This is a genomic window from Leisingera sp. XS_AS12 (assembly GCF_041224635.1).
Taxonomy (GTDB): Bacteria; Pseudomonadota; Alphaproteobacteria; order Rhodobacterales; family Rhodobacteraceae; genus Leisingera.
On sequence record NZ_JBGFGM010000093.1, the window covers coordinates 56375 to 171717 of the forward strand.

Annotated in this window: 98 protein-coding genes (2 of these 98 running past the window's edge); 48 read left to right on the forward strand and 50 right to left on the reverse strand. The window is 62.4% G+C overall.

The annotated features are described in order from the left end of the window. The 8 genes from AB9K35_RS09800 to AB9K35_RS09835 all read left to right on the forward strand — a co-directional run. A protein-coding gene (locus tag AB9K35_RS09800; RefSeq protein WP_222455487.1) for a TRAP transporter substrate-binding protein crosses the window boundary here: on the forward strand, positions 1-936 show its 3' portion. The gene continues 36 nt to the left of window position 1, outside the view; only the last 936 of its 972 coding nucleotides appear in the window; the start codon falls outside the window, past its left edge; it ends in the stop codon at positions 934-936. Between the two features lie 59 nt (positions 937-995). Continuing rightward, positions 996-1544, forward strand: a complete 549-nt coding sequence (locus AB9K35_RS09805) for a TRAP transporter small permease (protein ID WP_369925674.1) — start codon at positions 996-998, stop codon at positions 1542-1544. A 9-nt stretch (positions 1545-1553) separates the two neighbouring features. After that, a complete protein-coding gene (locus AB9K35_RS09810; RefSeq protein WP_222455489.1) occupies positions 1554-2849 on the forward strand; it encodes a TRAP transporter large permease subunit in 1296 nt (431 codons plus the stop codon). Then, the gene (locus AB9K35_RS09815) at positions 2849-3595 is read left to right on the forward strand and encodes an allophanate hydrolase subunit 1 (RefSeq protein ID WP_369925676.1); all 747 of its coding nucleotides are present in this window, start codon (positions 2849-2851) and stop codon (positions 3593-3595) included. Before AB9K35_RS09810 ends, AB9K35_RS09815 begins: the two co-directional genes overlap by 1 nt. Further along, the gene (locus AB9K35_RS09820) at positions 3592-4608 is read left to right on the forward strand and encodes a biotin-dependent carboxyltransferase family protein (protein ID WP_369925678.1); all 1017 of its coding nucleotides are present in this window, start codon (positions 3592-3594) and stop codon (positions 4606-4608) included. The genes AB9K35_RS09815 and AB9K35_RS09820 overlap by 4 nt, the downstream gene beginning before the upstream one ends. 9 nt (positions 4609-4617) lie before the next feature. Next, positions 4618-5391: a LamB/YcsF family protein gene (locus tag AB9K35_RS09825; protein WP_369925680.1), complete on the forward strand. Its 774-nt coding sequence runs from the start codon at positions 4618-4620 to the stop codon at positions 5389-5391. Between the two features lie 181 nt (positions 5392-5572). Continuing rightward, positions 5573-6688, forward strand: a complete 1116-nt coding sequence (locus AB9K35_RS09830; protein ID WP_369925682.1) for a cystathionine gamma-lyase — start codon at positions 5573-5575, stop codon at positions 6686-6688. Between the two features lie 329 nt (positions 6689-7017). After that, positions 7018-9267, forward strand: coding sequence for a methyl-accepting chemotaxis protein (locus AB9K35_RS09835; protein WP_369925684.1), 2250 nt, complete (start codon positions 7018-7020; stop codon positions 9265-9267). Between the two features lie 54 nt (positions 9268-9321). Here AB9K35_RS09835 and AB9K35_RS09840 read toward each other — a convergent pair whose 3' ends face one another. From AB9K35_RS09840 to ugpB, 5 genes are all read right to left on the reverse strand, one after another. After that, on the reverse strand, positions 9322-10275 hold the full coding sequence (locus AB9K35_RS09840) for a glycerophosphodiester phosphodiesterase family protein (RefSeq protein ID WP_369925686.1): 954 nt from the start codon (positions 10273-10275) through the stop codon (positions 9322-9324). Beyond that, entirely contained in the window at positions 10275-11330 is a 1056-nt protein-coding gene (locus AB9K35_RS09845) for a sn-glycerol-3-phosphate import ATP-binding protein UgpC (RefSeq protein ID WP_369925688.1), read from the reverse strand. The genes AB9K35_RS09840 and AB9K35_RS09845 overlap by 1 nt, the downstream gene beginning before the upstream one ends. 11 nt (positions 11331-11341) lie before the next feature. Then, the gene (ugpE, locus tag AB9K35_RS09850) at positions 11342-12193 is read right to left on the reverse strand and encodes a sn-glycerol-3-phosphate ABC transporter permease UgpE (protein WP_369925690.1); all 852 of its coding nucleotides are present in this window, start codon (positions 12191-12193) and stop codon (positions 11342-11344) included. Next, positions 12193-13074 carry a sn-glycerol-3-phosphate ABC transporter permease UgpA gene (ugpA, locus tag AB9K35_RS09855; protein ID WP_369925692.1) on the reverse strand — a complete coding sequence of 294 codons (882 nt, stop codon included), beginning with the start codon at positions 13072-13074 and terminating at the stop codon, positions 12193-12195. The genes ugpE and ugpA overlap by 1 nt, the downstream gene beginning before the upstream one ends. 69 nt (positions 13075-13143) lie before the next feature. Then, a complete protein-coding gene (gene ugpB / locus AB9K35_RS09860; protein WP_369925694.1) occupies positions 13144-14445 on the reverse strand; it encodes a sn-glycerol-3-phosphate ABC transporter substrate-binding protein UgpB in 1302 nt (433 codons plus the stop codon). Between the two features lie 138 nt (positions 14446-14583). Here ugpB and AB9K35_RS09865 point away from each other — a divergent pair, with 138 nt between their 5' ends. Continuing rightward, positions 14584-15507 (forward strand): LysR substrate-binding domain-containing protein, encoded by a 924-nt coding sequence (locus AB9K35_RS09865; RefSeq protein WP_369925696.1) that lies wholly within the window; start codon positions 14584-14586, stop codon positions 15505-15507. Positions 15508-15522: 15 nt separating this feature from the next. Here the strand turns inward: AB9K35_RS09865 and AB9K35_RS09870 are convergent, their stop codons facing one another. Beyond that, positions 15523-16413 carry a LysR family transcriptional regulator gene (locus AB9K35_RS09870; protein ID WP_369925697.1) on the reverse strand — a complete coding sequence of 297 codons (891 nt, stop codon included), beginning with the start codon at positions 16411-16413 and terminating at the stop codon, positions 15523-15525. Positions 16414-16517: 104 nt separating this feature from the next. On the opposite strand from AB9K35_RS09870, the gene AB9K35_RS09875 reads away from it, so the two are divergent. Further along, positions 16518-17015 (forward strand): lactoylglutathione lyase family protein, encoded by a 498-nt coding sequence (locus AB9K35_RS09875; RefSeq protein ID WP_222455502.1) that lies wholly within the window; start codon positions 16518-16520, stop codon positions 17013-17015. A gap of 50 nt (positions 17016-17065) precedes the next feature. Here AB9K35_RS09875 and AB9K35_RS09880 read toward each other — a convergent pair whose 3' ends face one another. Next, on the reverse strand, positions 17066-18583 hold the full coding sequence (locus AB9K35_RS09880; protein WP_369925699.1) for an FMN-binding glutamate synthase family protein: 1518 nt from the start codon (positions 18581-18583) through the stop codon (positions 17066-17068). Positions 18584-18919: 336 nt separating this feature from the next. Between AB9K35_RS09880 and AB9K35_RS09885 the strand changes: the two genes are divergently transcribed. The 3 genes from AB9K35_RS09885 to AB9K35_RS09895 are packed head-to-tail and all read left to right on the forward strand — an operon-like array spanning position 18920 to position 21467. Further along, positions 18920-19981, forward strand: a complete 1062-nt coding sequence (locus AB9K35_RS09885) for a methionine ABC transporter ATP-binding protein (protein ID WP_222455504.1) — start codon at positions 18920-18922, stop codon at positions 19979-19981. Next, on the forward strand, positions 19971-20645 hold the full coding sequence (locus AB9K35_RS09890; protein WP_222455505.1) for a methionine ABC transporter permease: 675 nt from the start codon (positions 19971-19973) through the stop codon (positions 20643-20645). The genes AB9K35_RS09885 and AB9K35_RS09890 overlap by 11 nt, the downstream gene beginning before the upstream one ends. A 45-nt stretch (positions 20646-20690) precedes the next feature. Continuing rightward, a complete protein-coding gene (locus AB9K35_RS09895) occupies positions 20691-21467 on the forward strand; it encodes a MetQ/NlpA family ABC transporter substrate-binding protein (RefSeq protein WP_369925702.1) in 777 nt (258 codons plus the stop codon). 77 nt (positions 21468-21544) lie between these two features. On the opposite strand, the gene AB9K35_RS09900 is transcribed toward AB9K35_RS09895, so the two are convergent. The 6 genes from AB9K35_RS09900 to AB9K35_RS09925 all read right to left on the reverse strand — a co-directional run bounded on the left by AB9K35_RS09900 (position 21545) and on the right by AB9K35_RS09925 (position 27147). Next, positions 21545-22234 carry an ABC transporter ATP-binding protein gene (locus AB9K35_RS09900; RefSeq protein ID WP_369925704.1) on the reverse strand — a complete coding sequence of 230 codons (690 nt, stop codon included), beginning with the start codon at positions 22232-22234 and terminating at the stop codon, positions 21545-21547. Beyond that, positions 22231-22986, reverse strand: coding sequence for an ABC transporter ATP-binding protein (locus tag AB9K35_RS09905; RefSeq protein WP_369925706.1), 756 nt, complete (start codon positions 22984-22986; stop codon positions 22231-22233). Before AB9K35_RS09905 ends, AB9K35_RS09900 begins: the two co-directional genes overlap by 4 nt. After that, entirely contained in the window at positions 22979-23962 is a 984-nt protein-coding gene (locus AB9K35_RS09910) for a branched-chain amino acid ABC transporter permease (RefSeq protein ID WP_369925708.1), read from the reverse strand. The genes AB9K35_RS09905 and AB9K35_RS09910 overlap by 8 nt, the downstream gene beginning before the upstream one ends. Then, positions 23962-24882: a branched-chain amino acid ABC transporter permease gene (locus AB9K35_RS09915; protein ID WP_222455510.1), complete on the reverse strand. Its 921-nt coding sequence runs from the start codon at positions 24880-24882 to the stop codon at positions 23962-23964. The genes AB9K35_RS09910 and AB9K35_RS09915 overlap by 1 nt, the downstream gene beginning before the upstream one ends. Positions 24883-24951: 69 nt before the next feature. Further along, entirely contained in the window at positions 24952-26100 is a 1149-nt protein-coding gene (locus tag AB9K35_RS09920) for an ABC transporter substrate-binding protein (protein ID WP_222455511.1), read from the reverse strand. A 390-nt stretch (positions 26101-26490) separates the two neighbouring features. Beyond that, positions 26491-27147 (reverse strand): GntR family transcriptional regulator, encoded by a 657-nt coding sequence (locus AB9K35_RS09925; protein ID WP_369925711.1) that lies wholly within the window; start codon positions 27145-27147, stop codon positions 26491-26493. A 134-nt stretch (positions 27148-27281) separates the two neighbouring features. Between AB9K35_RS09925 and dctP the strand changes: the two genes are divergently transcribed. From dctP to AB9K35_RS09965, 8 genes are all read left to right on the forward strand, one after another. Further along, the gene (gene dctP / locus AB9K35_RS09930) at positions 27282-28268 is read left to right on the forward strand and encodes a TRAP transporter substrate-binding protein DctP (RefSeq protein ID WP_369925713.1); all 987 of its coding nucleotides are present in this window, start codon (positions 27282-27284) and stop codon (positions 28266-28268) included. A gap of 78 nt (positions 28269-28346) precedes the next feature. Further along, positions 28347-28889, forward strand: a complete 543-nt coding sequence (locus tag AB9K35_RS09935; RefSeq protein ID WP_222455514.1) for a TRAP transporter small permease — start codon at positions 28347-28349, stop codon at positions 28887-28889. A gap of 5 nt (positions 28890-28894) precedes the next feature. Then, positions 28895-30211 (forward strand): TRAP transporter large permease, encoded by a 1317-nt coding sequence (locus AB9K35_RS09940; RefSeq protein ID WP_222455515.1) that lies wholly within the window; start codon positions 28895-28897, stop codon positions 30209-30211. Next, complete coding sequence (locus AB9K35_RS09945) at positions 30208-31473, forward strand: malonyl-CoA decarboxylase (protein ID WP_369925715.1); 1266 nt, start codon at positions 30208-30210, stop codon at positions 31471-31473. Before AB9K35_RS09940 ends, AB9K35_RS09945 begins: the two co-directional genes overlap by 4 nt. After that, positions 31466-32980, forward strand: a complete 1515-nt coding sequence (locus AB9K35_RS09950) for a malonyl-CoA synthase (protein WP_369925717.1) — start codon at positions 31466-31468, stop codon at positions 32978-32980. The genes AB9K35_RS09945 and AB9K35_RS09950 overlap by 8 nt, the downstream gene beginning before the upstream one ends. A gap of 239 nt (positions 32981-33219) precedes the next feature. Further along, a complete protein-coding gene (locus AB9K35_RS09955) occupies positions 33220-33972 on the forward strand; it encodes an SDR family NAD(P)-dependent oxidoreductase (protein ID WP_369925719.1) in 753 nt (250 codons plus the stop codon). Between the two features lie 352 nt (positions 33973-34324). Next, positions 34325-35485, forward strand: a complete 1161-nt coding sequence (locus tag AB9K35_RS09960) for an efflux RND transporter periplasmic adaptor subunit (RefSeq protein WP_369925721.1) — start codon at positions 34325-34327, stop codon at positions 35483-35485. 36 nt (positions 35486-35521) lie between these two features. Continuing rightward, positions 35522-38638: an efflux RND transporter permease subunit gene (locus AB9K35_RS09965; protein WP_369925723.1), complete on the forward strand. Its 3117-nt coding sequence runs from the start codon at positions 35522-35524 to the stop codon at positions 38636-38638. Between the two features lie 114 nt (positions 38639-38752). Here the strand turns inward: AB9K35_RS09965 and AB9K35_RS09970 are convergent, their stop codons facing one another. Both AB9K35_RS09970 and AB9K35_RS09975 read right to left on the reverse strand, forming a co-directional pair. Further along, complete coding sequence (locus AB9K35_RS09970) at positions 38753-39811, reverse strand: ABC transporter ATP-binding protein (RefSeq protein ID WP_369925725.1); 1059 nt, start codon at positions 39809-39811, stop codon at positions 38753-38755. Positions 39812-39867: 56 nt separating this feature from the next. Beyond that, positions 39868-40659 carry an IclR family transcriptional regulator gene (locus AB9K35_RS09975; protein WP_369925727.1) on the reverse strand — a complete coding sequence of 264 codons (792 nt, stop codon included), beginning with the start codon at positions 40657-40659 and terminating at the stop codon, positions 39868-39870. A 140-nt stretch (positions 40660-40799) separates the two neighbouring features. Here AB9K35_RS09975 and AB9K35_RS09980 point away from each other — a divergent pair, with 140 nt between their 5' ends. From AB9K35_RS09980 to AB9K35_RS10025, 10 genes are all read left to right on the forward strand, one after another. Continuing rightward, positions 40800-42053, forward strand: coding sequence for an ABC transporter substrate-binding protein (locus AB9K35_RS09980; protein ID WP_369925729.1), 1254 nt, complete (start codon positions 40800-40802; stop codon positions 42051-42053). Between the two features lie 184 nt (positions 42054-42237). Next, on the forward strand, positions 42238-43116 hold the full coding sequence (locus AB9K35_RS09985) for a carbohydrate ABC transporter permease (RefSeq protein WP_369925850.1): 879 nt from the start codon (positions 42238-42240) through the stop codon (positions 43114-43116). Continuing rightward, complete coding sequence (locus tag AB9K35_RS09990) at positions 43116-43964, forward strand: carbohydrate ABC transporter permease (RefSeq protein ID WP_222455526.1); 849 nt, start codon at positions 43116-43118, stop codon at positions 43962-43964. The genes AB9K35_RS09985 and AB9K35_RS09990 overlap by 1 nt, the downstream gene beginning before the upstream one ends. Further along, positions 43961-46027: an alpha-galactosidase gene (locus AB9K35_RS09995; RefSeq protein WP_369925731.1), complete on the forward strand. Its 2067-nt coding sequence runs from the start codon at positions 43961-43963 to the stop codon at positions 46025-46027. The genes AB9K35_RS09990 and AB9K35_RS09995 overlap by 4 nt, the downstream gene beginning before the upstream one ends. Next, positions 46024-47739 carry an IlvD/Edd family dehydratase gene (locus AB9K35_RS10000; protein ID WP_369925733.1) on the forward strand — a complete coding sequence of 572 codons (1716 nt, stop codon included), beginning with the start codon at positions 46024-46026 and terminating at the stop codon, positions 47737-47739. Before AB9K35_RS09995 ends, AB9K35_RS10000 begins: the two co-directional genes overlap by 4 nt. A 1-nt stretch (position 47740) precedes the next feature. Beyond that, positions 47741-48511 carry an SDR family NAD(P)-dependent oxidoreductase gene (locus tag AB9K35_RS10005; RefSeq protein WP_369925735.1) on the forward strand — a complete coding sequence of 257 codons (771 nt, stop codon included), beginning with the start codon at positions 47741-47743 and terminating at the stop codon, positions 48509-48511. Next, on the forward strand, positions 48508-49428 hold the full coding sequence (locus AB9K35_RS10010) for a 2-dehydro-3-deoxygalactonokinase (RefSeq protein WP_369925737.1): 921 nt from the start codon (positions 48508-48510) through the stop codon (positions 49426-49428). The genes AB9K35_RS10005 and AB9K35_RS10010 overlap by 4 nt, the downstream gene beginning before the upstream one ends. 4 nt (positions 49429-49432) lie before the next feature. Further along, positions 49433-50038 (forward strand): 2-dehydro-3-deoxy-6-phosphogalactonate aldolase, encoded by a 606-nt coding sequence (locus tag AB9K35_RS10015; protein ID WP_369925739.1) that lies wholly within the window; start codon positions 49433-49435, stop codon positions 50036-50038. Further along, positions 50035-50880: an SMP-30/gluconolactonase/LRE family protein gene (locus AB9K35_RS10020; RefSeq protein WP_369925741.1), complete on the forward strand. Its 846-nt coding sequence runs from the start codon at positions 50035-50037 to the stop codon at positions 50878-50880. Before AB9K35_RS10015 ends, AB9K35_RS10020 begins: the two co-directional genes overlap by 4 nt. Positions 50881-50887: 7 nt before the next feature. After that, the gene (locus AB9K35_RS10025; protein WP_369925742.1) at positions 50888-52795 is read left to right on the forward strand and encodes a beta-galactosidase; all 1908 of its coding nucleotides are present in this window, start codon (positions 50888-50890) and stop codon (positions 52793-52795) included. A 214-nt stretch (positions 52796-53009) separates the two neighbouring features. Here AB9K35_RS10025 and secD read toward each other — a convergent pair whose 3' ends face one another. From secD to AB9K35_RS10065, 8 genes are all read right to left on the reverse strand, one after another. Then, positions 53010-55595 (reverse strand): protein translocase subunit SecD, encoded by a 2586-nt coding sequence (secD, locus tag AB9K35_RS10030; protein ID WP_369925744.1) that lies wholly within the window; start codon positions 55593-55595, stop codon positions 53010-53012. 122 nt (positions 55596-55717) lie between these two features. After that, a complete protein-coding gene (locus AB9K35_RS10035) occupies positions 55718-56092 on the reverse strand; it encodes a hypothetical protein (RefSeq protein ID WP_369925747.1) in 375 nt (124 codons plus the stop codon). Positions 56093-56159: 67 nt separating this feature from the next. Beyond that, positions 56160-58652: a cation:proton antiporter gene (locus AB9K35_RS10040; RefSeq protein ID WP_369925748.1), complete on the reverse strand. Its 2493-nt coding sequence runs from the start codon at positions 58650-58652 to the stop codon at positions 56160-56162. Positions 58653-58734: 82 nt separating this feature from the next. Beyond that, on the reverse strand, positions 58735-59565 hold the full coding sequence (locus AB9K35_RS10045) for a metallophosphoesterase (protein ID WP_369925750.1): 831 nt from the start codon (positions 59563-59565) through the stop codon (positions 58735-58737). Positions 59566-59630: 65 nt separating this feature from the next. Next, a complete protein-coding gene (locus AB9K35_RS10050; RefSeq protein WP_369925752.1) occupies positions 59631-60878 on the reverse strand; it encodes an ABC transporter substrate-binding protein in 1248 nt (415 codons plus the stop codon). A 110-nt stretch (positions 60879-60988) separates the two neighbouring features. Further along, complete coding sequence (locus AB9K35_RS10055) at positions 60989-61951, reverse strand: carbohydrate ABC transporter permease (RefSeq protein ID WP_369925754.1); 963 nt, start codon at positions 61949-61951, stop codon at positions 60989-60991. Then, positions 61951-62820, reverse strand: a complete 870-nt coding sequence (locus tag AB9K35_RS10060) for a carbohydrate ABC transporter permease (protein WP_369925756.1) — start codon at positions 62818-62820, stop codon at positions 61951-61953. Before AB9K35_RS10060 ends, AB9K35_RS10055 begins: the two co-directional genes overlap by 1 nt. Before the next feature lie 127 nt (positions 62821-62947). Continuing rightward, the gene (locus AB9K35_RS10065; protein WP_369925758.1) at positions 62948-64105 is read right to left on the reverse strand and encodes an ABC transporter ATP-binding protein; all 1158 of its coding nucleotides are present in this window, start codon (positions 64103-64105) and stop codon (positions 62948-62950) included. Between the two features lie 111 nt (positions 64106-64216). Here AB9K35_RS10065 and AB9K35_RS10070 point away from each other — a divergent pair, with 111 nt between their 5' ends. Further along, a complete protein-coding gene (locus AB9K35_RS10070; protein WP_369925760.1) occupies positions 64217-65092 on the forward strand; it encodes a LysR family transcriptional regulator in 876 nt (291 codons plus the stop codon). A gap of 37 nt (positions 65093-65129) precedes the next feature. On the opposite strand, the gene AB9K35_RS10075 is transcribed toward AB9K35_RS10070, so the two are convergent. Further along, the gene (locus tag AB9K35_RS10075; protein WP_369925761.1) at positions 65130-65999 is read right to left on the reverse strand and encodes a LysR substrate-binding domain-containing protein; all 870 of its coding nucleotides are present in this window, start codon (positions 65997-65999) and stop codon (positions 65130-65132) included. Positions 66000-66139: 140 nt separating this feature from the next. Between AB9K35_RS10075 and AB9K35_RS10080 the strand changes: the two genes are divergently transcribed. The 7 genes from AB9K35_RS10080 to AB9K35_RS10110 all read left to right on the forward strand — a co-directional run bounded on the left by AB9K35_RS10080 (position 66140) and on the right by AB9K35_RS10110 (position 75504). Further along, positions 66140-67750 (forward strand): GMC family oxidoreductase, encoded by a 1611-nt coding sequence (locus AB9K35_RS10080; RefSeq protein ID WP_369925763.1) that lies wholly within the window; start codon positions 66140-66142, stop codon positions 67748-67750. Further along, positions 67747-68919, forward strand: coding sequence for a mandelate racemase/muconate lactonizing enzyme family protein (locus AB9K35_RS10085; RefSeq protein ID WP_369925765.1), 1173 nt, complete (start codon positions 67747-67749; stop codon positions 68917-68919). The genes AB9K35_RS10080 and AB9K35_RS10085 overlap by 4 nt, the downstream gene beginning before the upstream one ends. Further along, positions 68916-70403, forward strand: a complete 1488-nt coding sequence (locus AB9K35_RS10090) for an aldehyde dehydrogenase family protein (protein WP_369925767.1) — start codon at positions 68916-68918, stop codon at positions 70401-70403. The genes AB9K35_RS10085 and AB9K35_RS10090 overlap by 4 nt, the downstream gene beginning before the upstream one ends. Before the next feature lie 36 nt (positions 70404-70439). Further along, a complete protein-coding gene (locus AB9K35_RS10095; protein ID WP_369925769.1) occupies positions 70440-72011 on the forward strand; it encodes an ABC transporter substrate-binding protein in 1572 nt (523 codons plus the stop codon). Between the two features lie 93 nt (positions 72012-72104). After that, complete coding sequence (locus AB9K35_RS10100; RefSeq protein WP_369925771.1) at positions 72105-73061, forward strand: ABC transporter permease; 957 nt, start codon at positions 72105-72107, stop codon at positions 73059-73061. 54 nt (positions 73062-73115) lie between these two features. Then, positions 73116-73889, forward strand: coding sequence for an ABC transporter permease (locus AB9K35_RS10105; protein WP_369925852.1), 774 nt, complete (start codon positions 73116-73118; stop codon positions 73887-73889). A gap of 10 nt (positions 73890-73899) precedes the next feature. Next, positions 73900-75504 (forward strand): ABC transporter ATP-binding protein, encoded by a 1605-nt coding sequence (locus AB9K35_RS10110; RefSeq protein WP_369925773.1) that lies wholly within the window; start codon positions 73900-73902, stop codon positions 75502-75504. 959 nt (positions 75505-76463) lie between these two features. Here AB9K35_RS10110 and AB9K35_RS10115 read toward each other — a convergent pair. From AB9K35_RS10115 to AB9K35_RS10195, 17 genes are all read right to left on the reverse strand, one after another. Then, entirely contained in the window at positions 76464-77390 is a 927-nt protein-coding gene (locus tag AB9K35_RS10115; RefSeq protein WP_369925775.1) for an electron transfer flavoprotein subunit alpha/FixB family protein, read from the reverse strand. Beyond that, positions 77390-78148: an electron transfer flavoprotein subunit beta/FixA family protein gene (locus AB9K35_RS10120; RefSeq protein ID WP_369925777.1), complete on the reverse strand. Its 759-nt coding sequence runs from the start codon at positions 78146-78148 to the stop codon at positions 77390-77392. Before AB9K35_RS10120 ends, AB9K35_RS10115 begins: the two co-directional genes overlap by 1 nt. A gap of 295 nt (positions 78149-78443) precedes the next feature. Beyond that, complete coding sequence (locus AB9K35_RS10125; protein ID WP_369925779.1) at positions 78444-79979, reverse strand: class I adenylate-forming enzyme family protein; 1536 nt, start codon at positions 79977-79979, stop codon at positions 78444-78446. Beyond that, positions 79976-80998: an NAD(P)H-dependent flavin oxidoreductase gene (locus AB9K35_RS10130; protein ID WP_369925780.1), complete on the reverse strand. Its 1023-nt coding sequence runs from the start codon at positions 80996-80998 to the stop codon at positions 79976-79978. The genes AB9K35_RS10125 and AB9K35_RS10130 overlap by 4 nt, the downstream gene beginning before the upstream one ends. Beyond that, positions 80995-81792, reverse strand: coding sequence for an oxepin-CoA hydrolase, alternative type (locus tag AB9K35_RS10135; RefSeq protein WP_369925782.1), 798 nt, complete (start codon positions 81790-81792; stop codon positions 80995-80997). Before AB9K35_RS10135 ends, AB9K35_RS10130 begins: the two co-directional genes overlap by 4 nt. Next, entirely contained in the window at positions 81792-82232 is a 441-nt protein-coding gene (locus AB9K35_RS10140) for a PaaI family thioesterase (RefSeq protein ID WP_369925784.1), read from the reverse strand. The genes AB9K35_RS10135 and AB9K35_RS10140 overlap by 1 nt, the downstream gene beginning before the upstream one ends. Positions 82233-82235: 3 nt before the next feature. Beyond that, entirely contained in the window at positions 82236-83369 is a 1134-nt protein-coding gene (locus AB9K35_RS10145; protein WP_369925786.1) for an acyl-CoA dehydrogenase family protein, read from the reverse strand. A gap of 9 nt (positions 83370-83378) precedes the next feature. After that, positions 83379-84575 carry an acyl-CoA dehydrogenase family protein gene (locus tag AB9K35_RS10150; RefSeq protein ID WP_369925787.1) on the reverse strand — a complete coding sequence of 399 codons (1197 nt, stop codon included), beginning with the start codon at positions 84573-84575 and terminating at the stop codon, positions 83379-83381. 13 nt (positions 84576-84588) lie between these two features. Continuing rightward, on the reverse strand, positions 84589-85764 hold the full coding sequence (locus AB9K35_RS10155) for an acetyl-CoA C-acyltransferase (RefSeq protein ID WP_369925789.1): 1176 nt from the start codon (positions 85762-85764) through the stop codon (positions 84589-84591). Between the two features lie 12 nt (positions 85765-85776). Continuing rightward, positions 85777-87870: a 3-hydroxyacyl-CoA dehydrogenase NAD-binding domain-containing protein gene (locus tag AB9K35_RS10160; protein WP_369925791.1), complete on the reverse strand. Its 2094-nt coding sequence runs from the start codon at positions 87868-87870 to the stop codon at positions 85777-85779. Between the two features lie 95 nt (positions 87871-87965). Further along, entirely contained in the window at positions 87966-88775 is an 810-nt protein-coding gene (locus AB9K35_RS10165) for an IclR family transcriptional regulator (RefSeq protein ID WP_222455561.1), read from the reverse strand. A 29-nt stretch (positions 88776-88804) separates the two neighbouring features. Continuing rightward, positions 88805-90142, reverse strand: coding sequence for a TRAP transporter large permease (locus AB9K35_RS10170; protein WP_369925793.1), 1338 nt, complete (start codon positions 90140-90142; stop codon positions 88805-88807). Next, the gene (locus AB9K35_RS10175) at positions 90142-90657 is read right to left on the reverse strand and encodes a TRAP transporter small permease (protein WP_369925795.1); all 516 of its coding nucleotides are present in this window, start codon (positions 90655-90657) and stop codon (positions 90142-90144) included. Before AB9K35_RS10175 ends, AB9K35_RS10170 begins: the two co-directional genes overlap by 1 nt. 78 nt (positions 90658-90735) lie before the next feature. Next, the gene (locus AB9K35_RS10180) at positions 90736-91785 is read right to left on the reverse strand and encodes a C4-dicarboxylate TRAP transporter substrate-binding protein (protein ID WP_369925797.1); all 1050 of its coding nucleotides are present in this window, start codon (positions 91783-91785) and stop codon (positions 90736-90738) included. A gap of 422 nt (positions 91786-92207) precedes the next feature. After that, a complete protein-coding gene (locus AB9K35_RS10185) occupies positions 92208-93878 on the reverse strand; it encodes a BCCT family transporter (RefSeq protein ID WP_369925799.1) in 1671 nt (556 codons plus the stop codon). A gap of 107 nt (positions 93879-93985) precedes the next feature. Continuing rightward, on the reverse strand, positions 93986-94954 hold the full coding sequence (locus AB9K35_RS10190; RefSeq protein WP_369925801.1) for an FAD-binding oxidoreductase: 969 nt from the start codon (positions 94952-94954) through the stop codon (positions 93986-93988). A 171-nt stretch (positions 94955-95125) separates the two neighbouring features. Then, positions 95126-95974 carry a LysR family transcriptional regulator gene (locus tag AB9K35_RS10195; protein ID WP_369925803.1) on the reverse strand — a complete coding sequence of 283 codons (849 nt, stop codon included), beginning with the start codon at positions 95972-95974 and terminating at the stop codon, positions 95126-95128. Between the two features lie 153 nt (positions 95975-96127). On the opposite strand from AB9K35_RS10195, the gene AB9K35_RS10200 reads away from it, so the two are divergent. From AB9K35_RS10200 to AB9K35_RS10240, 9 genes are all read left to right on the forward strand, one after another. Next, a complete protein-coding gene (locus tag AB9K35_RS10200; protein ID WP_369925805.1) occupies positions 96128-97210 on the forward strand; it encodes an amidohydrolase family protein in 1083 nt (360 codons plus the stop codon). A gap of 12 nt (positions 97211-97222) precedes the next feature. Then, on the forward strand, positions 97223-97576 hold the full coding sequence (locus tag AB9K35_RS10205) for a Rieske (2Fe-2S) protein (RefSeq protein WP_369925807.1): 354 nt from the start codon (positions 97223-97225) through the stop codon (positions 97574-97576). A gap of 17 nt (positions 97577-97593) precedes the next feature. Continuing rightward, positions 97594-99054, forward strand: coding sequence for a betaine-aldehyde dehydrogenase (gene betB / locus AB9K35_RS10210; RefSeq protein ID WP_369925809.1), 1461 nt, complete (start codon positions 97594-97596; stop codon positions 99052-99054). 12 nt (positions 99055-99066) lie between these two features. Further along, the gene (locus AB9K35_RS10215) at positions 99067-100095 is read left to right on the forward strand and encodes a YeiH family protein (RefSeq protein WP_369925811.1); all 1029 of its coding nucleotides are present in this window, start codon (positions 99067-99069) and stop codon (positions 100093-100095) included. Positions 100096-100400: 305 nt separating this feature from the next. Continuing rightward, complete coding sequence (locus AB9K35_RS10220) at positions 100401-101231, forward strand: cytochrome c oxidase subunit II (RefSeq protein ID WP_369925813.1); 831 nt, start codon at positions 100401-100403, stop codon at positions 101229-101231. A gap of 111 nt (positions 101232-101342) precedes the next feature. After that, the gene (locus AB9K35_RS10225) at positions 101343-103115 is read left to right on the forward strand and encodes a cbb3-type cytochrome c oxidase subunit I (RefSeq protein ID WP_369925815.1); all 1773 of its coding nucleotides are present in this window, start codon (positions 101343-101345) and stop codon (positions 103113-103115) included. Further along, positions 103112-103810 carry a heme-copper oxidase subunit III gene (locus tag AB9K35_RS10230; RefSeq protein ID WP_369925816.1) on the forward strand — a complete coding sequence of 233 codons (699 nt, stop codon included), beginning with the start codon at positions 103112-103114 and terminating at the stop codon, positions 103808-103810. The genes AB9K35_RS10225 and AB9K35_RS10230 overlap by 4 nt, the downstream gene beginning before the upstream one ends. Positions 103811-103823: 13 nt before the next feature. Continuing rightward, the gene (locus tag AB9K35_RS10235) at positions 103824-104540 is read left to right on the forward strand and encodes a cytochrome c oxidase subunit 3 (RefSeq protein WP_369925818.1); all 717 of its coding nucleotides are present in this window, start codon (positions 103824-103826) and stop codon (positions 104538-104540) included. 9 nt (positions 104541-104549) lie between these two features. Then, positions 104550-104915, forward strand: a complete 366-nt coding sequence (locus AB9K35_RS10240) for a cytochrome C oxidase subunit IV family protein (protein ID WP_369925820.1) — start codon at positions 104550-104552, stop codon at positions 104913-104915. Between the two features lie 478 nt (positions 104916-105393). Here the strand turns inward: AB9K35_RS10240 and AB9K35_RS10245 are convergent, their stop codons facing one another. The 9 genes from AB9K35_RS10245 to peaA form a co-directional block, all read right to left on the reverse strand. After that, positions 105394-107106: an AMP-binding protein gene (locus AB9K35_RS10245; protein ID WP_369925822.1), complete on the reverse strand. Its 1713-nt coding sequence runs from the start codon at positions 107104-107106 to the stop codon at positions 105394-105396. Between the two features lie 70 nt (positions 107107-107176). Further along, positions 107177-108580, reverse strand: a complete 1404-nt coding sequence (locus AB9K35_RS10250; protein WP_369925824.1) for an aldehyde dehydrogenase family protein — start codon at positions 108578-108580, stop codon at positions 107177-107179. Between the two features lie 15 nt (positions 108581-108595). Next, the gene (locus AB9K35_RS10255) at positions 108596-109588 is read right to left on the reverse strand and encodes a helix-turn-helix domain-containing protein (RefSeq protein ID WP_369925827.1); all 993 of its coding nucleotides are present in this window, start codon (positions 109586-109588) and stop codon (positions 108596-108598) included. After that, on the reverse strand, positions 109585-110241 hold the full coding sequence (locus AB9K35_RS10260) for a hypothetical protein (protein WP_369925829.1): 657 nt from the start codon (positions 110239-110241) through the stop codon (positions 109585-109587). The genes AB9K35_RS10255 and AB9K35_RS10260 overlap by 4 nt, the downstream gene beginning before the upstream one ends. Next, on the reverse strand, positions 110223-111977 hold the full coding sequence (locus AB9K35_RS10265) for an ABC transporter ATP-binding protein (protein WP_369925831.1): 1755 nt from the start codon (positions 111975-111977) through the stop codon (positions 110223-110225). The genes AB9K35_RS10260 and AB9K35_RS10265 overlap by 19 nt, the downstream gene beginning before the upstream one ends. Continuing rightward, entirely contained in the window at positions 111974-113053 is a 1080-nt protein-coding gene (peaD, locus tag AB9K35_RS10270) for a quinohemoprotein amine dehydrogenase subunit beta (RefSeq protein ID WP_369925833.1), read from the reverse strand. The genes AB9K35_RS10265 and peaD overlap by 4 nt, the downstream gene beginning before the upstream one ends. Before the next feature lie 13 nt (positions 113054-113066). Continuing rightward, positions 113067-113390: a quinohemoprotein amine dehydrogenase subunit gamma gene (gene qhpC, locus AB9K35_RS10275; RefSeq protein ID WP_222455583.1), complete on the reverse strand. Its 324-nt coding sequence runs from the start codon at positions 113388-113390 to the stop codon at positions 113067-113069. Further along, positions 113387-114811: a quinohemoprotein amine dehydrogenase maturation protein gene (gene peaB, locus AB9K35_RS10280; protein WP_369925835.1), complete on the reverse strand. Its 1425-nt coding sequence runs from the start codon at positions 114809-114811 to the stop codon at positions 113387-113389. The genes qhpC and peaB overlap by 4 nt, the downstream gene beginning before the upstream one ends. A gap of 17 nt (positions 114812-114828) precedes the next feature. Beyond that, positions 114829-115343, reverse strand: the 3' end of a protein-coding gene (gene peaA, locus AB9K35_RS10285) for a quinohemoprotein amine dehydrogenase subunit alpha (protein ID WP_369925837.1). 1009 nt of this gene lie beyond the right edge of the window; the window shows 515 of its 1524 coding nt (coding positions 1010-1524); the start codon falls outside the window, past its right edge — the gene reads right to left on this strand; its stop codon occupies positions 114829-114831.

Consider the following 115343-nt stretch of genomic DNA (forward strand, 5'->3'; position numbering starts at 1 on the left):
GCATTCACCGGGCTGGCCATGTCGGCGCAAGCCGCAACCTGGGACATGCCGACGCCCTATCCGGACGCGACATTCCACACCAAGAATATCGCTGAATTTGCAAGCGACGTTGCCGAGGCCACCGATGGCGGACTAGAGATCAAGGTCCACTCCGCGGGTTCGCTGTTCAAGCACCCCGAAATCAGCAAGGCCGTGCGCAGTGGCCAGGTTCCGATCGGCGAGTTCTTCCTGTCGCTGCTGGCCAATGACAACCCGGCCTTCGGCGCCGACTCCTTGCCGTTCCTGGCAACCAGCTATGAAGAGGCAGAGCGTCTGTGGGCGGCCCAGAAGGACGTGATCGACGGTCTGCTGGACGAGCAGGGGCTGATGGCGCTCTATGCCGTGCCGTGGCCGCCGCAGGGGTTGTATACCACCAAGGAAATCAACAGCGTCGAGGATCTGGCAGGTCTGAAGTTCCGCACCTACAACGCCACGCTGGAGCAGTTTGCCAACCTCGCGGGCGCCGCGCCCACCCAGGTTGAGGTTCCGGACATCCCGCAGGCGTTCAGCACCGGCCGGGTCGAGGCGATGATCACCTCGCCCTCCACCGGGGTGAACTCCAAGGCGTGGGACTTCCTGACCCACTACACCGACATTCAGGCCTGGATCCCCAAGAACATCGTGGTGGTGAACAAGCGCGCCTTCCGTCGCCTGGACGAGGCCACCCAGACTGCGGTTCTGGAAGCCGCGGCCGCAGCTGAAGCGCGCGGCTGGGAGATGAGCCGGGCCGAAACCGCGAGCCAGATCGAAGTGCTGAAGGAAAACGGCATCACCGTGTCCGAACCCTCGGCGGAGCTGATCGAAGGTCTGCGCGCGATCGGCGCCCAGATGCTGGACAGCTGGAAAGGCGAGGCTGGCGAGGCCGGTGCCACCCTGCTGAACGCCTATCAGCAGTAACCTGAACACGGCCGGACGCCCAGTGCGGCGTTCGGCCTCCTTGGGGAGGAGGAGCAGCCATGCGGCTTGCGCTCGATTTCATATACCGTGCGGCCGGCGGGCTGGCAGCACTGTTCATCGTGGCCATCGTGGCGCTGGTTTTCGCGCAGGTGTGCCTGAACCTTGCCGACAAGATTGCGGTTGCCGCGACCGGCAGCGGCATCGGGCTGACAATCCCGTCTTACGCCGATTTCACCGGCTTCTTCCTGGCGGCCTCCACCTTTCTGGCACTGGCCTATGCGCTGCGCGCCGGGGGCCATATCCGGGTGACGCTGGTGACAAACCGGCTGCCGGACCGTATCCGCCGCGGGGTTGAAATCGCGGTGGCCCTGCTGGCGCTGGTGATGAGCGGTTACGCCACCTGGTACATGGGACTGCTCTGGCTGGAGTCGCTGGAATTTGGCGACCGCAGCTCGGGCATGGTGTCGGTGCCGCTGTGGCTGCCGCAGACGCCGGTTGTGCTGGGCCTTGCCATCCTCACCCTCGCGCTGGCGGACGAGTTGATCTGCATGCTGCGCGGCGCGCTGCCCTCCTGGGAGGGCAAGGGCGAAAATCTTCTGAGCGAATAGGGGATCATCATGTCGGTTGCCGCGCTTTCCATCATTCTCCTGTTCCTTCTGTTCCTGTTCCTGGGCGCCGGTCTGTGGGTGGCCTTTGCCCTCTTGGGCGTGGGCATCGCCGCTATGGCGCTGTTCACCGAGGCGCCGCTGGGGCTGGTGATGGCCACCACCATGTGGGGCCACAGCAACTCCTGGGCGCTGGCGGCGCTGCCGTTGTTCATCTGGATGGGCGAAATTCTGTTCCGCTCGCGCCTGTCGGAGGACATGTTCACCGGTCTGTCGCCGTGGATGAACCGGCTGCCGGGGCAGTTGCTGCACGTAAATGTATTTGCCTGCGGCATCTTTGCTGCCGTGTCGGGGTCGTCTGCCGCCACCGCCGCCACCATCGGCAAGCTGTCGATCCCTGAACTGGCGCGCCGCGGCTACCCTGAAAAGCTGGTGATCGGCACGCTGGCGGGCTCCGCCACGCTGGGCTTGCTGATCCCGCCCTCGATCATCCTGATCGTCTATGGCGTGGCGACCGAGCAATCCATCGCCCGGCTGTTCGTCGCGGGCGTGCTCCCGGGCGTGCTGCTGGTTGGCCTGTTCGTCGGCTATGTGGTGGTCTGGGCGCTGCTGAACCGCAGCAAGCTGCCGACCGAGGATATGGCCGCCACCTTCCGTGAGAAGCTGAAGCGCGCCCGCAGGCTGCTGCCGGTGGTGCTGCTGATCGGCGGGGTGATCGGCTCGATCTATGCGGGCATTGCCTCGCCCACCGATGCCGCCGCCGTCGGCGTGGTGCTGGCGCTCTTGCTGTCGTGGCAGTCCGGCTCACTTACCCGCGAAAGCTTTACTGCGGGGCTGATGGGGGCGACAGTCACCTCCTGCATGATCGCGTTCATCCTTGCGGGGGCGTCCTTCCTCACCGTGGCGATGGGCTTCACCGGCATTCCGCGCATTCTGGCAGAGTGGATCGGCTCCCTGAACCTCTCGACCTTCACCCTGCTGGCAGCGCTGACCATCTTTTTCGTGATCATGGGCTGCTTCCTTGACGGTATTTCGGTGGTGGTGCTGACTGCCTCGGTGATCATGCCAATGGTGCTGGAAGCGGGCATCGATCCCTTGTGGTTCGGCATCTTCCTGGTGATCGTGGTGGAGATGTCGCAGATCACCCCCCCGGTCGGTTTCAACCTGTTCGTGCTGCAATCGCTGACCGGGCGGGACATTCTGACCGTCGCCAAAGCGGCGTTGCCGTTCTTCTTCCTGATGATCGTGGCGCTGGTGCTGATCGTGTTGTTCCCCTCAATCGTAACCTACCTGCCGGAGCAGATGTGATGGCTGAGGCGCGTGTGGAAACATCTGTTCCCGAGATCCGCACGGTGGGTGTGGACGGGATGCTGGTAAGCTTTGGCAGCCGCCTGAGTGAGCCGGCCAACCGCGCCGCGCTGGCCTTCCGTGCGGCCTTGGCAAAGGAAAGCTGGGACGGGGTCGAGGAAGTGTCGAGCTCGCTGGTTTCTGCCTATGTGCGGTTCGACCTGCGGCATCTGGACCATGCTGATTTGCGGGCGCGGCTGGAAAATCTTCTGGCACAGCGCGACTGGTACGCGGCCGGGCTGCCCGACAAGCGCCGCCTGTGGCGGATCCCAGCCGTCTTCGGCACGGATCTGGCACCACAGCTGCCGCAGGCCGCAGAGGCAGCTGGCATGACCGAAGCAGAAGCGGTGGCCTCGCTGTCGTCAGCGCGGGTGCGGGTGCAGACCATCGGATTTGCCCCGGGTCAACCCTATCTGGGTGAGTTACCCGAGGCCTGGGACATCCCGCGCCAGAGCCAGCTGACCTCCCGCATCCCTGAGGGCGCATTGGCGGTGGCGATCCGCCAGCTGGTCCTGTTCTCGGTCGCAACGCCAACCGGTTGGATGCACGCAGGCCAGACCGCGGTGCGGCTGTTCCGTCCCGATGCGGAGGAGCCGTTCCTGCTACGCCCTGGCGATGAGGTGCAGTTCACTTCGGTCACGCCGGAGGAGTTGCAAGGTTTGAGGCGCGATCCGCTGGGCGGCGCCAAGGCGGAGGATCTGGCATGACCGGAACTCTGACAATTCTGCGCGCCGGGCCGGGGTTGACGGTTCAGGACGGCGGCCGGACCGGCTGGCTGGAATACGGTGTCTCCCGTGGCGGCGCCGCGGACCGGCTGGCGCTGGCCGAGGGCGCGGCTTTGCTGGGGCAGGGCGCGGATCTGGCGGCGATCGAGATGGCCGGGATGGGCGGCGAGTTTCAGGCGGACACGGATCTGCGGATCGCGCTGACCGGTGCGCCGATGCGGGCCAGCATTGACGGTGCCGCCGTGGCCTGGAACGCCAGCCACCTGTTGCCCGCAGGGGCGCGGCTGACAATTGGTGCGGCGCGCAGCGGCAGCTACGGCTATCTGCATGTCGGCGGCGGCTTTCAGGCGCCGGAGCATCTGGGCGCTCGCTCAGCGCATCTGGCCGCGGGTATCGGTGCGCCGCTGGCTGAAGGTGATGCGCTGGAGGTCGGCCCAGACTCTGGGCGTACCACTGGCTTGGGCCTTGTGCCGGAAGACCGGTTTGAGGGCGGCATCGTGCGGGTCGTCGCCAGTCTGCAGACCGCGCTGTTTCCAGACGCCGAGTTGAAGCGCTTTGAGAAGACCACCTTTCGCCGCGGCGCGCGCGGCAATCGCATGGGTGTGCCGATGGAAAGTGACGGCGAGGGGTTCCGAACAGACGGCGCACGCTCTGTCGTGTCCGAGGTGATCGTGCCCGGTGATATCCAGGTGACCGGTGACGGCACGCCCTATGTGCTTCTGGCCGAAAGTCAGACCACTGGCGGCTATCCCCGGATCGGGACGGTGATGCCCTGCGATCTGCCGCGGCTGGCACAGGCGGCGGCAGGCGTGGCTGTTCAATTCCGCTTCATTCCCCTGGACGAAGCGGTCGAACTGGAACGCGCAGAGGCCGAGCGTCGCAAGGGGCTGCGCGGCCAGTGTGTTCCGCTGATCCGCGATCCGCGCACCATGACCAACCTGCTGTCCTATCAACTGATCAGCGGGGCAATTGCCCGCGAAGAAGATGTTCTGTGAGGAAATGACATGACCCGAACTGTCGATCTGAATGCCGATATGGGGGAAAGCTTTGGTGCCTGGTCGCTGGGCGATGACGCCGGGTTGCTGGACATTGTGACCTCGGCAAACATCGCCTGCGGCTATCACGCGGGCGATCCTGACGTCATGGCCTCGACGATGAAGATTGCGGTTGCCAACGGCACCGGCATCGGCGCGCACCCAGGGTTTCCGGACCTTCAGGGCTTTGGCCGTCGTCGCATGTCGGTGCCGAATGAGACCCTTGGGAACATGGTTCGCTACCAGCTCGGCGCGGCGCAGGCGATGGCGCGCGCGGCAGGCGGCGAGGTGCGGCACCTGAAACTGCACGGAGCCCTTGCGAATATGGCTTCCGAGAACGTGGAGATGGCCCGCGCCTGTTACGAGGCTGCTTTGTCGGTTGATCCGGAGATCATCGTGATGGTCTTGGCCGGCACTGCGCAGCAGCAGGCGGCGCAGGAACTGGGCTGCAAAACCGCGTGTGAGATCTTCGCCGACCGAGCCTACAACAATGATGCCACATTGGTCGACCGCAGCCTGCCGGGTGCGGTGATCCATGACCCGGCTGAGGCGGGGCGGCGCATGGTGGACATGGTGCGCGAAGGCGCCATCATCACGGCTGACGGTACGCGTATTCCAACGCGGATCGATACCATCTGCCTGCATGGCGACACGCCGACTGCCCTTGCGATTGCGCAGGCTGTTCGCAGCGCGCTGCTGGAAAGCGGCGTCAGCCTTGCTCAATTCGAAGGCGCAAAGGTCTAAAGCCCCGGCAGACCGACCGCCAAGGTCGGTCTGCGCGGTTTTTGAACACATTTCCCTCGCGGTTGCCGCAACGGGCGGCCCGCGGTCCCAAATATCGGGCGTGACGATATCCTTTGATTTCCTTTTGCATCCCGGCGGGTTAACAATCCCGTTGAATAAGCGTCAGCACGAGGGACAGACCATGGATACCCCCACCGCCCCAAAAGCCGGAGCCATGCTGCATTTGCGTGGCAATACCCTGTCCGAGGGCGATCCGGTGGCTCTGCCGCTCACGCAAAGCTCGATGTATCATCTGCCGGGCGATTGGTCGGGGGGACCCAGCTACGGCAGGGCCGACAATGCGACCTGGGAGCATCTTGAGCATGTTCTGGCCTACCTGGAGGACGCGCCGGTGCTGGCCTATCCTTCCGGCATGGCTGCAATTTCCGCGTCGCTCTTTGCCTGCGTCAAGGCTGGAGCCCGGATCCTGATCCCCTCGGATGGCTACTATGTTACCCGTCGGCTGAGTGAACGCTTCCTTGCGCAGCTGGGCGTCGAGGTTGACCAGCGCCCCAGTGCCAGTTTCGCCGAGGGTGGTTTCGCGGGCTACGATGTGGTCTTTGCCGAGACACCTTCGAACCCCGGTCTGGACCTCTGCGACTTGCGCGCCGTTTCGCAGGAAGTGCATGCCGCGGGCGGCATTCTGATCGTCGACAACACCACGATGACCCCGTTGGGCCAGCGTCCTCTGGAGCTGGGAGCGGATGTGGTTGTTGCCTCCGACACCAAGGCACCGGGTGGTCATTCCGATGTTCTGATGGGCCACCTGGCGACCCGGAACCCCGACATCCTTCAGGCCGCGCGCGAGTGGCGTCAGTTTGGCGGTGGCATTCCTGGTCCGCAGGAGGCCTGGCTTGCGCATCGCGGGCTTGAGACGCTGGAGCTGCGGTTTGACCGAATGTGCAATACCGCAGAACTTCTTGCGGAGCGGCTGGCAGCCCATCCCAAAGTGGGCAGTGTCCGCTATCCGGGACTGCCGCAAGATCCTGCGCATGCGCTGGCCAAACGGCAGATGGCGCGTTTCGGGTTCCTGATCTCGCTGACGCTTGACAGTGCCGAGCAGGCCGATGCCTTCATCAACGGCTGCCCGCTGCTGCGCGCGGCGACGTCGTTTGGCGGTGTGCACAGTTCTGCCGAACGGCGCGCGCGCTGGGGGGATGATGTCGCTCCGGGCTTCGTGCGGCTGTCGGTCGGTACCGAACCGGTCGAGGAACTGTGGAGCGCCATCGCGGCATCCCTTGACGCGCTGGACAGCTGACCCTGTCGGGCGCAACCGTCCACTGCAGATTGATTAGAATTGAACGGACCCGAACCGTCGCGGCCACGCCCGACTGGTGTTCGGGGCCGTTGATTTCGCGCGGTCCGCCGCAAAGCATTGAAAGTCTAAAAATATCCCAAGGATAACAAACGTCTACCTTGCTTGCCCGACCTTCTGGCGGATTTGCCGACGTGTCAGCCCTGTCGGAACGCGCAAGCTGGCGAGATTTTTCGCCTGATTTACGATATACGTTTTGTCAGGGAATTCCTGTCTAGGCTGCTCAAATCCCGGATCCATGCCGGAATCCGCCTTGCAGGAGTTTGCCTCGTATGTCCCGTTTGCCGCGTCTGACCAAATTGCCGCTGAAGCTGAAACTGCCGTTGATCATGGTAGCGTTGACCGGCGCCTTTCTGGTGACCGTGTCCTTGCTGGTCTATTCGGTCGCCGAGCGCAGTATCCGTGAAAACGCCTTCTCGGCGCAGGAAATTGAGGCGAAATCCGGCGCCCAGGCGCTGTCCTTCCTGATCAAGGCTGCGCGCTCGGACGTGTCCAGCCTTGCAGGGCAGCCTGCGGTGTTCCGCGCCATCAGCAATTTCGAACGTGTGATCGGCATGGTCGAAGAGGCCGATCCGGTCGCGTATCTGAAACAGACCTATGCAGCGGAGAACCCCCATCCCTCCCATCAGCGGGAGGAGCTTCTGGATGCCGGTGATGGCAGCTACTACAACCAGTCGCATGTGACCTACCATCCTACATTTCTGCAAAGCCTGCGGCTGAACGGCTACCAGGATCTGTACCTGATCAGTGCCGCGGGGCAGGTTGTCTATTCGGTACGCAAGCAAGGCGATTTCATGACAGCGGTTCAGGATGCGCCGAAGAGCGGACTGGCGCAGGTTTTCAACGCCGCGCTGGAGGCCGAACCCGGAACCGTGGTGACCGCGGATTTTGCCAGCTATGCCCATAGTGCCGATGGTGTGGCTGCCTTCATGGCCGCTCCGGTATTTACCAAGAGCAAGAAGATTGCAGGTGTCATTGCCGTGCAGTTCGGAAGCGCGGGCGTTGTTAATGCCCTGACCAGCAATCTGTCGGGGGACAGCCACCAGAACATCTTCGTGGTCAGCGCCGATGGCAAGGCGCGCAGCCCCTCTTCGGTGTCGGGTCTGTTCCCGATCCTTGAACCGCTGGCGCAGACGCCGCAGATCCAGGCTGCCATGGCGCGTGAGCGCGGACAGTTTCTGGCCGACACTTCCAGCCTCGGCAAACCGGCGATCACCATGGTGTTGCCGCTGGAACTGCCAGGTCTCGACTGGTCGCTGGTGCTGGAAACCGATACGCTGACGGCTTTTGCGGCTGTCGAACGGATCCGGTTGACCGCGGCGGTGCTGATCGGTGTGGCGCTGCTTGCGGCTGTCGCTGTCTCCTGGCTGGCAGCGCGCAGTGTGACGCGGCCGGTGCACGGCCTGCGCGAGGCAACAAATGCTCTGGCTGACAGTCAGTATGACACTCTGATTCCGGGGCGGGATCGCGGCGATGAGCTGGGCGATCTGGCTCGTAGTCTCGACAGCTTTCGCGGCAAACTGAAAGAGGCGGATGCGGCAGCTGCCCGCGAGGTGGAAGCTGCGCGCCACACGGCGGCGGTGGTCGATAGCATGAGCGCGGCCCTGGCCGAATTGCAGCGCGGCAATCTGGCCTGCGATATCGAAGTCCCGTTCGATGGCCAGTACGAAACCCTGAGAGAGAACTTCAATCGCAGCCTTTGCCGGTTGCGCAGTTCGCTGGCAGAGGTTGTCGGAGCGGCGCAGAATGTCGGACGGTTCTCCGAGGAGCAGCGCGGTGCGGCCACCGAGATGGCGCATCGAACCGAAAGTCAGGCCGCAACGCTGGAGGAAACGGCGACGGCAATCCGGGACCTGACCGGCAGCATCCGCGCCACCGCGGAGCGGGCCGGCCGGATGGACGAAACCATGCGCGGCGCGCGCACAGAGGCGGAGCAGAGCACCGAAGTCGTGACCTCCGCCGTCGAGGCTATGGATCAGATCCAGGCCGCGTCGGCAGAGATCTCCAAGATTATCAACCTGATTGACGACGTGGCCTTTCAGACCAACCTGCTGGCGCTCAATGCCGGTGTCGAGGCGGCGCGTGCGGGGCCAGCTGGGGCGGGCTTTGCGGTTGTTGCGTCGGAGGTGCGGGCACTGGCCCAGCGGGCGTCCAATGCGGCGGGGCAGATCAAGGCGCTGACCAACGCCAGCGAGGAACATGTGGCCAACGGTGTTTCCATGGTTGGACGCGCGGGTGATGCGCTGAACAGCATCATTTCGCAGGTTGCCGATGTATCCGGCCTGGTCAGTGAGATTGCCGAAGGTGTGCGCAGTCAGTCCCTGGGGCTGGAAAAGATCGATGGCGCGATGCATCAGCTGGACAATATGACCCAGCAGAATGCCGCGATGGCCGAGGAAGGTGCAGCGTCGAGCCAGCTGTTGCAGAACGAGGCGCATAGCCTGTCTGCGGTGGTTGGCCAATTCGAGCTTGGCCATCCAACCGAGGCCGCGCAGCCGGCACCACTTCGTCGTATCGCCTGACCTATCAGGCCGGAAACCGGAGGGCGGCTCATTGCGCGCCCTCCGGTTTTCAGTTCAAGCCACCGTCGGGGCGACTTGCCAATGCAGGCCGTTGCGTCGCAGCAGGTGCTGCACCCGTCCGGGATAGTCGGTGCAGATCGCGTCCACGCCCAGTTCGATCATGCGCGATATGTCCGCAGGCTCGTTTGCGGTCCAGACCACGGTGATCAGGCCCAGTTCGCGGGCGCGGGCCAGGGACTCGGCGGTAATGTCGAGAAAGTAGGGACACCAGAACTGTCCACCAGCCGCGGCCACCTTGTCCGGTAGCTCCAGCGCGGTAAAACCCTCGACCGGGTTGACTGCCTTGGAGGAATCCTCGCCGATGTCGTCGTCATTCTCGGGCATCTGAGTGAGGAAGGAGGCAGGCATCTCTGGTGCCAGCCGCTGACAATCCGCCAGAAGATCCCAGTCGAAACTGTGCAGAACCGTGCGATTTTGAACCTCTGCCGCCCGCACCTCGGCCACCACGGCTTGCACCAGCGTGTTGCGGGCAGTGCTGTCGGCCATCAGGTCAGGATCGGACTTGATTTCCAACAGCAGGTGAACGTCTTGGTGCTGGTCTTGCTGAAGCAGTGTCAGCAACTCCGACAGGCGCGGGATGCGGGTCTGTTCCAGAAACCCCTGATCGGGGAAGCGCATGCCATAGGCGCTGCGGCTGTCCAGCCCGCCCACGTCATAGGGGCGCAGTTCGTCGTAGGTCAGCGCTGACACCTTGGGCGGTGAGCCTTGCAGCCAGTTGCCGTCGCCATCGCGCACCATAGAGGGGGTCAGATGGTGATTGTGGGTGATCACCACCACCCCGTCGCGGGTGGCGGTGACGTCCAGTTCCAGGAGCGAGACACCGGACTGCATCGCGAATTCGAAGCCCGCGATGGTGTTCTCCGGCAGCACCCCGCGCGCGCCACGGTGACCGACCAGACGGATCACGCCCGGCGCGGCAGTGAAGGCGGCAAGTTGGGGAAAGACCATCAGTCTGCCAACCGCTTGCCGCTGGTGGCGTCGAACAGGTGGCTGCGCTCGGCGGGCACCGCAAAGCGGCGCAGCGTGCCGGGCGCATCGGTGGCATGTCCCGGCACGCTGGCGACCAGCGTGTGGTCAGTGCCCTGCAGGCGCCCGTGCAACAGGGTGTTGGCGCCCAGTTGTTCCAGCATGTCGATCTGGATTGCGATGGGGCCGGCTTCATCCGCTTGCAGATGCTCGGGGCGAATGCCGAAGGTGGCCTGGCCGGAATGCTGCCCCATTACGGGCACTTGGGCACCGCCGGGCAGGACGGCTTGGCCGTTCTGGACCTCCGCAGGCAGGAAATTCATCGCCGGGCTGCCGATGAACCCCGCAACGAAGACCGAGGCAGGCCGATCATAGAGTTCGATTGGAGTGCCGAACTGTTCGACGTAGCCGCCATTCAGCACCATCAGCCGGTCGCCCAGCGTCATCGCCTCAACCTGATCGTGGGTCACGTAGATCGAGGTCACGCCGAGGCGCTGTTGCAGCTTTCGGATTTCCAGCCGCATCTGCACCCGCAGTTTGGCATCCAGGTTCGACAGCGGTTCGTCGAACAGGAACACCTGCGGGTCGCGCACGATGGCGCGGCCCATGGCAACCCGCTGACGCTGACCACCGGACAGCTGCCGTGGCTTGCGGTCAAGATACTGTTTGATCTCAAGGATTTCCGCCGCCTCTTCGACGCGGCGGTTAATTTCTTCCTTCGAGAGTTTGCGGATCTTGAGCCCGTAAGCCATGTTCTCGCGCACCGACATATGCGGGTAGAGCGCGTAGTTCTGAAACACCATGGCGATGTCACGGGAGGCGGGCTCCAGTTCGTTCACCCGTTTGCCGCCAATGGCGATCTCGCCCGAGGTCACGGTTTCCAAGCCTGCGATCATGCGCAAAAGCGTGGATTTGCCACAGCCCGAGGGGCCGACAATGACGATGAACTCGCCATCCTTGATGTCGCCTTCGATGTGGTGCAGCACCTCGGTCGGCCCGTAGGATTTCACCAGATCTTTGAGTTGAATATCTGCCATGTCTCGGCGCCTTACTTATCGGTTTCCGTCAAGCCCTGCACAAAGAGCTTTTGCATTGCGATGACCACGAAGACTGGCGGGATCATCGCCAGAAGGGCCGTGGCCATGATGATGTTCCACTGCGGGCTTTGCTCTGCAGCCTCCAGCATCTGCTTGATCGACATCACGATGGTGGTCATCGAGGTGTCCGTGGTGATCAGGAGAGGCCAGAGGTACTGGTTCCAGCCGTAGATGAAGAGGATCACGAAGAGCGCCGCGATATTGGTACGCGACAGCGGCAGCAGGATGTCGAAGAAGAACCTCAGCGGCCCGGCGCCATCGATCCGCGCACTTTCCAGCATCTCGTCCGAGACCGTCAGGAAGACCTGGCGGAACATGAAGGTTGCCGTTGCCGAGGCAATCAGCGGTACCGAGAGGCCCCAGTAGCTGTTGAGCATGCCCAGATCTGCCACCACCTCAAAGGTGGGAAGGATGCGGACCTCAACCGGCAGCATCAGGGTGATGAAGATCATCCAGAAGAAGGTCATCCGGAAGGGGAACTTGAAATAGACGATCGCAAACGCCGACAGCAGCGAAATGATGATCTTGCCCGTGGAGATCATCAGCGCCATTGCCAGAGAGTTCAGCAGCATCAGCCAGACCGGCGCACCCTCCGTGCCGCTGAGACCGGAACCGAACAGGGTCTGCTTCATGTTGGTAAGGAAATGATCGCCGGGCCACATCGGCAATGGGGCCTGGCCCATGCGCAGCGGGTCATGGGTGGCGGCAACAAAGGTGATCCAGACCGGCAGCGCAATGGCGATGACGCCGAGCACCAGCACCAGATGGGTCAGGAAAGTTGCGAAGGGGCGGTTTTCGACCATCAGTATTCCACCTTTCTTTCAACAAAGCGGAACTGGACCACGGTCATGGCGATGACCAGAACCATCAGAACCACCGATTGTGCGGCAGAGCCGCCGAGGTCGAGCCCGACAAAACCGTCGTTGAACACCTTGTAGACCAGGATGGTGGTCGAGGTGCCTGGGCCGCCCTGGGTCACCGCGTGGATGATGCCGAAGGTTTCGAAGAAGGCGTAGACCATGTTGATGACCAGCAGGAAAAACGTGGTGGGGGAGATCAGCGGGAAGATGATCGTCCAGAACCGCCGCGCCGGGCCTGCGCCGTCAATGGCTGCTGCCTCGATTACGGAATTCGGGATCGACTGCATCGCGGCAAGGTAGAACAGGAAATTGTAGGCGACCTGCTTCCAGGCCGCGGCCATGATGACCAGCGCCATGGCCTGATTTCCGCTCAGATAGTGGTTCCAGGTGATGCCCACCATTTCCAGGAAATAGGGAAATATCCCGAGAGTGGGGTTGAACATGAACACCCAGAGCGCACCCGCCAGAACCGGCGCCACAGCATAGGGCCAGATCAGGAGTGTGCGATAGAACATCGCGCCGCGCACAACCCGTTGGGCAAAGCCCGCCAGGATCAGGGCAGTGCCCATCGACAGGGCCGCCACCAGCATCGAAAACACCGCCGTGCGTTGGAAACTGGCGAGATAGTGGCTGTCGGTCAGCAGTTGCTCGAAATTCTCGAACCAGACAAATTCCGTGCCGAGGCCAAAGGCGTCCTCGATCAGGAACGACTGGTACATGGCCTGGCTGGCGGGCCAGAGAAAGAACACCAGCGTGATGATGATCTGCGGTGCCACCAAGAGGTATGGCAGCAGCGAAGAAGGGAAATGCACCCGTTTGAGCATGAAGCCCCCAATCAGAAAAAGCCCTGCCGCCCGAGATTGGGAGCGGCAGGGCCGGGTCGTCAGGATGGATTACTTGGCCGAACGTTCAAAGCGACGCAGCAGGTCGTTGCCGCGTTCCACGGCTGCATCCAGTGCTTCCTGTGCCGTCTTTTCGCCGCCCCACAGGGCTTCCAGCTCTTCGTTGATCACGTCGCGGATCTGCACGAAGTTACCGTAGCGGATGCCGCGGCTGTTGGCGGTGGGGGTGTTCAGGCTCAGCTGCTTGATAGCAGTATCGGTGCCGGGGTTCTTTTCATAGAAGCCCTGCTCCTTGGACAGCTCGTAAGCGGCGGTTGTGATCGGCACATAGCCGGTCTCCTGGTGCCACCAGGCCTGTACTTCGGGCGACGACAGGTAGCTCAGGAACTTGGCAGTGCCCTTGTATTCTTCCTCGTCGTGACCGGCCAGCACCCACAGGGTTGCGCCACCGATGATGGAGTTCTGCGGGGCGTCCGCGATCTTGGTGTCCAGCGGCAGCATGGTCTGGCCGAACTCGAAATCCGCCTGCTCCGAAATCGAGCCGTAGTAGGCGGAGGAGTTCATCCACATGCCGCAGTCGCCATTGGTGAACATCGGCAGGCTGTCGCCGCGGCGGCCACCGTAAACGAACAGACCTTCCTTGCCCATGTCGGCAATGTCGTCCAGACGCGCAGCGACCTTGTCGTTGTTGAAGGTCAGCTCGGTGTCAAAACCGCCAAAGCCGTTTTCCTTGGTGCCGGACGGCAGGTTGTGCCAGGCGGAGAAGTTCTCGATCATCACCCAGGACTGGTAGCCAAAGGAGACGCCGCATTTCATGCCATTGTCGACCAGCTTCTGCGAAGCGGTGCGGACCTCTTCCCAGGTGGTCGGCACGTCGGCACCGGCGGCATCCAGCGCGTCCTTGTTGTACCACAGGACCGGGGTGGAGCTGTTGAAGGGCATCGACAGCAGCTCGCCCTCGGGGGTCTCGTAGTAAGAGACCACGGCGGGCAGGAAAGCGTCGCCGTCGAACGGCTCGCCTGCGTCCTTCATCAGCTGTTCGACCGGGTAGACGGCGCCCTTGGCAGCCATCATGGTGGCAGTGCCAACCTCGAAGACCTGTACGATCTCGGGGTGCTCCTTGGCACGGAAGGCCGCGATCGCCGCGGTCATGGTCTCGGTATAGTTGCCTTTGTAGACGGGTACGACCTTGTACTCATCCTGGCTGGCGTTGAAATCTTCAGCGATCTTGTTGACCCGTTCGCCGTTGGTGCCGCCCATGGCGTGCCACCACTGAATTTCGGTTTCTGCAAATGCGGTGCTACCAGCAACGGCCACGACCGCCGAGGCGCTGAGAATAGATTTGATGGACATGAGCTGTACTCCCAAGGTTGGCTCTGCGCCTAGGTTTTGAGCGAGTCAGCAAATAATTCAAGCAAAAGTTTTTTGACAAATTTCATAACATGATGTTATATGTTGGCGTGAAAATCCCTGTTAAGCGTGGCTAAGCCTTTGAAATTCAGTCTCCGCCAGCTAGAGGCCTTTCAGGCCGTCGCCCGCACCGGATCGGTCACCCGCGCAGCGGAATCCCTTGGTATTTCGCAGCCGGCGGCCAGTCGGCTTCTTTCCGATTTTTCAAAATCAGTGGCGGTGGATCTGTTCACCCGAAAGGACGGAATCCTGATTCCCACCTCCGAGGCCCGCTATCTGCTATCGGAAGTGGGGCGGGTGTTTGACAGCCTGCACCATCTCGAGGAACTCAACCGGGACTTGACCGAGCGCACGGCGGGCCATCTGCGTATTGCCTGCTTGCCGGGCTTTGCCACGGCCTTGCTGCCGAAGTTGCTCGCGGGGTTTCTGGAGCATCGCCCCGGCGTGCGGCTGACGCTGGAGCCGGACCGGCCAGAGCGGATTCTCGAGTGGATCATCGGCGAACAATACGACTGTGGCATAACAGATGAGTTTGCCACCCACCCGGCGGTGGAAAGCATGGACGTGCCGATTCGTACGGTTTGTGTGCTGCCCGAGGGCGATCCGCTTGCCAACCGGGACGCGGTGACCCCGCTGGATCTGGCCGATCGCAAGCTGATCCACACCCGCCGGGACAGCCCGTTCTTCCGCAAGCTCCTGCGGGCGTTTTCCGAAACCGGGGTGGAGATGAACAGCTGGATCGAGGTGCGTCAGTTCTCGACCGCCTGCATCATCGTCAGCCAGGGGCAGGGGGCGACGGTGGTCAGCGCGCTGGATGCGGAGCAGTACCGCGGCCAGGGCATTGCCATCGTACCCTTCGAGCCGGAGATCAATCATCGGCTGTCGATCTTGCGACCGGTGTCAGGCAGTCGGTCGCTGTTGGCGCTGGACTTCCTCGAGGCGTTTGCTGAAAGTCTGAAACCCTTTCGGGCAGAACCGGCCGAGGCCGACACGCAGTCGATCTGAGATCATTCGGCGACGTTATCGCAGGGCAGCGGCCGCGGCGAGGACCAGATCGGCGGCGTGTGACACGCGGGCCGACAGGGTGCGGCCGCGTCGGGTCGCCAGCCAGAGCTCGTGCCAGCGCCGCTCCGGCAACTGGACCACCTTGAGGCGGTCCTTCTGCCCAAACGCTTCTACGCCGCTCCGGGGCAACAAGGTGTAGCCAATCCCTTGGGCGACTGGTGACGGAATTTGTCCGATCTGGTTCACGTAGCCGCGCACCTTGATCCTGTCCGAGCCGGGATAGGCGTCGGGAAAGTTGCGATGCAAAAGGTCGTCGGCGTAGGCAAATCCATCGGGGTGCGCGATGAAGCCACGCGCGTCGAGATCGGCAAAGCTTGGCGGTGTGTCTGCGGCGTCGGCGGGCAAAAGCAGGCAAAGCTCCTCGCGCCCCAGCTGCACCGCGTCCAGCCGCGCGTGCCCCGGGTCCGCCCCGAGTATGCCGAGATCAAAACGTGCGTCCAGCAATCCATTCAGAATGTCCGATTGCGGCGCGGCCTGAAGGTGAATGGACAACTCGGGGGCCTGCTGCATCCAGGGCACTAGCTTTGGGTACAGCAGCATGGCGAAGCTACCGGAGCAGGCGATGCGCACATCGCCCGCGTCCTTGTTGTCGGTTTCGATTGCTTCGCGCAGCGCCTTTTCCTCTTCCCGCCGTGACAGGCCGAGGGCAAACACGGCCTCGCCCGCCGGGGTGAGGGTGAAACTCTTGCCCTGCTGAGTGATCAGAGCCTGGCCGAGCTGAAGTTCCAGCTTTCGCAGGTGTTGTGAAACGCCCGGCTGCGTCATGTTCAGCCGGGCTGCGGTGCGGGTGAAATGCCCGGTTTCACAGAGGGTGGTGAACGTGTTGAGCCAGGTGGCATTCAGCATCAGGGTAAAAACAATCTGTTATGATTTCAATTCTGAATGATAATTTCATATTTGGCAGCGCGGTGTCTACCTCAGCGTTACGAAACGCAAATGGAGATCATCGAATGACCCCGACACCCCGAACGTTTTCTCATATCGGCCTGTCCGTCCCGGATCTGGAGGCGGCGGTCAAATTCTACTCCGAGGTCCTTGGCTTTTACGTCGTGATGCAGCCGTCTGAGGCAGTCGAGGACGACAGTGCAATCGGCATGATGTGCACCGATGTTTTTGGCCCTGGATGGGGGTCCCTCAGGATCGCGCATCTCGCGACCGCGGACGGCATTGGCATAGAACTCTTTGAATTTCCTGAGAACTACGCGCCGGAGAACAATCTGGACCACCGTCGTCACGGCACGTTTCACTTTGCCATCCAGGACCCGGATGTTGAGGGGCTCGTCGAGCGCATCGTCGCGGCGGGTGGGCGTCAACGCATGCCGGTGCGGGAATATTTTCCGGGCAAGAAACCCTACCGTATGGTCTATGTCGAAGACCCCTTCGGCATTGTTTTCGAGCTGTACAGTCACAGCTACGAACTCACCTATTCCGCAGGTGCCTACGAGTGACGTTGCGGGGCAGGAGGCGGCCAGGGTCGCCTGCCTGCCCTTGGGCGGGTTCAGTGATTTCCGGTGGCCGGGGCGGCCAGCGGCTTTGGTGCCGGAAACAGCTCGGCCATCGAAATTGATCGGCCCGTGTCCAGCACGATCCGTGCGTGTTCACGACACAGCTGCCGAGGGCCTTCGACGCCGCAACTGTGCGCGATGATGTCCAGCTCCTTGGACATGTTTTGCGCATATTGTGCCACGCGGACCGATTTGCTGGCGGGATCCAGCCCGTATTGCAGCCGCGGATCATGGGTGGTGATACCGGTGGGGCAGGTGTTCTTGTTGCACTGCAGGGCCTGGATGCAGCCAAGCGCAAACATGAACCCCCGCGCCGAAACCACCATGTCGGCACCTGCGCAATAGGCCCAGGCCACTTCCGACGGGTTGATCAGCTTGCCGCTGGCACAAATCTTGATGCGGTCGCGCAACCCGTATGTGACCAGCACGTCGACCGCCAGCGGCAGGCTTTCACGCAGGGGCATGCCCATGTTGTCGATAAGGCTCATCGGCGCGGCGCCAGTGCCGCCGTCAGCGCTGTCTATGGTGATGAAATCAGGGGCACTTTCGACACCGCGTATCTGAATTTCCTGGCACAGCGTGCGCAGGAACTCTGGACTGCCGATCACTGTCTTAAGGCCGGTCGGTTTTCCCGTCGTTTCGCGGATATGGGCGATCATGTCCAACAGTCCGGCCACATCGGCGGCCTCCGGGTGTCGGTTGGGGCTGATCGCGTCAAGCCCTTCGGGGATACCACGGATCGCAGCGATTTCGGGGGTGACCTTGGCGCCGGGCAGGATGCCGCCCTTGCCGGGCTTGGCGCCTTGGGAGAGTTTCAACTCGAACATGCGTACAGTTTCGTGCGACGCCACCGCCCGCAGCTTGTCGTCGTCAAAGCCTCCAGCAAGATCCCGCACGCCAAATTTACCTGTGCCGATCTGGAAAACGAGGTCACAGCCGCCCTCCAGATGGTACGGGGACAGACCGCCTTCACCGGTGTTGAGCCAGATACCGGCCTGTTTCGCGCCGCGTGACAGGGCGCGCACGGCGGGAACGGAAATGGCACCGAAACTCATACCCGAGATGCAAAAGACCGCATCGGTGCTGTAGGGATGACGGCTGTAAGGGCCGAACGTCAAAGGCGATGCAGCGCTGTTGTGGGCGAGGTCAGGAAAGGCACTGTTGACGAAATAGACGGTACCGGCCGGGCGCAGGTCGCGGGTGGAGCCAAAAGCCACCGTGGAGTCTACATTCTTGGCGGCACGGTAGACCCAAGACCGCTCGGCGCGGTTGAAAGGCATCTCCTCCCGGTCAAGGGCGAAGAAATATTGGCGAAAGAATTCCCCCAGATGTTCAAACAGATAGCGGAAACGCGCAAGAACGGGGTAGTTGCGGCGCAGGGTGCTGTCCGTCTGGGTCTTGTCGCGGATGTAAAGCACCACCAGGGTCAGCAAACCCAGGCCAATCGCAAAGATGAAGGTGAAGGCGAGGATCTCGAGCAGGGTCAACGCGGTGCCGGAGGGCTGGGGCATGGGGCTGTTGCTCCTTTGAGGCTGCTGGCGGCGACGATGCCCGAAAGTGCCGCCTCGAAGCGATTGGGCCGCAGGCGATGCCGGGGGCATGCCAGTAGGAAACGGGGTGGCTTGATGAATGTTCCATGTCGGGCGGTCGGTTGCAACGCCGACTGTTTGCGATGCTGCCGCCACCGTCCGGTGAATGCGCCGGAGTTCACGCAGTTTCGGGGTGAACGGTAGTATCGTGTCGGTAATCTGGAATGACGCTTCTGTCGACGGTGGGGCTTGCGTCCGGCCAGTATATCCGGTTTACCGCGCCGTTGGGAGGAGGCCGCACGAATACGAGAGACTCGGATGGCCGACAGACAGACATCGGGTGCCGCAATCACCTTCGAGAACCTGGAGAAGTCCTTTTACAAGAAGGGCACAGGCCAGGTCAAAGCGCTTGAGGGCGTAAACCTTGACGTGCCTGCGGGCACGATCACCGGAATTATCGGACGCTCCGGCGCTGGCAAGTCTACGCTGCTGCGCATGGTCAACGGGCTGGAACAGCCGACCTCCGGCACAGTCACCGTTGCCGGGCACGACGTAGGTCGGGCGGGGGCCGCAGAGCTGCGACGTATTCGGCGTGATGTCGGCATGATCTTTCAGCATTTCAATCTGCTGAGTTCGCGCACGGTCTATGGCAACGTTGCCCTGCCGCTGGAAATCGCTGGCCTGCCGAGTGCAGAAATCAAGCCGCGTGTTGATGACCTCATCGCCCGAGTTGGTCTGGAACAGCTGAGTGGACGCTACCCGGCGGAGCTGTCGGGCGGTCAGAAACAACGCGTTGGGATCGCGCGGGCGCTGGCCACCAAACCCAAGGTTCTGCTGTCGGACGAAGCCACCTCGGCGTTGGACCCTGAAACCACCCAAACGGTTCTGAAGCTGCTGGCCGATATCAACCGAGACCTCGGCTTGACGATCCTGCTCATCACGCATGAGATGGCGGTTGTGCGCGACATTGCCAGCCATGTGGCGGTGATCGATGGGGGGCGGATTGTCGAGGCAGGCACGACCTACGATGTATTCGCGGACCCGAAACATCCGACGACACGATCTTTCCTCTCTGGCATAACCGGTATCACCCTGCCCAGTTTTGTTTCGCACCGTCTAAAGGCGGAACGGCCGCAGGGGCACAGCGAAGAGGTGATCCGCATCACTTTTGCCGGGCGTCATGCTACCGATCCGATGCTGGCCAAGCTGACGTCCGAGCTGGGCATCCCCGTTAACATCCTCGCCGGAGCGGTCGAGGAGATCGGCCCGCACCCGTTTGGCAATCTCTTGGTTTCGGTCGAGGCAGACCGTGGCCCCGAGGCCCGCGCCTATCTGGAACGTCACAACCTGCTTACGGAGGTTTTGGGCTATGTCGGCTAATCTGATCAATATGCTGATCGAAGCGACCTTGCAGACGTTGTACATGGTCGCGATCTCCGGTCTGCTGGGCACGCTGGTGGGCCTGCCCGTCGGCGTCTATCTCGCGGTCTCGCAGCGCGGAGAGCTGCTGTCTTCGCCGCTGGTGAACAAGGTGCTGGGACTGGTGGTCAACGCCGCGCGTTCGGTGCCGTTCATCATCCTGGTGGTGGCGATCATTCCCTTCACCCGACTGATCGCGGGGACCTCGATCGGGACCACGGCTGCCATCGTGCCGCTGACCATCGCCGCCGCGCCCTTTATCGCGCGACTGGTGGAAAATGCGATCCGCGAGGTGGACAGCGGGTTGATCGAAGCGGCGCGCGCCATGGGGGCCACTCCGTTCCAGATCATCCGCAAGGTCCTGATCCCCGAGGCTCTTCCCGGTATCACGCTGGGCCTGACGCTCGCCGTGGTCAGCCTGATCGGCTACTCGGCCATGGTCGGCGCCGTCGGTGGTGAGGGGCTTGGGGATCTGGGCATTCGTTATGGATACCAGCGCTTCATGCCCGAGGTCATGCTGGCGGTGGTCGTCATTCTCATCGTTCTGGTCCAGCTTGTGCAGTCCCTGGGTGAGGGGCTGGCCAGACTGGTCGACAAACGCGCGCCGCGCAACCGTGGCCGCTGATCTGACAACATGCAGCACAGGCTGCCAAACCGAAGGAAAGACTTCATGAAACGTATGTTTCCGCTCGTTTCCGCCCTCGCAATGATCGCTGGCATGGCGACAGCCGCGGACATCAAGGTTGGCGTTTCGCCGGGCGAACACGCCGAGATCATGGAAGAGGTGGCAAAGATCGCTGAGCCCATGGGCCTGAATATCGACGTGGTCGAATTTTCTGACTACGTGGTGCCGAACCAAGCGCTCGCCGATGGCGACATTCAGGCCAACTCGTTCCAGCACAAGCCCTATCTGGACAACCAGGTGAAGGACCGCGGTTTTGCGCTGGTGCCGGTGGCGACCACCATCACCACGCCGATGGGGGTCTACTCCGACAAGATCACGTCGCTGGACAATTTCCCCGAAGGCGGCTCCATGGGGATCCCGAACGACCCGACCAACGGCGGGCGCGCGCTGCTGGTGCTGCAACAGCTGGGTCTGATCAAACTGGCCGAAGGCACTGGCCTGGTTCCGACCGTGCTTGATGTGACCGAGAACCCCAAGGACATCCGCTTCCGTGAACTGGACGCGGCACAGCTGCCGCGCTCGCTGGCAGATCTGGACGCTGCGCTGATCAACACGAACTACGCGATCGCTTCGGGCCTGAACCCGAAAGAGGATGCGATTGCCGTGGAAAGCGCGGACAACCCCTATGTCAACATCATCGTGGTGCGCGACGGCGATCAAGAAGCGCCTTGGGTCCAGCCGCTGATCGACGCCTATCACAGCCCGGAGATCAAGGCATTCATCGAAGAGAAATATCAGGGCACCGTGCTGACCTCCTGGTAAGCATGGTCGTCTGAAGCAACCAAGCAGGCAACTTTCCCGCAGGAGAGTTGCCTGTTTTTTTGTATATTCGAGTGGCGTCAGACACCGAGGTAGCGATCCGCCTGTTTTGCCTCCAATGCGCTGATCTTGCCGGTCCAAACGTTGCAGCCGCGGTTGAGGATCACCGCGTGATCGGCAACTGCCGACAGTTCGCGCAGGGATTTGTCGACCACAAGAATGGCAAGGCCGGTGTCCGCCTTCAGCCGTGCGATGGCGGCCCAGATCTCCTGTCGCACCACGGGTGCCAGACCCTCCGTTGCCTCATCTAGGATCAGCAGGCGCGGGTTGGTCATCAGCGCGCGGCCGATGGTAAGCATTTGCTGCTCGCCGCCCGACAGCGACCCTGCGGTCTGGTGGCGTCGCTCCTCCAGCCGGGGAAACAGTTCTGCCACCCGCTGCATGTCCCAGGGGCCGGGGCGGGCGGCGGCAGTCAGGTTTTCTTCCACTGTCAGCGGTGCGAAGCAGCGCCGCCCCTCCGGCACTAACCCGATGCCCAGCCGGGCAATTTTATGTGAGGGCAGCGCGCGCAGATCATGCCCGTCGAATTGCAAGGAGCCTGCGCTTGCCGCCAGCATGCCGCAGATCGTCTTGATGGTGGTGGATTTGCCCATGCCGTTGCGGCCCATCAGCGCCACAACCTCGCCTTCGCCAATCTCCAGATCGACGCCGAACAGCGCCTGTGCCGGACCGTAGGAGGCTTCAACCCCTTGTAATTGCAACAGGCTCATGCGGCGTCCTCCTCTCCCAGATAGGCGCGGCGCACCTCGGCGTTGGCGCGGATTTCATCCGCGGTGCCGGTGGCGATGATCTGGCCGTAGACCAGCACGCTGATCCGGTCCGCCAGCGCAAAAACCGCGTCCATGTCATGTTCGACCAGCAGGATCGGCGCCTCCTGCCGCAGCCCGTCGAGGAACCCCGTTAGCCGGTGCGACCCGTCGGCGCCAAGCCCCGCCATCGGCTCATCCATCAAGAACAACTTCGGTTTCAGCGTCAGCGCCACCGCAACTTCCAGCTGGCGGCGCTGGCCGTGTGACAGATCGGCAGTTCGGCGGTCGGCGGCATCCGCCAGCCCGACCCGCTCCAGCGCGTCGCGGGCAACCGCCAGCAGCGCCGGATCCTTCATCACGTTGCGGAAAAAGCGGAACACCCGCCCCTGCCCGCCGAGCGCGCCCAAGATTGCGTTCTGTAGCACCGTGTATTCCATCGCCAGCGCTGAGATCTGGAACGTCCGCCCCAGCCCCATCCGCGCCCGCGCCACGGTGTCCAGGGCCGTCACATCACGCCCCAGCAGTTCCACCCTGCCGCTATCAGGTCGGAAGTTACCGGCGATCTGCTTGATAAGCGTTGATTTTCCCGCACCATTTGGCCCGATCAGCGCGTGGATTTCGCCCGCCCGCAAATCCAGCGAGACATCGCTGCTGGCCTTCAGCGCGCCAAAGCTCTTGCACAGGTTCTCGGTTCTCAGCACCACCTCAGCCATGCGCTTTCTCCCGTCCGGCAATAGCCCCGATCAGCCCGCCGCGGGCAAACAGCACGATCAGCAGCAGAAGAACGCCCAGGAAGATCTGCCAGTAATCGCTGATCCCGCCCAGAAGATGCTCCAGCAGGATATACAGCGCGGCACCTGCGACCGGGCCGTACAAGCGACCCACGCCGCCAAGGATCACAAAGATCATGATCTCGCCGCTGGTGTGCCAGCTCAGCATGGTGGGGCTGACAAAGCGGTTCAGATCGGCAAACAAAGCCCCCGCCAGCCCGGTGATTGCACCCGAGATCACAAAGGCCACGAGCCGCAGCTTGAACGGTGTCAGGCCGACGGCTTCGACCCGGTCCGCGTTCTGTCGCGCCGCCGCCAGCGCCAGCCCAAAGGGCGAGGCCGCCAGCCGCGCGGCAAAGAACAGCGCCAGACACAGGATCACATAGGCAATGGCAAAGAACTGGATCGGGTCCAGCGTATTCAGCCCGGGAAATTCATTGCGCACCCAGATGGACAGGCCGTCTTCGCCGCCATAGGCGCTCCAGCTGATCGCGAAGTAGTACAGCATCTGCCCGAAGGCGAGGGTAATCATGATGAAATAGACACCCGAGGTGCGCAAGGACAGCGCCCCGATCACCAGCGCCGCAAGCGCGCTGAGCACAACCGCCACCAGCCAGATCAGCGGCATCTGGTTGCTGCCCTCGAACAGGAATGGCCAATTGAACAGCGGCTCGTAGTTCTGCGCATGGGCCGCCAGAATGCCCATGGCATAGCCGCCGATCCCGAAAAACGCCGCATGGCCGAGGCTGATCAGCCCGCCCAGCCCCAGCGCGATGTTCAGCCCGACCCCGGCCAGCGCCAGGATCGCCGCCTTGGTGGCCAGCGTGATGATGAACGGCTCGTCCAGGCTCCATGCCGCCAGCGGCACGATCAGCAGAGCCGCGATCATCGCCCAGTTGAGAAGACTCTCGCGCGTCATCATGCGCTCCCTCCGTACAGGCCCGAGGGGCGTACCAACAGGATCGCCGCCATCAGAATGTAAATCAGCATCGACGCCAGCGATGCCCCGGCAGAGGCCGCGCTGGCGGGCTCCATGAACAGGGCAAACAGCTGCGGCAGGAACACCCCGCCCAGCGTATCCGTCAGCCCCACCAGCAGTGCGCCCGCCAGCGCCCCCTTGATCGAGCCGATGCCGCCGATGACGATCACCACGAAGGCGAGGATCAGCACCGGCTCGCCCATGCCCACCTGCACCGACTGGATCGCGCCCACCAGCGCGCCTGCCAGCCCGGCCAGCGCTGCGCCCAGGGCAAAGACCAGCGTGTAAAGTTTCGAGATATCAACGCCAAGCGCGGCAATCATCTCGCGGTCGGCCTCGCCAGCGCGGATCTGGATGCCGATGCGGGTCTTGGCAATCAGCAGAAACAGCCCGGCTGCAATCGCCAGCCCGATCAGGATGATGGTCAGCCGGTACAGTGGGTATTCGATCCCGCCCGGCAGGCTCACCGGCCCCGACAGATAGGCGGGTACGTCCAGAAACAGCGGGAAAGAGCCGAACAGCCAGCGCGTGCCTTCCGAGAAAATCAGGATCAGCGCGAATGTCGCCAGCACCTGGTCCAGATGGTCGCGCCGATACAGCCGCCGGATCACCACCAGCTCCATCAGCGCGCCGGCCGCCGCGGCCGCGGCAAGGCTGGCAATCAGCGCCAGCAGGAACGATCCCGTCCAGCCCGCCACCGCCGCGGCGGCAAAGGCGCCGACCATATACAGCGATCCATGGGCGAGGTTGATCAGCCCCATCACCCCGAACACCAGCGTCAGCCCGGCTGCCATCAGGAACAGCATCACGCCAAGCTGAAGCCCGTTCAGGATCTGCTCCAGAACTAGAATATACGTCATCTTGATTGTCCGAGGGGAAGTGAGGCCAGCGGCGCAGGCCCTCATGGAGCCCGCGCCCGTTGGTCTGTCTTACATCTTGCACTCAGCCGCGTAGGCGTCGGCGTGGTTTTCCAGGCCAGTGGCGACGATCTTGTTGGTGTAGACGTCGCCCTCCTTGATCACCTCGCGCACATAGATGTTCTGCACCGGGTGGTGGTTGTCGCCGAACTTGAAGTCACCGCGCACAGAGGCGAAATCCGCTTCCTTCAGCGCCGCACGAAAGGCGTCCTGATCGGACACTTCGGCCTTGTCCAGCGCGCTGAGGATCAGGTTGGCGGTGTCAAACCCCTGGCTGGCATAAAGCGACGGCAGACGGCCGTATTTCTCCTGGAAGGCCGCCACGAACTCGACATTGGCCTCATTGTCCAGATCCTTGCTCCACTGCGAGGTGTTCTTGACCCCCAGTGCCGCGTCGCCTACCGCCTGCAGGATGCCCTGATCGAACGAGAACGCAGGTCCCACCACCGGCAGGTCCACGCCGCTGCCCGCGTATTGTTTCAGGAAGGAAATCCCCATGCCGCCGGGCAGGAAGAAATAGACGGAATCCGCGCCCGAAGCCCGGATCTGCGCAATTTCCGCCGCATAGTCGGTCTGGCCCAGCTTGGTGTAGATCTCGCCCGCCAGCTCGCCCTTGTACATGCGTTTGTAGCCGGTCAGCGCGTCCTGTCCCGCCGGGTAGTTCGGCGCGAGGATAAAGCTGTTCTTCAGCCCTGCGTCATTGGCATAGGCGCCCGCGGCTTCGTGCAGGTTGTCGTTCTGCCAGGCCACGTTGAAGTAATTTTCATGGCAGCGCTTGCCCGCCAAGGCGGAGGGGCCGGCATTGGGCGACAGGTAGAACACGCCCTGCGCGGTCGCCGCCGGGATCACCGCCATCGCCAGGTTTGACCAGATGATGCCGGTCATGATGTCGACCTTCTCGGACTGGATCATTCGGTCGGCGATCTGTACCGCGATATCGGGTTTGCGCTGATCGTCTTCGATCACCACTTCGACACCCTCGCGACCGTCTTGTTCGATTGCCAGCATGAAGCCGTCGCGGACATCCACGCCAAGGCCCGCGCCGCCGCCGGACAGGGTGGTGATCATTCCGATCTTTGTGTCCGCCAGCGCGCCGGTGGCGCCCGCCGCTGCCAGCGCCGGAATTGCCGCGGCCATCGCCAGTTTGCGAATTGATTTCATAACGTCTTGTCCTCCCACGATATGACCGGCGGGTGGCCGGAACAGTTGTGCAATGATTGCGACAATACCGCGGCGGTGACATAAGCCAAGCCAAGCGGTAACCCGCATCCCTGCGGCTGATCTTGTGCCAGCCCTGAGGAAGAGCCTACGCAGGCTCGCATAGATATTTCAAGATTAAAATATATCCAGCAACAATCTTGTCGTTTCTGCGCCTGCGAAACTGGCATCGGCAATCCTGCCATTGCGATGGCCTGAAAATCACGTTTGAGGATGGTCGACGAAAGCGGCAATGTTGCCCGCCCTGCAAGCAGGGTTTTCGGGCGTCGGTCGAACCCTGAACGCGCTCCGATCAGCCAAGAAGGCGCGTGGGTGTGCGTCTTGGGAAGCCGTCTAATCGGCTTCCGATTTCAGTGTGGCCATCAGCTGATGAAACTTTTCCCCCTGTACCGCCACATGGCCTCGCAACGTATCGGCGGCCTGGTCAGCCGTTCCCCGTTCCAGGGCCTGGACGACCAGCTCATGCTCAGCCATGGACTGCGCCATTCGGCCTCGGAAGCGAAGTTGCTGACGGCGAAACGGCTTCAGGCGTTTATGCAGTTTGGCGGCCTCCTGGGCAAGGAAGCTGTTGCCTGACTGCTGGTAGATGATCATGTGAAAGCGTTCGTTTTCAATGTAGTAGTTATCCGCATCCCGATTATCTACAGCGGCCTGACACTTGGCGTTGGCGTCGCGCAATTCCTCCAGCGCGTCGTCGGAAATTCGAAGGGCGGCGAGGCGACCGCAGACTGCTTCCAGTTCTGCCATCACTTCGAACATTTCCATCAGCTCAACCGGGCCGGGCTGGCGGACAAAAGCGCCGCGGCGGGGAATCAATTCAACCAGGCCAGAGAGGGCAAGCCGTTGAAAGGCTTCCCGCAGCGGCGTGCGGGACACGCCGAATTGCTCGGCCAGGCGCACCTCATCCAACCGGTCACCGTTGGAGAAAGTTCCGTTGAAAATCAGCTCTTCCAGCTGTTCGGCGATGTTGTCGGCGCGGCGTTGTTCCATGAACAAGATCTATCCGGCGCCGATATCAAATTCAAGAACACTATTCTTGTATACAAAAATGTTGACATGATAAACACTGCGCGCCTACCGTCTTGCATCTTCTGGTTCGCCAGGAGGCATTCAGGGAGGAAAACATGAAATCTGTTCTCAAGGCCGCGGTGGCCGGGATGGCGCTGGCTGCGGCAGGCAGCCTGGCAAATGCAACCGAGCTGCGCCTGTCGCATCAATGGTCGAACAATGACGTGCGCCACAAGGTCGCCCAGATCGTCGCGGATGAAGTCGAAGCTGCCAATGTGGATCTAAGCATAAAGATTTTCGGCTCGAAATCGCTGTTCAAGCCGCGCGAGCAGTACAAGTCGTTGAGCCGCGGCCAGTTGGACATGACGGTGCTGCCGCTCTCCTACGCCGGCGGCCAGCAGCCCGCCTATAACCTGACGCTGATGCCGGGGCTGGTGAAGAATCACGATCATGCGGCGCGCCTCAGCGACTCGCCTTTCATGGATGCGCTGGAAGAGAAGATGGCCGAAGATGACGTCATGGTTCTGGTTCATGGCTACCTCGCCGGCGGTTTTGCCGGCAAGGATAAGTGCATCACCAAGCCAGAGGATGTGGAGGGGCTGCAAACCCGCGCCGCCGGCAAGTCGTTTGAGCAGATGCTGGCCGGGGCCGGGGCGTCGATCGCCTCGATGGCGTCGTCGGAAATCTACAACGCGATGCAGACGGGCGTTTTGCAGGCGGCCAACACATCGTCCTCGTCCTTTGTATCCTATCGGATCTACGAGCAGGTCAGCTGCTACACCCCCGCAGGCGACGTGGCGCTGTGGTTCATGTACCAGCCGTTGCTGATGAACAAGAGCACCTTCGACGGTCTGACCGAGGACCAACAGAATGCGCTGCGCGACGCCGCTGAAAAGGCGCAGGCCTATTACCTGGAAGAAGCCAAGAAACAGGACGCCGCTTCGGCCGAGGTGTTTGCCGAGGCTGGTGTCGAGATTGCCGAGATGTCTGCCGAGGATTTCGAGGCCTGGCGCAAGCTGGCAATGGAAACCTCCTACAAGAAGTTTGTCGAAGAAGTGGCCGACGGGCAAAAGCTGCTGGACCTTGCATTGGCGGTCGAGTGATCCCCCTCGATCGACTGCCTGCGGAGCGGCCCTCGAGCCGCTCCGCCCCTTGTTACCTTTCAACTACGGGAGATGCTGATGGCCAGCCATAGCAATGCCGCCATTGCCCGATCCGGCAACAACTCCTTTCTGCGTCTCGCTGCGGCGCTGTCGACCCTTGCGGGCTGGTGTGCCGCTGCGATGATCGTTGCAGCGGTTGCCATCACCTGCCAGATGATCGTGGTGCGGTTCGTCCTGAACGGGTCCACCATCTGGCAGACCGAAGCCGTGATCTATCTGATCATTGCCGCAACCCTGGTCGGTCTGCCCTACGTGCAGCGGCTGCGCGGCCATGTGAATGTCGATCTGATCCCACTGTCGTTGGCACCACGCGCTCGGTTTGCACTGGCGGTTCTGACGGCGGTGCTGTCGATCGCAATCACCGCGGTCATGCTGTGGTACGGCTTTGAATACTGGCATTTCGCCTGGGAGCGCGGCTGGCGGTCGGACACCGTCTGGGGTGTGCGCCTTTGGATTCCCTATCTCTCGATCCCCGTCGGCTTCGGTCTCTTACTGCTGCAACTGGTTGCAGATCTGGTGGCCGTGCTGACCGGCGTCGATAAACCATTTGGACTGGAGTAAGGCTGATGGACCCGCTTCTGCTCGGCGGCATCGTGGCACTGGCCACCATTGTCGTATTGTTTTCCGGCGTTTCGGTGGCCATTGGCCTTCTGATCGTTTCCGCCGGTTTCCTGATCGTCTTCGACGGCCCGCGTTCGCTGGAGCTGATGCCGGAAATCCTGTTCGGCAAGCTGGACAATTTCGCGCTGCTGTCCATCCCGATGTTCATCATCATGGGCGCCTCGATTGCTTCGACCCGCGCGGGAGCCGACCTGTACGAGGCGTTGGAGCGTTGGCTGACGCGTATTCCCGGTGGGCTGGTGGTGTCCAACCTCGGCGCCTGCGCCCTGTTCGCGGCGATGTCGGGCTCGTCACCTGCGACCTGTGCGGCCATCGGCAAGATGGGCATCCCCGAGATGCGCAAGCGCGGTTACCCGGACGGCGTTGCCGCTGGCTCCATTGCGGCGGGTGGTACGCTGGGCATCCTGATCCCACCATCGGTCACCATGATCGTCTACGGAATCGCCACCGAAACCTCGATCGGGCGTCTGTTTCTGGCGGGGGTCATCCCGGGGCTGCTGCTGGTGGGGTTGTTCATGGCGTGGTCTCTGTATTCCACCTGGCGGTCGGGTGACGCGACGCTGCTGGCATCGGGCAGCTACAGCTGGCGTCAGCGGTTCGAGATCCTGCCGCGGGTGCTGCCGTTCCTGGCCATCATCCTCGGCGTGCTGTACGCGATGTACGGTGGCATCGCGACACCATCGGAAACCGCCGCGGTGGGGGCGCTTTTGTGCCTGCTGATCGCGGTCATCATTTACAAGCTGTGGAACCCGCGTGATCTCTGGGTGGTGCTGCGCGACAGCACCAAGGAAAGCGTGATGATCCTGTTCATCGTAGCGGCCGCGGGCGTGTTTTCCTACATGCTGTCATCGCTGTTCATTACCCAGGCAATCGCCGAGTGGATTGGCACGCTGGAGGTGAACCGCTGGGTGCTGATGGGGGCGGTGAATGTCTTTCTGCTGATTGCGGGCTTTTTCCTGCCGCCGGTTGCGGTGATCCTGATGGCAGCGCCGATCCTCTTGCCGATCATCACGACCGCGGGCTTTGATCCGATCTGGTTTGCGGTCGTACTGACCATCAACATGGAAATCGGGCTGATCTCGCCGCCGGTAGGGCTGAATCTCTACGTCATCAATGGCATTGCGCCCGACATCTCGCTCAAGACGATCCTGACCGGTTCCTTGCCTTTCGTGGCCTGCATGGTGCTGGCGATCGTGCTGCTGTGCCTGTTTCCGGGACTGGCCACCTGGCTGCCCAATCTGGTGATGGGGGCCGCGGTATGAGCCTGCTTGCAGAGCTTCTGTCCACCGTCTTCGAGCGGCGCCAGCGCCGCGAGGCCGCCGCGTCGCCCGACGGCCGCCCGCTGGAGGAACTGGCCACCGCGCTGGTCGGCTCCACCGGGGAGACCTCGGGCCTGGCGCTGGCGGAGGAGATACTGGCGCGGTTCAAGGCATTGGACGATGACGGCAAACGCGCCTTTTTCCGCCATCTGGCAATGGAAATGAACATCGCGCCGGAGACCGTCCGGGCGACGCTTGATGCCTACGAGAAGAACCCGTCGAAGGCGAGCTACCGCGCCTTCATGGCGGCTTCCGAGCCGCGGCGGCAGGAGTTGATCCGCAGGCTGAACAAAGTGCCGGACGCCACGGGAGCCTTGGTTCGGATGCGCGCGGATCTTTTGCGGCTGGGCCGTGGCGAGCCGGAACTGGAGGCGTTGGATCTGGACTTTCGCCACTTGTTCGCCAGCTGGTTCAATCGCGGTTTTCTGGTGTTGCGACCGATCAGTTGGGAAAGCCCGGCACATATCTTGGAAAAGATCATTGCCTATGAAGCAGTGCACGCAATCGACAGTTGGGACGACTTGCGTCGCCGTCTCCAACCGTCTGACCGGCGCTGCTTTGCCTTCTTTCATCCCTCCATGCCGGATGAGCCTTTAATCTTTGTGGAGGTGGCGCTGACGCGGGATGTCCCCAAGTCGATCCAGGCACTGCTTGCCGAGGACCGTGAGGCGATGCCGGCCGAGGATGCCACCACGGCCGTCTTCTACTCGATTTCAAACTGCCAGGCCGGTCTCGCCAGCATCTCCTTTGGCAACTCGCTGATCAAGCAGGTGGCCAGCGACCTGGCGGCGGAGTTGTCGGGGCTGGACACTTTCGTTACCCTGTCGCCGATCCCCGGGCTGAGCAAATGGATACGAGAAGAGGGGATCGATATGCCTCTGCAGGACGCGGAAGGCATGCGTGCAATCGCGGCGCGATACCTGCTGACCGCGAAAAACAAGCGAGGCCAGCCCTATGATCCCGTGGCGCGGTTCCATCTTGGAAATGGGGCGATCGTTCACGCTGTTCATGCTGACGCCGATACATCGCAGAAGGGGCGTGCGCAGTCCGGCGGAGCCATGGTCAATTATCTTTACGATCTCGGGAAAACCGCGCAGAACCACGAATGTTTCGCGGAGACCCAAGAGGTGATTGCCGCGGCCGGGGTGCAGACCCTGGCGGCCGCCGCAAGCGCACAGGCACAAGAAAGGCATTCAAATGGCTAACCCATTGTTCGACCGTCTGTTCGGCATCCATGCTGGCAAGGCGACACCATTCCTGCATTTGCCGGACGGTGAGATCGTGACACACCAAGATTTTCTTGGCCGCGCGGCGCAAATCGCCAATGTGTTCGCCCAAACGGGCCTGGAGCCGGGGGATCGGGTCGCGGCGCAGGTCGAAAAATCGCCGGAAGCGCTGGCGCTATACGCCGCTTGTGTGCAGGCCGGCTTGATCTTCTTGCCGTTGAACACGGCCTATACCGCCGACGAGCTGACCTATTTCATAGAAAACAGCGGTGCCTCCGTGGTGGTCTGCGATGGCCGCCGCGAGGCGACGTTGGCCCCGATTGCCAAAAGGCTCGGCGCGGCAGTGGAAACGCTCAATGGCGACGGCTCTGGCACATTGATGGACCAGGCCGCCGCCATGCCGGTGGCCTTTGCCACGGTGGATCGGGAGGGCGATGATCTCGCCGCGTTTCTTTATACCTCGGGGACGACAGGGCGCTCCAAGGGGGCGATGCTGACGCAGGATAACCTGCTGTCCAATGCAGAAACCCTGGTGCAGGAATGGCGTTTCACCGACAGTGACGTCCTGCTACATGCGCTGCCGATCTTTCACACCCACGGTTTGTTCGTCGCAAGCAACGTCACCTTGGCGGCGGGGGGCAGCATGATCTTTCTGCCGAAGTTCGATGTCGACGTCGTGCTGGAGAAGTTGCCGCAAGCCACCACCATGATGGGGGTGCCGACGTTCTACACGCGCCTTTTGGGCGACGACAGGTTCACCCGGGAACTTGCAGAACCGATGCGGCTGTTCATCTCCGGTTCGGCACCGCTGCTGGCGGAAACCCATGTCCAGTTCGAACAGCGGACCGGTCACCGCATTCTGGAACGCTACGGGATGACAGAGACCAATATGAACACCTCCAACCCCTATGACGGGGAGCGCCGCGCAGGCACGGTTGGGTTTCCCCTGCCGGGTGTCGAGCTAAAGATCACGGATGCCGAAAGTGGCGAGGTCTTGCCGCAGGGGGAAATCGGCCAGATCGAGGTGCGCGGTCCGAATGTGTTCAAGGGCTACTGGCAGATGCCGGAAAAAACGGCGGCAGAACTGCGCGAAGACGGGTTCTTCATCACCGGCGATCTGGGGCGGATCGACGAAGACGGTTATGTGCACATCGTTGGCCGCAACAAGGACCTCATCATTTCGGGTGGCTACAACATCTACCCCAAGGAGATAGAGCTGGTACTGGACGAGCAGCCCGGCGTACTGGAAAGTGCGGTGATCGGCGTCCCACACCCTGATTTTGGCGAGACGGTGCTGGGAATCGTCGTACCGGTCTCCGGTCAGTCCCTGGATCTGGAAGCCATGATGGTGGCGGTGCAGCAGTCGTTGGCGCGGTTCAAACATCCACGGAAGTTGATCCTGCTTGATGAGTTGCCGCGCAACACCATGGGCAAGGTGCAGAAGAACATCCTGCGAGAGCGATACAAGGATATGTTCGTCGGTTGATTTCCGTCGGGAGGCAGTCGGGCAGGGCGCCGCCCAGCCACCGGCTTGATAACGTCGCCGGTTGGGATCAACCTCTGTGTCGCAGCCAATGTGACGCCGCTGCCCATAGAACCCGTTGCGCGGGGCGGGCTGACATTTCTGGTCGCTTGCCTTCTCGGCTTGGCGGTGATCGGGCTTGTGCCGCAACTGGCAACCCCGCTGCTGCAGACAGAAAACTACCGAGATCGAGGAGACCTTTCATGACCCAGAGAACTGCCATCGTCACCGGTGCCGCGCGCGGCATTGGCCTCGCCACCACCAGGCAATTTCTGGCAGAGGGGCGGCGCGTCGCCATGATCGACCGCGACGCCGAGGCCCTGATGGCCGAAGCCTCGCAGATGGAGGGTGTGTTGCCGATCGTCTGTGATGTGTCAAAGCCGGACGAGGTGGCGATCATGATCGATACCTGCGCTGCGAAACTCGGCCGTATCGATGCCCTGGTGAACAATGCCGGCGTCGCGGATTTCGGCCCGATCGAGGAAACCGGCTTTGATCGCTGGCGCCGGGTGATGGCAACCAATCTCGACGGCGTCTTCTTGTGCTCGCAGGCCGCAATTCCGCACCTCAGGGAAACCCGCGGGGCCATAGTAAACATTGCCTCGATATCGGGGCTGCGCGCCTCGACGCTGCGGGTGGCCTACGGGACTTCCAAGGCCGCTGTGATCCAATTGACACAACAACAGGCGGTGGAACTGGGAGAATACGGAATCCGCGCAAACTGCGTTGCGCCGGGGCCCGTGCGCACCAAGCTGGCGATGGCGGTTCACAGCCAGGAGATCATTGATGCTTATCACGACGCCATCCCCTTGAACCGATACGGCACCGAGGACGAAATTGCTTCGGTGATCGTGTTCCTGTGTTCGGAAAAGGCCAGCTACGTGACGGGGCAGACCATTGCCTCGGACGGTGGGTTTCAGGCTACCGGCGTCGGGCTGCCTGCGTTGCGGCGCTGAGCCAAACCGCACACTGTGTATCGCCGCACGCCAGCCGTGCAGCATCGCACGATATTCACGCGCTTCTGTGATCTGTTTCATAGTCGGTCACCGGGCGTGACATGCTAATCCCACGGCAAACGGGCGCTCCTGAGACCGGGTCGCCCGCGTCGACGCTTCGTTGTCCGGTCTGCGCGCCGGATTGCATCAACTGAAATGGGACAGCAGCCGTGAGCCTGCCGCAGAAGACTGCCCCGTCGGGCTGTGCCAACTGGTTGGAACCTGCGTTCCGGCCGAGGCGCTGTCTGTCCCTGCACATCCAGACCATATGGGTCAATTTCAAGCACCGCGCGGCGGTTGCCGGGAGAAAACCATGAATTTGCTTTGCAACATAATGCGACTGTCAAAAGGGACGGCTGCGGTCCTGTTGGCTCTTGCCGCGGTTCCGGCCACGGCGCAGGAAGGACGCCCGCCCCAGCCCGTGACCGTGGTAACTCTGCAATCCGAGGACGTGACGCTGACTTCGGAGCTGCCGGGTCGGGTTGTGGCGCTCGGGGTCGCGGAAGTTCGCCCGCAAGTGTCTGGCATCATCGTTGAACGGCTGTTCCAGGAAGGTGGCCTGGTTGCCGCGGGCGATCCGCTGTATCGCATCGATGATGCGATCTACAAGGCGCGCGTTGCCCAGGCCCGGGCCAGCGTAGCCCAGGCGAAGGCAAATCTGACAGCTGCGGAAAAAGAGGAAAAGCGCCTTGCGGAATTGTTCCAGCGCGGCGTTGCCAGCCAGCAGGCGATCGACGATTCCGTGGCTGCGCGTGATGCTGCGCGCGCCGGTCTCTTGGTGGCTGAAGCGCAACTGCAGGCGGCTGAGATCGATCTTGAACACACGGTCATCAAGGCCCCCCTGTCCGGGCGAGTGGGGCGAGCCCTCACCACTCAAGGCGCGTTGGTGACCGCGCAACAGGCAGACGCGCTGGCGGTTATCCGGCAGATCGACAGTGTCTACGTGGATGTCACGGCCTCGACCACCGATGTGCTGCGCTATTCCCGTGCCAGAGACGAGAGGCAAAAGGGTGCCAACGAACCTGCCCTGGACCCGACTGTAACGCTGACCCTTGCAGACGGGATGAGTTTCGAACATCGCGGAACGCTTCTGGCCGCTGAGCCGCAAGTTGACCCGCAGACCGGTGTGGCAGTTCTGCGGCTGAAATTTCCCAACCCGGACGAATTGTTGCTGCCGGGCATGTACGTGAAGGCACATGTGCCGGTGGGTCTGGCCCACAATGTTGTTCTGGCACCGCAACGTGGCGTCGGGCGGGATCGACGGGGCCAGCCGACGGCTATGGTCGTGAACGATGACAACGTGGTGGAGGCTCGCGTGCTGACGGTGCTGGGGACACGGGGAAGTGACTGGATCGTCTCAGAGGGGCTAGCGGCAGGTGATCGCCTGATCGTTGCGGGTCTGCAGAAGATTGCTCCCGGCGCGACGGTCGCTCCGGAAGAATTCCACACCGCTGCCCTGGCATCGCAACATTAGGCCGCGGATCGCCAGAGCATTTGGCAAGGATAAGAAATGGCACGTTATTTCATTGACCGCCCGGTTTTTGCCTGGGTGATTTCGATCCTCCTGATGGGGGTCGGGGTTTTGGCCGTCATGGTGTTGCCGGTGGCGCAATATCCGCAGATCGCGCCGCCGACGGTGGAGGTGAGCGCCAGCTATCCCGGCGCTTCGGCCCAGACGGTGAACAATACCGTCACCCAGGTAATCGAAGAGCAGATGACCGGGCTCGACGGTCTGCGCTACATCAATTCCTCGTCGACCTCTACCGGCTCCGCGTCGGTGACACTGACCTTCGAGACGGGGACCGATCCGGACATCGCGCAGGTCCAGGTTCAGAACAAGCTCAGCCAAGCCACGCCGCTACTGCCCGAAGCCGTGCAGCGGCAGGGGGTGACGGTGCGCAAATCTTCTGGCGGTTTCCTCCTGGTCGCGGCGCTGGTGTCGACCGACGGGCGGCTGGATGCCGTTGATCTGTCGGACTACATGGTGTCGAGCATGGTCGACGAGTTCAGCCGCCTTGAAGGTGTTGGGGATGTACAGGTTTTCGGGGCGCAATATGCCATGCGGATCTGGCTCAACCCCGAGCAATTGGCGGCATTCGAACTTAGCCCTGGGGATATCGTCCAGGCTGTTTCGCGTGAGAACGCCCAGGTCTCGGCGGGGGCCTTCGGCTCCTTGCCGGCGGTCGAGGGCCAGGCGCTGAACGCGACCATCACGGCCCAGTCTTTGCTGTCGACCCCGGAAGACTTCGAGCAGATCGTGGTGCGCGCCGAGACAGACGGCGGACTTGTCCTGCTGCGTGACGTCGCGCGTGTGGAGATCGGTGCCGAGAACTACACAACATCGGCCCGTTTCAACGGCTCGCCAACGGCTGGCATGGCGATCCAGCTCGCGTCCGGTGCCAATGCTCTGGAGACCGCGGAGCGGGTGAAGGCGCGGCTGGAGGAAGTCTCACAATTCTTCCCGGAAGGCGTGGAATATGTGGTGCCTTATGACACTACGCCATTTGTGAAGATCTCGATCGAAGAGGTGGTGAAAACCCTGTTCGAGGCAATTGTGCTGGTGTTCCTTGTGATGTTCCTGTTCCTGCAGAACCTGCGGGCCACGCTGATCCCGACGCTGGCGGTGCCGGTGGTGCTGCTGGGAACATTCGGGGTGATGGCGGTCTTTGGATTTTCCATCAACACCTTGACGATGCTGGCCATGGTGCTGGCGATCGGCCTGTTGGTGGATGATGCCATTGTCGTGGTCGAAAACGTTGAACGGATCATGGAGGAAGAAGGCCTTGATCCGGTAGCAGCCACCCGCAAATCGATGGGGCAGATTACCGGCGCGTTGATCGGTATCGCGCTGGTGCTCTCGGCCGTTTTCGTGCCGATGGCGTTCTTTGGTGGGTCAACCGGGGTAATCTATCAACAGTTCGCGATCACCATCGTATCGGCGATGATGCTGTCCGTTGTGGTGGCGTTGACGCTGACTCCGGCCCTCTGTGCCACGATGTTGCGAAAGCCGGACCATGCGGCCAGAGCCCGCGGCGTCTTTGGCCTGTTCAACCGGGCGTTCGATCGACTGACCCGCGGCTATGGGGCGACCGTTGGCTATGTCATCCGCCGTCCTCTGCGCATTGGCGTGCTGTACCTGATGATCGGCGCGCTGATGGTCGGCCTGTTCCTGCGCACCCCGACCGGGTTCTTGCCGGAAGAAGATCAGGGCATCCTGTTCACTCTGGTCCAGGGGCCGACCGGCAGCACGGCCGAGGCTACCGAAGACGTGCTCAAGCGTTTGGAAACCCATTACCTTGAAACCGAAGCGGACAACGTGAGCTCATTGTTCACCGTGCGTGGTTTCAGTTTCGCCGGGCAGGGCCAGAACATGGGTCTCGCCTTTGTGAGCCTCAAGGACTGGGACGAGCGCAGCACGCCGGACCGCAGCGCCCAGGCAATTGCGGGACGGGCCTTTGGGGTCTTTTCCCAGATCCGTGAAGCGTTTGTCTTTCCGATCGTGCCACCGGCGGTGATCGAGCTGGGCAACGTCAGCGGTTTTGATTTCTACCTGCAGGCTCGTAACGGCCAGACGCACGAGGAGCTTGTCGCGGCGCGTAATCAGCTTATGGGACTGGCGGCGCAAAGCAGCAAGATCGCCTCGATCCGTCCAAACGGGTTGGAAGATGCGGCGCAGTTCAATCTGGATGTGGACTGGCGGGCTGCGGGGGCCATGGGCCTGTCCGCCACCGATGTGGGTGACCTGCTTTCGGTTGCCTGGGCGGGCCGCTACGTGAACGACTTTCTCGACCGGGGGCGGATCAAGCGTGTCTATGTACAGGGCGATGCGCCCTACCGCATGGTGCCCGAGGACATCGAACAATGGCGTGTTCGCAATGCGTCCGGTGGCATGGTGCCCTTCTCCAACTTCGCCAAGGCCAGCTGGCAGTTCGGACCGCAGGGACTTTACCGGTACAATGGCGTGGCTGCCATTCAGTTGCAGGGTAGCCCGGCTGCCGGTGTGACCACCGGGGAGGCGATGGCCGAAATCGAAGCGCTGGTGGAACAGTTGCCACCGGGCTTCCAGGTCGCCTGGACCGGGTTGTCGCTGGAGGAGCGCGAGGCCGGGGATCAGGCTGCACTCCTCTATGCGCTGTCGCTCGCCGCGGTCTTCCTTTGTTTGGCGGCCTTGTATGAAAGCTGGTCAATTCCTTTTGCCGTAATGCTGGCGATGCCGATCGGTGTCGTTGGTGCCCTAGTGGGCGCGTGGATCGGGGGTTTCGAAAACGGCGTCTATTTCCAAGTGGCGCTGCTGACGGTGATTGGCCTGACCGGCAAGAACGCGATTTTGATCGTCGAATTTGCCCGCGACAAGGTTGAGGCCGGCGAGGCCTTGCTGGCGGCGGTGGCGGATGCGTCGCAACAGCGTTTCCGTCCGATCCTGATGACGTCCATGGCGTTTTCGCTTGGCGTCCTGCCGCTGGTCCTGTCGTCCGGGGCCGGGGCAGGTGGTCGCACGGCAATGGGTTCCGGTGTCATGGGCGGCGTCATTTCAGCCACCGTTCTGGGTGTGTTGTTCGTGCCGCTGTTCTTTGTCGTGATCCATCGCTTGACCCGGCTGAGACAGAAGCGTCCGTCGGTCGCCTGATGTCTACGCGGCCTGGATCAGCTGTACAAAAAAAGCCAGACCTGCCTCGCGCCGGTCTGGCTTTTTCTGAATATGCGGTGGTGCCAATGCGGCAAACCCCGCGACAGGTTGGAGTTATCGAAGCCGATTTTCTGTCGTTGCATCAAACAGGAAGACATCGTCATCGGAAAAGTCCAGGCTGACGGACGCGCCCTCTTCCAAGCTGTCTTCGCCGCGGGTTTCGACAATGATCTTGGAACCATCAGCGCAGATCAGGTGATCGTAGGCAACCGCGCCCAGGCGTTCGCGCAGCTCCAGTGTCGCGGGCCCCTGCGGGCTGACCGTTATGTGCTGTGGTCGCAGGCCGACGATGACCTTGGTGCCATCGGCTGGCAGTGCGATGGGGGTGATGATTTCCCGGCCGCCAAAGGCCGCGACGGTGACCTTGCCACCGCGCACTTCGCCTTCGACGAAGTTCATGCTGGGGGAGCCAATGAAACCCGCGACGAACCGATTGTCAGGATCGTTGTAGAGATCCATCGGCTTGCCGACCTGCTCGACCCGACCGGCCCGCAGCACCACGATCTTGTCGGCGAGTGTCATCGCCTCGACCTGATCGTGGGTCACATAGATCATGGTCGCGCCGATTTCCTTGTGCAGCCGGGCGATTTCGACCCGCATATCAACCCGCAGTTCGGCATCCAGGTTGGACAACGGTTCATCAAACAGAAAGACCTCCGGGCCGCGCACGATCGCCCGGCCGATGGCGACACGCTGGCGCTGGCCGCCGGAGAGTGCCTTGGGTTTGCGCTTCAGATACTGGTCGAGCTTCAGAATGCGGGAGGCTTCGGCGACTTTGGCCTTTATCTCCTCCTTCGGGTGACCCGTCATCTTGAGGCCGAACCCCATGTTTTCCTCGACGGTCATATGGGGGTAAAGCGCATAGGACTGGAACACCATGGCCACACCACGTTCGGCGGAATCCAGATGGGTGACATCACGGTTGCCGATGTGGATCTTGCCTGCAGTTGTTTCCTCCAGCCCTGCGACCATCCGCAACAGGGTGGACTTGCCACAACCCGAGGGTCCCACGAAGACGCAGAATTCGCCATCCTCGATCTCGAGGTTGACATCGAAGATGGTCTGGACTTCGCCGTATCTCTTTACAGCATTGGTCAATGTGACGCCGGTCATGGGTGTTTATCCTTTCTGCCGACGCGGGCGAATTCAGGCCCGGCGCCGCTCCTCCTTCAGGTGGGGAACTGCCAGTTTTCGGCAGCTTCCGCGATCTCTTGTGCTGTCTTCAAAAGCAGTGGCTGCAGCGCCGTGAGCCCTTCCAGCGACTGTCGTTCGGTCGACGATGTGATCGACAGCCCCCCCATGACCCGTCCCTTGGATGAAAGGATCGGTGCGGCGATGCAGATGATGCCGGGTTCATGTTCTTCGCGGTCAAAGGCAATGCCCTGCGTGCGGATGGCGTCGAGCTCGGCGCGGAAGGCGGCTTCGTCGCCCAAGGTGTGCGGCGTATGCCGGAAGAACGCCTGGCGGCGAATGGCATCCTCGCGGGCGTCGCCATCAAGATGCGCGATCATCGCTTTGCCGACACCGGTGCAATAACCGGGGCCGATCTTCCCGGCCTGGCTGAACATTTCTATCGGGGTGCGGGCGTTGCGCTTGTCGACATAGAGCACCTGACCCCGGTCCAGTTGTGCCAGGTGGATGGTCTCCCCCACCTCTGCCGACAGGGCATCCAGATGCGCACGAGCGACCGGTGCGAGCGAGCTTTGCCGCCAGGCCGCATGCGCGAGGCGCACCAGCCGTAAACCGGGGGAATAAGCCTGCTGCTCCTCGTCGAAACAAAGCATCCCCTGATTCGTCAGCGTCTGGACCAATCGGTAGAGCGTGGCCTTGGGGTGCGGTGAGGCCGAGAGCAACTCGCCGAACCGCACAGGTCGCCCGTATTCGGCAACCTGATCCAAAACTTCCAAGGCTTTTCCGACGGTTCCGTCAGTGCCGCGCTGCGGCGTGTCCGGCGTTGCCATTGCTGTCCTCCCTTACGTCCCTGTCCCCGAAGGTGAAGAGACTGTTGACATTCATAGCCAAACTCTTCCATGGTTTCAATAGTTGGAAACTGGTTCCATTATTTGAAACCAATGACCGGCAGTCAACATGGGAGGATACAATGAACTTGCTGAAGGGAACGGTTGCAGGTCTTGTGATGGCCGCCGGTTTGGCCGCATCGGCGCAGGCTGCAGAGCTGAGCGGGACGCTCAAGATTTTCTCGGATATGTCGAACCCGGCGCCGCGGGCAGTAATGGAGAAGCTGGCGTCGGATTTCGACGCGCTGCATCCCGATCTGACGGTTGAGCTGACCGTGATCGACCGCGAAGCCTACAAGACCCAGATCCGCAACTTCCTGACCGCCAACGCGCCGGACGTTGCAAACTGGTATGCTGCCAACCGCATGCGCCCCTATGTCTCTGCCGGTCTGTTCGAGGATGTGTCGGATCTCTGGGCCGAACCCGAGATCGCCGATAACCTCGCCTCGACCAAGGGCGCGATGACGCTGGACGGCAAGCAGTGGGGCGTGCCTTACACCTACTACCAGTGGGGCGTTTACTACCGCGAGGACATCTACAACGAGCTTGGTCTGGAGGAGCCCAAGGACTGGGAAACCTTCAAGGCAAACTGCCAGAAGATCCTGGACAGCGGCAAGAAGTGCTTCACCATCGGCACCAAGTTCCTGTGGACCGCGGGTGGCTGGTTTGACTACCTCAACATGCGCACCAACGGCTATAATTTCCACATGGCGCTGACCAACGGCGAGGTGGAATGGACCGACGAGCGCGTCCGCCAAACCTTTGCCAACTGGCGCGAGCTGATCGACATGGGCGCGTTTATCGACAACCATCAGTCCTATAGCTGGCAGGAAGCGCTGCCCTTCATGGTCAACGGAGAGGCCGCGGCCTATCTGATGGGCAACTTCGCGGTGGCCCCCCTGCGTGAGGCCGGACTGAGCGACGAGCAGCTCGATTTCTACCAGTTCCCGGTCATCAACCCGGATGTGGAACTGGCGGAAGATGCGCCGACAGATACCTTCCACATTCCGGCTGCCGCCGAGAACAAGGAAGCTGCACGCGAATTCCTGCGCTACGTGGTTTCTGCCGACGTGCAGACCGCGATCAACGCGGGCGATGCGCTCGGGCAGCTCCCGGTCAATGCGTCCTCCTCTGTGGACGATGACGAGATGCTGAACCAGGGGTTCGAGATGCTGTCGTCGAACAGTCCCGGTGGCATCGCGCAGTTCTTTGACCGCGACGCCCCGGCCGAGATGGCCTCGGTGGCGATGGAGGGCTTCCAGGAGTTCATGGTGTTCCCCGACAACCTGGACGACATCCTGAACCGGCTCGAAAAGGCCCGCCAGCGGATCTACTGAACCTGAAATCCCGGGCGGGGATTTTCCCGCCCGGACCGTCCGCATGGCCATCGGGCCGCGCGGCCGACCTGTACTAACTTTCTGCCCGCCCGCTCTGAGATGATCCTGAGCGAGATGCGTGTATCCGGGAGATACGCCCTTGGCTGACATCACGACTTCCCTCAACGAGGCGGCGCCGGGCTGGATCCGGCGCAATCGCCAGACGCTTGCCCCGGTTCTGTTCCTGCTGCCGGGCGTGCTGTTCTTTCTGTTTTACGTGATCTTTCCGATCCTCCAGAGCTTCAATCTATCGTTCTATCGCTGGGACGGGCTGGGAGAGCCGGTTTACGTCGGCATGGAAAACTACGCCGAGTTGTTGGATGACCGCGCCTTTGAAGTCTCGATGTGGAACAACGCGAAATGGCTGCTGCTGTACCTGCTGGCAATTCCGGCGGGGTTGGGGATCGCGCTGTTCCTGAACCAGAACGTGGTTGGCATCCGCCTGTACAAGTCACTGTTTTTCTTTCCTTTTGTGATCAGTCAAGTGGTCGTGGGGTTGGTGTTCAGCTGGTTCTACGATCCGACTTTCGGCCTGTTGAACCAGATCCTTGGTTTCTTCGGCTTTGGCACGCTCAACGTGCTGGGGGATCCGACCCTGGTGACCTACGGCATCATCGTGGCCGGGCTCTGGCCGCAGACTGCCTATTGCATGATCCTCTATCTGACCGGGTTGAACGCGGTGGACCCCGAACAGGTCGAGGCCGCGCGGCTGGATGGGGCCAAAGGGTTCAAGATGCTGTGGTACGTCATCATCCCGCAGCTGCGGCCTGCAACCTTCATTGCCTTCGTGGTGACCATCATCGGCGCGCTGCGCTCGTTTGACCTGATCTCCATCATGACCAACGGCGGCCCGTTCGGCTCGTCACGGGTGCTGTCATTCTACATGTTTGAAAAGGCGCTGTCGGAATATGGCTTTCGAATGGGCTATGGCGCGGCCATCGCGGTGGTGCTGTTCCTGATCATGCTGCTGTTCATCGCCTATTTCCTGTGGTCGATGTACCAAGAAGAGAAGGGGGGCCGCTGATGTTCCCGCGTCCGATCGAGAAATCCTCTCCCGCCTGGGCGGCCACCTATCAGGCGCTGGTGCCGATGGCGCTGATCCTCTGGCTGTTGCCGCTGATCGCGGTCGCTGTCTTCTCCATCAAGCCGGATGTGGATTTCACCACCGGCAATTACTGGGGTTGGCCCTCGGCCTTCAAGGGGTTCGAGAACTACGGCAAGGTGTTCTTTGCCTCCGACATGCCGCGCTATCTGCTGAATTCGGTGCTGATCACGGTGCCGACCGTCATCGGCGCGGTTGCGCTGTCCTGCATGACCGGCTTCGCTCTGGGCGTGTACAAGTTCCGCGGCAACCTCTTGCTGTTCTTCATGTTCGTGGCGGGCAACTTCGTGCCCTTCCAGATCCTGATGGTGCCGGTGCGCGACCTGACGCTGGACATGGGGCTCTACAATACCAAGCTGGGGCTGGTGCTGTTCCATGTCGCCTTCCAAACCGGTTTCTGCACCCTTTTCATGCGCAACTTCATCCGGGCGCTGCCGTTTGAACTGATCGAAGCTGCACGGGTCGAGGGCGTGGCTGAATGGCGGATCTTCTGGTTCGTCGTGCTGCCCCTGATGAAGCCCGCGATTGCGGCACTGTCGGTGCTGATCTTCACTTTCATCTGGAACGATTACTTCTGGGCGGTGGTGCTGACCCAAGGCGCGGAAAGCCAGCCGGTGACAGCGGGGATCACTTCGTTCAACGCGCAGTACCGCGCTGCCTATCACCTGATGAGCGCGGGGTCGATCGTGGCGGCGCTGCCGCCGGTGGCGATGTTCTTCCTGATGCAACGGCACTTCATTGCCGGGCTGACCCTGGGGGCGGTGAAATGAGCGAAGCGCTGCAGTTCTGGCGTATTGATGCGCCGGGTCAGACGCTGGTGCTGTCATCGGACGGCGGTATTCCCGGCGCGTTGTACTGGGGGCCTGCGCTGCACCCGCAGACGGATCTGGCCGCGCTGTCCCACGCTTGCGAACAGGAGGTGACAGGCGGGATGATCGACCGGCTGCCGCCCCTGTCGCTGTGCCCCGAGGCGTCGTGGTCGTTCGAAGGCCAACCGGGTCTGGTGGCCTACCGGGATGGCAAACCACTGTATCCGCGCTTCCGGCTGGAAGTCACCGATGGGGAGGAGTTCACCTGCCGGGACAACGATCTGGGTCTGTCGCTGACCTTCCTGTTCGAGGTTGTCGGCCAGACGATCTCGGCGAAGGCAACACTGGAAAGCGACGCAGAAATCACCCTGCATCACCTCGCCGCACCGGTGCTGCCGGGGCCGCAGATGGGGCAGGAGATCGTCGATTTCTCCGGCCGTTGGATCGGTGAATTCCAGGTGGAACGCGCGCCCTGGCGGGCGGGCATCCACAAGCGGGAAGCGCGCACGGGCCGTTCCGGTCACGAACATCCACCACTGGCGTATTTCCCCGAAGCCGGGGCAAGCAACACCCAAGGCACGGTTTTTGCCATGCATTATGGCTGGTCCGGCGGCCACGTGATGCTGGCAGAGGAACTTCCGTCGGGGCGGCGGCAGATCCAATGGGGCCACGCATGCGGCACACGGACGGTTGGCACCCGTTTCGATACGGCTCCGCTGTATCTCGCGGTGTCGCAATCAGGCTTCAACGGCTGCGCCACCGCGTTTCAGCGCCTGCTGCGCGACCATGTGGTGACTTGGCCCAAGCCGGAAACCCCGCGCCCGGTGCATTACAACTGCTGGGAAGCGGTCTATTTCGACCATGACATGGCCGTCCTGAGCGAGATCGCCGAGCGAGCCGCAGCCTTGGGCGCGGAACGGTTCGTGCTGGATGATGGCTGGTTCGGAAGACGCGATGACGACACCTCCAGCCTGGGCGATTGGGAAATTGACCGGCGCAAATGGCCGGATGGCCTGACACCGCTGATCAACCATGTTGAACGCCTTGGGATGACATTCGGCCTTTGGGTCGAGCCGGAAATGGTGAACCTAGACAGTGATCTGGCGCGGGCGCATCCGGACTGGATCCTTGGGCCGCAGGACCAGATCGAAGGGCGCCAGCAGCGCGTTCTGGACCTGTCGAGGCCCGAGGTGCGGGACCACCTGTTCCGGAAGCTCTCGGCGCTGCTGCAGGAAAACCGCATCGACTATTTGAAATGGGACCACAACCGGTTGCTGCCGATCGCAGATGCGGCCCAGACCGAGGGCATCTACGCGCTGCTCGGCGACCTGCGCCGCACTTTCCCGAACGTCGAAATCGAAAGCTGCGCTTCGGGCGGCGGGCGGATTGATGCGGGCATTCTGAGCCTCACGCAGCGGGTCTGGCTGTCGGACAGCAATGACGCGCTGGAGCGGCTGCGCATTCAGCACGACGCAGCGCTGCTACTGCCGATGTCCGTCACCGGCTCGCATGTCGGGCCGCGGGTCTGCCACACGTCGGGTCGGACAATTGACGTCCGCATGCGGGCGTGGATCGCCGCCCAGCGGCACATGGGGTTCGAGATGGACCCGTGCGAACTGACGGATGAGGAAGCAGAGGTTCTGAAACGTGTCGCCAGCTGGTGGAAGGACAACCGGCACTGGCGGATGCAGGCGGATATCCTGCGCCTCGACAGCGCCGACGCCAGCGTGATTGCGGAACAGCAGTTGGCGATGGATGGCAACCGGTTCGTGGTCTTTGCGGGTAAGGCGCGTTCTGCGCATCAGATCATGCCTCGTCCCTTGCGGCTGACCGGGCTGGATCCGCAGGCGCTCTATCGAATTGATCTCGTTAATCGCGACGAATTGCACCACCTCTCACGGGGGAACACCGCATTCAAGGATGGGCCGCTGGTGCTCAGCGGCCAGATTCTGATGCAGCAGGGGCTGATCCTGCCGTGGCAATTCCCCGAAACGGTCTGGGTGATCGAAGGAGAAAGACAATGACCAAGGACCGCCGCAGCCAGGGCTGGTACGGCAAGCTGGACAAGGACGGCTTCATCCATCGTTCCTGGATGAAGAACCAGGGATTTCCCGATCACGCCTTTGACGGGCGGCCGATCATCGGTATCTGCAACACTTGGTCCGAGCTGACACCCTGCAACTCCGGCCTGCGGGATCTGGCCGAAGGCGTGAAGCGCGGCGTCTGGGAGGCCGGGGGCTTTCCGGTGGAATTCCCGGTGATGAGCCTCGGCGAGACCCAGATGAAGCCGACCGCGATGCTGTTTCGCAACCTCCTGGCGATGGACGTCGAGGAGTCGATCCGCGCCTATGGCATCGACGGCGTGGTGCTGCTCGGCGGTTGTGACAAGACCACGCCTGGCCAGCTGATGGGCGCGGCCTCGGTTGATCTGCCGTCCATCGTCGTCTCCTCCGGGCCGATGCTGAACGGCAAATACCGCGGGCAGGACATCGGCTCCGGCACGGATGTGTGGAAATTCTCCGAAGCGGTGCGTGCAGGTGAGATGACGCTGAAGGACTTCATGAACGCTGAATCCGGAATGAGCCGGTCCAAGGGTGTCTGCATGACCATGGGCACGGCTTCCACCATGGCCTCGCTGGTCGAGGCGATGGGCATGTCGCTGCCTACGAACGCCGCGCTGCCGGCGGTGGACGCGCGGCGGATGGCGCTGGCGCATCTGACCGGCAAGCGGATTGTCGAGATGGTCGAGGAAGACCTGAAACCGTCGGACGTATTGACCAAGGCCGCGTTCGAAAACGCGATCCTTGCCAATGCCGCCGTGGGGGGATCGACAAATGCCGTGGTGCATCTGTTGGCACTTGCCGGCCGTGTGGGGGTGGAGCTTGATCTGAAGGATTTCGAGATCGGGTCCGAGATCCCGCTGCTGGTCAACTGCATGCCCTCGGGCAAATACCTGATGGAGGATTTCTGTTACGCTGGCGGCATGCCCGTTGTGCTGAAGCAGTTGCAGGACCAAGGGCATCTGCGCAGCGCCAAAACGGTTTTGGGTGGCGACATCACCGCCTATGCCGATGGTGCGGAGTGTTTCAACGAGGATGTCATCCGTACATTTGATGCCCCGGTGAAACCCGCGGCGGGCTTGCGGGTGTTGCGCGGCAATCTGGCTCCCAACGGCGCCATCGTGAAACCCTCGGCAGCCTCGGATCATCTACTGGAGCACGAGGGGGAGGCCTATGTCTTCGAGAGCATTGAGGACATGAAAGCCAATATCGACCGCGAGGACCTGCCGGTGACACCGGACACCATCCTTGTCCTCAAGGGCTGCGGGCCGAAGGGGTATCCGGGTATGCCGGAGGTCGGCAACATGCCGATTCCGCGTCGGCTGGTGACCCAAGGGGTGAAGGACATGATCCGCGTCTCGGACGCGCGCATGTCCGGCACCGCATTCGGAACCGTGATCCTGCATGTCTCGCCCGAGGCGCAGGCGGGCGGGCCCCTTGCGCTGGTCAAAACCGGCGACCGCATCCGGGTGTCGGCGTCCAAGGGCGAGCTGGAGCTGCTGATCTCGGCCGAGGAAATGGACGCCCGCCGCGCCGCTTGGCAGCCCGACCCGCCCCATTACACCCGCGGTTATGCCAAGCTTTACATCGATCACGTGCTGCAGGCCGACAAAGGCGCGGATCTGGATTTCCTGGTGGGCAAGGATACCCGCCCAGTGACGAGGGAGAGCCACTGACATGGACCTGAACGCAACTTTCCGCGACCTCCAGGGCGCCTCTGTCTTCATCACTGGCGGAGGCTCGGGTATCGGTGCGGCCCTGACCGAGGGCTTCCTGCGCCAGGGCGCCAAGGTGGCTTTTGTCGGGCGCTCGGATGCTACTGCATTCACTGATCGAATGGCAGAGGAGACCGGCAACAGGCCGTTGTTCATCCAATGCGACATCACCGACATTTCGGCCCTGAAGGCGGCAATTGATCAGGCGGCCGAGGCGCATGGCCCGGTCGGCGTGTTGGTCAACAACGCCGCGAACGACCAGCGCCACGCGACGCTGGAGGTGGACGAGGCGTTCTGGGACTGGTCGCAGGCGATCAACCTCAAGGCGTATTTCTTTGCCTGCCAAGCCGTGCTGCCGGGCATGCAGAAACTGGGCGGTGGCTCGATCGTGAACTTCACCTCGATCAGCTACATGATGGGCAACGCGGGCTACCCTGCTTACACCACGGCCAATGCCGGCATCAACGGCATGACTCGAAGCCTCGCGCGGGAATTCGGCGCTGATCGCATCCGGGTGAATGCGCTGGCACCGGGCTGGGTGCTGACCGAAAAGCAGCTCGACAAATGGGCCACCCCCGAGGCGCTGTCTGCGCATCTGGAGCGCCAGTGTCTGAAGGATCACCTCGCGCCACAGGACATTGTCGAGTCGACGCTGTTCCTGGCCTCCAAGGCCAGCCGCATGATTTCGGGTCAGGCGTTGGTGGTTGACGGTGGCGTCGTGGTGTCGGGATGATTGGCGCGGATCGCAAGGCAGTTTCATGGGTCGCGGCCGACTGGGGCACGTCGCACCTGCGGCTCTGGCCGATTGGTGCAGATGGCGCGCCGCTGGGCCGGATCGACTCGGACAAGGGAATGTCGAACCTGAAGCCGAGGGAATACGAACCGACACTTCTGGCGCTGCTGAAGCCTTATCTGGATCCTGACAGACGCCTGGATGTGATCTGTTGCGGCATGGCGGGCTCCCGGCAGGGCTGGATGGAAGCCCCCTACGTCCGCGTGCCTTGTCCGCCACCATCATTTGGCACGGCGACGCAGATCAAGACGCAGGATGCCCGGCTCAGAGTGTATATCCTTTCCGGGGTAAAACAGGCCGACCCTGCAGATGTGATGCGTGGAGAGGAGACCCAGATTGCCGGAGTGCTGTCGCAGCAACCGGATTTTGACGGGGTCATCTGCCTGCCTGGTACACATACGAAATGGGTGTCGGTTCAGAACGGCAAAATCACCGGCTTTGCCACGTTCCTGTCGGGGGAGCTGTTTCAGCTGGTGTGCAACCACTCCGTCCTGCGGCATACGCTGGCGCGTGAAGGCTGGGACGCTCCGGCTTTCGAAGCGGGTTGCGGGGACGGTGCGACCAACCCAGGCCGCCTTGCCAATGCGCTGTTTGGCCTGCGCGCCGACGCTCTCCTGAGCGACCTTGATCCGGTAGCAGCGCGATCACGCGCCTCTGGTTACATCCTTGGCATGGAAGTCGCCGCGGTGCGCGATGAATGGCAGGGCAGGTCAGTGGTCATCGTTGGCGAAAATGAAATCGCGCAGGCCTACGCTGCGGCGCTGAGGTTACAGGACGCTGAGGCAGCGGTGATAGACGCAGAAACTGTAACGCTGGCAGGGCTTTGCGCGGCCCGGGCGGAAATGATGCGAGGATAGATTGATGAGCCGCAACCTGATCGCCATCCTGCGGGGGCTGACACCGCAGGAGGCGCTGCCCGTCACTGACGCGCTGATCGCCGCCGGGATCACCCGGATCGAAGTGCCGCTGAATTCCCCCCAGCCCTTTCACAGCATCGCGGCGATGGTCAGCCATGCGTCGGACCGGGCCTTGATCGGGGCGGGGACCGTGCTGGATCGGCAATCGGTCGCGCGCCTCAGGGAAATCGGTGCCGGGATGGTTGTCTCGCCCGATTGCAATCCGGAGGTCATTGAGGCGGCCAAAACCTCCGGCATGCTCTCTTTCCCCGGCGTCTTCACCCCGACCGAGGCCTTCACGGCGCTGCGCGCGGGCGCGGACGGGCTGAAGTTCTTCCCGGCGTTCAAACTGGGGCTCGACGGCTTCAAGGCGCTGAAGGCGGTGCTGCCGCCGGACGCGGCGACCTATGCCGTGGGCGGTGTCGGACCTGCGAATTTCGCCGAGTGGAAGGCCGCGGGCATCAGCGGTTTCGGTATCGGGTCCAACCTGTTCAAGCCCGGCATGTCCGTCGCAGACGTTGCTGCGAATGCAAGAGACATGGTCCGCGCCTATGACGAGGTTTTCGCATGACCGCTGTGGTTTACAACACCACTGCCTGCACGCTGGGCGAAGGGCCGTTGTGGCACCCGGAGCGCCAGCAGCTGTTCTGGTTCGACATTCTGGGCAAGCGGCTGCTGACGGTCGAGGACGGGGCAGAGCGGGTCTGGCAGTTCGACGAATGCGTTTCTGCCGCGGGTTGGGTCGATCATGAGACCCTGCTGATGGCCAGCCAAACCGGCCTCTGGCGGTTTGACCTCGTTACCGGGGAGCGCAGCCTGATTTGCCCGCTTGAGGCTGACAACCCGGTGACCCGCTCCAACGACGGGCGCGCAGATCCCTGGGGCGGGTTCTGGATCGGGACCATGGGCTTCGAAGCAGAGCCGGGGGCAGGGGCCATCTACCGCTACTATCGCGGTGAGCTGCGCATGCTGGTCCCTAATGTCACGATTTCCAACGCCATCTGTTTCGCGCCGGACCGTTCTTGCGCCTATTACGCGGATACCGTTGTCGGCAAGATCATGCGCCAGCCGCTGGCCGCAGACGATGGCTGGCCCGAGGGGGAAGCGCAGGTGCATATCGACCTCAGCGGCGAAGATTTTGGCGTGGACGGTGCGGTGGTGGACGCAAGCGGCAACCTGTGGAATGCGCAGTGGGGCATCGGCTGCGTGGCCTGCTACAGCCCCGAGGGCACCCTGCTCGAGACTGTTGCGGTGCCCACGCCGCAGGCCTCCTGCCCAGCCTTTGGTGGGACCGATCTGTCCACACTCTACATTACCACTGCGGCTGAGGGGGTGAATGCAGCACCCGCTGGCCAGACCTTCAGCGCCTCGACTTCTGCGGTGGGGCAGCGTGAACACCAAGTTATCCTGTGAGACGGCCATGAAACGAACCCTAGGCGCCTGTTATTATCCTGAGCATTGGCCCGAGGAGATCTGGGCCGAAGACGCAGCCCGCATGGCGGCGGCGGGCCTCACGTGGATCCGCATCGGCGAATTCTCCTGGTCGAAGCTTGAACCGACCCCGGGCGAGTTGCACTGGGACTGGCTCGACCGCGCGATTGAAACGCTTGGGGCGCAGGGCCTCAAGGTTGTGTTGGGTACGCCAACCGCGACCCCCCCGCGCTGGATGGCAGAGCGGCACCCGGACATGTTCGCCGTGGATGAGCAGGGCCGGGCGCGCGGCTTCGGCTCGCGGCGGCACTATTGCTTCAGCCACAAGGGGTATCTTGGTGAAAGCCGACGGATCACGCGCCTGATGGCAGAACGCTACGGAGACAATCCACATGTGGCGGCCTGGCAGACCGACAATGAATACGGCTGCCATGATACGGTTATCAGCTATTCCGATGCCGCCAAGGCCGCTTTCCGAGACTGGCTGCGGGAAGCCTTTGACGGCGACATCGGTGCGCTGAACACAGCCTGGGGCAATGTCTTCTGGTCGATGGAGTACCGCAGCTTTGACGAGATCGGCCTGCCGAACCTGACCGTGACAGAGCCGAACCCGGCTCATGTCCTTGCTTTCAAACGGTTCAGTTCGGACCAGGTGGTAGCCTTCAACCGCGCGCAGGCCGAGATCATCAGGGAATTCTCCAACGCACCTGTTTCGCACAATTACATGGGGCGGGTGACGGAATTCGACCACTTCAAGGTGGGCAAGGATCTCGAGATCGCGACCTGGGACAGCTACCCTCTTGGCTTCCTTGAGGATCGCGTGGGCGCGACTGTCGAAGAGCAGCGCAGGTATGCGCGGCAAGGCGATCCCGACTTTCAGGCGCTGCATCACGATCTTTACCGCGCGGTTGGCCGCGGCCGCTGGTGGGTGATGGAGCAGCAACCGGGGCCGGTCAATTGGGCCCCCTACAATCCGTCGCCCTTGCCGGGAATGGTGCGGCTGTGGACCTGGGAAGCCTTTGCCCACGGGGCTGAGGCGGTCTGTTACTTCCGCTGGCGGCAGGCGCCCTTCGCGCAGGAACAGATGCATGCGGGTCTCCTGCGCCCGGACAGTAAGGATGCCCCTGCCATCGCCGAAGCCCGACAAGTGGCGCAGGAATTGCGTGACGCACCCGAGGTTCAGCCCGCTCAGGCGACGGTGGCGATCCTGTTCGACTATGACGCGGACTGGGCCTGGTCGACGCAGCCGCACGGGGCAGGGCTGAGCTATTTCCAGCTGATCCTTGATCACTACAAGGCGCTGCGTCGGGCCGGGCAGACGATCGACATACTGCCGCCCGACACTCGGGAATTCACTGGATACAAGCTGATCCTCGCGCCGGGGCTGATGCATATGCCGCAGGATTTGAAGATCGCGCTTGCAGAAAGCGGGGCTGAGATCCTGTACGGTCCCCGCAGCGGCGCGCGGGACGGGCATTTCAGCATTCCCACCGGCCCGCTGCCCCCCGCGCTGCCGGGGCTGGATGTAACCGTGTCCCGGGTCGAGAGCTTGCGGCCCGACATGCCGGTTGCGCTGAAGGATGGCGGCGCTGCGCACCGCTATCTGGAGGAGCTGGAGGGCCGTGCCGAAGTGGTGTTGGAAACCGAGGCCGGTGCTCCGGTTGCGCTTCGGGAAGGTCGACAGACCTATTGTGGAGGCTGGCTCGACGCGGCCGGGCTTGACCGTCTGATCGCGGTTCTGGCGGAGGCGGCGGGTCTGGCCTTGCGCTCAATGCCGGAAGGGGTGCGAACCCGCCGCACTGCCACGGAGGAGTTCTGGTTCAACCATCGCGCTGAGCCGGTACAGACGGAGGTTGGCCTGCTGCCTGCGGCAGGCGTGCTGCGGCGCCCTCTTTGACGAAACACTGCCCTTCCGCAGCATTGGAAGCGGAAGGGCTGGGTCGACAAGGTTGGCCGAGCCGTCGGCAAGGGGAGGCGAAAGCGAACGGCAACATGAATTGCCGTTCGCGTGTTGTGTCAGCGCGCCCGGAAGGGCCAGGTTGGGCTTGTCAGATGACAATTGACCTGTGCTTCGGCAGCCTGCCCCCTTGAGGTTGCGGTCAAGCGGAAGGCTAGGCTTCGATGTGGTCGAATTTCCCTTTCGGTCTGCGGGCTTCGGGGTGTCTCCGGTCAACCCCAAGGATCAGAACAATGTTTTTGGCGACATAGATCGACGAATAGGTCCCCACCACGACACCAAAAGCAATGGCCAGCGCAAAGCTGCGGATGACGTCACCGCCGAACACCAGCAGGGCCAGCAAGGCTGCCAATGTGGTTGCCGAAGTGAGGATCGTGCGGCTCAGCGTTTCACAGGCGGACAGGTTGAGGATGTCGCGCAAGGGCAATGAACTATGGCGCCGCAGGTTTTCACGCACCCGATCGAAGACGACCACCGTGTCATTGATCGAATATCCAAGGATGGTGAGGACCGCGGCCACGAATGCCAGATCAACCTTCAGACCGAGTAAGGCAAACAGGCCCAGCGTCAGCAACACATCATGCCCAAGCGCGATGACGGCCCCCACGGCAAACTGCCATTCAAAGCGCATCCAGACGTAGCCGAGTATCGACAGAACACCGCCCGATACTGCCAGCACGGCCGCGCGCACCAGTTCTGGTGACACCTTGCCCCCGATGCTTTCGCTTGCGGTGAAGCGAATGTCCGGATCGACGGTCAGCAACGCAGCGCGGACCTCCTGCAATTGATCAGAGGATAGCACCGCCCCTTCCTCGCCTGCTGCGGCGAGGCGGAGGTTGGCGACGTTCGCGTTGTCGACATTGCCCGCTGAAAACACCTCAGTGACAGAGACATCGGCCAAGCCCATGTTGTTCAGCACGTCACGATAGGCATCAAGGTGTAATGCATGCGGTGTTTCGATGCGCAAACTGGTGCCGCCGGTGAAATCGATGCCCAAGTTCAACCCGACCATTCCGATCACCAGGAGCGAGGCCAGCACGGCTGTGAGCGAGGCACCGAAAGTGACCTTTTGCAGCCGGAAGAAGTCGATCACATGGCGCCGCTCAAGAAAGCCGAGGCCCCCCCGCATGGGCAATTCCTTGGGCCGACGCCACTCCAGCCAGCTTTGCAGGATGAGTTTCGTGACGACCAGAGCCGTGAACATGGAAGTCAGAATGCCCAGCCCCAAGGTTATCGCAAAGCCACGCACCGGGCCTGCGCCGAGCCAGAACATCAACCCGGCAGTCAGCAGTCCGGTCAGGTTGGCGTCCAGGATTGACGAAAATGCATTGTCAAAGCCGTTGCCGACGGCCCGCCACAGGTTGCGTTCGCGGCGCAGTTCCTCGCGTATCCGCTCGAAGATGAGGACATTGGCGTCGACCGCCATTCCCATTGTCAGGACGATGCCGGCAATGCCCGGCAGGGTCAGGGTTGCGCCCACAAGGGTCAGCACGGCGACGAGGATCACCATGTTGATGGCCAGCGCGGCCACGGCAACCAGACCCAAGCCACCGTAGCAGGCTACCATCAGGGCACAGACGGCGGCCAGCCCGATCAAGGCTGCGCGCACCCCGGCTGCGACACTGTCGCTGCCCAGCTCTGGGCCAACGGTCTTTTCTTCCAGGAATGTCAGCTCTGCCGGAAGGGATCCGGCTCGAAGCAAGGTTGCGAGCTGCGATGTCTCCTCGACCGTGAACTGGCCGGTGATTATGCCGCTGCCACCGGCAATATGCGACTGGATGACTGGCGCTGACAGAACGGTGTTGTCCAACACGATGGCAAATGGGCTGCCGACGTGCCCGGCGGTGAAGTCTCCAAACGCAAGGGCCCCAGCTGTATCAAACCGGAAGGAGACCGCCGGGCGCCCGTTCGGATCAAAGCTTGCCTGCGCATCGGTCAGTTGTTCGCCCGACACGACCGGCCTTGGGTCAACGCGATAGGTGACGGCGGGGTTCGTTGCATCCGGCAGCATCAAGGCGTCGCCCAGTGCGGTTTCGCTCGCTGGCAAGACGGCGTGGAACGAGAGTTGCGCAGTGGTCCCGATCAGAGCCTTCAGCGCGTCTGCATCAGAAAAGCCCGGAACCTCGATCAGGATGCGATCGCTACCCTGTCGAACGATGGTGGGCTCCCGGGTTCCGGCCTCGTCGATCCGGCGTCGTACCGTTTCGAGGCTCTGCGTTACCAGCTGGTTGGCGAGGGCGTCTCTGCCGACGGCGCTGTAGCGCAGTTCCAGAATTCCGTTTTCGGCCGTTATCTCCAGATCCGGGGTGCTCGGTCCAGAGGTCCCCGCGACGCGGGTTGCAAAGCGCGTTGCGACGTCCCGTGCCCGCGGGGCGAAGCTGGCAGGTGTGACAGCGACGCGCATAACGCCGGATGGCGCGGTGAGTTTGCGAACCTGAACCGTGCGGCCGCCCTCATCCCGCAGCGCGTCGCGCAAGCTTGGCCACAAGGCGGCGAGGCGCTGGTCGATTGCGCCGGTAACGTCCACCTCGGCGAGTAGATGTGCGCCGCCGCGGAGGTCAAGGCCGAGGTTGATCAGTCCGGATGGCAATAGGCGTTGCCATGCGGCTTCCGTGGTGTGTCTGGTGTCGGCATCCTGCGCGTCCATTTGCCCGTAGAAGGCGTTGGGGAGGGCGAGCCACAGGCAGAGCAGGCAGATGCCCCATACGCCGAGGCGTTTCAAAAAGGTTGGTCTTTGCATGATCTCTCCACGGCAGAGTTGGGCGGATAGCCCCGCGTCCCCCTGCCGGTTTCCGTATGAGTTTTGAGGAAGGCAAACACCGATGCGCCCCGTGTCACAGACAGGAGCGGATCGCTGCGTGGTCAGATCATGTCGACCGGGGGCGCTCGGGCGCGATTTGCCCGGCGAAGTGCCCGCGCGAAGAGCGGCGGTGCCCGGGCTTCGGCCAGTAGCAGCAGCCGCTCGACGGGCGGGAATTGCGCAGCCGTCTGGGTCAGGTGGGCGTCATCAGCCGCGTTGCCGTTGGCTGACGCTGCCTGGTCCGGTCGCTGGATTTGCGATCGTTCCTTGGCGGTGACGCTTGCCAGTTGCAGCGTCGCCGAATGCAATTGTTCGACCTTGGGAACAACCGGCGTATACGGTTGTCGAATGGCCTCACCCAGCCCACCCGCAACCAGAAACAGCAGGACAAGAACGGTCCTGAAGCAGGCAAGCGGAAGTTGGGCGGAGTATTTCATCCTCGGCATTTGGCTGTTGGCGGCTGGTTTGTCAATTGCCCCCGCAAGGCGGGCTGCGTGGGGTATATCATTCAAGGTCCGGCAGGCTGACACCGCGCTTCCTGGCGCTTTCCTGAACGGCGGAACGGAGTGTCTTGCTGCGGCTCAGCAGGCGGCGGAAGCGGTTCTCGTCCAGCTCCAGCAGGGTTGTCGGTGCAATGACCCGGATCTCGGTGGGGAGAGTTCTCCTTGCCAGAATTGCCATCTGGCCGAACATGTCTCCCCGGCCCAATCGCACGACCTGGCCAGCCGTTTCTGCCTCCACGGCACCGGAGGCGATGAAATAGACGCTGCGCACCGGCGTGTCCTTGCGCAGGATGACTTTGCCTGCGTTGACGTAATGCGTTTTCAGAACCCGTGCCAGGCGCCGGGTTGCGGTCTCGTCGAGATCGGCGAAGAGGGGGAATTGACGGACCAGCGCGGTCTTCTGCACCGCGATGTCAAGCCGGGGGCGCGTTTCGGCCTTGGCCCGCCGCGCCTCCAGATCCTGCATAACCGACATGTAGACCTCGGCTCCGACCAAGCCGTCCTCGCGCATCGACAGGTACTCGCGCTCCTCAAGCCGCAGTGCGGTGCGGCGGATGAAGCGGCGTTCCAGCTGCTCGGCATAGCCGGGGTATTGCAGGCGTAAGCCGTCCAGAGCGGTCTCCACCGCGTCCACCCGGCGCGTCAGCAACTCGTGCAGCAGTTCCGCGACCCGGCGGCCGTGAATGCGGCGGATGCGGTTGTCTATAAAGCTTCCCAAGTCACGCAGGATAAGCCTTTGAGAGAGCAGGAGTTCAAACCGGTCGGCCGTGATCCGTGCCAAGGGCGCGGAGATGCCAAGCCGGGAATTCAGCCAGCCCGCGATCCGGAACGTCGGGCCATAGGCAAGATTGCGCCTTGCGACGCGTTGGTATCCGCTGCGCCCTTGCGAGCGGGCACCTTCGATCAGGCGGTCTGCATTCGCCAGCGCCATTTCAGCCATGCGTGCCGAAATCGTCTGTTCGCGCAGACGCGCCAGAATGCTGTCGCGCTCGTGGCCCGCCAGCGCAATCAGCCCAAGGGTGATCCGGTCGCGATCAAGGATATCGGCGCTGTCCTCGGCCCGTTTCACGGCGGCTTCGAGACGCTCGCCAAACTGGATGGCCTCGGCGCGTACGGTTTCGCGGTTGAGTTCGTAGTTCTCGTTGGTCTGCGCGATATCTTCGCGCACTGTCTGCAGCGCCACGGCGACCACTTGGCGGGACAGCGCCTGGTCAATGGAGGACAGCTGGTCGAGGCCGAGGCGCCCGATCACCCAACGCAAGGTGGTGCCCTGTACCAACAACGTAAACAGGGTGAACCCGGTGGCGAGGATGCCGACCACGCGTTGGATCTCCGCGGGCACGCGAAAGCTCTCGGTCACGGCCAGGGCCAGCGCCAGCGTGACCGCCCCGCGAAGCCCGCCCCAGAGGATCGCGACCCGGTAGGGACGTTCCACTTTCGGGGACAGCTTGACCTTGGTCAAAAGCGGCAGCAGCGCAAACAGGATGACGGCCCGTGCAGCGATTGCTGCAATGACCACCACGCCGACCAGCAAGACCTCCTGCAGCGAGACCTTCTCCAGCAGGCGTGGGATCAGCAACGCAGCGAGGATAAAGATCAACGCACCGGCCCAATGGGCCAGCACATCCCAAAGCTCGCGCAGGTTTGCCCAGGCCTGCGGCGGCAACCTCCCGGGCGCTGTGAGATTGAGTGTGAGACCACTGGCGACAACCGCGATGACGCCGGAGGCGCCGACGCTTTGCTCTGCGATGATATAGGCGAGGTAGGGCAGGGCGGCGGAGATGGAGACCTGCGCCAGCTCGTGACGCCGGAACAGTCCCATGATCCAGACCGCGGCGCGCGCCAAGGCCCAACCGGTTCCCGCGCCGCCCAGGATCAGAAGCGGGAACCGGGCCAGGGCCTCTTCCAGATCGGGATCAGGCAGCCCCAGCATGACGAACCCCATGAACAACCCAAACAGCGCAATCGCCGCGGCATCGTTTAAAAGACTTTCACCCTCGATGATGCGCGCCAGTCGGCGGGGGGCAGAGATCGACCGAAAGATCGAGACAACTGCAGATGGGTCCGTGGTTGAAACGATGGAGCCGATCAACAGGCACGCGGCGAGCGGCAGGGCGCTCACCCAAGCCAGCGCATATCCCACGCTGAGGGTGGCGACGACCACTGCCACCACGGCCAGCATGAGGATCGGCACCCAGTCATCCAGCATCCGCCGCAGTTCCATGCCGAGTGTGGCCTGGAACAACAAGGTTGGCAGAAACACGTAAAGGAACACATTTGAGCGGATCGGCAGGCCGAGAATTGCTTCTGCCACCGGATTCAGGGCGTCGGTCAGCTCGGTATGCAGGAAAAAGGCCGCAGCGATTGCGATCAGGCTGCCAAAAACAGCGAGGATCACGCTGTAAGGCAATCGCAGTCGTGCGGCCAGCGGTTCGGCCACGCCAATTACAAGAAACAACGATGCGATAATGGTGGTGACGACAACGATATCCATGAAGTTCCGTTACCCCAACAACTCCCGGACGTGTATCGCAATTTACGGGTTCCTGCGGATATCAGCCGTGCGTGCCGAATTTTTATTCAGCGGCGACAGTGGGTTTGGCCCAATCCTCCCATCCGGTGCCTGTTCGGGTGATCGGTCCATCCCAGGCAAAGGGAATTTGGTGTATCGTGGTGTCTTTTCCTTCAGTGCATATCACGAAATAGGCGGGGGCCATCGGTGCGCCCTGCAGAAATTCGCTTTCGTTCATGTCGGGCAACGACTGGTTGCCGGTCGAGGGCACGCTGGCAAACGGCACACCTGCAAAGACGCCGTGAACAGGCGCGTGAACATGGCCAAAATGGATGTAGTCAATCTTTGCAGCATGCTGGCGGATCAGCGCATGGAGTGGCGCACGGTGCTCTGCGATAAGTGCGATTTTGTCCTCGGCTGGCAGCCCCAGCGGCATCGGGTTGTGATGCAGGAAGATCCTTGCACGCGCGCAGCTTTCCAGCTCGGCCGCCAACCAAGCGCGGCGGGCAGAGCAAAAATGACCTGCATGCGTTCGCTCGCCCACGCTGTCGAGGTAGATGAAACGGGTTTCGCCGACCGTCTCGGCATGATTGACGAACCCGTGCGGATCGATGGGGTGATCGCCAAAGACGGCACGGAATTGGGCGCGGTCATCGTGGTTGCCAATCATCAGGCGGACGGGGATGTTCAGACCTGATATGGCCGTTTTCAGAGCTTCATAGGCGGCGCGCTCCCCCCAATGCGCCAGATCACCAGTGATGACGATCCGGGCAGCGTCGGGATGGTGTTCGGCCACATGCCTCAGCGCCTGATTAAAGCGCACATGCGGGTCGAGGCCGCCCATCTCTTCGCCCGGGACGGTCAGGTGGATATCGGAAATGTGAATGATTTTCATGTGTTTGCTCTGGTCACTCGAGGGCCCGACCGCGCAAGTGGCCTTGGCGCGGCCGGGCTGTATCATTAGCTGTTCGGCAGCAGGTCAGAGATTTCGTCGACCAGCTCTTCTTGCAGCGCTTCCATGTCGGTGGCGTCCCCGGTGACGAGCCGTTCGATCCCGTCATAGATCACCTGGGTGATGGCCAGCCCGTTGGTGCCGGGATAGGCCTGCCAATCGCGCAGAAGCGGCAGTTGGTCCACTGCGGTCTGCTTGTTGGGGTTGCGTTCGTAGAAGTCGGCGAGGATCACCTCGTTTGCGGCTTTGTTCGGCGGCATGTAGCCGGTGGTCTTGGCAACTTCGGCTGCGCCGCTGCCCGAGGTGATGAATTTCAGCCAGGCCCAGGCTGCCTTTTGCACCTCGGGATCGTCGGAAGTCGAGGTCAGCATCGCTGCGTTGCCGCCAGCAGGCAGTCCCTTGGGGGGCGTCCCCATGCCCGGGAAGGGGCCGGTGACCAGTTGAAAGTCGCCTTGTGACCGTTCGACAGCGCCCAAAGCCGACGTCGACCAGAACATCATGCCAATTTCCCCGGCGGAAAAGGAGGCCAGAGCGGCTTTCCAATCCAGGTTCTGCATGTCGCACCGGGTGAAGATCTCCTGCATCTGCTGGAGGGCTGCCAGGGCCTCGGGGCTGTCCATGGTCACGGCCCCGTTTTCGACGATCGCCTCGTCCTGCGACCACATCAGCGCTTGCAGAAACCAGTTTCCGGTAACGTTCCAGCCCCAGAAGATCGGGTTGTCCACCCCTTCGGCTTTCATGGTTTCGCAGGCTGCGATGACCTCGTCCCAGGTCTCGGGCAACGCGTCAACCCCTGCTTTGCGCAGGATATCCATGTTGTAGTAACCGACCGGCAGCGAGACCGAAAATGGCAGGCCGTAGACCGCTCCGTCAAAGGTCGAGAGGGAGAGCATGGCATCGTGATAGCCGTCTTTGGCGAAATCCGCTTCGTCGGCAATGAACAGGTCCAGCGATTTGGCGATGCCTTTTTCGACCAGGATCTGCTGACGGTTCAGACCCTGCATTGTCACGTCGGGCAGGTTTCCCGAAACGGCTTCGCGCAGGATCGTGTTGGTGCCGTCCTCATAGGAGTCATAAGTGGCGCGAAACTTCACCTCGATGTTGGGATGCGCTGCCTTGAACTCGGGCATCATCGCCTCGTAGGTGACGTCAAACAGGTGGCTGTAGGGGTAGGCGAACTCGATGGTCACGGTGTCCTGGGCCATCGCGGCAGAGGCGGATACCGCAAGGGCGATTGCGGGCAGGGTGGGTTTCATGGAACTCTTCCTCTCATTCCTGGATTGGAGCGCAGGTGTTTGGCAAAGCGCGCTCTGCTATGATCCCGGTCGGGATTTCGGGAGGGTGCGGCGCGTGCCGCACCCGTAACTCACTTCATTCCGCTCAGGGTGATGCCTTCGATGAACCGCTTCTGTGCCAGCAGGAAGGCAACGATCAGCGGCGTGACGATGACGGTGGCGGTGGCCATCATCGGGCCGAAGTAGGATCCGTCACCGTCTCCCTTGAATTCGCGGAGCCCCAGCGGCGGGGTGAACAGATCCCGGTTGCCCGTCACCACGATGCGCGGCCAGAAGTAGTCGTTCCAATGTGCAACGATCGAGAAGATGGCGAAGGCCAGCAGTGCGGGGATGGCCGTGGGCAACATCACGCGCCACACAATTGCGAATTCGCCCATCCCGTCCATGCGCGCGGCATCGATCAGGTCATCGGGGACCGTCATGAAGAACTGCCGCATCAGGAAGATCCCGAAAACGCTGATGGTCCATGGCACCACAAGCGCCGCATAGGTGTTGGTCAGACCAAGTTTCGCCAGGATTATGTAGAGCGGCAGCGCGATGGCATGGACCGGGATCAGCAAACAGAACAGCACCAGGCCGAACACCGCCTCCCGTCCCCAGAATTTCAGCTTGGCCAAGGCATAGGCCGCAGGCAGCGCCACAACTGCCTGGATCAGAAAGATCGACACCGTCACCGCGATCCCGTTCAGCAGGTAGCGCAGCAGTGGCGCTTCCGAGAACGCCTTGGTGTAATTGAACACAACCGGCCGCATGGAGCAGGCGCTCTTCGCCTCGGCGATCAGAGCGGTTCGAATCGCATTTTCGGTCTGGCCGGGAAAGCGTTGGCTGGCTGCTGCGATATCCTTGCGGTCAGGTGCACGCAGGCTGACACAGCGTTCATCGACCATCAGCTCCTGCCGACCAAAGAAGCCGCCTTCCCCCCTCTCGATTTCACCGGGGGATTTGAAAGAATAGCTGACCATCAGGTAGAAGGGCGCGATGACGACGATAATGCCAAGGATCAGGATCAGATGTTTCCACCAGTCGCGTGTCATCAGTAATGGACCTTTCTTTCGACCAGCCAGCGTTGGATGAGTGTCAGGAACATGACGAACGTCAGAAACAGCATGGTGATGGCGGAGCCGATCCCGATCAGGTTCTGTTGCACGCCTTTCTCGAAGATGGCGAACATCATCACGTAGGTTGACTTGTTGGGCCCGCCGCCCTGGGGCCAGAAGGCTTCGACCGTATCAAAGACCTGAAAGGCGCGGATGCAGGTGATGGTGACAACGAAAACGGTGGTGGGGCCGAGCGCTGGCCAGGTTACAAGACGGAACCGGTCCCATGCGGATCGGGCGCCATCCATTTCCGCAGCGTGGTACAGCTCACGATGGACGGAGGTCAGCCCGGCCAGATAGAGCACCATGTTGAAGCCGAACCCCTGCCAGACTCCGATGAAGCAGATCACCCAGATGGCGTAACGCTTATCTCCGAGCCAGACCGGAAAGCGATCCGCGCAGCCGTTGGCGAGGAAGGGCCAGACCCGTTCCAGAAACGTCCCGCAGCCCAGTTCCAGCGTCCGGTTGAGCATCCCGATAGTTGGGTGCAGCATGAACTCCCAGGCGATTGACATCGCCAGCAGCGTGGCCATCACGGGCAGAAAATAGATCGTCTTGTAGAGGGCGCCGAACCGCCCCAGAGAGTGGATTAGAATGGCCGCCCCCAGTCCCAAGGCGACGGATAGGGGCACGACGGTGACAACATACGTCAGCGTTGCGATGAACATCTTTTCATAGGAGGCGCGCGTGAACAGCTTTTCGTAGTTCGCGCTGCCGATCCAGTTGAAGCTGTCGTTGCCCAGCGAGTAGTCGGTGAAGGAAAGCCAGCCCGCGATAGCGACCGGTACCAGTAGGATCAGGACCATCAGGATCAGTGCGGGACCAGTCAGGGTCCAAGCCGCTCGATAATCTCTGATTACTGGGGCGGAATTGGTAGGGGTCGGCGGGGGCGTGCTCGCCTTCCCGGCGGATGGGACGTCAGGTGCAGGCATGTTACGCGACCTCGGGTTTTGCGGCGAACGTCGGGCGCAGCTGCCGCAGGCGCTTGCCATGGGGATCGAACAGCAGGGCTTTTGCAGGATCGAATTCCAACCCCACCGGTGAGCCAAGTTGAAGCGCACGGCGTTGCTCGGGGTTCGCTCGCAGTGTGACGCGCTCTTTCAAAGCTGCGACTTCGACTTGTACGAAAAGCTCCGCGCCAAGGTTTTCGCGGTGTACGACATGGCCACGGATCGGGGCATTCTCACCCGCAAGCCGCAGCGCTTCGGGACGCAGGCCCAGCGAGCCCACGCCACGGCCGACGCCGACGACCGAGAGCTCCAAGCGGCGGTCCAACAGGTGCAGTTGGCCGTCATCAGCGATCTCCACGGGGAGGATGTTGATCTTGTGAGCGCCGATGAACTCCGCCACGTCGATGTGGTCAGGATCTTCGTAAATGGTTTCTGGTGTTGCGCATTGCAGGATGCGCCCCCCCATCATCACCGCGATCCGGTCTGACATCGTCATCGCTTCCACCTGATCGTGGGTCACATAGACAAAGGTGGCCCGCAGTCGGCGATGCAGCTGCGCGATTTCCGCCCGGGTCTGCACCCGCAGCTTGGCGTCGAGGTTGGAGAGCGGTTCGTCCAGAAGGAAGGCCGCGGGTTCCCGGACCAGGGCCCGCCCCAAGGCAACCCGTTGGCGTTGCCCGCCCGAGAGCTGCCCGGGTTTGCGGTTCAGGAGATGCTCGATCTCCAGCATCTTCGCCGCTTGATGGACGTCGTATTCGATTTTGCGGCTAGCGGCGCGACCCGACGGCAGCAGCCGAGCCGCCAGGGGCAGGCGCTGGAGCCTGCTCAACCGGCGCATCTTCAGCGGCACGGCAATGTTGTCCGCAACGCTGAGATGTGGGTAGAGCGCGTATGATTGAAAGACCATTGAAAGGTTGCGATCGGCGGCCCGTCGGTCGACAACCGACTGGCCCGCAATTCGGATATCGCCGCTGGTCTGTGCCTCCAGCCCGGCGATGATACGCAGCAAGGTGGATTTGCCGCAGCCGGACGGGCCGACCAGAGAGACGAACTCTCCGTCTGCAATATCCAGTGAAACACCTTTGAGCACATCCGTCTCATCAAAGCGTTTCGTCACGTTCACTATGCTCAGCTCGGTCATCTGATTCCTCCGTCTGATGGAGGCGGTGTAAGAAGCTGAGCCTTCACTTTTGTGACGTCATATAAGTGAGACTAATGGCAGCTAGGAGTGCGGCCAAAAGGGACCGATACCATGCGCGCCAACCATCACCAGTTCGTTGCCTTTGCCTACGTCGTGCGCGCGGGCAGTTTCTCGGCCGCGGCGACGCGGCTCGGGGTGTCGCAATCCGCGGTTACGCAACATGTGGCTAAACTGGAAAAACAGGTCGGATCGCAGCTGTTGTTGCGCAGCCGGGATGGCATTTCGCTGACGCGAACAGGGCAGGAGTTCTATGATCTCGCCGACCGTCTGGTCGCGCTGGATTCCGAAATCAGCGAACGTCTTGAAGGCTTTGAAGCCATGGCGCGCGGACATATCAAGGTCATTGCGAATGCCCCTCTGCCCGCTCTAAGGGCGATCAGCCTGTTCCGGCAAAGCTACCCTGATGTCGAAATAGACTTTGGTGTATACGCATGGACGACGGCAGTGCGATTGCTGCGGGAAAGGAAAGCGGATGTCGGGTTGATCACCGATCCCCCAAAAACCGACGATTGGGAGCGGGTTCCGGTCCAGACTGTTCGCTATGCCGCCTATCTGCACCCGTCCTCGCCGCTGGCAAACCGCGAAGTGCTGCGGTTCGAGGATCTGGCCAAGGAAACGGTCATCCTTCCGGAAAGCGGCTCACTGACGGAACGCGTGGTCCGCGAAGCTCTGGTAAAACACGGGTGCGAGTTTCATCGCACCATAAAGATCACCACCTTTCCGCTCATGTGCGAGGCGGTGCTGCAGGGCGCTGGCGTCGCCATCTTCCTTGGCAACAGCGGATTGATCGCGCGTGGGTTGGTGGAATTGCCCGTCGCCGAATTGTCGCATAGGCATGAGACTGCGGTTGTTGCACCGAAAGACAGGGCGCGGCTTCGGTTGGTCAAAGCCTTTGTCGAGCTGGCATCCTCGTCAGACTTTCGCTGACGGGCGTCGGGGCAAGATTATTCTGGGTCGTTCAAGTTCAGGCAATTGCGGAACAGCTCGCCTGATCCTGTAGCCACGCGACCAACGCGGAAACTTCCGGCCGGAACCGATTGCGTTTCTTGGGGAGCACCAGATAGTGCCCCTGTCGCGGTGGCAGCGTAAGCTCGCTGGCCTGAACAAGGGTGCCACGCTCCAGGTAGGGTCTGGCGAAGACCTCGGCCACCAAGGCGGTCCCTTGACCACGGCTTGCCAGTTCCAACGCGATCAGGGACTGGTCAACCTTGTAGGCAGGCTCGTCCATCTGGCAATCAGGGGCATGCAGGGCGAAGAAATGCCGCCATGTGTCGACGACGCCCGCCAGTTCTATCAACGGCCCCTGTGCCAATGCGTTTGGGCCACCGTGGGTACGCAGGGCAGGGGCACAGACAGCGATGACTTCGTTGGTCATAAGCGGCAGCACTTCCCCGTCGGACCAGTTGCCATCGCCGTAGCGGATATCAACGTCGATCTCCTCGCCATCCGCGAGTTCGGCCCAGGATGCCGACAGAACCCGCAGGCGACTGTCCGGATGCGCGCCCCTGAAATGCTCCAATCGGGGGACCAACCACAGCAAGTTTAGTGAACTGACACAGCGCAGGGTTATTTCTGCCTCGGCGCCCTTGCCAAACAGGTTTGAGGTCGTGGCATCGAGATCGGCAAATGCCTTGGCCACCACTGGCCTGTAGGCCTGACCCAACCGCGTCAGCACAAGTGCCTTGCGCTCCCGTCGAAACAGCTTGTGACCGAGCTGCGCTTCAAGGCCCCGTACCTGATAGCTGACTGCAGAGGGCGTCAGACCTAACTCCTCGGCGGCGAGGGTGAAATTTCCGAGGCGGGCGCTGGCGTCGAAGGCACGTAGCCACGGCAAGGGGGGAAGCTCTTTGTACATTTCCCTACATTATCGGCTCTGCGAATTTTTTTAAGGCTATCACGAATTTTTTTTCGTTTTGGATTTGACCGAGAGGTTTGTAACGCTCGTGCGACAACACCAGTATCAGGCAGGGCGCAGTGGCGGAGTACGACTACATAATCATCGGAGCAGGATCCGCCGGCTGCGTGCTGGCGGACCGGCTGAGCGCTTCGGGACGTCACAAGGTGCTGGTGCTGGAGGCCGGTGGTCGAGGCTGGTCGCCGTGGATTGCGCTACCACTGGGCTACGGCAAGACTTTCTTTGATCCTAAGGTCAACTGGAAATTCCAGACCGAACCGGAAGAAGCCCTCGCAGGGCGAAGCGGGTATTGGCCACGGGGCAAGGTGGTCGGCGGCTCTGGCGCGATAAACGCGCTGGTCTATGCCCGCGGGCTGCCCCGGGATTTCGACGACTGGGCCGACGCCGGGGCAGAGGGCTGGGATTGGGAGACTGTTCGCCAGACCTACGAAGCGATGGAAAGCCGCAGCGATGCGGACGGGACGTTGCAGGGCGAAGGGCCGCTGCATGTTCAGGATGTCTCGGATCAGATCCATCCTGCAAACCGGCATTTCTTTGCGGCTGCTCAGGAACTTGGCCTGCCGTCCACGGACGATATCAACGGTGCTGCAAACGAGGGCGCGGCGATCTATCGGATCAACACGCGGGGCGGCCGTCGGATGCATTCGGCGCGGGCGTTCCTGAAACCGGCGTTGAGGCGCTCAAATGTCGCGCTGATGACCGGGGTACTGGCAGAGCGGATCGTTTTCGAAGGTCAACGCGCGGCTGCCGTTCAGGTGCTGCATAAGGGCAAGCGACGTACACTGAAAGCTGGTCGTGAAATCATTCTTTCAGCCGGGGCCGTGGGCTCGCCGCAGCTTTTGCAACTGTCGGGGATTGGTCCCGCGGAGGTTCTCAAATCTCATGGGATCACGCCGCGACTTGCAGCGCCGCATGTGGGTGGAAACCTGCAGGACCACTTGGGCATCAACTACTATTTCCGAGCAACTGAACCCACATTGAACAATATGCTGCGCCCCTTCACGGGCAAGGTTCGCGCTGCGCTGCAATATGCGTTGACCCGGCGTGGACCGCTGGCCCTGTCGGTCAATCAGTGCGGCGGCTATTTCCGCTCCGGTCCGGATCAGCGCCACCCTGACCAGCAGCTGTATTTCAACCCGGTCACCTATACCACGACGCCGAACGGCAGGCGTACGGTGGTGCAGCCGGACCCGTTTCCGGGCTTCATTATCGGATTTCAGCCGGCTCGACCCACCAGCCGTGGTCGTATCGACATCAGTGCCGCTGACCCGGCGGCCCCGCCCCGCATCCGCCCCAATTCGCTTGCGACCGCGGAGGATCGCGCGCAGGTCGTGGCCGGCGGGCGCCTGTGCCAGCGACTGATTACGACTGCCGCACTGGACAGGTTGGTGGACACGGCGATGGAGCCGGATCTGCGGCGTATGGACGATGCGCAGATCCTGGACGATTTCCGCGAGCGTTGCGGCACCGTCTTTCACCCTGTCGGCACCTGCCGCATGGGGCGGGATGCGCAGGACGCGGTGGTCAGTCCGCGCTTGAAGGTGCATGGGGTGCAGGGGCTGCGCGTCGTCGATGCCTCGGTTTTTCCCAATCTGACCTCGGGCAATACCAATGCCCCGACCATGATGCTGGCGTACCGCGCCGCTGATCTCATTCTGGAGGACGCATGAGCACGCCTTATTCCATGTCCGGCGCGGTGCCGGTCGCCAACGTTCGCAGCAAGGACGACACCGGTCCGCGGATCCGCCGGATCGAGACCTTCTGCACGCCGCTGGTCGGCTTTGTGCGGGTCACCGCAGAGGACGGCAGCACCGGCTGGGGGCAGGTGTCCACCTACAGCAGCGATCTGACCTGCGAGATCCTGCACCGGCAGGTGGCGCCTTGGGCGCTGGGGCGCGGTATGGATGCGCTGGAGGACGTGATCGCCGAGGTCCCGCTGCGCGAGCACAAGTTCCCTGGAACCTATCTGCGCCGGGCCATGGCGGGACTGGACACCGCGGTCTGGGACTGGCGCGGCAAGGCGGCGGGAAAGCCCGTGGCTGAACTGCTGGGCGGCACGGCAGGGCCGCTGCGGGCCTATGCCTCCTCGATGCGGCGCGACATCACGCCCGAGGATGAGGCCACGCGCCTGCGGCGCCTTCGCGATGACCATGGTTTTGATGCCTTCAAGGTGCGGGTCGGCGCCGAATGTGGCCAGGATCGGGACGAATGGGAGGGACGTACCGAGGCGATCATCCCGGCTATCCGCAAGGCCATGGGACCGGATGCGGCGTTGCTGGTTGACGGCAACTCGGGGTTTGGCCCCGCCCGCGCGATCGAGGTCGGGCGGATGCTGGAGGCCAACGGTTACGAACATTTCGAGGAGCCTTGCCCCTATTGGGAGCTGGAACAGACCGCCGAAGTCACCCGCGAATTGTCCATCGACGTGGCGGGTGGCGAGCAGGACTGGGACCTGCAGCAGTGGAAGCGGATCGTTGCGATGCGCGCGGTCGACATCATTCAGCCCGATATTCTGTACCTGGGCGGCATGGTGCGCAGCATGGAGGTCGCCCGCATGGGCCATGCCGCCGGGCTGCCTTGCACCCCGCATGCGGCCAACCTGTCGCTGGTGACTCTGTTCACCATGCATCTGTTACGCGCGGTGCCCAATCCCGGCCGCTATCTGGAATTCTCGATCGAGGGCGACGACTACTATCCCTGGCAGCGCGAGTTGTTCCGCAACGATCCCTTCACCATCACGGACGGTCAGGCGGTTGTGAGTGATGCCCCCGGTTGGGGCGTCGAGATCTGCCCCGAGTGGCTGGCCAAATCCACCTACAAATGCAGCGAGGACGCATGATGACCTCCGACCGGATGATTTCCACCTATTTCGAAACCGGCACCCTGCCGGATCTGCCGCGCGACCATTTCATCGATGGCGCATTCTTAGCGGCCGACAGCGGCAACCGCATGGAAAGCTTCGATCCCGGCACCGGCGAAGCCTTTGCCGATTTTGCCGCCGGCACCGCGGCCGATGTGGACCGCGCCGTGACCAGCGCCGCCGAAGGCTTCGAGGTCTGGCGCAACACGCCGCCCGCTCGTCGCTGCGCCATCCTGAACGAGGTCGCGCGCCTGATGCGCGCCGAGGCGGACAGGCTGGCGGTGATCGAAAGCCTTGACAGCGGCAAGACGCTGGCTGAGGCGCAGGGCGATGTTGCGGGTTCGGCACGTCTGTTCGAATACTACGCAGGCGCGGCGGACAAGCTGGACGGGCGCAGCGTCAACCTTGGCAACGGAAACGCCGCCTTCACCCTGCGAGGGCCAGTGGGTGTGACCGCGCATATCGTGCCGTGGAACTATCCGACCTCGACGCTGGTACGCGGCATCGCCCCGGCGCTGGCGGCGGGCTGTTCGGCGGTGGTGAAACCGGCGGAAACCACGCCCTTTACCGCGCTGATGATTGCCGAACTGCTGCTACGCGCGGGCGTGCCTGCCGGGGTCGTCAACGTGGTCACCGGCACCGGCATCGAGGCCGGTGCGCCGCTGGTCACCGACCCTCGGGTGCGGCACGTGACCTTCACTGGTTCGGTTGCGACCGGCGTGGGCGTGATGCAGAACGTGGCCCCGAATGTGACTGGGCTGACGCTGGAACTGGGGGGCAAGTCGCCGCTCATCGCCTTTGCCGATGCCGATCCGGAGGATGTGGCCGAGGGCGCACTCTGGGCCATTTTTTCGAACTCTGGGCAGATCTGCTCGGCCGGATCGCGGTTGGTGATCCACCGTGATCTGCACGCCGAGGTTCTGGAACGGTTGGCCAAAAAGGCGCAAGGCGTGCGTTTTGGCCATGGGCTGCGCAACCCGGACATGGGGGCCGTCAACTCCGAACGCCATCTGGAGCAGATCGCGGGGCACGTTGAGCGCGCTCGCGCCCGGGGTGTCGAGATCGTCACCGGTGGCAACACGGCTACGGACCCGGAAACTGGTAAGGGCTGGTTCTACGAGCCAACCATTCTGGATAACCTCAGCGCGAGCGATGATGCGGTGCTGCAAGAGATATTTGGACCCGTTCTCGCCGTGCAGATCTTTGAAAGTGAAGAAGAAGCTTTGAGCCTTGCCAATGGCACCGATTTTGCCCTGGCGGCCGGTATCTATACCAACGACATGTCCACCGCGCTACGTATGGCACAGCGTGTCGATGCGGGGCAGGTCACCGTCAACGATTATTGGGCGGGAGGGATCGAGCTGCCCTTTGGCGGCAACCGGAAATCCGGGTTCGGCCGCGAAAAAGGGCTGGAGGGGCTCGACGCCTATACCCGTTCAAAATCTATCACACTTGCAGTGTAAGGCGCTGCAAAGAGGCATTTCCCAAGGAGGAGGAACATGATGCTGAAGACCACCACCGCCCTGGCGGCACCGACCCGTCGCGGTTTTCTGGCGGGCGCCGCGGCGGGCGGGATGGCCCTGGGGCTGGGTCTGAACACCCGCGCCCACGCCGCAGAGCCCAAGAAGGGCGGAACCCTGCGGGTGGGCTATACCCAAGGCAGCACTTCGGATTCTCTGGACCCGGCGACCTACGCAAACGACTTCATGTTCGCCACCAGCTATGCGGTGTTCTCGACCCTGGTGGAAATCGCCCCGGATGGCTCGGCCCAGCCGGATCTCGCCGAAAGCTACGAGGCGACCCCGGACGCGCGTGTCTGGACGTTCCGGTTGCGCGATGACGCCACATTCTCGGACGGCAAGACCGTCTCGGCTGTCGATGTGATCTCTTCGATCCGTCATCATATGGGGCCGGACTCCAAGTCAGGCGTGAAGCCGCTGCTGGCGCAGATAAAGGACATCCGCGCTGACGGCGACAAGGTGGTGATCTTTGAGCTGGATGACGGCAATGCTGATTTCCCTTTCATCTTCAATGACTACCACCTGACCATCCGGCAGAACAAAGATGGCTCCATCGACCCTGAAAGTCGGATCGGTACTGGTGGCTATGTGATCGAGGCTTTTGAGCCGGGCGTGCGTATCGAACTGAAGCGCCGCGACGATTACTGGAAGGTTGGGCGGGCCCATTTTGACAAGGTGGTGCTGCTGAAGGTTGGCGATCCGGCGGCACGGATGAACGCGCTGATGACCGGCGAGGTCGATCTGATCGACCGCCCGGACCTCAAGACCATCCACTTGCTGAAACGCAACCGCAACATCAAGATCCACACCCAGAACGGCACCCTGCATTACACCATGCCGATGCAGGTGACCGCAGCGCCGTTTGACGACGTGAACGTGCGCCTGGCGTTGAAGCACGCAATTGACCGCGAGGCGATCGTGCAGAAGGTGCTGAAGGGCTTTGGCACGGTAGGCAATGACCACCCGATCGCGTCGTCCATGCCCTATTACAACGCCGATCTGGAACAGCACGCCTATGATCCCGACAAGGCGAAGCACTACCTGTCCAAGTCCGGACTCAGCAGCCTGGATGTGGCGCTGCACACCGCAGATGCGGCCTTTAACGGCGCAGTCGATGCGTCTGTGCTGTTCTCCGAGGCGGCCAAGGGCGCGGGCATCAATCTGAAGATCGCGCGCGAGCCCGATGACGGCTACTGGTCCAACGTCTGGCTGCAAAAGCCCTTCTGCTGCAGCTACTGGGGCGGCCGTCCGACACCGGATCTGATGTTCTCTGCCGGTTATGCCGCCACCGCCGACTGGAATGACACCAGCTGGAAAAACGAGCGCTTCAACCAGCTCTTGGCCGAAGGTCGGTCGCAGCTGGACCAGGGATTGCGCGCCGAGATCTATGGCGAGATGCAGCAGCTGTGCCAGGCCGACGGTGGGGCGCTGATCCCGGCTTTCGGCCAGTATGTCTCGGCGATGAGCACCAAGGTGCAGACCCCCGAGCGGATCTCGGAAATGTGGGATCTGGACAGCATCCGGTTCATCGAGCGCTGGTGGATGGCCTGATCCGTCCTCCAGAGCTGCAAATGCATGAGGCGGCCTGGCTGGGCGGCCTCATGCAGGCGTGTTTTCTGTCGCGACTTAACAGGAGGCTTTGAATTGCCCCCATTGATGAAGCTGATCTTCAGCCGACTGGCCCTTGGCGCCGTGACGCTGCTGGCAGTCTCTGCGCTGATGTTTGTCGGCGTCGAACTGCTGCCGGGTGATCTTGCCCAACAGATCCTCGGCCAGTCCGCCACACCGGAAACGCTGGCCGCCTTCCGCGCCGAACTCGGCTTGGACCAGCCTGCGCATCTGCGCTACCTTGACTGGCTGGCGGCCGCCGCGCAGGGGGACTTTGGCACCTCGATGGCGTCGCAGCGGGCAGTTGCGGATTTGCTGTCCACGCGCCTGACAAATACCATGTTCCTTGCCTGTTACGCCGCCGTAATCGCGGTTCCTGTGGCGATCCTGCTGGGACTGCTCAGCGCGCTGTGGCGAAATTCGCTGTTCGACCGCAGCGTCAATGTCGGCGCCCTCGGTGCGATCTCGATGCCGGAGTTCTTTGTCGCCTACCTGCTGGTTCTGTTCCTGTCGATCCGCATGGGCTGGTTTCCGACGCTCGCCCGCATTGATGAGGCTTCCTCCTTCGGCGATGCGCTCTACCGCAGCTTCCTGCCTGCGCTGACCCTGATCCTGGTGGTCATCGCCCACATGATGCGAATGACGCGCGCGGCCATCATCAACGTGCTGGCGGCCCCTTACATCGAGATGGCCCGACTGAAGGGCGTGCCGCGCTGGCGGGTCATCGTGCTGCATGCGCTGCCCAATGCGCTGGCACCGATCATCAACGTGGTGGCGCTGAATCTCGCCTACCTGATCGTCGGTGTTGTCGTGGTGGAGGTCGTGTTCTCCTACCCGGGCTTGGGGCAGCTTTTGGTCGATGCCGTTGCCAGCCGCGATTTCCCGGTCGTGCAGGCTGTCGGCCTGTTTTTTGCCGGCACTTACATCACCCTGAATGTGCTGGCCGACATCCTGTCGATCCTGTCCAACCCGCGCCTGCGGCACGCACGATAAAGGAGCGCAGACTTGAAAACCCTCAAATCCGCCCCGCCTACCGCGTTGCTGGGAATGCTGATCCTGGCTGCCGTATTGGTTACTGGGGTGTTTGCCCCGCTATTGGCGCCCTACGGGGAAACCGAAATCGTCGGGGTCGAATACGAACCCTGGAGCGCCGCCTTCCCGCTCGGCACCGACAATCTGGGCCGGGACATGCTGTCGCGGATGATCTACGGCGCCCGCAATACCGTCGGTTTGGCGCTGCTGACCACCGGCATCGCCTTCACCGCAGGCGCGGCTCTGGGCATGGTGGCCGCGCTGAAGGGCGGCTGGATAGACCAGATCCTGTCGCGGGTAATCGACGTGTTGATGGCCGTTCCGCCGCTGATCCTTGCGCTGATGCTGTTGGCCATTGTCGGTCCTTCTATCCCCAACATGGTGGGCGTTATCGCGGTGATCTACATCGCGCCGGTGTTTCGCCTGTCGCGCGCCGCGGCAATGAATGTGGTCAGCCAGGATTTCATCCAGGCCGCCCAGCTGCGCGGGGAGGGGACGTTGTGGTTGTTGCGTCGCGAGGTGCTACCGAACATCTCCTCGACTCTGATTGCAGAGTTTGGCTTGCGCTTCTGCTTCGTGTTTCTCTTCATTGCCGCGCTCAGCTTCCTTGGCATTGGCATTCAGCCGCCCACCGCTGACTGGGGCTCGATGGTGAAGGAAAACGCGACGCTGATCACCTTTGGCGACATTACCCCGCTGATCCCGGCAGCAGCCATCGCGCTGCTGACCATTGCCATCAATTTCATTGTCGACTGGATGCTGCACCGCGCCAGCGGCCTGAAGAGCTGAGGACACGCCCATGAGCAAGCTACTGGACATCTGCGGCCTGCGGCTCGAGGCGGGGCCGAAGGGGAAGCGCACCACCATTTTGCATGGTCTGGACCTGAGCCTGAACAGGGGCGAGGTGTTGGGGTTGGTGGGCGAAAGCGGCGCGGGCAAGAGCTCAGCCGGGCTGGCGGCGATGGGCTACACCCGCGAGGGGGTAGAGATCACCGCGGGCGAGATCCTGTTTGACGGGATCGACCTTGCGCAGGCAAGCACGGCGACGCTGCAAGATTTGCATGGGCGCCGCATTGCCTATGTGGCGCAGTCTGCGGCAGCCAGCTTCAACCCGGCGCACCGGCTGATCGACCAGTTCTGCGAGGCACCATTGCTGCATGGCACCGCCGCGCGGGCCGAGGCCGAGGCCGACGCCATCGCACTCTACCGCCAGATGCAGCTACCGGACCCTCAACAGATTGGTTTTCGCTATCCGCATCAGGTGTCAGGCGGCCAGTTGCAGCGGGCGATGACGGCCATGGCGATGGCGTGCCGACCTGACCTGATCATTTTCGACGAGCCGACGACGGCGCTGGATGTGACCACCCAAATCGAAGTTCTGGGAGCGATCCGCGATATTGTCGAACGTTATGACACGGCGGCGATCTACATCACGCACGATCTGGCCGTCGTCAGCCAGATGGCCGATCGCATAACGGTGATGCAACATGGCCGGGAGGTGGAAACGGCGCAGACGCGAAAGATGTTGGAGGCGCCCGAAGCGGACTACACCAAGTCGTTGTGGGCCGTGCGGGCGCTGGATCGACCCCGACGCGATACGAACGACACGGAGACGGTCCTGTCACTGAGCGGGGTTACTGCAGGCTATGGAACCACCAAGGTGCTGGATGGTGTCAGCCTCGACCTCCTCAAAGGCCGGACCACTGCGGTTGTTGGCGAAAGCGGATCGGGAAAGTCGACCTTGGCCAAGGTGATTGCCGGCGTTTTGCCGCCCGGAGAAGGGGAGGTTCTGTGGCAGGGCAAACCCCTTCCCGGGCCTTATCAGAAGCGCGACCGCGCCACGCTTCGTCATATCCAGATGGTGTACCAGATGGCGGACACCGCCCTGAACCCGCGTCACACCGTGCGCGAGACACTGGAGCGACCTGTACGGCATTTCCTGGGTCTGCGCGGATCTGCGCTGCGGGCGCGGGTGAACCAATTGATGGAACTGATCGAGTTGGATCCGGCGACCTTCCTTGATCGCCGCATTCCCGAGCTGTCAGGTGGACAGAAGCAGCGCATCGGCATCGCGCGGGCCCTGGCGGCGGAGCCGGAGTTCATTATCTGCGACGAGGTCACCAGCGCGCTTGATCAGCTCGTGGCGGAAGGGATCTTGCGGCTGTTGTTGCGGCTGCAGGATGAGTTGGGGCTGACTTATTTGTTCATCACCCACGATCTCGCCACGGTTGAGGCGATTGCCGATCAGGTCGTCATCATGCAGCGGGGAAAGATTGTAGAGACCGGTGCGCAGCATCAAATTTTCGCCGCGCCGAAGTCGGATTACACGAAACGGCTGCTGGCCTCGGTTCCGCAAATGGACGCGGGCTGGCTTGACGGCGTCAGGCAGAGACTGGCCAGTTGAACACCCCCGAGCACTTGGCACAAATTTCCGGCCCCAATGGAGATAACCTTGGGACCGGGATAGTTGATTCAAGTCGCTACTGGTGTTTCAGCGGCGTCAGATCCTGTTGGTAACTTTAACTGTCAGGTCGTAGGAGCCACCCGCTTCAGACTGATCTTACACAACGCTTTCGCGATGGTGACCGGTTTTCTGGCAACGGCGGTGAGCGCTGCGGCCTGCTTCGGGCCGACATGCGAAGAAGCAGGCGATGACCTCCGCATCGATAAGGTCTATGCCAGCGCGCGTGCCTCGGCTCTGCGCAAAGGCCGTCACCTGAGCTGGTGGCACCTGCCGACTGCAACGCCTCCTCCCCAAAATGCCCAGAGCTGCCATTCTGGACCGCCAGTCGACGTAAGTGGGCAAGGACAACTCTGTTACGGGCAAGATCCGCGAGTGCAGCATGACCTGTCGGAGCATTGGGCACTCTGCAACGATGCCCATCGGGGTGGCGATAAAGGTCCAGCCGATCACGGCTGACGTTTGTCAGGGCGTGCTGGCTGGCAGAAATTCCTTGGTACACCTACGCGGAGTGTTGCGATGGTTTCAATCCGGGATACAGACGCGAAACCCTTTGTCCCTTGGCGCTCCTCTGCACCTGTCCGCGCCATAGCCACGATCAGCAAGCAGCCAACTGACTCATGGTAAGATCCGTAGCGGTGCCCGCGAGCCGATGTAATCGGTGTTCTTCCCTGCGGCCTTTAACAGGCTGACTGGCCGACACTTGCCGTTCCGGACGGCATTCTGTGTCTGGTTAATGCCGCCCGGGCCGAAAGCGACATGTATTGAATCAGACAAGCGGGCCTCTCGGCCCGCCTGGCTCTGTTTTTATATTGGCAGCGTTCAACTGCGCCGGGCGAATGCTGAATAGCCCGGGAAACGGACCGGAAAGAACGAGGTTTTCTGTCACCGCCCCGAGAATGTCACAGTTTCCCGGTCAGTTCCGGCACGGCCTGAAACAGATCGGCGACAAGCCCGTAGTCAGCCACCTGGAAGATCGGCGCCTCTTCGTCCTTGTTGATCGCAACGATAATCTTGGAGTCCTTCATACCGGCAAGGTGCTGGATCGCGCCCGAGATACCTGCGGCGATGTAAAGATCTGGGGCAACTACCTTGCCGGTCTGACCGACCTGCAAGTCGTTCGGGGCGAAGCCCGAGTCCACGGCGGCCCGCGAGGCACCAACGGCGGCACCGAGCTTGTCAGCCAGTTTCTCGATCAGGGCGAAATCTTCCTGACTGCCCACGCCACGTCCACCCGAGACGACGATACCGGCCGAGGTCAACTCGGGTCGGTCACTTGCCGCGACCTTGTCTTCGACCCATTCGGAGAGGCCCGGTTTGTCCGCCACCGAAATGTTCTCGATCGGGGCCGAACCACCTTCACCAGCCGCGTCAAAGGTCGAGGTCCGGACGGTGAGCACCTTCTTTGCATCCGAGGACCTGACGGTCTGGATCGCATTGCCAGCGTAGATCGGGCGCTCGAATGTCTTGTCATCGACAACGCCCGAGACATCCGAGATCACCATCGCATCAAGCAGGGCTGCGACACGCGGCATGATGTTCTTGGCGTCGGTGGTGGCGGGGGCGACTATGTGCTCATACGCATCAGCCAGCGACACGATCAGCGCAGCGGTGGATTCCGCAAGACGATGACCCAGCGAGGCGTCCTCGGCGACCAGCACCCTGGAAATGCCGTCGATCTTGGCGGCGGCCTCTCCGGCGGCAGCGGCAGACCCACCGCAGCACAGCGCGGTCACTTCACCCAGTTTGGTGGCGGCGGTGACGGCCTTTGCGGTCGCGTCGAAAACGAGTTCGCCATCTGCGACTTCGGCGAGAAGAAGAACAGCCATTACACAGCCCCCGCGTCTTTGAGTTTTGCAACAAGCTCGTCGACCGAGCCCACGATTTCACCAGCTTTGCGGGCCTCGGGTTCGTCGGTCTTGACGATCTCAAGGCGCGGGGTGACATCGACGCCGTAATCGGCCGCGGTTTTCTCATCCAGCGGCTTTTTCTTGGCTTTCATGATGTTCGGCAGCGACGCATAGCGCGGCTCGTTCAGGCGCAGATCCACGGTGATGATCGACGGCATCTTGACTTTGATCGTCTGCAACCCGCCGTCGACCTCGCGGGAGACCAGCGCGTGATCGCCTTCTATGTCGAGCTTCGAGGCAAATGTGCCCTGCGACCAACCCAACAGCGCAGACAGCATCTGGCCGGTCGCGTTCATGTCGTTGTCGATCGCCTGCTTGCCTGCCAGAACGATACCCGGTTGCTCTTCCTCGACGATCGCCCTGAGGATCTTGGCCACCGCCAGCGGTTCGATGTCGGTATGGATATCATCGGCGGCCACAACCAGGATGGCGCGGTCGGCACCCATTGCAAGCGCGGTGCGCAGCGTTTCCTGGGCTTGCTTGACCCCGATCGACACCGCGACCACTTCATCTGCCTTGCCGGCTTCCTTGAGGCGGATCGCCTCTTCGACGGCAATTTCGTCAAAGGGGTTCATCGACATTTTTACATTGGCAAGATCGACACCGCTTCCATCCGCTTTGACGCGGACCTTTACGTTATAGTCGATCACGCGTTTGACAGGCACGAGCACCTTCATGGGCATGGTCTCCAAGTTGTTGTTTGGAATTGATGAAACGACTGAAGGCCGGTGGTTGCGCGCCTGAGGAACAGCGCGTGGACATCGTGGGTGCCTTCATCGGGGGTCACGGTTTCAAGGCATCAGCAAATGCCGAATGACATGAAATTCTGCGGACATCGCGTGGCCGCCACGCGCCTCGGGTTCGGTGCAGGCAGCGAAAAGATCCGCGAAGCAGCAGGACTGTCGGTCGTTTTCTGGCGGCGGCTTTCATCCCGGCCGGGGTTGGAACCATTCATGTCATTCACCACCTGCGCTATCCCTCTGCCGCGGGTCGGGCCAGCTGGTCCGCGAAAACGGACACCAGTTTGTGTTTCAGAATCTTGCCTGTCGGCGCAGCCGGGAGCTGGGTTGTCAGGATGATGCGGGATGGCCGCTTGTACCCAGTCAAACGATTGGCGGCAAAGGCGGCGAGTGCCTCCTGGTCCAGCGCCGTCGGATCAGCGCACTGAACAAAGGCGAGGATTTCCTCGTCGCCGTTGACGGAATTGCCGATCACGGCTGACTGGATCACGTCAGGATGGTCGTTCAACGCGGCTTCGACCTCGGGCGGGTAGACGTTAAAGCCGCCGCGAATGATCAGTTCCTTGCAGCGTCCTACCACGTGCAGATTGCCCGCCTCATCCATCTTTCCAAGATCACCGGTGCGCAGCCATCCGTCTGCGTCAATGGCGCGTGCGGTTTCTGCCGGGTTCCTGAAATATCCCTTCATGACCTGCGGGCCGCGGACCAGAATTTCACCGGCATCCGGATCGCCCTCCGCGCCGACCGAGGTGTCGAGCCGGATTTCTGTCTCCGGCAATGCAAAGCCCGCACTGATATCCGGAGACCCGATGGGATTGCGGGTGCTGCAGACGCCTGCGGTGCTTTCCGTCAGCCCGTACCCGTTTTGCAGGGGCAGCCCGTAGAAAGCCTCGGCCTTGCGTTTCCATGCCGGATCAAGGGGGGCTGCGCCGGAGGAAACATAGCGCAATTTACTGTTTTCGAGCCGTGTAAGCCCCCGATCCTTGGCATATTGCATCAGCAGGGCGTGCATCTGCGGCACGGCGGGCAGAACGGTGGCTTTGTCCATCAGCGCCGCATACAGGGCGTCCGGACGAAAGCGGGGTTCAAGCTGGATCGTCGCCCCGATACCGCAGGCGGCCATCAGCATAGAAGCAAGCCCGAAAACATGGGTCAACGGCAGCACGCCATAGATCCTGTCGTTCTGTCTCATGCCGCGCAGCTCGGCCGAGGCGCTGCCGGCAAAGCGCAGGTTGGCGTGAGTCAGCATCACCCCTTTGGGGTCGCCGGTGGTGCCGGTCGTGTAGAGCAGAACGGCGGTTTCGTCCGGGCCGCCCTCGACCACTTCCGGGGCGCTGGCACCGGTGACGGCGATGGCGAAACTCCCAAAGGAAGTTTCCTGCGGTTCAGCGCGCGCGGTCTCCGCATGTGCTGCGGCTTCTTTGGAGGCTTCGGTTGTGAAGACAGTCACGCGCGGCGTTGCATGCGCCATCACGCGGGCGATTTCGGTTGCGGTCATGCGCGCGTTGATTGGCAGCGCGTAGGCCCCGACGATGCTGGCCGCAAAAATGAAGACCGCCGTCGTGATGCAGTTTTCAGCCACGATCGCGACGCGGTCGCCAGGCTGCACGCCCCGGTTTTGCAACAAGGTGGCGGCTTCGGCGATCGCCGCCTGGTATTCAGTGTATGTGACTTGGTGGCCGCTGCCATCTATCAGGGCAATCGCATCGGGATAGGCACGCGCGCTCTCCTCGACAAGATGATGAATCCGGAAGCTGTTTACGGTCATGATGCCAGCACCTCTGCGCGTTGCGTTGCAAGGGAATGGGGGCGCAGGCGCGCCAGCGCGACACCTGCCTCTTGTTCCAGTTGGGCGACAATGTCTGCCAGCGGGGCGATGGCGTCGGTCAGGCCCAGGGCCTGTCCTGCGGACAACATCCCGCGCGACACGTCGCCGGTTTCATATGCCTTGCGGCCAATCGCGCCGGACACATAGGGCATCAGCTCGGCAATGCTGATATCGGGGTTATCTGCCTCAAGCTGCCGCACGATCTCGGTCGTTTCGTTGCTGAGCGTGCGCACCGTGTTGCGCACGCTGCTCATCGTCAATGTCGTGTCTCGTTCGTTGGCCGCCACCAAGGCCCGCTTGTATTGCAGGTGTGCCGAGATTTCCTCGGACACCAGAAAGCGTGTGCCGATCACCACACCCGCAGCGCCGGCGGCCAGGGCCGAGACGATCTGGCTACCGGCACCGATGCCGCCGCCGATCAGAAAGGGGATATCGAGCTGGCGTTCGGCCAGCGCCTGGTTGACCATGCTTCCGATCAGATCGAGCCCGGGGTGGCCGCCGCATTCCGCGCCGACGATGGAGACCATGTCGACCCCAACTTGCTGTGCCTTCACCGCGTAGCGCACGCTTGGCACCTTATGCAGAACTTGGATGCCAGCGTCCTTGAGGAACGGTAAGAAGGCTTCGGGATTGCGCCCCGAGGTTTCGACAAAACGCACGCCCTCATCCGCGATCAGGCGGAAAGTGTCCGCAATCCTTTCGCCTTCGACCAGTTTTGGCAGCATTGAGACATTCACACCAAACGGGCGATCACCGCAGAGCTTTCGGCACGTCACGATCTCGGCGCGCAGGTCGGCGGGCTCGGGAAAGCTGGCCGCCGTGAGGAAGGACATGATGCCGGCATTGGCACCGGCAGCCACATAGGACGCATCCGAGAGCCACATCAGGCCACCGGCGACAATGGGCAGACGGCACCCATAGGTCCGAGTAACGGCGGTGTCGAAGATCGGATCTGTCATGTGGTGCCTCGCGCTTTGGTAAAGTCAGGACGGCGTTTTTCGAGGAATGCGGCGATGCCTTCGGCGGCTTCCGCGGCAGCAATGGCATCCGCCATTGCATCGCGTTCAGCGTTCATCTGCTCCACTCGGGATGACGTATGTGCGCTGTTGACCAGCGCTTTGATGCGGACCTGGGCACCGGATGGCCCGGCGCCCAGCCTCTCGGCCAGCGCAAGCGCGGTCGGGACAACGTTGCCCGCGGGTTCAATCTGCGAGATGGCCCCAAGGCTGAACAGGCGTTCTGCCGTCACCGGCTCCCCCAGCAAGGTCATGCGCATCACCAACTCGCGTGGCAGGTGCGCGGCCAATGTGCTGGTGAGGCCACCATCTGGGACCAGTCCGGCCTTGACGTAGGCGGCGGTGAATGTCGCATCCCGGTCAGACACGATCATGTCGCAGGCAAAGGCAAGCGATACACCGGCGCCAGCCGCGCCTCCCTCGACGGCGGCGATCACCGGTTTCGGGCAGTTCAGGACCGCGCGGATCACGTTATGCAGTTCTTCAATCCGCGCGAGACGCTGATCTCGGGGCATCTCCCGGCGGGTTGCAAGCAGGCCGAGGTCGCCACCGGCACAGAAATATCCGCCTTCTCCCCGCAGGACGACCGAGGTGATGCGGGGCTTTCTCGCCGCAAGGTCCAGTCCATCGACCAAGACGCGATAGAGGTCCGGCGACAGCGCATTCCGCTTCGAGGTGTTCGAATTGACGACAATCAGGTGATCACCATGGTCTTCGCAACGGGCAAGCTCATGCATCAGCCGTCACTCCCTTTCGGTGCGCCCAATTTGTCAGCTGGGACGCGTTTGAATACACCCGTTGCCGTGGCTATCAGCCGACCCGACCCGTCCCGCAATTCGCCATCCACGAACAATAATGAACGGCCACCACCCACGATTTCTCCGGTTGCGATCAGGTTTGATTTCTCGGTCGCAGCAGCGACGAACTGCGTGGTGAGCGAGACGGTCAGGAACGGTGCGCGACCGCTTGGGTCAACCGACAGGCTGGCGGTTGCGCCCATGGCGCTGTCCAGCATCGTCGTGGCGATGCCACCGTGCAGGACAGTGTGGCGATTGAGGTGATGATCGGTCACCGACAGCGTGCAACGAGCACGCTTGTCGGGTTGTCCGACGTCAATGACATAGCCGATCAGCCGCTGAGTGCCGGTTTCGTCTTTTATCAGATCGCCCGCCGCCATGGATCAAGCCACGGCCAGCGAGATAAAACGGTCGAGGTGATAGATTGCATCGCCAAACCGGTGATCGACCATGATCAGCCGCTTGGCGAGATGCCCCAACTCGTACTCGTCGGTCATGCCGATGCCGCCGTGCATCTGAATGCTTTCCTCGGTAACAAGTTTGGCGACATTGCCGATCAGGTTCTTGGTTGCGCTCACATGCTTTTCGCGGATCTCCTCAGGGTGATCGATGTGCCCGGCGAGGTTGATAACGGCCGAGCGCGCCTGTTCGATCTCGATCAGAACATCGGCCATCCGGTGTTGCAGCGCCTGGAACTTGCCAATCGGTTTTCCGAATTGCTTGCGGGTCTTGAGATAGTCGGTGGTCAATTCCCGGATGCTTTCCATCAGGCCAAGCGCCTCGGCGGAGATCGCCAACGTGGCGCGCGCCTGAGCGTGGGTGATAGCTTCGAATGCACCACCTTCGTCGCCCAGCAGGGTGTCACTGCCCAGTCGGACATCTTCCAACAGGACTTCCGCGGCCTGCCCACCGGAGACAAGCGGGTAGCTGCGCAGCGTCAAGCCCGGGGTGGATGCAGATACCAGGAACAGGCTGATCCCGTCCCGATCCGCCGCGTCACCGGAGGTGCGGGCGCTGACAAGGATTTGATCGGCAGCGGGGGCATTGATCACCACGGCCTTGCGCCCGTTCAGGACATACCCGTCGCCATCGCGGATCGCCGAGGTTTCGACGCGCGACAGGTCATAGCGGCTCGCCGGTTCGCCATGGGCAAAGGCAAGCTGGACTGAACCGTCAATCACCGCGTCGATGACCGGCTTCTGTGCGTCGTTGCCCAGGGTTGCAATCAGGCCACCGCCAAGAATGGCCGTGTCAATCAGCGGGTCAACCGCGCCAATCCGGCCAAGCTCTTCAAACACAACGGCAATGTCGAACCCAGACCCGGCAAAACCGCCGTCATCTTCGGCAAACAACGCACCGATGACGCCCATCTCTGCAAGACCGGACCAGATATCGCGGGAATATCCGCGGTCACTCTTTTTTAGTTCAGCCCGGATGGATGGCGTGTAGCTGTCCCGCAGATACCGGCGCAGACCGTCCTGAAGCATCTGGCGTTCTTCTGTCAGTTCAAAATTCATGGTCTGTCCTTACAGTTCCAGAATGGCTTTGCTGAGGATCGTGCGCTGGATCTCATTCGATCCGCCAAAGATCGACAGTTTTCGGTTATTGAGGTACTGCGCGGTGGCGGCTTCGGCATAGTCGGGGCCCACGGGGCCAAGATTGCTGCCGTCTTCCAGCGCCTCCGAGGCGAAGGGCATTGCGTAGGGCCCCACGGCTGACCGGGTGAGCGCGTTGATTTCCTGACGGATGACGGTGCCCTTGATCTTCAGTATCGAGCTTTCGGCACCGGGGGCCTGACCCGCCGCAGCTTTGGACACGACACGCAGGTTGGTCGTTGCCATCGCCATGAGGTCGATTTCGATCCGAGCGATCCGCGCCGCAAAATGCGGGTTCTCAATCAGAGGACGCCCATTTGCCTGTTCGAGCCGGGCGATGCGCTTCAGATTTTCCAGGCCGGCATTTGCAAAACCTACGCCTGCAATATTGGTGCGTTCATGGGTCAGCAGGTATTTCGCATAGGTCCAGCCCTTGTTTTCCTCGCCCACACGGTTCTCGACCGGAACCCGGACGTCATCGAAGAACACCTCGTTCACCTCGGGCTCACCGTCGATCAGCACAATCGGGCGCACTTTGACGCCGGGGCTGTTCATGTCGATCAACAGGAAAGAGATTCCCTCTTGCGGCTTGCCCTCTTTCGAGGTGCGCACGAGGCAGAAGATCTTGTTCGCGTGCTGGCCAAGGGTCGTCCAGGTCTTTTGCCCATTGACTACGTAGTGATCGCCATCGCGTTCAGCAGTCGTGCGGACCGAGGCAAGGTCGGATCCTGCGCCGGGTTCGGAATACCCTTGGCACCACCAGTCTTCCCCACTCAGGATCCTTGGCAGATAGTAGTCCTGCTGTGCCTTGGAGCCGAATTTCTGCAACACCGGGCCAAGCATCCCAAGGCCGAAGGGTACGATACGGGGCGCAGAGGCCCGAGTCATCTCATCCTCAAAAATATGGCGTTGGACCGCATCCCAACCGGCCCCGCCAAACGCCTTGGGCCAGTTTCCGGCAAGCCAGCCCCGTTTGTTGAGGATCGCGTGCCATTCCTCGTGATCCTGCTTGGTCAAAGTTTTTCCGAGCCTGACCTTGTTCACGAGTCGGGCAGGGAGCTTTTCGGCCAGGTAGCTGCGCACTTCATCCCGGAACGCCTTTTGTTCGTCGGTATAATTCAGGTCCATCGGGCGATCCTTCTCAGTAGATTTCAAACAAGCCGGCGGCACCCTGGCCACCGCCGATGCACATCGTCACGACGCCAAGTTTCGCCCCGCGACGATGCCCTTCGACCATCAGATGTCCGGTCATCCGCGCACCGGTCATGCCGAATGGGTGACCCACAGCGATTGAGCCGCCATTGACGTTGCAGATGTCATTGTCGATGCCGAGCGTATCGCGGCAATAGAGCGCCTGGCTGGCAAAGGCTTCGTTCAGCTCCCAAAGGTCTATGTCGTCGACCTTGACGCCCTGACGTTCCAGCAGACGGGGCACAGCAAAGACCGGGCCGATGCCCATTTCGTCAGGCTCGCAGCCCGCAACTGCAAAGCCGCGGAACGCACCGAGAGGGGTCAGCCCAAGACGTTCGGCCTCTTTGGCGTCCATCATCACCAGCGCGGCGGCACCGTCGCTGAGCTGCGAAGCATTGCCGGCGGTGATGAACTCAACGGGTCCGCGCACGGGCTCCAGCTTCTGCAGGGCTTCCAGCGTTGTCGTGGGGCGGTTGCATTCATCGCGGGCAATGGTTGTTTCAACCTCTGAAACTTCGCCGGTTTCCTTGTCCTTCCGCGCCATGGTGACGGTGATCGGGGCGATCTCCTGATCGAAGCGGCCCGCCTCTTGCGCTGCCGCGGTGCGTTGCTGGCTCTGCAGGCCAAGCTCATCCTGTGCATCGCGGCTGATCCCGTATCGTCTGGCAACGATGTCGGCGGTCTCGATCATCGTCATGTAAAGATCTGGCTTGTTCGCTTCGATCCAGGCCTCGCGTGAATGTCGGACCGGCGGTTGCACCATCGAGATGCTTTCAACGCCGCCCACCAGCACGGCCTTGGCCCCCTCGTTGTTGATCAGATGGGCGCCCATCGCCACGGCTTGCAGGCCGCTGGCACAGAAGCGGTTTACGGTGGTCCCCGCGATGCTGACGGGCAGGCCTGCGCGGATCACGATCTGGCGTGCGATGTTGCCGCCGGTGACATATTCCGGATAGCCACATCCCCAGACGCTGTCCTCAATCAGCGCCGGGTCTATCCCTGCGCGTTTCACGGCCTCCGCCGCGACGTGCCCGCCCAGGGTTGCGCCATGCGTGATGTTGAAGGTGCCGCGCCCGGCTTTGCCAATGGGCGTGCGCGCGATGGAAACGATAACGGCGTTGGACATGTTGGGTTCCTTTCAGCGCTGGTTCAGGCTGTCGAAATTGCGGCCCTCGGCCACGAGCTGTTCCAGCAGCGGCGCGGGTGACCAGAAGTGATCGTCGGTTTCGGCGAACGTGCGGATGTCGGAGAGAATGCTGTCGAGGCCACGCATGTCGGCGTATTTCATCGGTCCGCCGCGCCAGCGTGGAAAGCCGTAGCCATAGAGAAACACGACATCCACATCGAGCGGGCGCTGCGCGATGCCCTCCTCCACCACGCGCGCACCTTCGTTGACCATCGCGGCCATGTAGCGGCGCACGATCTCGTCGTCGGTGAAGCTGCGGGGGCTGGTGCCCGCCGCCTTGCGGGCCTCGGCAATGATGTGCTCGACCTCGGGGTCGGGCTGCCCCTTGCGATCGCCCTTTTCGTAGATGTAATAGCCGTGGCCGGTTTTCTGCCCCAGCCACCCTTTATGATAGAGCGCGTCGGCAAAGACCGGGTAGCGGTCACGCGGGTGCGCGTCTGCCGCCTTGCGCTGGCGGGTGGCGTAGCCGATGTCGAGGCCCGCGAGGTCGGAGACCTGATAGGGACCCATGGCAAAGCCGAAATCGGTCAGCGTCTTGTCAATCTGATAGGGGCTCGCCCCGTCCAGCACCATGTGATCGGCCGCTGTGCGGTAGTGCGACAGAATGCGGTTGCCGATGAAACCGTCGCAGACACCTGCACGCACGGCGGTTTTGCCCAGCCTTTTCGCAAGCGCAAAGGCGGTCGCCACCACGTCCGGCGCGGTCCTGTCGGCAACAACGACCTCAAGCAGCTTCATGACATGTGCGGGCGAGAAAAAATGCAGGCCGATGACGTCTTCGGGCCGCGAGGTCGAGGCGGCAATTTCGTTGACATCGAGGTAGGAGGTATTCGTCGCAAGGATCGCGCCGCGCGGCAGAATTTCGTCCAGCGTGGCGAACACGCTTTTCTTCACATCCATGCTTTCGAAGACGGCTTCGATAACCAGGCCGACGTCGGACAGGGCACCGTAGTCGGTGACGGTCCTGAGGGAATCCGCAAGAATCTCGTCACGTCGGTCGCTGCCAATCTTGCCGCGCCTCACGGCCGCGTCGAGGTTTCTGGCGATGGTCGTCCGGGCCTTTTCCGCGGCCTCGGTGTCGCGTTCGACCAGTGTCACTGCGAGGCCGTTCAGAACCGCCGAGGTGGCAATGCCCGCTCCCATGGTGCCGCCGCCGATAATGCCGACACCTGCAATGTCACGAGGCGCGACGTCAGCGATTTCCGGTAATTTCGACACGGCGCGTTCGGCGAAGAACGCATGGACCAGCCCACTGCGTTGGGGCGTGTCCATCAAGTGCTGGAACAGGCGGCGCTCTTCCTTCAGCCCTTCGGCAAAGGATTTCCCGACCGCGGCTTCGGCCGCTTCAACCGCGACCAGCGGAGCCACCTCGCCGCGCAGGGAGTGTTCAAGCTTCGTGCGCCAGTTTTGAAGGGCTCCTTCCTCATCCGTGGCACGGGGCATGCCGCTGATCGGGCGGGGCGGGGCTCGGTGCTCCAGCAGTGAGTGCGCATACGCAAGGGCCGCCTCGCGAATGTCGCAGCCATCGCCGATCTGGTCGATCAACCCGGTCTCAAGCGCATCGCTTTCGGTTACCGGCGTCCCGCTGGTGATCATTCTGAGGGCAGCGTCGATCCCGACGATACGCGGCAGACGCTGCGTGCCACCTGCGCCCGGAATGAGGCCAATCTTTACTTCAGGCAAGCCCAACCGCGTGCCGGGCCATGCGATGCGGTAATGCGCGCCGAGGGCCACTTCAAGCCCGCCGCCCAGTGCCATGCCGTGAATGGCGGCGACAACGGGTTTGTCGCAGGCTTCGATCTGGCTGATCACGTCGGGCAGGCTGGGGCTTTGCGGCGGCTTGCCGAATTCGGAAATATCGGCCCCCCCGATGAACATCCGCCCAGCCCCGACAATCACCGCAATAGCGGCCGTGTCGTCAGACTGAAAGCGCGCGAAAGCTTCAGAAAGGCCGTGTCGGATGGCCTGTGACAGCGCGTTGACCGGAGCATTGTCGACGGTGACCACCGCCACCCGGCCAACATTTTCGTAGGATACCGATCCCATCAATTTGCCTTTCCTTGGTTCATTCACTTGATAACCGATTCATCGGTTAATTTCAACATGCGATACTGAATTCCACTATGCGGTATTTTAAACCCTCACAGATCTCGATTCGTCTTTGAAAACCCCTGGCCCATCATCCGTTCGAGCTCTTGCACCGTTTCACGCAGTTTTGGGCCGACCTCGGTCCGCATCCGGGGAACGGACAGCATTTCGGGCAGGGCGCCGCAGGTGAAGATGACCGGTTCGCTCAGGTCGCGGGAATAGAACGGGGAGGCCACCGCGTGGATGTTGGAGGCAAAGTATTCATCGGGATCGGTGACGACGAAACCCGTGGTCACAAGCTGATTATGCGCCGTGCGGCGAATTTCCGTCGCGCGCTCGCGGGTCAGGCCGCGGTCGCCATCTGCCGCGGTCACGATCTGATCAAACCCCTCTTCGGAGGTCGAGGCCAGCAGTGCATGGCCGGAAGATGTTCCGTTAAATGGCAGCCGATGCCCGACTTCAAGCCAGAGCGAGGCAACCCCGCGTGGCCGCCATGTCTTGACGATCAGCAGCTTGCCGTCATCTCGCACCAGCAACAGGGCAAGGGTGCCTGTCTCATCCGCCAGCCGTTGCATCAGCGGTGATGACAGATCCACAAAGGAGATTGAGGCGCTTGCCATGTTGCCGAGCGCCAGCAACGCGGGGCCGGGGCGATAGCGGTCATGGCGCCGTGCATGGGTGAGATAGCCGAGCTTTTGCAAGGTGAAGGTCAGCCGCGACACCGTGGATTTGGGAATACCGGTACGCTCCGAGATATCGGCATTGCCCAGGCCATCGTCGGATGGCCGGAACGCCCGCAAGACGCTCAAGCCGCGCGCCAGCGTGGTCGCGAACCTTCTATCGGTTTCAATCTCGTCGGGCATAGTGTTCCTCATCACCTTGTTATCCCGGTCTACATCGAGTTCGGGATCAGCAGCGAAATGACCGGGAAGGCAATGATCAGGATCAGAACGATCACGTCAACTGTCAAAAATCGCAGGATTCCGGAGAATATTCTGTCGATCGACACGTCCTTGCCCACAACGTTTGCGATGACGAACACATTCAACCCAACCGGCGGCGTGATCAGACCGATTTCCAGCAGCTTGATGACAACGACGCCGAACCAGATCAGGTCGAAGCCGTAATTTTCCACCAGCGGGATCATCAGCGGCAGGGTCAGCACCATGATGCCGATGGGATCCAGGAACATGCCAAGCACCAGGTAGATCACCGCGATGGCTGCCAGTAGCATGACTGGCGAAAGCTGCGCGTCTGTCACGGCGCTGACGATGCTCGGGGCGACCCCGGTCAAGGCGATGAAGGCGACAAAGATTTTAGCCGCGGCGGCAATCAGGAAAATGCTGGCGGTCTGAATGCAGGTCTCGCGCAAGGACTCGATCACTCCGTGGAGATCCAGCTTGCCTTGCGCGAAACCGATGGCGACTGCTGCGGATACGCAGACCGCAGCCGCCTCGGTCGCCGTGAAAATGCCGCCATAGATACCGCCAACAATGATAACGAAGAGGCCAATCGCCGGCCAGGAATCCAACGCGGCCCGGCCCCGGTCCCGCATCGTGATCTGCCCTTCGAACCTCGGCGCCGCTTCTGGTGTCCGGTGCACCCAGAGGAAGATGACCAGAACGAAACCCAGCAATGAAATGAGGCCGGGCAGGATGCCTGCGAGGAACAGGGCGCTGATAGAGGTTTCGGTGAAAATCCCGTAGATGATGAAAAGGACAGAAGGCGGGATGAGCGATCCGAGCGTCCCGCCCGCGGCGACGCTGGCAGTGGCAAGCCGCTTGTCATAGCCCATGCGCAGCATCTCTGGAGAACAGATCCGCCCCATGGTGGAGGCACAGGCGATGGACGATCCGGTGATCGCGGAAAACCCGCCGCAGCCGACAACCGAGGCCATCGCGACACCACCGGGCACACTCGCCAGCCACACGCGGGCAGCTTGATAGATCTTCGTCGTGATCTCGGCGCGATAGGCAATGTGGCCAAGCGCGATGAACAGCGGAATCATGGACAGATCGTAGGAATGGATCAGGTCGAAGGAATTGGAAAAAACCAATGACGTCGTGGGTTTCAGCGCTCGTTCAGGTGCGAAGGCACCGGTGCGAAACGCAAAGATGACAAAGGTGCCGACTGTGGCGACTCCGGCAAGTGCGAAGGCGATGGGTACCCTGACCGCAAGCAAGCCGATGACACAGGCGAAGGTGACAATGCCGATGACGGTGCCGTCCATCAGACGCTCTCCTCATGTTCATGAGCCGGGGAAATCACGCTGCCACCGGCGCGGATCGTGCGAAGGTCGCCGATCACCATCAGCAGCAGCCGAAGCCAGCAGAAGGAGATCCCGACAAGGAAAACCACCCGGCCCGGCCATTTCGGCAGGTTGAGTTGACCAAAGAAGAAGGCGCCGCTTTCGACGGTATGGGCAACCTCGCGCCAACCCGCGTAGATAAGGGGGGAGAGGGCAAAGAGACCAAAGGCGCTTCCACCGACGAGCAGCCAGTCCTGCACGCGGAGGGGCATCATTTTGCTGAGAAACTCCACCACGATATGCGCCCGGTCCAGTGTCGCCACTGCCAGGGGCAAAACGATCGCGGCGACCATCAGTTCGCGCACGATCACAATGGTGTCCGGGATGCCGGAATTGAATGCGGCCCGCAGAAATACGCTGCCTGTGATCAACACGCCAAGGCCGACAACGGCGACAACCGCCAAGTCGAGCAATAGCTTTTCAACGCGACGCAACATCGGTCAACTCCGTCGAAATAGTATGAAGGGAAGTGCCGCGGTGCCGGTCTTGCGCCGCGGAGATATGTGCAGCTGGTCTTAGCCGCGCGCCCAGGGATAGCCTTGGCTGTCACGCTCTTCGGCATATTTTTCCAGAAGCGTGCGGTATTGTTCCAGCAGCGACGTGCCGTCGAGCCCCGCCGCATTCGCACGCTCGACCCATTCATCAACGTATTGCTTGCCTTGCTTAACCAGCTTGTCGCGCTCTTCCGCTGGCAAGTCGACGACCTCGACACCGGCGTCCTTCATTGTTTCCAAGGCCGCGTCATTGGCCGCGGTAATCAGTTCACCCAGCTTGTCGGCCATCGCGATACCGGAATCAGCCATCGCGGACTGGGTCTCGGCGTCGAGGGAATCGTACACATCCTTGTTCATGAAGATTCCCAAGGCACCGACCTGACCCCAATTGAGCAGGGTGTAGCTCGTCATGACTTCCTGTTGTTTCAGCGCGGCAACGGCGTAGGAGTAGCCTTGCGAACAATCCAGCAACCCGGTGTCGAGACCCTGATAGGCATCGTAGATCGGCATCGCGACCATGTTTGCACCAAAATCGCGGAAGGTGTCGCCATATGCGCCGACGCCACGGACTTTCAGACCGGCAATATCTTCGACCGTGCGAATTGCCACGTCCTTGCACGCAATGTTCACTGCCGAGGTTGTGAAAGTGCCGATGTATACGAGGTTCTGGTCCGCCAGGCTTTTCGTGATCGCGTCGGAGGTCCGCATCAACTCGTCCGTCGCGCGCATTCCGACCCAGGCATCCTCATTGCGCATCGGCAGGTCGGCGAAGCTGTAGCTCAGCATTTCCTGCGGGAAATACACTGCGATGACCGTGCCGAGGTCCGCCACCCCATCGGCAATGGATTGTGCGGCGGCATTGGCCTTGAACAGCGCTCCCCCCCATTGAATGTCGATATTTACTTCGCCGTTGGTGCGCGCCGTTACGTCGTCGGCAAAGGACTGCAATGCTGCGGCCCGGGCGCCCCGATTCGGGCCGGCTTCTCCCAGAATCAGCGTTGTGTCGGCGCTCGCGATTGTCGCGGCTGCCAAGCAGAGTGCCGCCGCGGTGGATGCTAGCAGGGCTTTCATTAGGTCTCCTCCCTAAATTCTACTATGCGGTTTTGAATTCCATTTATACGAACGGTAAGGGGAATAGTTGCGAGGAGTCAAGCTGAGTGTTTCTTGCAGTGCAACGTGAGGAGGGCCCCCGTCTTTAAAGCGCCCGTGAAGAGTGGCTGGATTTTCCAGATCGCCCCAAATACTGCGACTGCTAAGTTGCCGCACTTTGATATGGGTTCGCGGAAATCCCCGTAGGGCTCTGCAGTCGAATTTTCGGCTATAAAGGCCCGCTGCAACGCAGCCCGTCGCCATGTTCGAGGTCATGTTGCCTTTTCAGTTAGTCGACAGGCCGAGTGCGCAAATCTCGCTGACCCATCAACGTAGTCTGGGACCTAGTGTAAGGTCGGCATGAAACCCGCTGAGCTGACGGCAGGCAGCCCAGCGGTACATGCTTAAGAACCGCGCTCCGGGAAGGCCGTTGGCTCTCCGTGTGACGCGCGGATACTGTCATTCAAAATCGCCTTGATCAGGGCAACGCACATCAGCGCCATCACCAGCGAGAACGGCAGCGCGCCGATCACCATCGCGGTTCGGATCGCATCCAGGCCGCCGACCAGCAGCAGTGCTGCCACCACGAGGCTCAGGGCTATACCCCAAAAGAGGATATGCGGACGGGCTTTGGGGCCTTCGTCGCCTGCGGCGTTGATCGTATTCACGATCAGCACCGCGGAATCGGCAGTGGTGACTAGGTAGGTCATCAGGAGAACCACGATCGCCACGGCCATGATCCACCCGAGCATGTCGCCGAGCATGTAATTGGTCATGGCAAAGATCTTGTCCCCATCGGAGGCGCCAAAGATCGTGCCGTTGGCGCCACCGGATATCTCCAGTTCAATCGCCGTTCCGCCAGCAAAGGCAAACCAGACAAAGCACATGAGTGCCGGAACGATGACCGCGCCAAGGACAAACTCGCGGATGGTGCGTCCGCGCGAGATCCGCGCCAGGAACAGGCCCACAAAGGGCGCGAAGGCCACCCACCAAGCCCAGTAGAACACCGACCAGCCGCCCTGCCAGGCTTCCAGTTTGTCGGTCACGCTGCCGCTGCCGTCGCCCTTGTAGATGGTGAAGAGCAGGTCAGGTAGCGCCAGAACATAGTGCCATAGGCCAACGAAAAGCGCGTAGATGCCAAAATCGGTAGCACCAAAGACGAGGAAGAAAACCAGGAGGAAAATCGACAGTCCCATGTTGAGGTTTGACAGCCATTTGATGCCTTTGCCCACTCCGGAAAGCGCAGACAAAGTGGACGCACCCATGATGATCACCAACGCCACGATGATACCGGTGGCCGAGGCGGTTCCTTCAGCGTTTAGCAACCAGCCGCCGACGCCGATGCGTGCCATGCCAGCCACGAATTGCTCGACCCCGAAGCCCAGCGTTTGAGCCACTCCCAAGATCGTGGCGATTACCGCAACAATGTCGACCAGATGTCCGGTCCAGCCGGATAGGCGGCTTCCGAACAAGGGGGCCAACGCCGAACGGATGGTCAGCGGCAGCCCGCGACGGTAGGCGAAAAAGCCCAATGCCAGCCCGGCAATTGCATAAGAAGCCCATGCCGAGAAGCCCCAGTGCAGGTAGGACCATTTGTAGGCGTTGAGAATATTGTCCGGGCCTGCCGCGGTGGCAAAGCCCTGAATGACATCCGGGTTGTTCTGGAAGTGGTAGACAGGCTCGGCCACGGCCCATGTAAGCATGCCGACCCCGATCCCGGCACCGAACATCATGGAGAACCAGGAAAACCTCGAGAATTCCGGTTTGTCGTCGTAGCGGCCGATTTTCAATCGCCCTGCCGCAGGCCAGAGCGCCAAACCGATGCAGACAAGCACGAAAGCTGCCATTACCAGAATGTACCAAGAGGCGAAGTGAGTCAGGATGAAGCTGTTGAACCCGGCCAGGACCGAGCCCGCGTTTTCCGGAAAGGCCACCGCCCAGAGCACCAGCCCGCCGACCGCCAGTTTGCCGGTCACCGTGACGTCGACATTGAAGCCGGAGTAAAATCCTTTCTCAGCCGTCTTGATCGGGAGGACTCTTAAGGGCTCCCTTATCCTCCTTTTGATATTGGACATAATTGTTCCTCCCTTATGGTTCTAGGTGCGTGGTTTGACCATCTTCGTGCCGTTCAAGGGGCTGTGCCGCGTCGCCTCCGCTCTGAGCGGGTAAGCGCTGTGACTTCTCACGCGTCGAGTGCGACTGCGCCTTTGGGCCAGCTGCAGCAGGCCAGCACATAGCCAGCCTCGGCCTCGCCCGGCTGCAGCCCGCCCATATCCTGCATTTCGACCTGCCCTTGGGTCAGCACCACCTTGCAGTTGCCGCAGACCCCTTGCTGGCAGGCGGAATCGATCCAGACACCGGCATTCAGCGCGGCTTCCAGCAGCGTTTCGCCCTGGGCGCAGTGGCCGTACTTGCCGCTGAGGGAAAAGAACACCTCGCCGCCGGTGCCGGAGGCTTCTTCGATAGTGATCTTTTCGCCGAAGCTCTCTTCGTGGACCGCCGCAAAGGGAATCTTGTCGGCAACCGCGCGGGCCGCTTTCATGAACCCCTCCGGGCCGCACATGAAGATGCTGCGCTCAGCGTGGTCCGGCACCAGCCTCTGCATCAGCTCCGCCGATATCTGCCCTGTCTCACCCGTAAAGGAAGGGTCATCCGCCGAGTCCACTACCAGATGCACGGTCACGTTCCGGAACCGCTTCCCTAGGAACTTCAACTGGTCACGGAAGATGATGTCTTTCGGGGAGCGGGCGAAATGTACAAAGACCACATCCTTAGGAAGGGTCACATCGGTGATGTACTGCAGTATCGACATCACCGGGGTGACGCCGGAGCCGCCCGACAGCAGAAGCGGTTTTTCGCAGGGGATGTCTATCCAATTGAAGCTGCCGGAGATATCGGCAATTTCCACTTCGGCGCCAGGCCGAACTTCATCGTTCAGGTAGTTCGACACCAGCCCGCCCGGCACCCGCTTGACGGTTACCTGGATATTGTGCGGCCGGGTCGGAGTGGAGGAAATCGAATAGGCCCGGACACGGGCCTTACCTGCGATTTGGAAGCTGAAGGTGACATACTGTCCGGGTTTGAAGTCAAAGCTGCGGCTCTGACTGTCTTCAAAGACAAAGGTCTTACTGTCGTGCGTCTCATCGATCACTGCCTTGCAGATCAGGGTTGCAGGCCCGCCTGAATAACAGGGTTGAGAGTTTGCTGAGCTCAGTGAAAACGGGCTATCGGTAGCGACGAGCATGGTGCGGGAACCTCCACGATTGAATTCGTGGGAAGATACCCGGCACCCCGCCCGGTAAAATGCACCAGAAATGCCTCTTTAATCGAAACTTTCGATTGTTCGGGCCTGAATCAGCTTCTGGAAGAGCAGAACGGCCTGCGCGACAAGCGGATCGTGGCGTTTGCGGCTGTGAACAATGGAATACAAAGGCTGCGGTATGACGGGTGCTCCTTCCACCAGCTGCAGACCGGGAATGGTCTCCATCAGGCTGGGTGCGGACAGGCTGGGAAAATAGGCTGTGCCGCCGTCTGCCTTTAGAAAACCGGACGCCAGATCGTCACTGCCAACCACTGTCGGAACATGCAGTAGATTTGGAAACAACTCGTCGTGCTGACGGTCGAAGTAGGAGGTGTAGGCCACCTTGATGTATCGGGTCCAGTCGACTTCAATCAACCTGCAGCAGTCGGTCGACATCATCACGTAATTTTCAGCGCCAAATTCCGCCACGTGCACGTCGGGAAACTGCTGCGGTGCGAAAACGATTCCCACGTCGGTTTCACCGGTCAGGACATCGCGTTGGATCTGCTGCGAAAAATTTGCCTCCAGATAAAGGTCCAGCTTGGGGACCTGCCCTCGTATCTGCTTCGCCCAATCCACCAGGACTGGCTGGGCCAGCGTGAACTGGACTGAAACCCGAAGACGCGGCCGCGCCAAACCGCTACCGGCGGAGACGTCCCGCTTGGCCAGGCTCCATGCAGCCAGAAGGGATCGGCAATGTGTCTCAAACCGCCGCCCGGCTGCTGTCGGATCAGCCCCGCCACGGCCGCGCTCGAACAGCCGCGTGGCCAGTTCGTCCTCCAGCTGCCGGATCCGTGCGCTGACGGTCGATTGGGTGACGTTCAGCCTTTCGGCGGTGCGGTTGAAGTTCCGGGTTTCCAGAACATCCATGTAGGTGAGGAGCAGCTGACGATTCATTCAATCACTATTTCCGATTAAAGGAGGTGTATCAATTGCATTTATTCGTCCTCGATCAGTTTTTATCACTGCGCCTCAGAGACTGCCCACAGCCCGTCCGGCTTGGACAAGCGAGAGGAGAAGCACATGTTTATCGTCGATTGCGACTGCCACAATTACTGGTGCAGCGCCACGGTTCTGGAACCCTATATGGAAGGCCTGTTCAAGGACATGTTCGTTCGCGGAGAACGGACTGGTCCGCGCGGCGCATTCCCGCATGGCCACCGCCCCTGGTTCCATCCCGAAGGCTTCGCCCGTCATGACGTCAACCCGGTGGAAGAAGATGACAACTACCTGATCATGAAGGCAAAGCACCTCGATAAGTACAATATCGACGTGGCGATCCTGACTGGTGACGAACCGATCGAAGCCTCCACGCTGGCCAATCCTTATTACGCCAACGCGCTGTGCAAGGCCTACAATGATTACCTGATCGACTATTGGCTGCCAAAGGACGACCGGTTCTGGGGCTCGATCGTGGTGGCGCCGCAGGACCCGCATCTGGCCGCCGCTGAAATCCGCCGCCTGGGTAGCCACCCGCGCATTGTGCAGGTTCTGGTCAGCCACGGCGCGGCACGTCCCTATGGTGATCCATTCTATCACCCGATCTACGAGGCCTGCGCCGAAATGGGCCTGCCCTTCGCCATGCACTTGGGCGGGCAGGGGGGCATCAACTCCACCCCGATTGGTGCCGGCCCTTCAACCTTTTTCTGGGAAACCCACGCAATCCTCCCGCAGACCGCGATGACGCATATGGCGAGCCTGATTGCCAATGGCGTGTTCGAAAAGTGGCCCTCGTTGAAAGTGGTCGTGATCGAATGCGGCGTGGCTTGGGTGCCGTCGGTGCTGTGGCGCCTGGACGCCAATTACAAGGCGCTGCGCAAGGAAACGCCGTGGCTGAAGCGCCTGCCGTCGGAATACTTCAAGGACCACTTCCGCTTTTCGACCCAGCCACTCGAACAGCCGGAAAACATCCAGCACCTCTGGGCAGCGCTTGAAGCAATGGACGGCGAGAACACTCTGATGTTCGCCTCGGACTACCCGCATTGGGACTACGACGACGTCAACAAGCTGCACGTGCCGCCGACCTGGCGCGAGAAGGTCTTTGGCCTCAACGCGCTCGACGTCTACACCCGCCTGCCGCGCCCGGCGGCGCAGGCCGCTGAATAAGGAGACCCGGAGATGACAACCAAGCATTTTGCCTGCAAGGCCGACGAGGTTCCGCAGGACGCGGCCAAGATCGTGACCGTCTCCAACATGCCGATCGGCGTGTTCCGGCTGGAGGACGGTTTCCATGCGCTGCTCAATATCTGCCCGCACAAGGGTGCGGCACTGTGCGAGGGGCCAGTCTGCGGCACCACCAGGCAAACTGATTCAACCGAATTCGTTTATGACCGGGCGGGCGAGATTGTCCGCTGCGCCTGGCACGGCTGGGAGTTCGACATCCGTTCAGGCGAATTCCTGGTGGATCCTACGGTAAAGACCCGCCGCTTCGACGTCTCGGTCGAAGGCAGCGATCTTTACGTTCACATCTGACCGTCAGGAGCGCCAGCATGACGCAATTCCCGTGCCAGCCCGAAGCCTCCCACTATATCGGCGGAGCCTACCTGGAAGACGCCGCTGGCGCTCCGTTCGATTGCATCAACCCGGCAACGGGTGAGGTGATAGCCCGTTTGAATGGTGCCTCCCCGTCCATGATCGAACGGGCCGTGGCCTGCGCACGCGATGCGCAGGCCATTTGGGCCACGACACCGCCTGCCGAACGCGGCCGCGTGCTGCGTCGGGCTGCAGATATCATCCGGGACCGCAATGAGGAACTGTCGGTTTTGGAAACCCTGAACACCGGCAAGCCGATTGCCGAGACCCGCGTGGCCGATGCCGCCAGTGGTGCCGATTGTCTCGAATACTTTGGGTGTCAGGCTGCTACACTGACCGCCGACCACATTCCGCTGGGCGGCGACTGGGCCTATACCATCCGCGAGCCGCTGGGCGTCTGCCTCGGCATCGGCGCCTGGAACTATCCGATCCAGATCGCCTGCTGGAAGGCCGCTCCGGCACTGGCCTGCGGCAACGCGATGATTTTCAAACCGTCCGAACTCACGCCGCTGACAGCGCTGAAACTGGCGGAAATCCTGTCCGAGGCCGGTGCGCCGCCGGGCCTGTTCAACGTGGTGCAGGGGCTGCGGGAGACCGGTGCCGCGCTGACCACCCATCCCGGCATTGCCAAAGTGTCGCTGACAGGTTCCGTGCCAACCGGCCGAGCGGTGGCCGCCGCTGCCGCCGGGCAGATGAAACACGTCACAATGGAGCTTGGTGGCAAGTCCCCATTGCTGGTCTTTGATGACGCAGACATCGACAGCGCAGTTTCCGCCGCCATCCTCGGCAATTTCTACTCCACCGGTCAGATCTGCTCCAACGCAACCCGCGTGTTCGTACAGAAGGGGATCAAGGAGGCTTTCCTCGCGCGTTTAGTAGAGCGCATCGCAAAGATCCGGATCGGCGACCCGATGGACCCTGAAACCCAGATCGGCCCTCTGGTGAGCGCCGGGCAAGCCGAAAGGGTGGAGGGGTATATCGCTGCCGCGGAACAGGAAGGGGCGATCCGCGTGACACCGCCGCTGCCTTTGCCCGACGGCCGCGCCTGGGTCAGCCCGGTGAGCTTTGCCGGTGTGACTGATGACATGGCCATCGCCCGTGAGGAAATTTTCGGACCCGTTATGTCGGTGCTGGATTTCGACAGCGAAGACGAGGCCGTAGCCCGCGCCAACAGCACGGAGTTCGGTCTCGCTGCCGGTGTCTTCACCCGCGATCTGTCCCGCGGACACCGTGTTGTGTCGCGCCTCAGGGCGGGCACCTGCTGGATCAACGCGTATAACCTGACCCCGGTTGAAATGCCCTTTGGTGGCGTTGGGCAATCCGGTATCGGGCGGGAAAACGCCCGGGCCGCGATCGAACACTTTAGCCAGCTGAAGTCCGTCTACGTTGGCATGTCTCCCTTGGAAAACGACTACTGAACAGAGGCTGCAATGCTGGCACAGCTGAACCGTACCGCCTTTGGGCGGGCGTCATCCATATTGTCGACTGTTTGCGCAATTTACCCGGGCATCGCGCTGGCGGCGGTTGTCGGGTTGGCGGCGTTGTTCCTGTCGGAACATTACGGTGCGCCGGTCATGCTGCTGGCACTGCTGATCGGCATGGTGTTCAATCCGCTGGCGGAAGAGGCTGCCGTGGCCCCGGGCATCGGCTTCAGCTCCAAAGCCTTGCTTCGCGCCGGGGTGGCTCTGCTAGGGGTGCGGGTCAGTTTTAGTGACATCGCCTCGCTCGGCGTGGCGGGTTTCAGTGCCATTGCCGGGCTTCTGGGCGGCACGATTCTGCTGGGCCTGCTGCTGTCGCGCCGCGACTGGCAATCTGGCGTACTGACCGGCGGCGCGGTGGCAATCTGCGGTGCCTCGGCGGCGCTGGCGATTTCGGCCTGCCTTCCCAAGGGAAAGGTATTGGAGCAAGAGACACTGTTCACGGTGGTTGCGGTCACGGCTCTGTCGACACTGGCGATGATTTTCTATCCAGTTGCGCTGGCGCAGCTTGGATTCAATGAGGCTCAAACGGCCTTTGTCCTGGGCGCCTCAATACATGACGTGGCGCAGGTCGTGGGCGCCGGGCTGACGGTTTCAGAAGAAACTGCGGAGCTGGCCACCCTGATCAAAATGGTGAGGGTGAGCCTGCTGCCGCTGGTGCTGTGCATCCTGGTTCTGGCGGTCTCGGCCACAGGCTGGAAGGAGAGGACACACAGGATCCCGGTGCCGGGGTTCCTGATTATCTTTTTTGTCCTGGCGCTATTGGCGAACATCGGAGTGTTGACTGAAGCCATGGCAGAATTTGCCGCAACAGTGTCGAAGTGGCTGCTGATCCTCGCGATCTCGGCACTCGGGGCCAAGACATCGTTGCGGAGCTTGACCACCGTCGGAGGGTCAAAGCTGATGCGGATAGGCGGCCTGACATTGGTTCTGTTCGGTGCCTCGGCTCTCATTGCGCAGCTGTTGCCTGGCCTTTCCTGAGAGGTCTGCGGCCTGTCGTTTTATCTTTTCAGAACATGCGCAGTGCGCCAAAGGCGGTGATCAGCCCCGCCCGCGCCGGAAACCATCGTGCTGATCGATCAAAGGCGGGTCATGCACCACCTATAAAACCGGACCACTCAGATGGGGCTGATCAAACCACGCAGCACTCCTGAAAACATCGAGGCTCGCCTCTGGCGCGATTCACTGGATTTTTTCGTTAAAATGCATTATCGTATCGTAGTTTGCCAATAGATGGCTTGCCGGGTTTTCCGGAGATACTCCGCACCTTAGGGAAAGGTGGCGAGATGCTGATTGTTGCCGCACTCGTCCTGATCGTACTGGGGTCCATCGCCTTCCATCTATCAAGCCCATGGTGGTGGACGCCGATCGCGTCGAACTGGGACTATATCGATAACACGCTGGTCATAACCTTCTGGATCACCGGCGCGGTTTTTGCTGCTGTTGTTCTGTTCATGGCCTATTGTGTGCTGAAATTCCGGCACCGGCCGGGGCACAAGGCAGAGTTCGACCCGGAGAACAAGCGTCTGGAACTGTGGCTGACCGGAGTGACCACCGTCGGGGTGGCGGCGATGTTGGTGCCCGGGCTGTTCGTGTGGAAGCAGTTCGTCACCGTGCCGGACGAGGCAACTGAGCTTGAAGTCTTCGGGCATCAATGGAGCTGGGCCTACCGCTTGCCCGGTGCCGACGGGGTACTGGGCACCGCGGATGCCGAATGGGTAAGCGCTGAAAATCCTCTGGGGGTCAATCCGCATGACAGGTTCGGCAAGGATGACCTGATTGTCGAGGGGGGCGAGGTGTATTTGCCGGTGGACCAGCCGGTGAAGTTGCTTCTGCGCTCGATCGACGTCTTGCATAACTTCTACGTGCCCGAATTCCGCGCCAAGATGGACATGGTGCCGGGCATGGTCACCTACATCTGGTTCACTCCAACCCGCACCGGCACCTTCGAGGCGCTCTGTGCGGAGTATTGCGGCACGGCGCACCCCTACATGCGCGGTCTTGTGACCGTGGTGGAGGCCGAGGAATACCAAGAGTGGCTGCAGGAGCAGCTGACCTTCGAAGAATATGCCAGCAACGCTCGCGCCGGGCAGCCGGTGCAACTGGCAGGGAACTGACCGGCGCACTGCCGGAAGCAAGGCCTGATCGGGCCGCCCCCCTTCTGCGGCCCTGATGGCCCGGCGCGCTGAAAGCCGCCGGGGACAGAGGACACACGCAAGGAGGAAAGCATGGTAGATCGAGGTTCCGACGACCGGATGCAGCTGCCGCCGCGCGAAGTCGAGGATGTGATGCCGCCGCATGCGCACAGCTGGATCGGCAAGTACGTTTTCTCGCAGGATGCCAAATATATCGCCATCCAGTATTCCGGTACCGCGGTGGCGATCGGCCTGGTGGCGCTGGTGCTGTCCTGGCTGATGCGGCTTCAGCTGGGCTTTCCCGGCACCTTCGATTTCATCACCGCCGAGGCTTACTACCAGTTTGTCACCATGCATGGGATGATCATGGTGATCTACCTGCTCACCGCGATCTTTCTGGGCGGGTTCGGCAATTATCTGATCCCGCTGATGGTCGGCGCGCGGGACATGGTGTTTCCCTTCGTCAACATGCTCAGCTACTGGGTCTATCTGCTCGCAGTTCTTGTGCTGGTCGCCAGCTTCTTTGTCCCCGGCGGGCCCTCCGGCGCGGGCTGGACGCTCTACCCGCCGCAAGCGGTGCTTTCGGGCACGCCGGGCGGGGCGCAAAGCGGCATCATCCTGATGCTGGTCTCGCTGATGCTGTTCATCATCGGCTTCACCATGGGCGGACTGAACTATGCTGTGACCGTGCTGCAGGCCCGGACCCGCGGCATGACAATGATGCGGTTGCCGCTCACGATCTGGGGCATTTTCACTGCGACGGTGATGGCGCTGCTGGCCTTCCCGGCGCTGTTCGTGGCCTGCGTGATGATGCTGTTTGACCGGCTCCTGGGTACGTCGTTTTTCATGCCGACGCTGGTGGAACTGGGCGAAAAGCTCAGCTACGGCGGCGGCAGCCCGATCGCCTTCCAGCACCTGTTCTGGTTCTTCGGCCACCCGGAGGTCTACATCGTGGCGCTGCCAGCTTTCGGCATCGTCTCCGACCTCATCGCGGTGCATGCGCGAAAGAACGTCTTCGGGTACCGGATGATGGTCTGGGCCATCGTGATCATCGGCGCGCTGAGCTTCATCGTCTGGGCACACCACATGTATGTCTCGGGCATGCACCCGTGGTTTGGCTTCTTCTTTGCTACCACCACGCTGATCATCGCCATCCCGACCGCGATCAAGGTCTACAACTGGGTGCTCACGCTCTGGAAAGGCGACATCCACCTGACCATCCCGATGCTGTTTGCGCTGGGATTCATCGTAACCTTCGTCAATGGCGGGCTGACAGGGCTGTTTCTCGGCAATGTGGTGGTCGATGTGCCGCTCTCCGACACGATGTTCGTGGTCGCCCATTTCCACATGGTGATGGGGGTGGCGCCGATCATGGTGATCTTCGGCGCGATCTACCACTGGTACCCCAAGATGACCGGCCGGATGCTGAACGAGGCGATGGGCCAGATCCACTTCTGGGTCACCTTCATTGGCGCCTATGCGGTGTTCTTCCCGATGCACTACGTCGGCCTGGTCGGCGTGCCGCGGCGCTATTTTGAGATCGGCGAGCCTGAATTCCTGACCGCGCCGGTGGACGGGCTCAATGCCTTCATCTCCTCCGCGGCGCTGATCGTGGGGGCGGTGCAGGTGCTGTTCCTGTTCAACATCTTCTGGAGCCTGCGCCATGGCCGTAAAGCGGGGGGCAACCCGTGGCGCGCGGCCTCATTGGAATGGCATACCCCCGACACCCCGCCCAAACACGGCAACTGGGACGAGCTGCCCAATGTCTACCGCTGGGCCTACGACTACAGTGTGCCCGGAGCGCCTGAAGATTACTTGGCCCAGAACGATCCCTGGGTCCCGGACGGGGAGGAACGGCGGCTGTGACGGTCATTCTTGCCTTTCTGGCTCTGGTTGCCCTTGTTGCGGGCCTGTGGCTGTCCCAGCAGCGCCTGGCCTCCAAGCCCTGGCTGGAGACCGGGATCGCGCCCCTGGCGGGACACGGGCCGGGCCGGGCGCCGGGGTTCATCTTCATCGCGGTGTTTCTGGCCGTGGTCGGCGGTCTGTTTGCGATGCTGGGCAGTGCCTTTGTCATGCAGATCGAGGAGACCCCCTGGGAGCTGGTCCCGCTGCCCGGACGGGTCTGGCTCAACACAGCGCTGCTGCTGCTGGCCAGCCTGTTTCTGCAGTTCGTAGTGATCTCGGCACAGGCCGGCACCACGCGCTGGCTGCGCGCCAGCCTAGTCGCTGCCAGCGTCGCCACGGTCGCCTTTCTTGCCGGGCAGGTGCAGGTGTGGATCGCGCTGACCGCAAGCGGCTACCGGCTGGAGGGCACTCCGGCGGCGAGCTTTTTCTATCTGATCACGGGCCTGCACGGGCTGCATGTGCTGGGCGGCATCATTGCGCTGACGGCGGTCTGCCTGCGCCACGCCGGCGCGGGAGACGTCAAGGCGCTGCTGCCGGGCATTCGGGCCTGTGCACTGTACTGGCACGCGTTGCTGGCCTTCTGGCTGATGCTGTTTGCGCTGCTGCAGGGCTGGGGCAACGCGTTTCTGGCGCTGTGCCGCGCCGTCGTGAATTAAGGGGGGAGGAAACATGGAGCGCAATTTCCAAGGCCAGGACCAGACCCTGCTGCAGCAAGGCCACAGCGGCTTTGCCGCCGATTGGAGCTCGGACCAGCGGGTGTTCAAAGGGGTCTCCTGGGGCAAGGCGATGATGTGGATCCTGCTGCTGAGCGATACCTTTGTCTTTGCCTGTTTCCTGGCCGCCTATATGACCGCGCGCAGCTCGACCACGGTGGATTGGCCCAACGCAAGCGAGGTGTTTGCCCTGCATATCGGCGGCCACAACTTCCCGCTGCTCCTAATTGCGATCATGACATTCGTGCTGATCTCCTCCTCCGGGACCATGGCCATGGCGGTCAGCAGTGCCTACCGCAAGGCTCGCGTGCCCACTGCGCTGCTCTTGCTGGCCACTGCCGGACTTGGGGCTGCCTTTGTCGGCATGCAGGCTTTCGAGTGGACCAAGCTGATTTCCGAAGGTGTCCGGCCTTGGGGAAACCCCTGGGGGGCCGAGCAATTCGGGGCGAGCTTCTTCATGATCACCGGTTTCCACGGAACCCATGTCTCCATCGGGGTCATTTTCCTCGCGATCATGGCCAGAAAGGTCTGGCGTGGGGATTTCGACGGTGACGAGCGCAGCTGGCTATCGCGCGGCAACGGTGACTACGAAGGTGTCGAGATCATGGGACTCTACTGGCACTTCGTCGACCTGGTCTGGGTCTTCATCTTTGCATTCTTCTATTTGTGGTAGGGGGGCGGAATGACACAAACTGCACGAACCGCACAGACCCGCGCCATGGCTGCTGTTGATGAGCACGGCGGCCAGCAGCATCCGATCAGGCTTTACCTGCTGGTCTGGGGGCTTTTGTTCGTCCTCAGCGCGGCATCGTATCTTGTCGATTATGCTGGGCTGCAGGGGCCGTTACGCTGGACGCTGATCCTGATCTTCATGATATTGAAAGCAGGATTGATCGTAGCCGTATTCATGCATTTTGCATGGGAACGCCTCGCCCTGAGCTATGCGATCCTGCTGCCGTTGCTGGCTCTGATCGGCTTGCTGGTCATACTGTATCTGGAAGCCGATTATACGGTAGCGACACGGCTGATCGAATTCGGGTCCCGCTAGGGACAGCCCCAGATTTACTGGCGGAACGGCAATGTTGGCGGAACGGATCGGTTGGCAAGGCCTCTTGCCACCTCCCTCAGCCATCGGCCTAATACCGACCAAGTCAAGCGCCTTCGGACTCGCAGCCCCTGAAACCATTGAATTCCCTCAGGCAGCGTACATCACGGTTCGGCAAGCGCGGTGAGCATGCCTGTTCTCCTTTGGCTGACAGGCGCGCAGATGTTGTCCTTGAAGCCCAGTTTCTGAAGTCCCATGGCGTGTCGCTGACCGTCTCGTGTCGGGTGGGATATTTTGTTAACGAATAAGCTGTGCGCGGACGGGGTAACGTTGCTGCTCCGGGATCCGAACCTCAGTCGCAGAATGAACGGATATCTGCGGGTGATGATCTGCCGACGTGGTCCTAACATCCCCCGGAGGCCTCAAGCAGTTACGCCGATTTCGCGTGAGGGTAATGCGCGCAAATTGAAATCGCTGCAAATTAACATTTCACACCCGCTTGTAACTGCTGCACCATCGCTTCGCGCATCTTGAACTTCTGCGGCTTGCCGGTGACGGTCATCGGCAGCGCGTCCACGATCCGCACGAAATGCGGGATCTTGAAATGCGCGATCTGGCCGCGGCAGTGGCTGCGCACCGCGTCTTCGTCCAGGACGGCGCCCGGCGCGGGCACGATCCAGGCGCAGACCTGCTCTCCGAATTTGCCGTCCGGCACCCCGAACACCTGGGCATCCGCGATCTGCGGGTGGCGGATCAGGAACTCCTCGATCTCGCGCGGGTAGATGTTCTCTCCGCCGCGGATGATCATGTCCTTCACCCGCCCGGTGATGCTGCAGAACCCCTCCGCATCAAAGGTGCCAAGGTCGCCGGTGCGCATCCAGCCGTCTTGGATGGCCTCCGCGGTTGCCTTTGCGTCGTCCCAATAGCCCTGCATCACCGAATAGCCGCGCACCAAGAGCTCGCCGCGCGCGCCCGCGGGCACGGTGCGGCCCTCGGTGTCCACCGCCTTCACCTCCAGATGCGGATGCACCCGGCCCACGGTGGTGCAGCGTTTCTCGGCCGGGTCGGTGGTGAAACTCTGAAAGGACACCGGCGCGGTTTCGGTCATGCCGTAGCAGATCGTCACCTCCTGCATGTGCATGTCGCCGCTGACCCGCCGCATGATCTCGATCGGGCAGGGCGCGCCCGCCATGATCCCGGTGCGAAGACTGGAAATGTCGCGCGGGGTTTTGTCCAGCTCCTGCAGCATGGCGACAAACATCGTCGGCACGCCATAGAGCGCGGTGGCGCGTTCGGCGGCAGCGGCATCCAGCGCCGCGGCCGGCTCGAACGCCTCGCCGGGGAAGATCATCGCGGCGCCCTTGGAGACCGCCCCCAGCACGCCCATCACCATGCCGAAGCAATGGTAGAGCGGCACCGGGATCAGCAGCCGGTCGGCCCCGGTCAGCTTGATGCGGCTGGTGACGAACCGGGCATTGTTGACGATGTTGAAATGCGTCAGCGTCGCGCCCTTGGGCAGGCCGGTGGTGCCGGAGGTGAACTGGATGTTGATCGCCTCTTCCGGCGAAAGCCCGGCGCTGAGCGCATCCAGCGCCGCAGTGTCCGCACCCGCTCCCATTGCCTGCAGGGTCTCGAAGGGCAGAATGCCGGGGCCGGGGTCTGCCGCCATCACCACCGCGTGGCGCAAGGACGGCAGCCGCGCTGCGGCGACAGCGCCGGGGGCGGCGGCGGCCAGCTCGGGCGCCAGTTCGCGGATCATGCCCAGGTAGTTGGAACTCTTGAAGCTTTCCGCCGCGATCAGCACCTTGCAGCCAGTCTTGTTGAGCGCATATTCCAGCTCCGCCAGCCGGTAGGCCGGGTTGATCGTCACCAAGATGGCGCCGATCCGGGCGGTTGCAAACTGCGTCAGCACCCATTCGCAGCGGTTGGGGGACCAGATACCAACCCGGTCACCCTTCGCAACCCCGAGCTCCAGCAGGCCCGCGGCCAGTTCATCCGCCTTCCGGGCCAGCTCCGCATAGGTCATCCGGATGCCGGTATCCGTAAACACCAGCGCCTCACGGCTGCCGTGCTGCTCCACCGCCTGCCGCAGCAGCGCCGGGATGGTGATATGCTGCAGCGGCGGCTCGTCTGGCCCCTGCACATGCGAGAGGCCGTCAATCGGGGCGGTGAGGTCAGTTTGCGGGTCAGTCATGGTCAGTCTCTGCTGATGGAGCGGACCGGGCCGCCGCGGCGGCAGCCCGGCCGGGTTTCACAAAGGGGGATCAACCGCGGGCGACGTTGATCACCTGCATCTGGGTGTATTCCGCCAGCCCCTCGACCGACTGTTCCACCCCCAGACCGGAGCCCTTGAAGCCGGCCATCGGAATATGCGGGCCGATGTTCAGCTGCTGGTTCACCCAGATGGTGCCGGATTCGATGCGCCCGGCGATCTCGGTCGCCCTGGCAGTGTCGCGCCCATGCACCGAGCCGCCCAGCCCGTAGTCGGAGGCATTGGCGCGGGAAATCACGTCGTCGATGTCGTCGAAGCGGATCACCGGGAGGATCGGGCCGAACTGCTCCTCGTCGACGATCTTCTGCCCGTCGGCCACATCGCGCACGATGGTCGGCGGCACGAAATAGCCCGGACCGTCCTTGGCGCTGCCGCCCGCGATGATCCGGCCGCAGGCGCGGGCGTCGTCCAGGAAGCCCTTGATCTTGTCGAACTGCGCCTTGTTCTGGATCGGGCCAATCGTCGTCCCCTGCTTCATGCCGTCGTCGACCACGGCCTGCTCCGCCAGCGCGGCCAGCTCGGCGCAGAAGTCCTCGTAGATGTCGCTGTGGACATAGGCGCGCTTCACCGCCAGGCAGACCTGCCCGGCATTGAGGAACGCGCCGCCATAGACCTTTTCCGCGGCCGCCTTCACGTCCACATCCGGCAGCACGATCGCCGGATCGTTGCCGCCCATCTCCAGCGTCACCCGCTTCATGGTGTCCGCGGCGCTCGCCATGATCCGCTTGCCGGTCTCGGACGAGCCGGTGAAGCCGATCTTGGCCACATCCGGATGCACCGTCAGCCTGGGGCCGAGGTCATTGGCATCGGTGATGATGTTCACCAGGCCCGGCGGGAAGATCCGGGCGCAGATTTCGCCCAGCTTCAGCGCCGTGACCGGGGTGGTCGGCGCGGGCTTCAGCACGATGGCATTGCCCGCCATCAGCGCAGGCCCGATCTTCCAGCAGCAGAGCAGCAGCGGGAAGTTCCAGGCGATGATGCCCGCCACGACGCCCAGCGGCTTATGCCGGGTCTCGATGCGGAACTCGGCGTCGTCCTGAATCACCCGGTCCGGCAGCTCCAGCGTGGCGGTATGGGCGAGATAGCCCTGCGACCAGGCAACCTCGCCCTGCGCCTCGGGCAGCGGCTTGCCCTGCTCCATGGTGATCAGCCGGGCCAGCTCATCGGCCTCTTCGCCGATGGCGGCGGCCAGCGCCTCGACCCTGGCGCGGCGCTCGGCCATCGGCGTTTCGGCCCAGGCCCTCTGCGCGGATTTGGCGGCGGCCACCGCCGCGTTCATCTGCGCCTCGGAGGCATGCGGCACGCGGGCAAACACCGCCTCCGTTGCCGGGTTGATCACCTCGATCATGCGCTCCGACGAAACCTGTTCGCCGTTGATCAGCATGCGGTAGTCCATTGCCGTTCTCCCTGTTTATCCCTCAGCCGGGTGTGACCGGGAAAGACAAGCACGGCCCGTCCGAACGGTCTTGGGCAGCGGTGCCAAAGAGTTTGCGTCCTGCGCCAAAGATCCGCTGCAATTGCAGGAGGAGAGGAAGCCGCGCGGCGAACAGCCGAACTGCTGGCGGAAGCTCCGGTTGAAATGGGAGATGTCGCCGAAGCCGGCGCCATAGGCGATCTGGGCGATTGGCACGCGGGCGCCCTGCCGCGCCGCGTGGCGCAGCTTGCCCGCCACTGCGGCCAGCCTTGTGCGGGTCAGGCAATCGGTGAAGGTGGTGCCGTTTTCCTGGAACTCGCGCTGCAGCTGGCGCCGCGACAGGCCGGTGCGGGTGGCCAGCCTGTCCACCGTCAGCCCCGGGTCGGCGCTCAGCAGCTCCAGCGTCTCGCGCACAAGCTGGAAGCGGTGCCTGCGGCTGCCGAGGCTGGCGGCGCTTGGCTGCGCCCCGGCGGCAAAGGCCAGCGGCACCAGGTCGAAGATATAGCCCGCGCTGTCCTCCGCGCCGGTCCCATCCAGCAGCCCGCAGAGGCTGGCGTGCAGGGGATGGGCCGGGGTGATCTTGCAGCCCGCCGCGGGCATCTCCCGGCGCCGCTCCAGCACCAGCGCCCGCGGCAGATGCGCCGACAGGAAGGCGGCAGGCCCGCCGGTGATGCTGAGCTCCGCCGCGCGGGTGGAATCGAGCAGCAGGAACTCCCCCGGCCGCAGCAGCGACTCGCGGCCCGCGTGGAGGATGCCGGTCTCGCCCTCCAGCTGGCGCAGCAGGAAGAAATGCTCCTGATCGTCGCGCAGGATGCCCTTGCGGGTGCGCTCGATGCGGGCGGACGGGCAGCGGACCTCGGCCACGTCGACGCCGCAGCGCCGGCGCAGGCTGAAAGACCCGGCCCAATCCCGCACGGCCCGGTCCGGGGCCGCGTAGTAGTGGCCGCAGCTGGCACGCAGGGTGCTGTTCCAATGGTCAAAACAGGTCATGCCGCCTGAGGGCCTCCCGGCCCAATACGTTCCCGGCCCGTGAAGGACGGGGTTTGCAGCATCGCCTCAATCCCGTCTTCCATGCAGGCCCGGGCCAGCAGCCCGGTGAAATGCGCCGCCGCCAGGCTGGCGCCGCGGACCGGCGTTCCGGGGCTGCCCGGGCAGGCGCCGTATCGTGCGCCGGGGAGGTCCAGCCGCGACCACTGGCCGGGGGCGCAGCGGGCGTCGCCCTGCACCGAGAGAACGCCCGCGCAGCCCGCCGGATAGACCGGCGCGCCGCGGGCGGGGGCGGAGGCCACCAGCAGCTTGCCCGCCGCCAGCACCGCCGCCACGGCCTCTGCCAGCACCGGGCTGGCCTCCCCATGGCCAAAGGAGCAATGGACGATCGCGGCCTCGCTTGCCGCGGCATGGCGCAGGGCCTCCGCCACGGTGGCGAGGGCGGTGGACAGGCGGCCGGGAAAGATGCTGAACCCGAGGAGCTGCGCTTCGGGGGCGTTGGCGCGGATCGCCGCGGCCATGCGGCTGGCGTGCCGGTCCGCCGGGCTTCCGGCGGCGCGCGGATGCAGAGCGCACATGTCCCTGCGGGCGGCGAGGCCCGGGGTGTCCGCGGCCAGCGGGCCGTCGATCAGCGCAATCAGCGCGGGTTGGCGCATGGTCGGGCCTCCGTCAGGGTGATCTCCATGTCGAAATCCCCCTCCGCCGCCGCGCCGCCGTGGGCGGTGAGGATGCGGGTGGCACGGGGGAAGGCTTCGTCGATATGGGCCAGGATGCGGGCCGCGGCGGCGGGATCGACCTCCGAGAGCGCCTCGTCGAGGATCAGGATATCGAAGGGGCTCAGGAGCACGCGCAGCAGGCAGAGCCGCTGCCGCTCGCCGCCGGACAGAGTGAGGCCGCTTTCGCCCAGCATCGTGTCCAGGCCCTGGGCGCTGCGGAACCTCTCCGCCAGGCCGAACAGCTCAAGCAGCGCCCAGACCTGCGCTTCGTTTTCGGGCTCGTCCCAGAAGCCGCGGCTCCGGAACAGGTTGCCGCGCAGGCTGGCGCGCAGGGTGAAGGGGCGCTGCCCGGCATAGGCCACGCGGCCGGGCAGGGCGGCACCGTCCAGCAGGCCGAGATCGGCGCCGCCCAGGGTGACACGCCCGGCCAAGGGCCGTGCCCGCCCGCAGAGCACCGCCAGCAGCGAGGTCTTGCCGGCGCCGCTGGGTCCCTTGAGCGCAACCCTGGCGCCTTCGGGAATGGTCAGGGTGAGCGGGCCGAGCGGGGCGGCGTCTCCCCGGGCCACGGTGACGCCGTCCAGCTTCAGGGCATAGCCTGCCGGAGAAAACAGGGCCGGGCGGGCAGGGGGGGCCTGCATCACCGCATCCAGCCGGGCCGCCGCCGCCTTGACCCGCGCCTGCGCGTGCCACAGGCCCAGCAGCGACTGCATCGGCCCCGTCATGAACCCCATGTAGGCGACAAAGGCGATCAGCGAGCCCAGCGGCCACTCGCCGCGGATCACCATCAGCCCGCCCGCCAGGAACACCGCGGAGCGGGTCAACGCCGACAGGAGCACCGGCACCGCGCGGGTGAACTCGCCCCAGAGGTTCTGGGCAATCAGCCGTCGGCTCAGGCTGGCGTGGTCGCGCAGGCTGCGCCGTTCGGCCCAGAGCGTGCCGCGGGAAGCCTGCAGCGCGGGCAGTCCGAACAGGGTTTCCGACAGCCCCGCGGCGTAGCGCCCCTGCATCTCGCGCACCCCGGCGGCGTGGCGTTCGGTGCGGGGGCGGGCCCAGGCCAGAAAGGCGAGTTCGGCCGGCGCCAGCAACGCGGTCAGCAGCCCCAGCCGCCAGTCCAGCACCATCAGCATCACCGAGCCGCCGATCAGCCGGATCAGCGCCGAGGAGCCGCCCAGCACTGCGTTGAAGGCGAATTTCTGCACTTCGGCGGCGTCTCCGTCGACGCGGGACAGCAGTTCGCCTGCGCGCTGCGCGGCAAACCAGCCGGCCGGTTTGGCGGCCAGCCGGGACAGCAGCCGCCGCCGCAGCTGCGCCAGCATCCGGACCGAGGCGCGCATGTGCAGGATATTGCTGAGCGCGCCGGTGCCGGTGGCAAGCAGGCCCACGGCAAACAGCGCGGCGGACCAGAGCAGGAGCTGCCCGGCATCCCCCGCCATCAGCCCGCGGTCGATCACCAGCTTGCTGATGTAGGGCGGCAGCAGGCCGAGGCCGGCGGCGAGAAAACTGATCAGCAGCAGCAGCGCCAGCCGGTGCCGGTGCGGGCGCAGCAGGGGCAGCAGCCACTCCGCGGAGGAGGCGGAAAAAAGCGCCGCGCCTGCGCGTGAGGGCAGGCGCGGCCAGGCGCGGGCCGCCGCGGGGCGGCCCGGCTGGGGAGGAAGCTTGCCGACGCTGTCGGTCATTCCTGCGGCACGACTTGCAGGGTGGAGACAGACATGTCGCCGCCGGAGGGCATTCGGATCTCGCCGATGCGCTCCAATGTCTCGCTGTCGTAGATGCCGATGTCGTCATTGGTGCCGCCGACGTAGATTTCCTTGCCGTCGCTCGACACGTTGATGACGTAGTAGGTGTGCGGCAGGTCGACCCGCTTCACCAGCTCGCGGGTTTCCAGGTTGTGCTTGGAGAGCTGGGTGTAGACGCCGTAGAGATACTTGGGATCCACGCCGCTGCGCACGCCGGAGAACATCAGCACCTCGAAGGAGGCGAAATCGGCGATCTCGGTCTCCCCGGTCGTGAGGTCGACGGATTGGTAGCCCCAGACAAAATCCGCCATTTCCTGCTGGCTCTCGTCGGTGAAGACCGCAGCGGTGTACATCAGCATGAACTCGTCGTTCTGGCTTCCGGTGGGCCAGAAGGCCAGTACGTCGGGCGGGCTGTATGCCGGGCGGTCCCAGCTGGCGTTGGCAATCGCCACCTCGGTCTCGCCGGTTGCCGGATCGATCCGGTAGACCTCATGCCCGGCCAGGTAGACGCTGCCCTTGCGGTCGGTGGCCATCAGCGTCGCCCGCCGCGGCGCCTCGAACAGCGCTGCGGGTTCGGCCTCCAGCCCGGCATCGGCCTTATAGACCGCGAACTCGGGCTGCATCACCTCGTAGCGGTCGATCTTCTTGCGCACCGGGTTGCGCACCGTGTAGATCTCGCTGCCGTCCTTGGAGACCGCCAGCGAGGCCAGTGAGCGGCGGGTCACATCGCCCTCCGACTGGGCGGCGCGGAACACGGTTTCGCAAGTCTCGATATTGACGCCGACCACGTCCTGCCAGTGGTTCAGCAGCACATAGGCGATGCTGTTGTCGGGCGACATGGTGATCACCCCAGGCGTCACATTGGTGCCGAGGTCGCAGTCCTGCTTCAGAGCGCGGGTGTCGGCATCGAACACGTAGAGGTTGGAGGGGCGGGCCACCGTCACCAGCAGGTCGCCCGCGGCCAGCGGCAGGGCAGAGGCGCAGAGCGCCGCGGCAGCAAGAAGCGCGGATTTCATGATGCGGGTCTCCTCAGGTTTCGGCGTCGGTGGGGTAGGTGGTGCCAAGCGCGCGCCAGTCGGTGGCGGCATTGGGCGCGCCCTCGTCCCAGTTCTGGTGGTTGACCATGATGTCGGGCACCTGCGCGGGCCACCAGCAGGGGTCGGAGCAGCCGTAAAGATCCGCCTCCATCGGCTGGCACAGCGCCGCGAGGCCGCCGAAGGGGTCGACCTCCCAGCCCGGGTCGAATGTGGTGGCGCAGCCGGCGGTGACGGTCTGCATCGCGCGGACCTCTTCCATCTGGCCTTCGGCCGCGGCCTGCTGGACACGTTCGGCTTTCTGATTGAGCGGTTTCATTTTCCAAACGCCCTCCTCGGCGCAACGTGGTGGTGGAAGTACTGCGGCGCCTTGGCGATCAGCTCGGCATAGGCGGCCACGCCAAAGTCGATCCAGTCGCGCATCAGGTCGCAGTAGTGATAGGTCGGCATCATCGGGTCGCTGAAATGGGCGTAGCTTTCGTGGTAGCAGCCGCCCGCGCACAGGTTGCGGATCCGGCAGGTGGCGCAGCCCTTTTCGGTGCGGTCGGAGCGTGCCTTGATGAAGCCCGACAGCTCCTTGCGCTTGATGCCCTCATCGACGGTGCCGAACTGGTCCATTTCCGATCCGGTGAACCGGTGGCAGAGGTTCAGCGCGCCGTCGTGGTTGACCGCCAGCATCCCCACCCCGGCGCCGCAGGGCAGCGCCTTGGAGCGTCCCTCGTAGAGGTCGTTCATCATTTGGTGCATGTTGGAAAAGCCGATGTTGCGGCCCTCGAGCGCCTCCTCGACATAGAGGCGGCCCAGGGATTTCATCCCCTCGAACACTTCCAGCAGCTCGGCGCCGTTGAGGTTGAAGGCATCCATCTCCCCCGAGGTTACCGGCGAGAAGCCGACCTCGGCAAAACCGATATCGTTCTTCAGATGATCCCAGATCTCGACGATATTGGTGATCCCCGCCGTCAGGGTGACGCGGGCGCCCACCGGCTTGGATTTGTACCGCGCCAGCAAGAGCCGCGCCTTGGCGGCCACGGTGTCGTAGGTGCCCTTGCCGCCCACCGTCTTTCGGTTCAGGTCATGCTGCGCCTTGGGCCCGTCGATGGAGACAGTGAGGCCGAAACGGTGCTGGTCCAGCCAGTCGATCAGCGGTTCGGTCAGCAGCGTCGCGTTGGTGGTGAGGCTGAAGTTCACCGCCTTGCCAAGTGCTGCAAAATGCGGCTCGGCCCAGTCCACCACCTGCCGGATCAGGGGCAGGTTCGACAGCGGCTCGCCGCCGAAGAACACGATGTTGTAGCTGTCCCGGTCCGGGTTCTCGGCGAGCAGCATCTCCGCAGATTTCCGCGCCGTCTCGAAAGCCATCTTCTGGCCCTTGGACGGCACCGCCAAGTCTTCCTTGTAGCAATAGGAGCAGGCCAGGTTGCAGCCGGTGTTGACGTTGAGAACAATCGTCGTCAGCGGGAAGGTCTCGATCTCGATCGGCGGGCGTTCCGGCTGCAGCGGGCGGCCGTCGTTGATGATGTCGAGCCGCACCAGCCCGTCCAGCCGGGCCGCCGCATCCGATGCCGCGAACCGCGCCGCGAACTCGTCCATCGAGAACGCCTGCGCCTGCGCCGCATAGTCGAGGATATCCCGGTCCACCCGGTCCATCTCGAAGATCGAGGTGGTGGGCACATGGAACAGCACCTCGCGCCCCTCGAGCGCAACCCTGTGCGCATTGGCGGGCTGGTAATGGAAGTCTTTCATGGTCTCTCTCCCCTGTCTCAGCGGATCGGCGGGTCGATGAAGCGCTGCACGGTGACGATCAGCATCGCCTCCGCCTGCTGGCCCATCGCCTCGGCCTGCACTTTCAGTTCGCCCGCGTTGTTGGCGCTGAAGGGACGCTCCGGGTTGGGGCCGGCGATGGCGGGCATAAAGATGCCGTTGGCTTGCATCTCACCGGCATATTCGGTGTCCTTCATGTGGGCCGCGTGCTCATGCGCGTTGGCGACCGACCATTGCGCTTCGACCCGGCCGATGCGTATGTCGTCTTCGGTCCCGGCCTCGCCGTCGGGCCCGTTCCACATGCCGACCGCGTTGAAATAGGCCGGCACCGCATCCGGGCCTGCATCGCTGCCGCCGCCCACGCGGGCGATGGTGAACGCGGGCTCCACCCGCAGGCTGTCGACGGAAGTGTAATGCGCGATCTGCCCCTCGGCCCCGCCCGCGCTGAAGGTGACAACGCCGTTGCCCTCCGCCGCCAGCGTCAGCGCCGCGCCAAAGTCGTTTGCCGATGTTG

Coding starts and splice junctions, on each gene's coding strand:
- AB9K35_RS09925 (WP_369925711.1), bottom strand. CDS start 27,147: ATGGAACAACGCCGCGCCGACAACATCGCCGAACAGCTGGAAGAGCTG.
- AB9K35_RS10180 (WP_369925797.1), bottom strand. CDS start 91,785: ATGAAAGCCCTGCTAGCATCCACCGCGGCGGCACTCTGCTTGGCAGCC.
- AB9K35_RS09920 (WP_222455511.1), bottom strand. CDS start 26,100: ATGAAATCAATTCGCAAACTGGCGATGGCCGCGGCAATTCCGGCGCTG.
- betB (WP_369925809.1), top strand. CDS start 97,594: ATGACGCAATTCCCGTGCCAGCCCGAAGCCTCCCACTATATCGGCGGA.
- AB9K35_RS09880 (WP_369925699.1), bottom strand. CDS start 18,583: ATGCCCCAGCCCTCCGGCACCGCGTTGACCCTGCTCGAGATCCTCGCC.
- AB9K35_RS10235 (WP_369925818.1), top strand. CDS start 103,824: ATGGAGCGCAATTTCCAAGGCCAGGACCAGACCCTGCTGCAGCAAGGC.
- AB9K35_RS09980 (WP_369925729.1), top strand. CDS start 40,800: ATGAACTTGCTGAAGGGAACGGTTGCAGGTCTTGTGATGGCCGCCGGT.
- AB9K35_RS10010 (WP_369925737.1), top strand. CDS start 48,508: ATGATTGGCGCGGATCGCAAGGCAGTTTCATGGGTCGCGGCCGACTGG.
- AB9K35_RS09805 (WP_369925674.1), top strand. CDS start 996: ATGCGGCTTGCGCTCGATTTCATATACCGTGCGGCCGGCGGGCTGGCA.
- AB9K35_RS09950 (WP_369925717.1), top strand. CDS start 31,466: ATGGCTAACCCATTGTTCGACCGTCTGTTCGGCATCCATGCTGGCAAG.
- AB9K35_RS10155 (WP_369925789.1), bottom strand. CDS start 85,764: ATGTCCAACGCCGTTATCGTTTCCATCGCGCGCACGCCCATTGGCAAA.
- AB9K35_RS10020 (WP_369925741.1), top strand. CDS start 50,035: ATGACCGCTGTGGTTTACAACACCACTGCCTGCACGCTGGGCGAAGGG.
- AB9K35_RS10245 (WP_369925822.1), bottom strand. CDS start 107,106: ATGACTGACCCGCAAACTGACCTCACCGCCCCGATTGACGGCCTCTCG.
- AB9K35_RS09975 (WP_369925727.1), bottom strand. CDS start 40,659: ATGGCAACGCCGGACACGCCGCAGCGCGGCACTGACGGAACCGTCGGA.
- dctP (WP_369925713.1), top strand. CDS start 27,282: ATGAAATCTGTTCTCAAGGCCGCGGTGGCCGGGATGGCGCTGGCTGCG.
- AB9K35_RS09835 (WP_369925684.1), top strand. CDS start 7,018: ATGTCCCGTTTGCCGCGTCTGACCAAATTGCCGCTGAAGCTGAAACTG.
- AB9K35_RS09815 (WP_369925676.1), top strand. CDS start 2,849: ATGGCTGAGGCGCGTGTGGAAACATCTGTTCCCGAGATCCGCACGGTG.
- AB9K35_RS10110 (WP_369925773.1), top strand. CDS start 73,900: ATGAGCAAGCTACTGGACATCTGCGGCCTGCGGCTCGAGGCGGGGCCG.
- AB9K35_RS10165 (WP_222455561.1), bottom strand. CDS start 88,775: ATGCCCGACGAGATTGAAACCGATAGAAGGTTCGCGACCACGCTGGCG.
- AB9K35_RS10105 (WP_369925852.1), top strand. CDS start 73,116: ATGCTGATCCTGGCTGCCGTATTGGTTACTGGGGTGTTTGCCCCGCTA.
- peaD (WP_369925833.1), bottom strand. CDS start 113,053: ATGAAATCCGCGCTTCTTGCTGCCGCGGCGCTCTGCGCCTCTGCCCTG.
- AB9K35_RS10195 (WP_369925803.1), bottom strand. CDS start 95,974: ATGGATGTTCTGGAAACCCGGAACTTCAACCGCACCGCCGAAAGGCTG.
- secD (WP_369925744.1), bottom strand. CDS start 55,595: ATGCAAAGACCAACCTTTTTGAAACGCCTCGGCGTATGGGGCATCTGC.
- AB9K35_RS10125 (WP_369925779.1), bottom strand. CDS start 79,979: ATGACCGTAAACAGCTTCCGGATTCATCATCTTGTCGAGGAGAGCGCG.
- AB9K35_RS09955 (WP_369925719.1), top strand. CDS start 33,220: ATGACCCAGAGAACTGCCATCGTCACCGGTGCCGCGCGCGGCATTGGC.
- AB9K35_RS09945 (WP_369925715.1), top strand. CDS start 30,208: ATGAGCCTGCTTGCAGAGCTTCTGTCCACCGTCTTCGAGCGGCGCCAG.
- AB9K35_RS10060 (WP_369925756.1), bottom strand. CDS start 62,820: ATGGTCCTGATCCTACTGGTACCGGTCGCTATCGCGGGCTGGCTTTCC.
- AB9K35_RS10035 (WP_369925747.1), bottom strand. CDS start 56,092: ATGAAATACTCCGCCCAACTTCCGCTTGCCTGCTTCAGGACCGTTCTT.
- peaB (WP_369925835.1), bottom strand. CDS start 114,811: ATGAAAGACTTCCATTACCAGCCCGCCAATGCGCACAGGGTTGCGCTC.
- AB9K35_RS10055 (WP_369925754.1), bottom strand. CDS start 61,951: ATGACACGCGACTGGTGGAAACATCTGATCCTGATCCTTGGCATTATC.
- AB9K35_RS10215 (WP_369925811.1), top strand. CDS start 99,067: ATGCTGGCACAGCTGAACCGTACCGCCTTTGGGCGGGCGTCATCCATA.
- ugpE (WP_369925690.1), bottom strand. CDS start 12,193: ATGGTCGAAAACCGCCCCTTCGCAACTTTCCTGACCCATCTGGTGCTG.
- AB9K35_RS10150 (WP_369925787.1), bottom strand. CDS start 84,575: ATGGACCTGAATTATACCGACGAACAAAAGGCGTTCCGGGATGAAGTG.
- AB9K35_RS10130 (WP_369925780.1), bottom strand. CDS start 80,998: ATGACAGATCCGATCTTCGACACCGCCGTTACTCGGACCTATGGGTGC.
- AB9K35_RS10015 (WP_369925739.1), top strand. CDS start 49,433: ATGAGCCGCAACCTGATCGCCATCCTGCGGGGGCTGACACCGCAGGAG.
- AB9K35_RS10045 (WP_369925750.1), bottom strand. CDS start 59,565: ATGAAAATCATTCACATTTCCGATATCCACCTGACCGTCCCGGGCGAA.
- AB9K35_RS09965 (WP_369925723.1), top strand. CDS start 35,522: ATGGCACGTTATTTCATTGACCGCCCGGTTTTTGCCTGGGTGATTTCG.
- AB9K35_RS09825 (WP_369925680.1), top strand. CDS start 4,618: ATGACCCGAACTGTCGATCTGAATGCCGATATGGGGGAAAGCTTTGGT.
- AB9K35_RS09820 (WP_369925678.1), top strand. CDS start 3,592: ATGACCGGAACTCTGACAATTCTGCGCGCCGGGCCGGGGTTGACGGTT.
- AB9K35_RS09900 (WP_369925704.1), bottom strand. CDS start 22,234: ATGAGCCTGTTGCAATTACAAGGGGTTGAAGCCTCCTACGGTCCGGCA.
- AB9K35_RS10170 (WP_369925793.1), bottom strand. CDS start 90,142: ATGGACGGCACCGTCATCGGCATTGTCACCTTCGCCTGTGTCATCGGC.
- AB9K35_RS10040 (WP_369925748.1), bottom strand. CDS start 58,652: ATGGATATCGTTGTCGTCACCACCATTATCGCATCGTTGTTTCTTGTA.
- AB9K35_RS10085 (WP_369925765.1), top strand. CDS start 67,747: ATGAGCACGCCTTATTCCATGTCCGGCGCGGTGCCGGTCGCCAACGTT.
- AB9K35_RS10070 (WP_369925760.1), top strand. CDS start 64,217: ATGCGCGCCAACCATCACCAGTTCGTTGCCTTTGCCTACGTCGTGCGC.
- AB9K35_RS10120 (WP_369925777.1), bottom strand. CDS start 78,148: ATGAAGGTGCTCGTGCCTGTCAAACGCGTGATCGACTATAACGTAAAG.
- AB9K35_RS10135 (WP_369925782.1), bottom strand. CDS start 81,792: ATGCATGAGCTTGCCCGTTGCGAAGACCATGGTGATCACCTGATTGTC.
- AB9K35_RS10225 (WP_369925815.1), top strand. CDS start 101,343: ATGGTAGATCGAGGTTCCGACGACCGGATGCAGCTGCCGCCGCGCGAA.
- AB9K35_RS09995 (WP_369925731.1), top strand. CDS start 43,961: ATGAGCGAAGCGCTGCAGTTCTGGCGTATTGATGCGCCGGGTCAGACG.
- AB9K35_RS09885 (WP_222455504.1), top strand. CDS start 18,920: ATGGCCGACAGACAGACATCGGGTGCCGCAATCACCTTCGAGAACCTG.
- AB9K35_RS10115 (WP_369925775.1), bottom strand. CDS start 77,390: ATGGCTGTTCTTCTTCTCGCCGAAGTCGCAGATGGCGAACTCGTTTTC.
- AB9K35_RS10175 (WP_369925795.1), bottom strand. CDS start 90,657: ATGTTGCGTCGCGTTGAAAAGCTATTGCTCGACTTGGCGGTTGTCGCC.
- AB9K35_RS10160 (WP_369925791.1), bottom strand. CDS start 87,870: ATGGGATCGGTATCCTACGAAAATGTTGGCCGGGTGGCGGTGGTCACC.
- AB9K35_RS10065 (WP_369925758.1), bottom strand. CDS start 64,105: ATGACCGAGCTGAGCATAGTGAACGTGACGAAACGCTTTGATGAGACG.
- qhpC (WP_222455583.1), bottom strand. CDS start 113,390: ATGAAACCGCTCAATCAGAAAGCCGAACGTGTCCAGCAGGCCGCGGCC.
- ugpB (WP_369925694.1), bottom strand. CDS start 14,445: ATGTCCATCAAATCTATTCTCAGCGCCTCGGCGGTCGTGGCCGTTGCT.
- AB9K35_RS09910 (WP_369925708.1), bottom strand. CDS start 23,962: ATGACGCGCGAGAGTCTTCTCAACTGGGCGATGATCGCGGCTCTGCTG.
- AB9K35_RS09990 (WP_222455526.1), top strand. CDS start 43,116: ATGTTCCCGCGTCCGATCGAGAAATCCTCTCCCGCCTGGGCGGCCACC.
- AB9K35_RS10000 (WP_369925733.1), top strand. CDS start 46,024: ATGACCAAGGACCGCCGCAGCCAGGGCTGGTACGGCAAGCTGGACAAG.
- AB9K35_RS09960 (WP_369925721.1), top strand. CDS start 34,325: ATGAATTTGCTTTGCAACATAATGCGACTGTCAAAAGGGACGGCTGCG.
- AB9K35_RS10205 (WP_369925807.1), top strand. CDS start 97,223: ATGACAACCAAGCATTTTGCCTGCAAGGCCGACGAGGTTCCGCAGGAC.
- AB9K35_RS09890 (WP_222455505.1), top strand. CDS start 19,971: ATGTCGGCTAATCTGATCAATATGCTGATCGAAGCGACCTTGCAGACG.
- AB9K35_RS10005 (WP_369925735.1), top strand. CDS start 47,741: ATGGACCTGAACGCAACTTTCCGCGACCTCCAGGGCGCCTCTGTCTTC.
- AB9K35_RS10200 (WP_369925805.1), top strand. CDS start 96,128: ATGTTTATCGTCGATTGCGACTGCCACAATTACTGGTGCAGCGCCACG.
- AB9K35_RS09875 (WP_222455502.1), top strand. CDS start 16,518: ATGACCCCGACACCCCGAACGTTTTCTCATATCGGCCTGTCCGTCCCG.
- AB9K35_RS09895 (WP_369925702.1), top strand. CDS start 20,691: ATGAAACGTATGTTTCCGCTCGTTTCCGCCCTCGCAATGATCGCTGGC.
- AB9K35_RS10090 (WP_369925767.1), top strand. CDS start 68,916: ATGATGACCTCCGACCGGATGATTTCCACCTATTTCGAAACCGGCACC.
- AB9K35_RS10265 (WP_369925831.1), bottom strand. CDS start 111,977: ATGACCGACAGCGTCGGCAAGCTTCCTCCCCAGCCGGGCCGCCCCGCG.
- AB9K35_RS09870 (WP_369925697.1), bottom strand. CDS start 16,413: ATGCTGAATGCCACCTGGCTCAACACGTTCACCACCCTCTGTGAAACC.
- AB9K35_RS10240 (WP_369925820.1), top strand. CDS start 104,550: ATGACACAAACTGCACGAACCGCACAGACCCGCGCCATGGCTGCTGTT.
- AB9K35_RS10255 (WP_369925827.1), bottom strand. CDS start 109,588: ATGACCTGTTTTGACCATTGGAACAGCACCCTGCGTGCCAGCTGCGGC.
- AB9K35_RS09845 (WP_369925688.1), bottom strand. CDS start 11,330: ATGGCAGATATTCAACTCAAAGATCTGGTGAAATCCTACGGGCCGACC.
- AB9K35_RS10220 (WP_369925813.1), top strand. CDS start 100,401: ATGCTGATTGTTGCCGCACTCGTCCTGATCGTACTGGGGTCCATCGCC.
- AB9K35_RS10050 (WP_369925752.1), bottom strand. CDS start 60,878: ATGAAACCCACCCTGCCCGCAATCGCCCTTGCGGTATCCGCCTCTGCC.
- ugpA (WP_369925692.1), bottom strand. CDS start 13,074: ATGCTCAAACGGGTGCATTTCCCTTCTTCGCTGCTGCCATACCTCTTG.
- AB9K35_RS09935 (WP_222455514.1), top strand. CDS start 28,347: ATGGCCAGCCATAGCAATGCCGCCATTGCCCGATCCGGCAACAACTCC.
- AB9K35_RS09970 (WP_369925725.1), bottom strand. CDS start 39,811: ATGACCGGCGTCACATTGACCAATGCTGTAAAGAGATACGGCGAAGTC.
- AB9K35_RS09940 (WP_222455515.1), top strand. CDS start 28,895: ATGGACCCGCTTCTGCTCGGCGGCATCGTGGCACTGGCCACCATTGTC.
- AB9K35_RS09915 (WP_222455510.1), bottom strand. CDS start 24,882: ATGACGTATATTCTAGTTCTGGAGCAGATCCTGAACGGGCTTCAGCTT.
- AB9K35_RS10140 (WP_369925784.1), bottom strand. CDS start 82,232: ATGGCGGCGGGCGATCTGATAAAAGACGAAACCGGCACTCAGCGGCTG.
- AB9K35_RS10095 (WP_369925769.1), top strand. CDS start 70,440: ATGATGCTGAAGACCACCACCGCCCTGGCGGCACCGACCCGTCGCGGT.
- AB9K35_RS10185 (WP_369925799.1), bottom strand. CDS start 93,878: ATGTCCAATATCAAAAGGAGGATAAGGGAGCCCTTAAGAGTCCTCCCG.
- AB9K35_RS09810 (WP_222455489.1), top strand. CDS start 1,554: ATGTCGGTTGCCGCGCTTTCCATCATTCTCCTGTTCCTTCTGTTCCTG.
- AB9K35_RS10260 (WP_369925829.1), bottom strand. CDS start 110,241: ATGCGCCAACCCGCGCTGATTGCGCTGATCGACGGCCCGCTGGCCGCG.
- AB9K35_RS10025 (WP_369925742.1), top strand. CDS start 50,888: ATGAAACGAACCCTAGGCGCCTGTTATTATCCTGAGCATTGGCCCGAG.
- AB9K35_RS09905 (WP_369925706.1), bottom strand. CDS start 22,986: ATGGCTGAGGTGGTGCTGAGAACCGAGAACCTGTGCAAGAGCTTTGGC.
- AB9K35_RS10250 (WP_369925824.1), bottom strand. CDS start 108,580: ATGGACTACCGCATGCTGATCAACGGCGAACAGGTTTCGTCGGAGCGC.
- AB9K35_RS09830 (WP_369925682.1), top strand. CDS start 5,573: ATGGATACCCCCACCGCCCCAAAAGCCGGAGCCATGCTGCATTTGCGT.
- AB9K35_RS09840 (WP_369925686.1), bottom strand. CDS start 10,275: ATGGTCTTTCCCCAACTTGCCGCCTTCACTGCCGCGCCGGGCGTGATC.
- AB9K35_RS10145 (WP_369925786.1), bottom strand. CDS start 83,369: ATGAATTTTGAACTGACAGAAGAACGCCAGATGCTTCAGGACGGTCTG.